The 110574-nt window shown below is 66.4% G+C and carries 110 protein-coding genes, 3 tRNA genes and 1 pseudogene; 53 read left to right on the top strand and 61 right to left on the bottom strand.

The window, feature by feature from the left end:
• The first annotated feature begins 16 nt into the window (after positions 1–16).
• On the top strand, positions 17–1006 hold the full coding sequence (locus ACF8ME_RS25755) for a tripartite tricarboxylate transporter substrate binding protein (protein ID WP_013801719.1): 990 nt from the start codon (positions 17–19) through the stop codon (positions 1004–1006).
• A 13-nt stretch (positions 1007–1019) separates the two neighbouring features.
• Positions 1020–2651: a gamma-glutamyltransferase family protein gene (locus ACF8ME_RS25750; RefSeq protein ID WP_392418797.1), complete on the top strand. Its 1632-nt coding sequence runs from the start codon at positions 1020–1022 to the stop codon at positions 2649–2651.
• Between the two features lie 25 nt (positions 2652–2676).
• On the opposite strand, the gene ACF8ME_RS25745 is transcribed toward ACF8ME_RS25750, so the two are convergent.
• Entirely contained in the window at positions 2677–3672 is a 996-nt protein-coding gene (locus ACF8ME_RS25745; protein WP_392418794.1) for a tripartite tricarboxylate transporter substrate binding protein, read from the bottom strand.
• A gap of 26 nt (positions 3673–3698) precedes the next feature.
• Positions 3699–4583 carry an amidohydrolase family protein gene (locus ACF8ME_RS25740; protein WP_392418791.1) on the bottom strand — a complete coding sequence of 295 codons (885 nt, stop codon included), beginning with the start codon at positions 4581–4583 and terminating at the stop codon, positions 3699–3701.
• Between the two features lie 76 nt (positions 4584–4659).
• Here ACF8ME_RS25740 and ACF8ME_RS25735 point away from each other — a divergent pair, with 76 nt between their 5' ends.
• The 4 genes from ACF8ME_RS25735 (at position 4660) to ACF8ME_RS25720 (ending at position 7634) form a co-directional block, all read left to right on the top strand.
• Positions 4660–5631, top strand: a complete 972-nt coding sequence (locus ACF8ME_RS25735) for a LysR family transcriptional regulator (RefSeq protein ID WP_392418788.1) — start codon at positions 4660–4662, stop codon at positions 5629–5631.
• 24 nt (positions 5632–5655) lie between these two features.
• Positions 5656–5922: an antitoxin gene (locus tag ACF8ME_RS25730; RefSeq protein WP_392418786.1), complete on the top strand. Its 267-nt coding sequence runs from the start codon at positions 5656–5658 to the stop codon at positions 5920–5922.
• Positions 5919–6365: a type II toxin-antitoxin system VapC family toxin gene (locus ACF8ME_RS25725; protein ID WP_392418783.1), complete on the top strand. Its 447-nt coding sequence runs from the start codon at positions 5919–5921 to the stop codon at positions 6363–6365. Before ACF8ME_RS25730 ends, ACF8ME_RS25725 begins: the two co-directional genes overlap by 4 nt.
• A 63-nt stretch (positions 6366–6428) precedes the next feature.
• Positions 6429–7634 (top strand): MFS transporter, encoded by a 1206-nt coding sequence (locus ACF8ME_RS25720; protein ID WP_047326878.1) that lies wholly within the window; start codon positions 6429–6431, stop codon positions 7632–7634.
• Positions 7635–7646: 12 nt separating this feature from the next.
• On the opposite strand, the gene ACF8ME_RS25715 is transcribed toward ACF8ME_RS25720, so the two are convergent.
• From ACF8ME_RS25715 to ACF8ME_RS25700, 4 genes are read right to left on the bottom strand one after another with little or no spacing between them, the layout of a single operon-like run.
• Positions 7647–8780, bottom strand: coding sequence for an ABC transporter permease (locus ACF8ME_RS25715; protein ID WP_392418779.1), 1134 nt, complete (start codon positions 8778–8780; stop codon positions 7647–7649).
• A gap of 1 nt (position 8781) precedes the next feature.
• Positions 8782–9996 carry an ABC transporter permease gene (locus ACF8ME_RS25710; protein WP_392418776.1) on the bottom strand — a complete coding sequence of 405 codons (1215 nt, stop codon included), beginning with the start codon at positions 9994–9996 and terminating at the stop codon, positions 8782–8784.
• 13 nt (positions 9997–10009) lie between these two features.
• Positions 10010–11059: an HlyD family secretion protein gene (locus ACF8ME_RS25705; protein ID WP_392418773.1), complete on the bottom strand. Its 1050-nt coding sequence runs from the start codon at positions 11057–11059 to the stop codon at positions 10010–10012.
• Positions 11056–12507, bottom strand: coding sequence for a TolC family protein (locus ACF8ME_RS25700; protein WP_392418770.1), 1452 nt, complete (start codon positions 12505–12507; stop codon positions 11056–11058). The genes ACF8ME_RS25705 and ACF8ME_RS25700 overlap by 4 nt, the downstream gene beginning before the upstream one ends.
• A 283-nt stretch (positions 12508–12790) precedes the next feature.
• Between ACF8ME_RS25700 and argA the strand changes: the two genes are divergently transcribed.
• The gene (gene argA / locus ACF8ME_RS25695; RefSeq protein ID WP_012206372.1) at positions 12791–14137 is read left to right on the top strand and encodes an amino-acid N-acetyltransferase; all 1347 of its coding nucleotides are present in this window, start codon (positions 12791–12793) and stop codon (positions 14135–14137) included.
• Between the two features lie 172 nt (positions 14138–14309).
• On the opposite strand, the gene bla is transcribed toward argA, so the two are convergent.
• Positions 14310–15221 carry a class A beta-lactamase gene (bla, locus tag ACF8ME_RS25690; RefSeq protein WP_034367430.1) on the bottom strand — a complete coding sequence of 304 codons (912 nt, stop codon included), beginning with the start codon at positions 15219–15221 and terminating at the stop codon, positions 14310–14312.
• Positions 15222–15330: 109 nt separating this feature from the next.
• Between bla and ACF8ME_RS25685 the strand changes: the two genes are divergently transcribed.
• The 3 genes from ACF8ME_RS25685 to ACF8ME_RS25675 all read left to right on the top strand — a co-directional run bounded on the left by ACF8ME_RS25685 (position 15331) and on the right by ACF8ME_RS25675 (position 17709).
• Entirely contained in the window at positions 15331–16188 is an 858-nt protein-coding gene (locus ACF8ME_RS25685; RefSeq protein WP_012206374.1) for a LysR family transcriptional regulator, read from the top strand.
• A 93-nt stretch (positions 16189–16281) separates the two neighbouring features.
• On the top strand, positions 16282–16953 hold the full coding sequence (locus ACF8ME_RS25680; protein ID WP_016453271.1) for a glutathione S-transferase: 672 nt from the start codon (positions 16282–16284) through the stop codon (positions 16951–16953).
• A gap of 108 nt (positions 16954–17061) precedes the next feature.
• Positions 17062–17709, top strand: a complete 648-nt coding sequence (locus ACF8ME_RS25675) for a LysE family translocator (RefSeq protein WP_392418767.1) — start codon at positions 17062–17064, stop codon at positions 17707–17709.
• A gap of 35 nt (positions 17710–17744) precedes the next feature.
• Here the strand turns inward: ACF8ME_RS25675 and ACF8ME_RS25670 are convergent, their stop codons facing one another.
• The 7 genes from ACF8ME_RS25670 to rpiB all read right to left on the bottom strand — a co-directional run bounded on the left by ACF8ME_RS25670 (position 17745) and on the right by rpiB (position 24804).
• A complete protein-coding gene (locus ACF8ME_RS25670) occupies positions 17745–18701 on the bottom strand; it encodes a sugar-binding transcriptional regulator (protein ID WP_012206377.1) in 957 nt (318 codons plus the stop codon).
• A gap of 45 nt (positions 18702–18746) precedes the next feature.
• Positions 18747–19868, bottom strand: coding sequence for an alcohol dehydrogenase catalytic domain-containing protein (locus ACF8ME_RS25665; RefSeq protein ID WP_392418764.1), 1122 nt, complete (start codon positions 19866–19868; stop codon positions 18747–18749).
• 48 nt (positions 19869–19916) lie between these two features.
• Positions 19917–20897 carry an ABC transporter permease gene (locus ACF8ME_RS25660; protein ID WP_392418761.1) on the bottom strand — a complete coding sequence of 327 codons (981 nt, stop codon included), beginning with the start codon at positions 20895–20897 and terminating at the stop codon, positions 19917–19919.
• 48 nt (positions 20898–20945) lie between these two features.
• Positions 20946–21710: a GolD/DthD family dehydrogenase gene (locus ACF8ME_RS25655; protein WP_392418758.1), complete on the bottom strand. Its 765-nt coding sequence runs from the start codon at positions 21708–21710 to the stop codon at positions 20946–20948.
• Positions 21707–22762 (bottom strand): substrate-binding domain-containing protein, encoded by a 1056-nt coding sequence (locus ACF8ME_RS25650; RefSeq protein ID WP_013801702.1) that lies wholly within the window; start codon positions 22760–22762, stop codon positions 21707–21709. Before ACF8ME_RS25650 ends, ACF8ME_RS25655 begins: the two co-directional genes overlap by 4 nt.
• A 63-nt stretch (positions 22763–22825) precedes the next feature.
• The gene (locus ACF8ME_RS25645; RefSeq protein ID WP_392418755.1) at positions 22826–24328 is read right to left on the bottom strand and encodes a sugar ABC transporter ATP-binding protein; all 1503 of its coding nucleotides are present in this window, start codon (positions 24326–24328) and stop codon (positions 22826–22828) included.
• A gap of 2 nt (positions 24329–24330) precedes the next feature.
• Complete coding sequence (rpiB, locus tag ACF8ME_RS25640) at positions 24331–24804, bottom strand: ribose 5-phosphate isomerase B (RefSeq protein ID WP_012206383.1); 474 nt, start codon at positions 24802–24804, stop codon at positions 24331–24333.
• A 294-nt stretch (positions 24805–25098) separates the two neighbouring features.
• Between rpiB and dhaL the strand changes: the two genes are divergently transcribed.
• Complete coding sequence (gene dhaL / locus ACF8ME_RS25635; protein ID WP_392418752.1) at positions 25099–26895, top strand: dihydroxyacetone kinase subunit DhaL; 1797 nt, start codon at positions 25099–25101, stop codon at positions 26893–26895.
• Between the two features lie 3 nt (positions 26896–26898).
• On the opposite strand, the gene ACF8ME_RS25630 is transcribed toward dhaL, so the two are convergent.
• From ACF8ME_RS25630 to ACF8ME_RS25600, 7 genes are all read right to left on the bottom strand, one after another.
• Positions 26899–27405, bottom strand: coding sequence for a disulfide bond formation protein B (locus ACF8ME_RS25630; protein WP_016453280.1), 507 nt, complete (start codon positions 27403–27405; stop codon positions 26899–26901).
• A gap of 98 nt (positions 27406–27503) precedes the next feature.
• Positions 27504–28631, bottom strand: a complete 1128-nt coding sequence (locus tag ACF8ME_RS25625; RefSeq protein WP_016448258.1) for a sulfate/molybdate ABC transporter ATP-binding protein — start codon at positions 28629–28631, stop codon at positions 27504–27506.
• 38 nt (positions 28632–28669) lie between these two features.
• Positions 28670–29668: a sulfate ABC transporter permease subunit CysW gene (gene cysW / locus ACF8ME_RS25620; RefSeq protein ID WP_016453281.1), complete on the bottom strand. Its 999-nt coding sequence runs from the start codon at positions 29666–29668 to the stop codon at positions 28670–28672.
• A 1-nt stretch (position 29669) separates the two neighbouring features.
• Positions 29670–30575, bottom strand: coding sequence for a sulfate ABC transporter permease subunit CysT (cysT, locus tag ACF8ME_RS25615; protein ID WP_013801696.1), 906 nt, complete (start codon positions 30573–30575; stop codon positions 29670–29672).
• A 74-nt stretch (positions 30576–30649) separates the two neighbouring features.
• Entirely contained in the window at positions 30650–31651 is a 1002-nt protein-coding gene (locus ACF8ME_RS25610) for a sulfate ABC transporter substrate-binding protein (protein ID WP_026062880.1), read from the bottom strand.
• A gap of 157 nt (positions 31652–31808) precedes the next feature.
• Complete coding sequence (locus ACF8ME_RS25605) at positions 31809–32444, bottom strand: RBBP9/YdeN family alpha/beta hydrolase (protein ID WP_392418749.1); 636 nt, start codon at positions 32442–32444, stop codon at positions 31809–31811.
• Positions 32445–32554: 110 nt separating this feature from the next.
• Positions 32555–33484 carry a LysR family transcriptional regulator gene (locus ACF8ME_RS25600; RefSeq protein ID WP_017407342.1) on the bottom strand — a complete coding sequence of 310 codons (930 nt, stop codon included), beginning with the start codon at positions 33482–33484 and terminating at the stop codon, positions 32555–32557.
• A 175-nt stretch (positions 33485–33659) separates the two neighbouring features.
• On the opposite strand from ACF8ME_RS25600, the gene ACF8ME_RS25595 reads away from it, so the two are divergent.
• Positions 33660–34298 (top strand): FMN-dependent NADH-azoreductase, encoded by a 639-nt coding sequence (locus ACF8ME_RS25595; protein ID WP_016448263.1) that lies wholly within the window; start codon positions 33660–33662, stop codon positions 34296–34298.
• Positions 34299–34385: 87 nt separating this feature from the next.
• Here the strand turns inward: ACF8ME_RS25595 and ACF8ME_RS25590 are convergent, their stop codons facing one another.
• Positions 34386–35501 (bottom strand): hypothetical protein, encoded by a 1116-nt coding sequence (locus ACF8ME_RS25590; protein ID WP_392418745.1) that lies wholly within the window; start codon positions 35499–35501, stop codon positions 34386–34388.
• A 341-nt stretch (positions 35502–35842) separates the two neighbouring features.
• Here ACF8ME_RS25590 and ACF8ME_RS25585 point away from each other — a divergent pair, with 341 nt between their 5' ends.
• Positions 35843–36247, top strand: a complete 405-nt coding sequence (locus ACF8ME_RS25585) for a hypothetical protein (RefSeq protein ID WP_227472554.1) — start codon at positions 35843–35845, stop codon at positions 36245–36247.
• A gap of 93 nt (positions 36248–36340) precedes the next feature.
• Here the strand turns inward: ACF8ME_RS25585 and ACF8ME_RS25580 are convergent, their stop codons facing one another.
• The 4 genes from ACF8ME_RS25580 to ACF8ME_RS25565 form a co-directional block, all read right to left on the bottom strand.
• Complete coding sequence (locus tag ACF8ME_RS25580) at positions 36341–36889, bottom strand: NADPH-dependent FMN reductase (RefSeq protein WP_392418743.1); 549 nt, start codon at positions 36887–36889, stop codon at positions 36341–36343.
• An 84-nt stretch (positions 36890–36973) separates the two neighbouring features.
• Complete coding sequence (locus ACF8ME_RS25575; RefSeq protein ID WP_016453286.1) at positions 36974–37804, bottom strand: MetQ/NlpA family ABC transporter substrate-binding protein; 831 nt, start codon at positions 37802–37804, stop codon at positions 36974–36976.
• A 62-nt stretch (positions 37805–37866) separates the two neighbouring features.
• Positions 37867–38532 (bottom strand): methionine ABC transporter permease, encoded by a 666-nt coding sequence (locus ACF8ME_RS25570; RefSeq protein WP_012206396.1) that lies wholly within the window; start codon positions 38530–38532, stop codon positions 37867–37869.
• Between the two features lie 50 nt (positions 38533–38582).
• Positions 38583–39464: a methionine ABC transporter ATP-binding protein gene (locus ACF8ME_RS25565; RefSeq protein WP_374007528.1), complete on the bottom strand. Its 882-nt coding sequence runs from the start codon at positions 39462–39464 to the stop codon at positions 38583–38585.
• 386 nt (positions 39465–39850) lie between these two features.
• Between ACF8ME_RS25565 and ACF8ME_RS25560 the strand changes: the two genes are divergently transcribed.
• The 6 genes from ACF8ME_RS25560 (at position 39851) to ACF8ME_RS25535 (ending at position 45300) form a co-directional block, all read left to right on the top strand.
• The gene (locus ACF8ME_RS25560; RefSeq protein WP_392418739.1) at positions 39851–40591 is read left to right on the top strand and encodes an energy-coupling factor ABC transporter ATP-binding protein; all 741 of its coding nucleotides are present in this window, start codon (positions 39851–39853) and stop codon (positions 40589–40591) included.
• A 17-nt stretch (positions 40592–40608) separates the two neighbouring features.
• Positions 40609–41202: an energy-coupling factor transporter transmembrane protein EcfT gene (locus ACF8ME_RS25555; protein WP_017406442.1), complete on the top strand. Its 594-nt coding sequence runs from the start codon at positions 40609–40611 to the stop codon at positions 41200–41202.
• 74 nt (positions 41203–41276) lie between these two features.
• Positions 41277–41870 (top strand): biotin transporter BioY, encoded by a 594-nt coding sequence (locus ACF8ME_RS25550; protein WP_046241667.1) that lies wholly within the window; start codon positions 41277–41279, stop codon positions 41868–41870.
• A complete protein-coding gene (locus ACF8ME_RS25545; protein WP_392418736.1) occupies positions 41863–43365 on the top strand; it encodes an AMP-binding protein in 1503 nt (500 codons plus the stop codon). Before ACF8ME_RS25550 ends, ACF8ME_RS25545 begins: the two co-directional genes overlap by 8 nt.
• On the top strand, positions 43362–44570 hold the full coding sequence (locus ACF8ME_RS25540) for a thiolase family protein (RefSeq protein WP_160853557.1): 1209 nt from the start codon (positions 43362–43364) through the stop codon (positions 44568–44570). Before ACF8ME_RS25545 ends, ACF8ME_RS25540 begins: the two co-directional genes overlap by 4 nt.
• Before the next feature lie 4 nt (positions 44571–44574).
• Entirely contained in the window at positions 44575–45300 is a 726-nt protein-coding gene (locus tag ACF8ME_RS25535) for a nitroreductase (protein WP_392418733.1), read from the top strand.
• 203 nt (positions 45301–45503) lie between these two features.
• Here ACF8ME_RS25535 and ACF8ME_RS25530 read toward each other — a convergent pair whose 3' ends face one another.
• From ACF8ME_RS25530 to ACF8ME_RS25515, 4 genes are all read right to left on the bottom strand, one after another.
• Positions 45504–46322, bottom strand: coding sequence for a MetQ/NlpA family ABC transporter substrate-binding protein (locus ACF8ME_RS25530; RefSeq protein ID WP_016448274.1), 819 nt, complete (start codon positions 46320–46322; stop codon positions 45504–45506).
• A 134-nt stretch (positions 46323–46456) separates the two neighbouring features.
• Positions 46457–46807 (bottom strand): single-stranded DNA-binding protein, encoded by a 351-nt coding sequence (locus ACF8ME_RS25525; protein WP_012206405.1) that lies wholly within the window; start codon positions 46805–46807, stop codon positions 46457–46459.
• Positions 46808–47008: 201 nt separating this feature from the next.
• A tRNA-Pro gene (locus tag ACF8ME_RS25520) sits at positions 47009–47085 on the bottom strand.
• A 108-nt stretch (positions 47086–47193) separates the two neighbouring features.
• The gene (locus ACF8ME_RS25515; RefSeq protein WP_392418730.1) at positions 47194–50253 is read right to left on the bottom strand and encodes an FAD-binding and (Fe-S)-binding domain-containing protein; all 3060 of its coding nucleotides are present in this window, start codon (positions 50251–50253) and stop codon (positions 47194–47196) included.
• Between the two features lie 53 nt (positions 50254–50306).
• Here ACF8ME_RS25515 and ACF8ME_RS25510 point away from each other — a divergent pair, with 53 nt between their 5' ends.
• Positions 50307–51305 carry a LysR substrate-binding domain-containing protein gene (locus ACF8ME_RS25510; protein WP_392418727.1) on the top strand — a complete coding sequence of 333 codons (999 nt, stop codon included), beginning with the start codon at positions 50307–50309 and terminating at the stop codon, positions 51303–51305.
• A 100-nt stretch (positions 51306–51405) separates the two neighbouring features.
• On the opposite strand, the gene ACF8ME_RS25505 is transcribed toward ACF8ME_RS25510, so the two are convergent.
• From ACF8ME_RS25505 to aceA, 10 genes are all read right to left on the bottom strand, one after another.
• Positions 51406–51482 (bottom strand) — tRNA-Pro (locus ACF8ME_RS25505).
• A 30-nt stretch (positions 51483–51512) separates the two neighbouring features.
• Positions 51513–51923, bottom strand: a complete 411-nt coding sequence (locus ACF8ME_RS25500; protein WP_016453295.1) for a MerR family transcriptional regulator — start codon at positions 51921–51923, stop codon at positions 51513–51515.
• Positions 51924–52104: 181 nt separating this feature from the next.
• Positions 52105–52437: an integration host factor subunit alpha gene (locus ACF8ME_RS25495; RefSeq protein ID WP_016448314.1), complete on the bottom strand. Its 333-nt coding sequence runs from the start codon at positions 52435–52437 to the stop codon at positions 52105–52107.
• Between the two features lie 33 nt (positions 52438–52470).
• The gene (gene pheT, locus ACF8ME_RS25490) at positions 52471–54918 is read right to left on the bottom strand and encodes a phenylalanine--tRNA ligase subunit beta (RefSeq protein ID WP_392418724.1); all 2448 of its coding nucleotides are present in this window, start codon (positions 54916–54918) and stop codon (positions 52471–52473) included.
• A gap of 212 nt (positions 54919–55130) precedes the next feature.
• Positions 55131–56183, bottom strand: a complete 1053-nt coding sequence (gene pheS, locus ACF8ME_RS25485) for a phenylalanine--tRNA ligase subunit alpha (RefSeq protein WP_012206411.1) — start codon at positions 56181–56183, stop codon at positions 55131–55133.
• 110 nt (positions 56184–56293) lie between these two features.
• Positions 56294–56653 (bottom strand): 50S ribosomal protein L20, encoded by a 360-nt coding sequence (rplT, locus tag ACF8ME_RS25480; protein WP_012206412.1) that lies wholly within the window; start codon positions 56651–56653, stop codon positions 56294–56296.
• 26 nt (positions 56654–56679) lie between these two features.
• Positions 56680–56883 (bottom strand): 50S ribosomal protein L35, encoded by a 204-nt coding sequence (gene rpmI, locus ACF8ME_RS25475; RefSeq protein ID WP_012206413.1) that lies wholly within the window; start codon positions 56881–56883, stop codon positions 56680–56682.
• A gap of 203 nt (positions 56884–57086) precedes the next feature.
• Positions 57087–57707 (bottom strand): translation initiation factor IF-3, encoded by a 621-nt coding sequence (gene infC, locus ACF8ME_RS25470; protein ID WP_074923479.1) that lies wholly within the window; start codon positions 57705–57707, stop codon positions 57087–57089.
• 81 nt (positions 57708–57788) lie between these two features.
• A complete protein-coding gene (thrS, locus tag ACF8ME_RS25465) occupies positions 57789–59720 on the bottom strand; it encodes a threonine--tRNA ligase (protein ID WP_047326859.1) in 1932 nt (643 codons plus the stop codon).
• A 302-nt stretch (positions 59721–60022) separates the two neighbouring features.
• Positions 60023–61354, bottom strand: coding sequence for an isocitrate lyase (gene aceA / locus ACF8ME_RS25460; RefSeq protein WP_016448318.1), 1332 nt, complete (start codon positions 61352–61354; stop codon positions 60023–60025).
• Between the two features lie 362 nt (positions 61355–61716).
• On the opposite strand from aceA, the gene ACF8ME_RS25455 reads away from it, so the two are divergent.
• From ACF8ME_RS25455 to ACF8ME_RS25420, 8 genes are all read left to right on the top strand, one after another.
• Positions 61717–62667 (top strand): DMT family transporter, encoded by a 951-nt coding sequence (locus tag ACF8ME_RS25455; protein ID WP_392418721.1) that lies wholly within the window; start codon positions 61717–61719, stop codon positions 62665–62667.
• 216 nt (positions 62668–62883) lie between these two features.
• Entirely contained in the window at positions 62884–63183 is a 300-nt protein-coding gene (locus ACF8ME_RS25450) for an SWIB/MDM2 domain-containing protein (RefSeq protein WP_012206418.1), read from the top strand.
• A 102-nt stretch (positions 63184–63285) separates the two neighbouring features.
• The gene (locus tag ACF8ME_RS25445; RefSeq protein WP_392418718.1) at positions 63286–64413 is read left to right on the top strand and encodes an alpha-hydroxy acid oxidase; all 1128 of its coding nucleotides are present in this window, start codon (positions 63286–63288) and stop codon (positions 64411–64413) included.
• 106 nt (positions 64414–64519) lie between these two features.
• A complete protein-coding gene (locus ACF8ME_RS25440) occupies positions 64520–64792 on the top strand; it encodes a bacterioferritin-associated ferredoxin (RefSeq protein ID WP_016448321.1) in 273 nt (90 codons plus the stop codon).
• Between the two features lie 101 nt (positions 64793–64893).
• Complete coding sequence (locus ACF8ME_RS25435) at positions 64894–65598, top strand: energy transducer TonB (protein ID WP_016448322.1); 705 nt, start codon at positions 64894–64896, stop codon at positions 65596–65598.
• A 15-nt stretch (positions 65599–65613) separates the two neighbouring features.
• The gene (locus ACF8ME_RS25430; protein ID WP_016448323.1) at positions 65614–66336 is read left to right on the top strand and encodes a MotA/TolQ/ExbB proton channel family protein; all 723 of its coding nucleotides are present in this window, start codon (positions 65614–65616) and stop codon (positions 66334–66336) included.
• A 3-nt stretch (positions 66337–66339) separates the two neighbouring features.
• Entirely contained in the window at positions 66340–66753 is a 414-nt protein-coding gene (locus ACF8ME_RS25425) for a biopolymer transporter ExbD (protein WP_016448324.1), read from the top strand.
• A 221-nt stretch (positions 66754–66974) separates the two neighbouring features.
• Positions 66975–67196 carry a hemin uptake protein HemP gene (locus ACF8ME_RS25420; protein ID WP_016448325.1) on the top strand — a complete coding sequence of 74 codons (222 nt, stop codon included), beginning with the start codon at positions 66975–66977 and terminating at the stop codon, positions 67194–67196.
• 266 nt (positions 67197–67462) lie between these two features.
• Here the strand turns inward: ACF8ME_RS25420 and ACF8ME_RS25415 are convergent, their stop codons facing one another.
• The gene (locus ACF8ME_RS25415) at positions 67463–67870 is read right to left on the bottom strand and encodes a heme-binding protein (protein WP_017405970.1); all 408 of its coding nucleotides are present in this window, start codon (positions 67868–67870) and stop codon (positions 67463–67465) included.
• A gap of 190 nt (positions 67871–68060) precedes the next feature.
• Here ACF8ME_RS25415 and ACF8ME_RS25410 point away from each other — a divergent pair, with 190 nt between their 5' ends.
• Positions 68061–68753: a Bax inhibitor-1/YccA family protein gene (locus tag ACF8ME_RS25410; protein ID WP_012206426.1), complete on the top strand. Its 693-nt coding sequence runs from the start codon at positions 68061–68063 to the stop codon at positions 68751–68753.
• 68 nt (positions 68754–68821) lie between these two features.
• The gene (locus ACF8ME_RS25405; RefSeq protein ID WP_392418812.1) at positions 68822–69250 is read left to right on the top strand and encodes a hypothetical protein; all 429 of its coding nucleotides are present in this window, start codon (positions 68822–68824) and stop codon (positions 69248–69250) included.
• Positions 69251–69338: 88 nt separating this feature from the next.
• On the opposite strand, the gene rlmD is transcribed toward ACF8ME_RS25405, so the two are convergent.
• Entirely contained in the window at positions 69339–70811 is a 1473-nt protein-coding gene (gene rlmD, locus ACF8ME_RS25400; RefSeq protein WP_392418716.1) for a 23S rRNA (uracil(1939)-C(5))-methyltransferase RlmD, read from the bottom strand.
• A gap of 76 nt (positions 70812–70887) precedes the next feature.
• On the bottom strand, positions 70888–71205 hold the full coding sequence (locus tag ACF8ME_RS25395; protein ID WP_017405967.1) for a hypothetical protein: 318 nt from the start codon (positions 71203–71205) through the stop codon (positions 70888–70890).
• A gap of 187 nt (positions 71206–71392) precedes the next feature.
• Here ACF8ME_RS25395 and ACF8ME_RS25390 point away from each other — a divergent pair, with 187 nt between their 5' ends.
• Genes ACF8ME_RS25390 through ACF8ME_RS25375 form a run of 4 tightly spaced genes read left to right on the top strand, consistent with a single transcriptional unit; the run spans position 71393 to position 73728 of the window.
• Positions 71393–71947, top strand: coding sequence for a GbsR/MarR family transcriptional regulator (locus ACF8ME_RS25390; RefSeq protein ID WP_392418713.1), 555 nt, complete (start codon positions 71393–71395; stop codon positions 71945–71947).
• A 38-nt stretch (positions 71948–71985) separates the two neighbouring features.
• A complete protein-coding gene (locus tag ACF8ME_RS25385; protein ID WP_199138133.1) occupies positions 71986–72855 on the top strand; it encodes an NAD-dependent epimerase/dehydratase family protein in 870 nt (289 codons plus the stop codon).
• On the top strand, positions 72848–73252 hold the full coding sequence (locus ACF8ME_RS25380; RefSeq protein ID WP_392418710.1) for a DoxX-like family protein: 405 nt from the start codon (positions 72848–72850) through the stop codon (positions 73250–73252). The genes ACF8ME_RS25385 and ACF8ME_RS25380 overlap by 8 nt, the downstream gene beginning before the upstream one ends.
• Positions 73249–73728 carry a DUF2269 domain-containing protein gene (locus ACF8ME_RS25375; protein WP_012206433.1) on the top strand — a complete coding sequence of 160 codons (480 nt, stop codon included), beginning with the start codon at positions 73249–73251 and terminating at the stop codon, positions 73726–73728. Before ACF8ME_RS25380 ends, ACF8ME_RS25375 begins: the two co-directional genes overlap by 4 nt.
• A 28-nt stretch (positions 73729–73756) precedes the next feature.
• Here the strand turns inward: ACF8ME_RS25375 and ACF8ME_RS25370 are convergent, their stop codons facing one another.
• From ACF8ME_RS25370 to ACF8ME_RS25335, 8 genes and pseudogenes are all read right to left on the bottom strand, one after another.
• Entirely contained in the window at positions 73757–73972 is a 216-nt protein-coding gene (locus ACF8ME_RS25370) for a molybdopterin-binding protein (protein WP_012206434.1), read from the bottom strand.
• A 54-nt stretch (positions 73973–74026) separates the two neighbouring features.
• Complete coding sequence (locus ACF8ME_RS25365; protein WP_047218081.1) at positions 74027–75007, bottom strand: ATP-binding cassette domain-containing protein; 981 nt, start codon at positions 75005–75007, stop codon at positions 74027–74029.
• 15 nt (positions 75008–75022) lie between these two features.
• A complete protein-coding gene (gene ssuC / locus ACF8ME_RS25360) occupies positions 75023–75874 on the bottom strand; it encodes an aliphatic sulfonate ABC transporter permease SsuC (RefSeq protein ID WP_034395338.1) in 852 nt (283 codons plus the stop codon).
• Between the two features lie 11 nt (positions 75875–75885).
• The gene (gene ssuD, locus ACF8ME_RS25355) at positions 75886–77046 is read right to left on the bottom strand and encodes an FMNH2-dependent alkanesulfonate monooxygenase (RefSeq protein WP_012206437.1); all 1161 of its coding nucleotides are present in this window, start codon (positions 77044–77046) and stop codon (positions 75886–75888) included.
• Between the two features lie 38 nt (positions 77047–77084).
• A pseudogene (locus ACF8ME_RS25350) lies at positions 77085–78138 on the bottom strand (aliphatic sulfonate ABC transporter substrate-binding protein).
• 23 nt (positions 78139–78161) lie between these two features.
• Positions 78162–79163: a sulfonate ABC transporter substrate-binding protein gene (locus tag ACF8ME_RS25345; RefSeq protein WP_392407846.1), complete on the bottom strand. Its 1002-nt coding sequence runs from the start codon at positions 79161–79163 to the stop codon at positions 78162–78164.
• A gap of 156 nt (positions 79164–79319) precedes the next feature.
• On the bottom strand, positions 79320–79499 hold the full coding sequence (locus ACF8ME_RS25340; RefSeq protein WP_392407845.1) for a hypothetical protein: 180 nt from the start codon (positions 79497–79499) through the stop codon (positions 79320–79322).
• Positions 79500–79581: 82 nt separating this feature from the next.
• Complete coding sequence (locus tag ACF8ME_RS25335) at positions 79582–80604, bottom strand: sulfate ABC transporter substrate-binding protein (RefSeq protein WP_012206440.1); 1023 nt, start codon at positions 80602–80604, stop codon at positions 79582–79584.
• Positions 80605–80748: 144 nt separating this feature from the next.
• Here ACF8ME_RS25335 and ACF8ME_RS25330 point away from each other — a divergent pair, with 144 nt between their 5' ends.
• The 8 genes from ACF8ME_RS25330 to ACF8ME_RS25295 all read left to right on the top strand — a co-directional run bounded on the left by ACF8ME_RS25330 (position 80749) and on the right by ACF8ME_RS25295 (position 89613).
• Positions 80749–81021, top strand: a complete 273-nt coding sequence (locus ACF8ME_RS25330; RefSeq protein WP_012206441.1) for an oxidative damage protection protein — start codon at positions 80749–80751, stop codon at positions 81019–81021.
• A gap of 172 nt (positions 81022–81193) precedes the next feature.
• On the top strand, positions 81194–81862 hold the full coding sequence (locus ACF8ME_RS25325; RefSeq protein WP_012206442.1) for a trimeric intracellular cation channel family protein: 669 nt from the start codon (positions 81194–81196) through the stop codon (positions 81860–81862).
• Positions 81863–81877: 15 nt separating this feature from the next.
• On the top strand, positions 81878–83818 hold the full coding sequence (gene mnmC / locus ACF8ME_RS25320) for an FAD-dependent 5-carboxymethylaminomethyl-2-thiouridine(34) oxidoreductase MnmC (protein WP_392418704.1): 1941 nt from the start codon (positions 81878–81880) through the stop codon (positions 83816–83818).
• 189 nt (positions 83819–84007) lie between these two features.
• Positions 84008–86062 (top strand): TonB-dependent receptor plug domain-containing protein, encoded by a 2055-nt coding sequence (locus ACF8ME_RS25315; protein WP_392418701.1) that lies wholly within the window; start codon positions 84008–84010, stop codon positions 86060–86062.
• Between the two features lie 132 nt (positions 86063–86194).
• Positions 86195–86746, top strand: a complete 552-nt coding sequence (locus ACF8ME_RS25310; RefSeq protein WP_046985791.1) for a DUF2478 domain-containing protein — start codon at positions 86195–86197, stop codon at positions 86744–86746.
• Positions 86747–86751: 5 nt separating this feature from the next.
• Entirely contained in the window at positions 86752–87813 is a 1062-nt protein-coding gene (locus ACF8ME_RS25305; protein ID WP_392418698.1) for an iron ABC transporter substrate-binding protein, read from the top strand.
• Complete coding sequence (locus ACF8ME_RS25300) at positions 87813–88826, top strand: FecCD family ABC transporter permease (protein WP_392418696.1); 1014 nt, start codon at positions 87813–87815, stop codon at positions 88824–88826. The genes ACF8ME_RS25305 and ACF8ME_RS25300 overlap by 1 nt, the downstream gene beginning before the upstream one ends.
• Positions 88819–89613 (top strand): ABC transporter ATP-binding protein, encoded by a 795-nt coding sequence (locus tag ACF8ME_RS25295; protein WP_392418693.1) that lies wholly within the window; start codon positions 88819–88821, stop codon positions 89611–89613. Before ACF8ME_RS25300 ends, ACF8ME_RS25295 begins: the two co-directional genes overlap by 8 nt.
• Here the strand turns inward: ACF8ME_RS25295 and ACF8ME_RS25290 are convergent.
• Positions 89610–90536: a hypothetical protein gene (locus tag ACF8ME_RS25290; RefSeq protein ID WP_392418690.1), complete on the bottom strand. Its 927-nt coding sequence runs from the start codon at positions 90534–90536 to the stop codon at positions 89610–89612. The two genes, ACF8ME_RS25295 and ACF8ME_RS25290, sit on opposite strands and share 4 nt — an antisense overlap.
• 381 nt (positions 90537–90917) lie before the next feature.
• On the opposite strand from ACF8ME_RS25290, the gene ACF8ME_RS25285 reads away from it, so the two are divergent.
• From ACF8ME_RS25285 to ACF8ME_RS25250, 8 genes are all read left to right on the top strand, one after another.
• Positions 90918–92750 carry a nitrite/sulfite reductase gene (locus ACF8ME_RS25285; RefSeq protein ID WP_392418687.1) on the top strand — a complete coding sequence of 611 codons (1833 nt, stop codon included), beginning with the start codon at positions 90918–90920 and terminating at the stop codon, positions 92748–92750.
• Between the two features lie 28 nt (positions 92751–92778).
• Positions 92779–93162 (top strand): DUF934 domain-containing protein, encoded by a 384-nt coding sequence (locus ACF8ME_RS25280; RefSeq protein ID WP_016448346.1) that lies wholly within the window; start codon positions 92779–92781, stop codon positions 93160–93162.
• 1 nt (position 93163) lies between these two features.
• Positions 93164–93922: a phosphoadenylyl-sulfate reductase gene (locus tag ACF8ME_RS25275; protein ID WP_013801647.1), complete on the top strand. Its 759-nt coding sequence runs from the start codon at positions 93164–93166 to the stop codon at positions 93920–93922.
• Positions 93923–93962: 40 nt separating this feature from the next.
• Positions 93963–94895, top strand: coding sequence for a sulfate adenylyltransferase subunit CysD (cysD, locus tag ACF8ME_RS25270; protein ID WP_016448348.1), 933 nt, complete (start codon positions 93963–93965; stop codon positions 94893–94895).
• Positions 94895–96262, top strand: a complete 1368-nt coding sequence (locus ACF8ME_RS25265; RefSeq protein ID WP_392418684.1) for a sulfate adenylyltransferase subunit 1 — start codon at positions 94895–94897, stop codon at positions 96260–96262. The genes cysD and ACF8ME_RS25265 overlap by 1 nt, the downstream gene beginning before the upstream one ends.
• Positions 96263–96427: 165 nt before the next feature.
• Positions 96428–96757, top strand: a complete 330-nt coding sequence (gene fdxA / locus ACF8ME_RS25260; RefSeq protein WP_012206456.1) for a ferredoxin FdxA — start codon at positions 96428–96430, stop codon at positions 96755–96757.
• 13 nt (positions 96758–96770) lie between these two features.
• A complete protein-coding gene (locus ACF8ME_RS25255; protein ID WP_392418682.1) occupies positions 96771–97823 on the top strand; it encodes an NAD(P)/FAD-dependent oxidoreductase in 1053 nt (350 codons plus the stop codon).
• A gap of 86 nt (positions 97824–97909) precedes the next feature.
• Positions 97910–98182 carry a hypothetical protein gene (locus ACF8ME_RS25250; RefSeq protein ID WP_227468472.1) on the top strand — a complete coding sequence of 91 codons (273 nt, stop codon included), beginning with the start codon at positions 97910–97912 and terminating at the stop codon, positions 98180–98182.
• Between the two features lie 48 nt (positions 98183–98230).
• Here the strand turns inward: ACF8ME_RS25250 and asd are convergent, their stop codons facing one another.
• Positions 98231–99085 carry an archaetidylserine decarboxylase gene (gene asd, locus ACF8ME_RS25245; RefSeq protein WP_026062786.1) on the bottom strand — a complete coding sequence of 285 codons (855 nt, stop codon included), beginning with the start codon at positions 99083–99085 and terminating at the stop codon, positions 98231–98233.
• A gap of 452 nt (positions 99086–99537) precedes the next feature.
• Here asd and infA point away from each other — a divergent pair, with 452 nt between their 5' ends.
• Entirely contained in the window at positions 99538–99786 is a 249-nt protein-coding gene (gene infA, locus ACF8ME_RS25240) for a translation initiation factor IF-1 (protein ID WP_012206460.1), read from the top strand.
• 60 nt (positions 99787–99846) lie between these two features.
• Positions 99847–99923: transfer RNA gene (locus ACF8ME_RS25235), tRNA-Pro, on the top strand.
• A 137-nt stretch (positions 99924–100060) separates the two neighbouring features.
• Here ACF8ME_RS25235 and ACF8ME_RS25230 read toward each other — a convergent pair.
• Together ACF8ME_RS25230 and ACF8ME_RS25225 are read right to left on the bottom strand one after the other, a co-directional pair.
• Positions 100061–100345 carry a hypothetical protein gene (locus tag ACF8ME_RS25230; RefSeq protein WP_392418680.1) on the bottom strand — a complete coding sequence of 95 codons (285 nt, stop codon included), beginning with the start codon at positions 100343–100345 and terminating at the stop codon, positions 100061–100063.
• Between the two features lie 203 nt (positions 100346–100548).
• Entirely contained in the window at positions 100549–102543 is a 1995-nt protein-coding gene (locus ACF8ME_RS25225; protein ID WP_392418678.1) for a hypothetical protein, read from the bottom strand.
• 662 nt (positions 102544–103205) lie between these two features.
• Here ACF8ME_RS25225 and ACF8ME_RS25220 point away from each other — a divergent pair.
• Positions 103206–103775: a hypothetical protein gene (locus tag ACF8ME_RS25220; RefSeq protein ID WP_392418676.1), complete on the top strand. Its 570-nt coding sequence runs from the start codon at positions 103206–103208 to the stop codon at positions 103773–103775.
• A gap of 615 nt (positions 103776–104390) precedes the next feature.
• Here the strand turns inward: ACF8ME_RS25220 and ACF8ME_RS25215 are convergent.
• The 6 genes from ACF8ME_RS25215 to ACF8ME_RS25190 all read right to left on the bottom strand — a co-directional run.
• Positions 104391–106688, bottom strand: a complete 2298-nt coding sequence (locus ACF8ME_RS25215; protein WP_392418674.1) for a hypothetical protein — start codon at positions 106686–106688, stop codon at positions 104391–104393.
• A 464-nt stretch (positions 106689–107152) separates the two neighbouring features.
• Positions 107153–107662 (bottom strand): hypothetical protein, encoded by a 510-nt coding sequence (locus ACF8ME_RS25210; protein WP_392418672.1) that lies wholly within the window; start codon positions 107660–107662, stop codon positions 107153–107155.
• A complete protein-coding gene (locus tag ACF8ME_RS25205; RefSeq protein ID WP_392418670.1) occupies positions 107659–108270 on the bottom strand; it encodes a lysozyme in 612 nt (203 codons plus the stop codon). The genes ACF8ME_RS25210 and ACF8ME_RS25205 overlap by 4 nt, the downstream gene beginning before the upstream one ends.
• Entirely contained in the window at positions 108267–108569 is a 303-nt protein-coding gene (locus ACF8ME_RS25200) for a hypothetical protein (protein ID WP_046241371.1), read from the bottom strand. The genes ACF8ME_RS25205 and ACF8ME_RS25200 overlap by 4 nt, the downstream gene beginning before the upstream one ends.
• 21 nt (positions 108570–108590) lie before the next feature.
• A complete protein-coding gene (locus tag ACF8ME_RS25195) occupies positions 108591–108827 on the bottom strand; it encodes a hypothetical protein (RefSeq protein ID WP_046241372.1) in 237 nt (78 codons plus the stop codon).
• Positions 108824–110574 (bottom strand): hypothetical protein (locus tag ACF8ME_RS25190; protein WP_392418667.1); only part of this gene is annotated, 1751 nt, incomplete at its 5' end. The genes ACF8ME_RS25195 and ACF8ME_RS25190, both read right to left, overlap by 4 nt.

Raw genomic sequence — 110574 nt, 5'->3', positions numbered from 1 at the left:
ATTTCTGGAGATCTCCATGCCTGCACCCGTGTCCCGCCGCCTGCTCGTCTGCTGCGCCGCCCTGTTGACCTGCGCCACGCCCGGCTGGGCCGCGCCCGCCGCCGATGCCTGGCCCTCGCAGCCGCTGAAGATCATGGTGGGCTTTGCCGCCGGCGGCGCCAACGACATCGTGGCCCGCATCCTGGCCAAGGAGCTGCAGCAGCGCCTGGGCCAGAGCGTGGTGGTGGAGAACCGCGGCGGCGCGGGCGGCCTGATCGCCAGCGAAGTGGTGGCCAAGGCGCCCAAGAACGGCTACACGCTGCTGTTGGGCTCCATCGGCAGCAACACCGTGGCGCCCGTGCTGGCCAAGAAGCTGTCGTTCGACCCGCGCAAGGACCTGGAGCCCATCACCCTGGTGGCCGAGTCCGGCAACGCGCTGCTGGTGAACGCCGCCCTGCCCTACAAGACAGTGCAGGAAATGATCGAGGCCGCGCGCAAGGCGCCGGGCAGCATCAACTACGCATCGTCGGGCAACGGCTCCACCCTGCACCTGGCCGGCGCGCTGTTCGCGCAGCAGGCCGGCGTGAACCTGGTGCACGTGCCCTACCGCGGCAACGGCCCGGCCATCACCGATGTGTCGGGCGGCCAGGTGCAGGCCATCTTCTCGGGCATTCCGCCCGCCATCACCTCGGCCAAGACCGGCCAGACCCGCATCCTGGCCGTGACCACGAAGCAGCGCGTCAAGAACCTGCCCAACGTGCCCACCGTCGCCGAGGCCGGCCTGCCCGGCTATGCCTTCACGTCCTGGTACGGCCTGTTCACCACGGGCGGCACGGACCCGGCCATCGTCGAGCGGCTGGCCCAGGAAGTGCGCAAGATCATGGAGCGCCCCGAAGTGCAAGCCCAGTTCGAGGCCCAGGGCCTGGACCCCGAGACCAGCGACCCCAAGTCCTTCAAGCAGCAGATCGACCGCGAGCTGACGCGCTGGAGCCGTGACGTGAAGACCATGGGCATCACCGCCGACTGAGGCAGGTTCTTTCATGCACGCCTCTTCCTCTCCCTTCACTCCCGGCAATCCCTACGACTCCAGGCGGGTGCCCGTGTTCGCGCGCAATGCCGTATCCACCTCCCATCCGCTGGCGGCGCAGGCCGGCCTGCGCATGCTGTGGGCAGGCGGCAACGCGGTGGACGCCGCCATTGCGGCGGCGGCTACCATGACCATCGTCGAGCCGGTGAGCAACGGCCTGGGCTCGGACGCCTTCTGCATCCTCTGGGATGGCAAGGAACTGCACGGGCTCAACGCCAGCGGCCGCGCACCGCAGGGCTGGGCGCCCGAGTACTTCCACCAGCGCTATGGCCGCCAGGACAAGCCGCCGCGCCGGGGCGTGGACTCCATCACCGTGCCGGGCGCCGTCAGCGCCTGGGTGGCCCTGCACGAGCGCTTCGGCAAGCTGCCCTTTGACGCGCTGATGGAGCCGGCCGCCGAGATCGCCGAGCGCGGCTACCTGGTGCCGCCCGTGGTCCAGCAGAAATGGGCCGCAGGCGCGCCCGAGCTGCAATCGCAGCCGGGGTTCAGGGAAAGCTTCCTGCCCCGGGGCCGCGCGCCGGAAGTGGGCGAGCTGTTCCGCTTTCCCGCCGCAGCGCGCGCCCTGCGCGCCATCGGTGCCACGCGCGGCAAGGCCTTCTATGAAGGCGAGATTGCCCGGGCCGTGACCTCGTTCGTGCAGCAGCACGGCGGCTGCCTGGGCATGGCCGACATGGCCGCGCACGAGGTGCAATGGGTGCAGCCGCTGGCCAAGGACTACCGCGGCCACACTCTGCACGAGATCCCGCCGGGCGGGCAAGGCATTGCAGCGCAGATCGCGCTGGGCATTCTGTCCAACTTCGACCTGGCCAGCCTGCCCGTGGATGGCGTGGCCTCCCAGCATCTGCAGATCGAGGCCATGAAGCTGGCCTTTGCCGACATCTACCGCTACGTGGCCGATGCGGACATGGAGGTGACGCCCGCACAGATGCTCGACGACGCCTACCTGGCCTCGCGCGCCAGGCTCATCGATCCGCGCCGTGCGCAGGACTTCAAGGCCGGCAACCCCGTGCGCGGCGGCACCATCTACCTGACGGCGGCCGACGAGAACGGCATGATGGTCAGCTTCATCCAGAGCAACTTCTCGGGCTTTGGCTCGGGCGTGGTGGAGCCGAGCTTCGGCATCAGCCTGCAAAACCGCGGCCACGGCTTCGGCACCGACCCCCAGCACCCCAACCGCGCCAACCTGGTGGGCCCGGGCAAGCGCCCCTTCCACACCATCATTCCGGCCTTCCTGACCCGCGACGGCCAGCCCGTGATGAGCTTCGGCGTCATGGGCGGCAACATGCAGCCCCAGGGCCACATGCAGACTGTGGTGCGCATGCTGGACTACCGCCAGTCGCCCCAGGCGGCCTGCGATGCGCCGCGCTGGCGCGTCAACGAAGGCCTGGCCATCAACGTGGAAGGCGGCATGGACCCGGCCACCATTGCCGGCCTGCAGGCGCTGGGCCACCAGGTGGAGGTCATCCACGACCCCTACCAGGACTTCGGCGCCGGCCAGTTCATCTGGCGCATGGGCGATCCCGCCGTGGAGGGCTACCAGATCGCCAGCGACCCGCGCCGCGACGGGCTGGCGGCCGGGTACTAGAGGATCGGGAAAGTGCGCGCGGCGGCTACTCCGCGCGCAGGCGCCCCTGCCGGGTCAGCCGCGCCGCCAGTGCGGCCTCTTCGCTGACCAGGCGCTGCAGCACGGCCGCGCTGGCCGGGAAGGGCTCGCTGCCCAGCTCGCGGATCAGGCGGCTGAACTCCGGGTCGGCCACAGACTGGGAGATCCAGCCATACAGGCTGTCCACGCTGGCCGTGGGCACGCCCTTGGGCGCGAACACGCCCACGAAGGTGGTGGCATCGAACACCGGCAGGCCCAGCTGGGCCAGGTCGGGCACATCGGCCAGCCCGCCCCCGGCGCGCGGCCCCAGCACGAGCAGCGCGCGCAGGGCGCCGCTCTTGATATGCGGCGTGGAGCTGGTGATCTGGTCCACCACGGCATCGATCTGCCCGCCGATCAGATCGACCAGGGCCGGCCCCGATCCCTTGTAGGGCACGGGATTGACGCGCACCTTCACCGCATCTTCCAGCTGCAGCACGGCCAGGTGATTGGGCGAGCCCGGGCCGGCATGGCCCACGGTCACGCTGCCATCCCTGGCCTTCATCGCCTTGATGAAATCGGCAGCGGTCTTGAAGCGCGCGTCGTTGGCGCGCACCACCACGACCACGGGCGTGCGGCTGACCACGGCAATGGGCGCAAAGCTGTCGGCGCGGTAGGGCAGCTTGATCATCTCGGGCAAGGTGCCCAACTGGCCCGGCGTGGCCACCAGCAGCGTATGCCCGTCCGGCTCGGCGCGCGCCACCCAGCCCGAGCCCACGGCACCACCGCCGCCCGCACGGTTGTCCACGATCACGGACTGCCCCGCATGCCGGGCCAGCGGAATGCCCAGCGTGCGGGCCACGATGTCCACATTGCCGCCCGGCGCAAAGGGCACGACCAGCGTGAGCGGCTTGGCCGGAAATGCGCGCGCCTGCACTGCCGATGCAGCCGATGCCGCAGCCAGCGCCGCGAAAGATACCGCCGTGCGGATAAAGCCTCTGCGGCCCGATGTGATTCGATTCATTTTCTCTGTCTCCTGCTATTTGAAAATCAATGACCCCAATACAGGCGCGCGGGATTATCGACCAATACCGTGCGTCTGTATTCCTCTGGAACCCAATCCACCAATGCCTGCGCCAATTCGCCAGCGGAATTCGAACGGGCCTTTATTCCGGGATGCGGCCAGTCCGACCCCCATACGATCCGGTGCGGATTGGCCTGCACCAGGGCATGTGCAATGGGAGTCACGGCCGGGTCCACGGCCGATGCCGTTGCCGATATCCGGTAGGCGCCCGAGAACTTCACCCAGGCCCGGCCTTCCTTCATCAGCGCCTGCAGATTGCGGCTGCCCGGCCCGCCGGCACCCAGCTGGCGCGACGGGTGGCCGAAGTGATCCACCACCACGGCCACACCCATGTCGGCCACGCGCTGCGCCAGGCCAGGGTCTTCATCCACGTTCACCAGCAATTGCACATGCCAGCCCAGGCCCCGGATACGGTCGGCCACGGCCTGCAGGCTGGAGACGGAGACCCCGCCCGAAAACAGCGCATTGCACCGTGCGCCGCGCACGCCCAGGGCGTGCAGCGCTTCGATCTCCGCCTCCGACGTGTCCTCATAGATCACGGCCACGCCACGCATGCGGCCTGCTTCGGCATGGCGCAGCGTCTGCTTGAGAAGGCCGTGGTCGCGGCCATACACGCTGGGCTGGACCAGAACGCAACGGTCCACGCCCAATGGGCGAAAGGCTTTCCAATAATCGTCCATGGACGCGACAGCCGGTGTATAGGCGCGTTCCGCAATCAACGGAAAATCATCGGAACGACCAAATACATGGAAATGGGTATCGCAGGAATTTTCCGGAAACAGATATTGTTCCGCTGGATTTTCTGCTGCGTCGGAATCACCGGCACAGCGGTTGAAACTGGGTGAATTCATGGGCATTCATTTCAAAGCTGGTGCATTGTCGTGACGCACGTAAAATTCAGTCAAGCTCATCTTTGTCATCATCAAAATGAACAACATTCAACATGCAGAAGGCGCGCCCCGGGCTCCGGTCAACCTGCGCAGCATCGACCTCAACCTGCTGGTGATCTTCGAGGCCCTGGTGGAAGAACGCAGCGTGGGCAAGGCCGCCGCGCGGCTGGGCATCACCTCCTCGGCCGTCAGCCATGCGCTGCGCCGGCTGCGCACCCAGTTCAACGACCCGCTGCTGCTGCGCACGGCCGAAGGCATGTCGCCCACGCCCGAGGCCGTGCGCCTGGCGCGCAGCTTCCGCAAGGCCTTCAGCGAGATCGAAAGCGCCATCGAGGTCAGCAAGGGATTCGATCCGGCCACGGCGCGGCGCAATTTCCACCTGCGCCTGTCCGACTACGTGGGCGTGCTGCTGCTCCCGCAGCTGTGCATCCATCTGCGTGCAGTGGCGCCGGGCATCAGCCTGTCGGTGCAGTCCTTCGACGGCCGCCAGCCCTCGGACCGCGTCGAGTACGAAGGCGTGGAGATACGGCTGTCCGTCTCGCGCGGTCGCTCGGTGCTGTCGGCGTCACGCCGCCTGCTGGACGACCAGTGGATGGTGCTGATGCGCAAGGACCATCCGGCCGCCGCCTCCCCGCTCACGCTGGAGAAATACCTGGAGCAAGGCCACCTGAAGGTCACGGGCGTGGGCAGCAGCATCGTGGATGAACTCCTGGCCGAGCGCGGGCTGGCGCGGCGCGTGATGTTCCAGGTGCCCACCTGGCTGGGCATGGTGCCCGTCATCGAATCCACCGACCTGGTGGCCGCCATGCCCGCGCACTGGATGCACAGCGTGCTGTCCGGCTCCAACTGCGTGGCGCGCCCCATGCCCCTGCCCGAGCTGGCCCTGTCCATCGACGCCGTCTGGCATCCGCGCAACGACCATGACGCGGGGCACAAATGGTTCAGGGAGCTGATCCACCAGATCTTCCAGGAGGCGTACAGCAAGTCACAGCGCGGATATATACTTTGATACATACCAGCAGGAGGAATCGCCGTGACGCAGACTGCCAAGCTTTTCACCACCGGTCGCAGCCAGGCCGTGCGCCTTCCCTATGAATTCCGGTTCGAGGAAAAAGAGGTCTACATACGTCGCGACCCCGTCACGGGCGACGTGGTCCTGTCGCGCCGTCCCGACTCATGGCAAGAGTTCTTTGCGCTCGACGCCACCACCGACGTGCCGGCCGATTTCATGGACACCGCTGACCGAGCGCAGCCAGAGTCAGGCCGCGATCCGTTTGCCGACGAAGGCAGTGCGCGATGACACGCTACCTGCTGGACACCAACATCGCCAGCCACATCATCAAAGGCGATATCCCTGCCGTGCGCGAACAGCTGGTTCGCGTACCCATGCACCAGATCGCAGTGTCGGCGGTCACGCAGGCCGAACTGATATACGGGGTCGCCAAGCGCGGCCACCCTGCCGGGCTGTCGCTGCGGGTGACAGGGTTCCTGGCCCGCGTCGAGGTGCTGCCCTGGACGGCACAGGTGGCCGATGCCTACGGCCACCTGCGCGCCGCCTGCGAGGCGGCCGGCATCACGCTGGCCTCCATGGACATGATGATTGCCGCGCACGCCCTGCTCCTGCAGCAGCAGGCCGCGCAGGCCGGCGAGCGCTCGGTGCTGGTCACAAGAGACCGGGTGTTCAGCCGCATTCCCGAACCCGGACTGGCCATCGCGGACTGGACCACCGGCCCGGCTGGCTGAATCGGCGCTTAACCCAGCCCTCATGCTTTTCGGTGAAGATGCGGTCTTTCCGCCGCACAAGCCATGACACCAGAACAACACACTCCAGCGCTGCAGCGCCGCAACCTCGGCCTGCTCGTGGCCGCGCAATCGCTGGGGGGCGCGTCGCCGCCCATCATCATTTCGCTGGGCGGCCTGGTGGGGCAGCAGCTGTCCACCAATCCCACGGCCACCACGCTGCCGGTCAGCATCTACCAGCTGGGCCTGGCGCTGTCCACGCTGCCCGCGGCCTGGCTGATGCAGCGCATGGGGCGGCGCACGGCCTATGTGCTGGGCGCCATCCTGGGCGTGGTCTCGGGCGTGATCGCCGCCCAGGGCATTGCGCACTCCGATTTCGTGACCTTCTGCATCGGCACGGCGCTGGCGGGCTTTTACGCGGCCTGCGTGCAGAGCTACCGCTTCGCGGCCACCGACGCCATGACCGAGCCCGCCGAGCAGGCGCGCGCCATCTCGCGCGTGATGATCGGCGGGCTGATCGCGGCCATCATCGGCCCGCAGGTGGTGATCTGGACGCGCGACGCCCTGCCCATGACGCCGTTCGCCGGCAGCTTCTACAGCCAGGCCGTTCTCGCCCTGCTGGCCCTGCCGCTGCTGCTGGGCCTGAAGCTGCCGCCGCCCCAGGCCCGCGCCGTGGCGGGCGAGGCCCGGCCGCTGGCCGAGATTGCGCGCACACCGCAGTTCATCGTGGCGGCTTCGGCCGGCGTGGTCAGCTACGGCCTCATGGCCTTTCTGATGACGGCCGCGCCCATGGCCATGGTGGGCTGCGGCCACACGGTGGGCGAGGCGGCGCTGGGCATCCAGTGGCATGTGCTGGCCATGTTCGCACCCAGCTTCTTCACGGGCCGGCTGATCGCGCGCTTTGGCAAGCGCCGCATCACGGCGCTGGGGCTGGTGATGATCGCGGCCTCGGCCCTGATGGCGTTGATGGGGCTGGAGCTGCTGCACTTCTGGGGCTCCCTGGTGCTGCTGGGCGTGGGCTGGAACTTCGGCTTCATCGGCGCCACGGCCATGGTCACCGAGTGCTACCGCCCTGCCGAGCGCGCCAAGGTGCAGGCGCTCAACGATTTCCTGGTCTTCGGCACCGTGGCCGTGGCCTCGTTCGGCTCGGGCCAGTTGCTGCACACGGCCGGCTGGGACGGCATCAACACCTGGCTGCTGCCCATCGTGGGCGTGGTGCTGCTGATGCTGGCCATGCAGGGACGGGGTCGCGGCGCGGGCGCGCCGGCCTGAAGCCCCGACCGGTCAATCGCAAGGGTCCGCACGGCGGCTGCCCAGCCAGAGCACGGCCACCCAGCCCAGCAGCGCCAGGGCCAGCAGCACGGACAGATGCCATAGCGCCGCCTCCAGCGGCGCGCCGGCCTGGTTCAGTCGCAGCGAGGCCTGGATGGCGGCCGTGCTGGGCGACAGCCAGCGCAGCGCCTGCAGCAGTTGCGGCAGGGCCTCGGCCGGCCAGCTGAAGCCGCCGACGAAGGCCAGCGGGATGGAGGTGAACAGCACCACCTGCATGGCACGCTCGCGGTTGGCCAGCCACCAGCCCAGCAGCGCCGCCGCTCCCGCCACAGCCGGGACGAAGACGGCCAGCAGCGCCAGCGCGCCCCAGGGATTGCCGCCGCGCGGATAGTCGTGCCAGACGAAGATCCAGCCGAAGTAGTACAGGCCCGAGAGCCAGCCCAGCGTGCACAGCGCCAGCAGCCGCGCCAGCCAGGTGCGTGCCGGCGCCCTGTCCAATCCCTGCTCGCGCCAGGTTCCCACCAGCAGCGCGCCGCCCATGAGCAGCGTCTGCTGCAGGATGATGATGGCCACGGCGGCGACGACGAAGCTGCCGTAGCCTTCCGTCGGATTGAACAGGGCCTGCATCTGCAGGTTGACGGGCGAGCGGCTGGCCTGGGCCTGCAGTGCGCTCTGTCCGCCGGCCGTCAGGCGCCGCAGTTCCACGCCTGCCGAGACCGTGCCGAAGGCTTCGGCAAAACCGTACTGCACCTGCTTGGCGGCCAGCGGGTAGGCACCGTTGGCATAGACGGGGACCACGGCCTCTTCGCTGCGCACCACGCGGCGCTTGAGGTCGCGCGGCAGCAGCGCGTAGCCCATGACGCGGCCATCCAGCAGGGCTTGCTGCGCCTGGGCCTCGTCGCCCGTGACCAGGGTCACCTCGATGCGCGGGCTGGCCTGGGCAAAGCGCAGCATCTGGCGTGCCAGGCCGCTGCCGTCGTGCTGCACCACGGCCACGGGCACGCGCTGCACGACCTCCTGCCCATAGAACCAGGGATAGAAGAAGCCGTAGAGCACGGGCGCTCCCACCAGCAGCATGAGCACGCCCGCGTCGCCGAACACGGCACGCAGGGCGCTGATGAAGTCATGCGCAAAGCCCCTGGCCATCTCAGCGCCCTCCCCATTTGTCGGGGCGGGAAAGGCCGCGCGCCAGGCCTGCCGTGGCCAGCAGCAGCAACACCAGCACGGCCAGCAATAGCCCGGCCACCACGGGCAGGCTCTGCACGATGGGCGCGCCCATCTGCAGCTGCTCTATCTGCAGCCGCGCATAGTGGGTATAGGGCATGGACAGGGCCCAGGCACGTGCCGAATCCGGCATGGCCAGCAGCGGAAAGCCCACGCCGCTGAACGCAAAGGCCGGCGCCGACAGCAGGCCCGCCCCCGAAAGCGCCGTGCGCAGCGACAGCGTGAGCGCCGCCAGCAGCGCCCCCGCCGCCAGGCTCACGGCGATCAGCAGCAGCAGGGCCAGCGCCACCCAGGCCAGGCTGGCAGCGCCCTGCCCCGGATGCCAGCCCCGCCCGGCCGTGAGCCACAGCATGGCCAGCGTACCGCCCAGGCCCAGGCTGGCCCAGGACAGCGCCAGCTTGCCCGCCAAGGCGCCCGCAATGGCGCTCCAGCCGGGCTTTCCCGGGCCCGCAGCCTCGGCCATCCACTGGCCCAGCGTGCGGTCGCGCAGCTCGCGCCCCACGGACCAGGCGCCGGCCGTCATGCCCAGGATGTGCAGCAGCGCGGGAATCAGCGCCGCCGCCAGGAACTGCTCGTAGTTGGTGGAGATGTTGAACAGCGACACCAGGTTGGTGCGTATGGGCTCCATGCGCACGCGCAGCGCCTGGGCCGGGTCGCCGCGCTTGGCACGGGCCTGCATTTCCACGCCGGCCGACAGCGTTCCCACCACCTGGCGCAGGTCACGCTGGATCAGGCTGGAATGCGTGGCCAGCTGGGCGTTGTGCATGAGCACCACGTCGGCCCCCTGGCCCCGCTTGATGTCGCGCGCAAAGCCGGGCGGGATCTGCACCACGGCGTAGGCATTCATGGACTGCAGCGCCCATTGCGCCTCCGAGGCATTGAGCGCCTGCGACTGCACGGCCAGGCCCGGCGTGGCGTCCAGCATGCGCACCAGCTGGCGCGACAGGGCGCTGTGGTCCTGGTCCCAGACGGCGACGGGCAGGCGCTGGACCAGTCCTGCCGAGAAGATCCAGACCATGAGCAGCAGCGCCAGCAGCGGCACCCAGCTGACCATGGCCAGGTCCCAGGGCCGCCCGCGCAGCAGACGCCATTCGCGCCGCAGGCTGGCGGCAAAGGCCGTGGGCGGGTTCGCGCTCACTGCCGCCGGCCGCTCAACGGCCGCCTTCCACGACCACGCTCATGCCGGGCCGCGCGCCTGCAATGGGCTGCTGCGGCCGCGCGCGGACCTCGAAGGTGCGCGCATCGAAGCCCTGGCCCGCACGCGTGGCGCGCCAGGTGGCGAAGTCGGGCAGCACACCCAGGTAGTAGACCTCGAAGCCGACCTCGCGGTTGTCCAGGCCCGGCAGGCGGCCGGTGAAGCGGCTGCCCTGGGCAAAGCGTGCAAGCTGGTCCTCGCGCACATTGAGCACCACCCACTGGTCGGCCAGGTCCACCACGGTGACCACGGCCACGCCCTGCGGGGACAGCTCGCCCTGGCGGGCCAGCACCTGGACCACCTCGCCGCCCACGGGGCTGCGCAGCTCGGTCTCGGCACGCGCGGCCTCCACCTCGGCGACCACGCCCTGCACCTGGCGGGCCTGGGCCTGGGCGGCGCTGCGATCCTCCTGGCGCGCACCCGAAGCCGCCATTTCATACTGCGCACGCGCAGCCAGCGCCTGGTCGCGCGAGGCGCGCCAGTCGGCATCGGCTTCATCGCGCTTCTGGGCCGCAACCAGTCCCTGGTCGAACAGGCTTTGCACGCGGCGCAGCGAGGTCTGGGCCAGGTCGGCGGCCGTCTGGGCGCGCTGCCAGTTCAGGCGCGCCATCTGCACTTCCTGCGGGCGTGCGCCGGCCTGCGCCTTGTCGGCCTGGGCCTGGGCGGCATCGCGCGCGGCCTCGGCCTGGGCCAGCTTGGCGCGCACCTCGGGGCTGTCCATCTCCACCAGCAGATCACCGGGCTGGATCTTCTGGCCTTCGGTGACGCGCACCTTGGCGATGCGCGCCGTGACCTTGGGCGCGATGTCGGTCTCGCGCGCCTCCATCTGGCCCTGGAAATACAGGGGGGCGGGCTGCGCCGCACGCCAAAAGCCCCAGGCCACGAGCAGCAGCACGGCCAGCACGATGGCCAGGGCCAGCCAGGGGCGCCTGCGCCCCGGCGGCACGGGCGCGGGGCCGGGTGCTTCGGTGGCGCTGCGGGGATGGTCGGGCGTGGCTGTGCTCATGGTGCGTCGGGTGGGATCTGTATGTCGGCCTGGGCCATGAATCGGTCGAATTCCTCGCTCTGGCCCGTGCTCTCCAGCAGTGCGGCCAGGGCCTGCACATACTGGTTGGCCAGTTCGGCACGCTGGGTCTGGACCTTGGCGAGATTGAGGCTGGCATCGATCAGGTCCAGCGTGGTGCTGGTGCCTTCCCGCAGGCCGGCCTCGCGCAGCCGCAGCAGCTCGCGCGCAAGATCCTCCTGGGCCTGCTGGGCCTGGTACTGGCGGCGTGCCTGCTCCACGCCCAGCCAGTTCTTCTCGACCAGCAGCGCGATGTCGCTGAGCGCCTGGGCTTGGGTCAGCTCGGCCTGCTCGATCTTGCGCTGCGAGGAGGCGGCCAGCGCATCGCGGTCGATGCTGTCCCACAGCGTCCAGCGCACGGCCACGCCTGCCACCCAGTTGGGCTTGCCGCTGGTGTTGACCTCGCGCGAACCGAAGGCCAGCAGCTGCGGCCGGCGCAGCGCCTCCTGGGCGTCGTGCAGGGACTCGGCCTGGCGCTTCTTGGCCTGGACCTTGTCCAGACCCGGATGGTGCGACTGGGCCGCGGCGACGAAGCCGTCCAGCGGCGGCAAAGGCCGGCTGCTGACGAACAGCGGCGTACTGGGCAGCACCTGCCGCTGCGCCTTGACCGTGCGCGCCAGCGCCGCTGCGGCCAGGTCTGCGTCGTCGCGCGATTTGCGCGCCTGCTGCTCGGCGTCGGCCAGCGCGGCACGGGCCTGCAGGCGCTCCAGCCGGGAGATCACGCCCGCCTTGAGCATGCTTTGCGCGGCCGCGTCATGCACGCGCACGCCCTCAAGCGCACGCTCGCGCAGCCGTGCGACCCGCTCGGCCAGCTGGGCGCCGAAGTAGCGCTGCACCAGCAGCGAATGCAGGGCGTGGCTGCTGCTGGCGGCATCGGCCAGGGCTTCGTCGGTGGCAGCGTCCAGGCCACTGCGCACCGCATCGGACAGGCCGCCCAGGTACAGCGGCCAGACCAGGGACAGGCTGGCCGAGGCATTCGTGCTCTTGCGCTGCAAGGCATAGGAGGTGGGCAGTTGCGGCAGCGAGGGAATGGCCGGCCCCACCGAGGGCGGCAGCTGGCCGAGGACGCCGTCCAGGGTGCGCCGCGCAGGATCGAGATCGATGTCGGCATTGGCCGAGTAGCGGTAGCCCAGGCCCGTGATGGCCACGGAAGGCCCGCCCAGCCCCTGCGTACCCTGGCGTCTGAGCCGCGCGCTTTCCACGGCCTTGGCCGAGGCGGCCAGTTGGTCGGAGCCCTGCAGCAGCGCCTGGCGGGCCTGCACGAAGCTCATCGCGGCGGCAGCCTGGGAGGCCGGAGCCTCCCCTGCAGCCTGGGCCGCCCCTGCGACCATGCCCAGCGCCGCCAGCCACGGCACAAGGCGCGCGGGCCGCGCAAGCAACGGAAAAAACATGGAAGCGCTCAATGGCATGAATGGGGGCGCCTTGCGTGGTTCACCGATGGTGGCGAAGCTTACACGGGCTTGCAGGCGGGCCCCCGTCGGACAAGGTCCTGTGCCTTGTGCCCCCGGCACTGTGCAGCAGGGCCGATTTGCGTGGCGTTCCATCCCATTTCTGTGCGCAGGTGCCGCGCCATGCCGCTACACTGGCGCCTGCCTGCGCGAGCATGTCCTGGCGGACCTGTCCGCAGGCCTTTTTTTTCTGCCCGGCATCGGCCCGATGCCCCGACTGACCACCATGTCCACCGTCTTCAACTTCACCTTCGTCCCCTGGTTCCGGTCCGTGGCTCCCTATATCCACAAGTTCCGACACCAGACCTTTGTGGTGGGACTGACGGGCGAGGCCATCGCATCGGGCAAGCTCAGCTCCATCGTCCAGGACCTGGCCATGATCCAGGCCATGGGCGTGAAGATCGTGCTGGTCCATGGCTTCCGTCCCCAGGTCAACGAACAGCTTGCCGCCAAGGGCCATGAGGCCCAGTACTCGCGCGGCGTGCGCATCACCGACTCCGTGGCGCTGGACTGCGCCCAGGAAGCCGCCGGCCAGCTGCGCTATGAGATCGAGGCCGCCTTCAGCCAGGGCCTGCCCAACACGCCCATGGCCGGCGCGCGGGTGCGGGTGATCTCGGGCAACTTCCTCACGGCGCGGCCCGTGGGCATCGTGGACGGCGTGGATTTCAAGCATTCGGGCCTGGTGCGCAAGGTCGATGTGAGCGGCATCCGCAGCGCCCTGGACATGGATGCCATGGTGCTGATGTCGCCCTTCGGCTTCTCGCCCACCGGCGAGGCCTTCAATCTGAGCATGGAAGAGGTGGCCACGCGCGTGGCCATCGAGCTGAAGGCCGACAAGCTGATCTTCATGACCGAGGTGCCGGGCATCCGCATGGACCCCACGGGCCCGGCCGACGAGACCAACCCCATCGACACCGAGCTGCCGCTGGCCACGGCCCGCCGCATGCTGGCCGAGCTGCCCACGCCCGAGCAGCCCACGGACACGGGCTTTTACCTGCAGCACTGCGTGCATGCCTGCGAGCACGGCGTGGAGCGCAGCCACATCCTGCCCTTCGCCATCGACGGCGCGCTGCTGCTGGAGATCTATGTGCACGACGGCATCGGCACCATGATCATCGACGAGAAGCTGGAAGAGCTGCGCGAGGCCACGCCCGACGACGTGGCCGGCATCATCCAGCTGATCGAGCCCTTCGAGAAGGACGGCACCCTGGTCAAGCGCAGCCGCACCGAGATCGAGCGCGACATCGCCCACTACACCATCATCGAACACGATGGCGTGATCTTCGGCTGCGCCGCGCTCTACCCCTATCCCAGCGCCAGGACGGCCGAGATGGCGGCCGTCACCGTCTCGCCCAAGAGCCAGGGCACGGGCGACGGCGAGAAGCTGCTCAAGCGCATAGAGCAGCGCGCCAAGGCCCAGGGCCTGGACAGCCTGTTCGTGCTGACCACGCGCACCATGCACTGGTTCATCAAGCGCGGCTTCCAGCCCGTGGACCCCGACTGGCTGCCCGAGGCGCGCAAGGCCAAGTACAACTGGGACCGCAAAAGTCAGGTCCTGGTCAAGAAGTTGTAACCCCCTGAGGCGCTGTGCGCCTTCCCCCTCACGAGGGGGGCATACGGGCGGCCAGCGACACCCTCGGTGCGGGGGCGGCGCGGCCGGCCCAGGCCCTTCCTCGGTGTCTCTCGTCTTCAGGCCGCGCCAATTTTTTTGAAATCGCCCAAATCAAGCGACATGGTGGCGCAACTCAGCCTTGCACTGCTGCCTGCCAGCGTGCGGCCGCCTTGCCGGCCGCTGCCAGCGCCGCATCGCGCTGCGGCGCGTCGGCCGGGCATTCGGTGAGGTAGCCGGTCACCAGCAGCGGTGCGCTTTGCGGCGTGGGCCAGGCGATGACGGCATCGTTGGCCGTGCCGCGATCGCCGGTGCCCGTCTTTCCACCCACACGCCAGCCGGCCGGCATGCCCGCGCGCAGGCGCTTGTCGCCCGTGCGGCTGGCCACCAGCCACTGCTGCAGCAGCGCGCGGCCATGGCCGTCCAGCACCGATCCCAGCAGCAGGCGCTGCATGCTTTGCACCATGGCCAGGGGCGTGGTGGTGTCGCGCTCGTCGCCGGGCAGGCCTTCGTTGAGCTCGGGCTCCATGCGGTCCAGGCGCGTGGTCTCGTCGCCGCTGGCGCGCAGCCACTGCGTCAGCGCCTGCGGGCCGCCGCTGGCGTCCAGCAGCAGGTTGGCGGCCGTGTTGTCGCTGAGCACCACGGCGGCCTCGCACAGCTCGGAGATGGTCATGCCGCCGCCGTCACCGGCACGCGGGCCGCTGGCCGGCGAGTAGGGAACCAGCCGGGAGCTGGCGTAGTGCACGCGGCGCGACAGGCGCTCATCGCCCTGCTGCACGCGGTCCAGCACCTGGGCGGCCAGCAGCAGCTTGAAGGTGCTGCACATGACAAAGCGCTCGTCGCCGCGGTGGTCCACGCTGGCGCCCGACTCCACCTCCAGCACGGCCACGCCTAGCCGGCCGCCCACACTTTTCTCGATGCGCGCCAGCTCCGTCCTGAAGGCCTGGTCGGCAGCCCCCTGTTTTTTTGATGGCAGGGCGCAGCCGGCCAGCCCGGCCGCCATCCAGGCGGCCGCGCCGCCCGTCATCAGAAAATCGCGTCTTTGCATTGTTTTTCCTTTTCAGTTGCAGATCGACAACCGCAACGATAGCGCCGCGCCCAATCTGCGACCAGCGTGAATAATTGGCAGCATCCCTTAGAAAAACTATTGGCTCACCATGCAACTGCCCCTCAATGCCCTGCGCATGTTCGATGCGGCCGCGCGCCATCTCAACCTGACGCGGGCGGCCGACGAGTTGTGCGTGACCCAGGCCGCCGTCAGCCAGCACATCCGCAACCTGGAGGAGCGCCTGGGCAAGCCGCTGTTCCGGCGCCTGCCGCGCGGCCTGGCGCTGACCGACGAAGGCCATGCGCTGTGGCCTGCCGTGGCCGAGAGCTTTGCGCGCATAGAGCATTCGCTGCAGCAGGTGGCCGAACCGCGCCCGCGCGAGGTCCTCACCGTGGGCGTGGTCGGCACCTTCGCCATCGGCTGGCTGATTCCCAGGCTGGGCCAGTTCCAGCAGCAGCACCCCTACATCGACCTGCGACTGCTCACGCACAACAACCGCGTGGACCTGGCCGGCGAAGGGCTGGATGCGGCCGTGCGCTTCGGCGACGGCGCCTGGCAGGGCACGCGCGCCGAGCTGCTGCTGCGCGCGCCGCTGACGCCCATGTGCACCCCGGCCCTGGCCCAGCGCCTGCGCCAGCCGGCCGACCTGGCCGGGCAGACGCTGCTGCGCTCGTACCGCCTGCAGGAGTGGGAGAGCTGGTTCGCCACGCTGGACCAGAGCGCGCCGCTGGCGCGCGGGGCCATGTTCGACTCCTCGCTGACGCTGGCCGAGGCGGCCGCCCAGGGCGCGGGCGTGGCCCTGCTGCCGGCGCGCATGTTCCAGCACCTGCTGCAGCAGGGCCGGCTGGTGCGCCCCTTCGAGCAGGAGGTGGACACGGGCGCCTACTGGCTGACCCACCTGCGCTCGCGCGCACCCAGCGCGGCGCTCAAGACCTTCAGGCAATGGCTGCTGGCGCAGCTGCAATAGCCACGGACGCCCGCGGCAAGACCCGCAGGCCGCCCGACTTTGGCCCCGGCGCTATCATCTGCCGCTTTTGGCCCCTAGCCCCGTTCCCGCTCCATGACCCAGACCCTGCCGGTTCTCTACTCATTTCGCCGCTGCCCCTACGCCATCCGCGCCCGCCTGGCGCTGGCCCATGCCGGCCTGGCCTGCGAGCTGCGCGAAATCAACCTGCGCAACAAGCCGCAGGCGCTGCTCGATGCATCGCCCAAGGGCACGGTGCCCGTGCTGGTGCTGGAGGACGGCCGCGTGATCGAGCAGAGCCTGGATGTCATGCTGCACGCGCTGCGCGCCAATGACCCGGATGGCTGGCTGGCACCGACCAGCGGCTCGCTGCAGGACATGCTGGCGCTGATCGAGCGCAACGACGGCTTTTTCAAGCACGCCCTGGACCGCTGCAAGTACCCCGAGCGCTATACGGCCGAAGAGGTCAACCACGCCCAGGCCGATGCCCTGACCTGGCTGGCCGAGCTGGACGACCAGCTGGAGGCCACCGGCTACCTGTTCGGCCAGAACCCCAGCCTGGCCGACATGGCGCTGCGCCCCTTCGTGCGCCAGTACGCGCGCATCGACGAGTCGCAATGGAACGAGCAGCCCTGGCCGCACCTGCAGGCCTGGCTGCAGCGCTGGATCGATTCGGCCCTGTTCGCCGAAGTGATGGAAACCTACCCGGGCTGGGTGCCCGGCACGCGCGGCCCGGTCTTTGCCGCCGGCGGCGTGGGCAGCGACTGACGCCTGCCCGCCCCGTGTGCCCTGCCCCGGGGGTCGGCAGGGGCTGCGCACGGCAGGCAAAGCTGGCACAGTGGCAGGCTGTTGCCAACCGCATGAGCCTTCGCCGACATGACCCTCGCCACCCTGCTCGTCTTCTCCCTGGTCGCGCTGATCGCGATCATCACCCCCGGTCCCACCGTGCTGCTGGCCCTGGCCAATGGCTCGCGCCACGGCGTGCGCCGCGCCCTGCCCGGCATGCTGGGCGCCGTGCTGTCGGACTTCGTGCTGGTCGGCGCTGTCGCGCTGGGCCTGGGCGCGCTGCTGGCGGCCTCGGAGTTCTGGTTCTCGGTGGTCAAGTGGGCGGGAGCGGCCTACCTGGCCTGGCTGGGCCTGCGCATGCTGCGCAGCCAGGGCGGATCGCTGTCGGCACCCCAGGGTGACGGCAAGGCAGAGGCCGGCGCCGACGGCTACAGCGCCCGCACCGTGCTGTTCAAATCGTTCCTGGTCGCCGTGACCAATCCCAAGGGCTACCTGTTCTGCTCGGCCCTGCTGCCCCAGTTCATCGACCCGGCGTCCGCCCAGGCGCCGCAGTACATCGCCATTGCGCTGGTGTTCGCGCTCATCGATTTCCTGGTGATGCTGGCCTATGCCTTCGCCGGATCACGCGCCGCGCGGCTGCTGCGCGGGCGGGCCGTGATGTGGCTGGACCGCCTGTGCGGCGGCATGCTGCTGGCGCTGGCAGGCTCGCTGGCCTTCTACCGCCGCGCGTCGAACTAGGCGCGCCGCCCAAGAGCCGCGCCCCCCCCGCTGCGTCAGCGCGTCGTCCCCATGACATCGTCCAGCTGCAGCACGGCCGCCGCGTTGGCCGTGGTGGTGGCCAGGGTGTCGATGGCGCCGGTGCGCAGGGCGCCCAGGATGGCCGTGACCTTGCTGGATTCGGCCGCCACGGCGATGACGTTGGGTATGCGCAGCAGGTCCTCGCGGCTCAGGCCGATGACGCGGTCCTGCATGGGGGTTGCGGCCGGCTGGCCGTGGATGTCGATGAAGTCGTAGCCCATCATGTCGCCCACCGTGCCCGCGCGGCGTGCGTCCGAGATCTCCTGCGCGGAAAACCAGCCCATGCGGGCCATGTTGCTGTCCACGCTGACATCGCCCACGCCGATGAGGGCGATGTCGGCGCGGCGCGCCTTGTCCAGGGTGTGCCTGACGGTGTCGTTGTCCAGCAGCGCCTTGCGCAGTTGCGGATCGCCCACCAGGGCCGGCGCATAGAGCGATTCGGACTTACCGCCAAAGCGCGCTGCCAGGCGGCGCGCGATGTGGTCGGCGTTCATCGCCTCCCCGCCACGGTAGGAGCCGCCGATGGCGCTGACGAAGTGGCATTCCCGCCGTGTGGCGGACAGGGCGTGCTCGGAGACCGAGGACACGTTGCGCCCCATGCCCACGGCCACGATGGAGCCGTCGACCAGGATGCGCTCCAGCTCGCTGGCCACCAGCCCTGCCAGCAGTTCGCGCTGCCGGTCGGCATCCTTGTGGTCCACCGCGATCAGTGCGCGCTTGATGTGAAAGCGCTCGGTCAGCTGCCGCTCCAGGTCGGCGGACACCAGCGAATGCGGCCGCACGCGGATCTCGACAATGCCCTCTTCCTGCGCGCGGCGCAGCAGCCGCCCGACGGTGGCGCGCGAGATGCCGAACTCCTTGGACAGTTGGTCCTGCGTGCATCCATCGACGTAGTACAGGGTCGCCAGTCGCGTCAGGTCGCTTTCAGTCAAGGGTGCCTCCAAGGGTGCCGGGAAAGGCGCGCAGTGTAGCGCCGCTCACCGGGCCTCGCCAGCGTGGGGCAGCAGCAGGACCTTGACCGAGTCCATGGAATCGGCCACCCGGATGGCGCTCTCCCACTCCGACAGCGCATAGCGGTGGGTGACGATGCCCTCGGAGGTGACCAGGCCGCGCGCCAGCAGGTCGATGGCGATGGGGTAGCAATGGGCGCTGAGGTGGGCGCCGCGCAGGTCCAGTTCCTTTTCCTCGCCGATGATGGACCAGTCCACCGTGGTCTCGCGCCCGAAGACGCTGAACTCCACGAAGCGGCCGAGCTTGCGCACCAGGTCCAGCCCCTGCGTCACGCCCGAGGGCGCGCCCGTGGTCTCTATGTACACATCGCAGCCATAGCCGTCGGTCAGCGCACGCACGATGGCGCGGGCATCCTCGCGCGCGGGGTTGATGGTCACGTCGGCGCCGCAGCGGCGTGCCAGCGCCAGGCGCTGGTCCGACAGGTCCATGACCACCAGCCGGCGCGGCGTCTTCAGGCGCGCCACCTGGGCCATGAGCAGGCCCAGCGTGCCCGCGCCGGCGATGACCACCACATCGTCGAGCTGGATGTCGCCGCGGTTGACGGCATGGATGGCGCAGGACAGCGGCTCGGTGATGGCCGCATCCTCGAAGGCCACGCTCTCGGGAATCCGGTGCACCACGGCGCGGGCGGACAGGCGCATGTACTCGGCCATGCCGCCATCGGCCACCTGGCCCTGGAAGCCGTAGACATCGTGCACCTCGCACATCCAGCGAAAGCCGGTCCTGCAATAGCGGCAGGCATGGCAGGGCACGATCTGCTCGGCGATCACCCGGTCACCCAGCTGCACGCCGTGGTGCTCCTGCGCGCCCTCGCCCACCTCCACCACATGGCCCCAGAACTCGTGGCCCGCGATCACCGGCGGGCGCACATAGGCGGGGCGGCCTTTTTCCGGATCTCCCCAGAAGCGCGGCGCGCCAGCCCAGCATTTGCAGTCGCCCGCGCAAATGCCGCAGGAAGCCACGCGGATGACCAGCTCGCGCGGCCCGGCCTGCGGACGCGCGACGCGTTCGAGCCGGTAATCCCTGGGGCCGTGGCAGACCACGGCCAGCATGTTCGTATCGGCGGCGTCAGGCAGGGTGTTTTGCATGGAACTCTCCCGGGTTGCAGATGGTGGACAGGACGTGGGCGCAGCGCTTCATGACCTGCGGCGCGAACTGTCGAGCAGCACGGCGCCGACGATGATCACGCCCTTGATCAGTTGCTGGTAGTACGAGGACACGCCCAGCAGGTTCAGCCCGTTGTTGATCACGCCGATGAGCAGGGCTCCGACGACCGTGCCGCCCAGGCTGCCCGTGCCGCCCGACAGGCTGGTGCCGCCGATCACCACGGCCGCGATGGCGTCCAGCTCGTAGGACACGCCGGCCTGCGGCAGCGCCGCCGTGGTGCGCGACGCCAGCAAAATGCCGGCCAGCCCCGCGAGCAGGCCGCTGACCACATAGACCAGCAGCACGATGGCGCGGGTGTTGATGCCGCTGGTCTTGGCACTGCGCAGGTTGCCGCCCACGGCGTAGATGTAGCGGCCATACACGGTGTAGCGCAGCACGAAGGCGAACACCGCGACGGCAACGGCAAAGATCACGATGGGCATGGGCACGGGGCCCAGCTGGCCGGCGCCGATGGCAAGAAAGCCGTCGGGCAGCTCGGACACCGGCATGCCGTCGTTGTAGATGTAGGTCAGGCCACGCGCCGCACTGAGCATGCCCAGCGTGGCCACGAAGGGCGGCACCGCGAACCAGGCCACCAGCAGTCCGTTGACGCCGCCCAGCAGCATGCCCACGCCCAGCCCGGCGCCCACGCTCACCGCCAGCCCCTGGCCATCGGCCGCCAGCCAGGCGCCGACCATGCCGGCCAGCGCCAGGATGGCGCCCACCGACAGGTCGATGCCCGCCGTCAGCACCACGCACGTCATGCCGATGGCCAGGATGCCGTTGATGGAGGTCTGGCGCAGGATGTCGGCCCAGTTGCCCCAGGTCATGAAATGGGGGTTGGCCAGCGCCAGCGCGGCGCACAGCGCAACCAGCGCGATGACCACGCCGTAGCGCTCGCGCAGGCTGCGCAGGTCCAGCGCGCGCCGCCCCAAGAGCGGCGGCGAAGATGCGGCTTGAAGATTCGTCATGGAGGACTCCCGCGTTGATGGAAGAAAGGCGTGGGGCCGGCAGGCCGCTCACTGGATGGAGTAGCCCCCGTCGATGACGATGTTCTCGCCCGTCAGCATGCCGGCGTGCGTACCGGCCAGGAACACGGCCAGCCGCGCCACCTCCTCGGGCTGCGCAAAGCGGCCCGTGGGGATGAGTGCCCGCATGGCCTCCCCCACCTGCCCGGCCCAGGCCTTGCGGCCCAGCGGCGTGTCAACCACCGTCGGCGAGATGGCGTTGACGGTGATGCCGTCCGATGCCCACTCCAGCGCCAGCACGCGCGTCAGTCCCACCAGGCCCGCCTTGCTGGCGCAATAGGCGGCATGGCGACTGAGCGCGACCACGCTGGCCTGCGAGGCCAGGTTGATGATGCGTCCGTGGCGCTGGCGTCGCATGGCCGGTGCCACCGCCTGGGCCAGCAGCAGCGGCGCCGTGAGATTGACGGCCAGCGTGCGCTCCCACGCCGCCTCGCTGATTTCGCCGGCCGGCTCCAGCAGCGCCACGCCGGCGCTGTTGACCAGGATGTCGATGCGGCCCGTGGCCTCCAGCACCGTGGCCACCGCCTGCTCCACGTCCTCGGGCCTGGTCACATCCACCGCCAGCGCCAGGTGGTGCCGGGGCTCCGCCAGGCTGGCAGCGGCCACGTCCAGTGCCTGCCGCTCCAGGTCCACCAGGACGACACGCGCACCGCCTTCGGCGAGCTGCCGGGCAATCGCCAGGCCGATGCCGCCCGCGCCGCCGGTGACCAGGGCCGTGCGGCCGTCGAAGTCCCGCTCCAGGCTGTCGGCGCTCATTTGCGCACCTTCTGCAAGAAGGCGTCGGCATTGGCGGGCACGATGGCTGTCCAGGGCACCTCGTAGGATTTGGCCGTGCCATCGCCCCAGGGCATGGCCTGGGCATACTCGCTCCATACCACCGAGCGCGGCCGGTAGGACGGGCCGACTAGCTGGCGCAGCAGCACATCCAGCGCGCCCTGCGCCTGGGCCTGGGCGTCCTGGAAATTGGTGGTCATCTCGCCGCGCTTGACGGCCGTGATGGCGGCGGCCACGCCGTCCACGCCCACCACCGGGATGGTCTTGATATCGATGCCCTTGGTCTTGATGGCCTGCACCGCGCCCAGGGCCTCGTCGTCGTTCTGGGCGATCACGCCCTGGATCTGGCCCGGGAATGCGGTCAGCCAGTTCTCCATCAGTCCCATGGATTCGGCGCGCGACCAGTTGGCGGTCTTGCGCGCCAGCACCTTCACGTCCTTGTGGCGGGCCAGCACCTCGTCATTGCCGCGCGCCCGCTCGATCTGTGCCGACTGGCCTATGGGCCCCTCGATGACGACGATATTGCCCTTGCCGCCGATGGCCTTCATCAATGCCTCGGCCTGCATGCGGCCGGCCACCACATCGTCATTGCCCACGTAGGAAGTCAGCACATCGCCCTGCACGCGCGTGTTGGAGCCCACCACGGGAATGCCGGCCTTCACCGCCTTCTGCACGGGCGCCGCACCCGCCTTCAGGTCGATGGGCACGAAGAGGATGCCGTCGTACTTCTGCGTGATCATGGTGTCGAACTGGTTGCTCTGCGTCAGCGCGTCGTAGTTGCCGTCGAACACGGTGATCTGCACCGTGCCGTCCTTCACGGCCGGATGCGCCTTCAGCTCCTTGGTCCACATCTGCATGAACTCGCCCTTGAGCCCATAGACGGCCGCGCCTATGCGGTAGGGCTTGGCCGGCGATGGCACTGGTGCTGGTGCCGACAGCGGGGCCGGAGCCTGGGCCCGGACCTGCGCTGCGGCCAGGAACAGCCCACCGGCAAGCGCGGCGGCAAGCACGGTGGTGAAGCGGAAAAACGGCATGGTCATGTCTCCTGTGTGTTGTGAAAGGCAAGGGGAAAAACGCAGCACGGGCAGCGCCCGGGCTCAGGACGCGAGGTGCATCAGCGCCTCCTGCGTGATGCCGTGGCCGGCCACCACGCGGTCAAGCCGGCCTTTGCGGAAGATGGCAATGCGGTCGCTCAGCTCCAGCAGTTCCGGCGCCTCGGAGGACACCACCACCACGGCATGGCCCTGCGCGGCCAGCGAGGCCAGGAAGGCGTACACCTCGCGCTTGGCGCCTTCGTCGATGCCGCGCGTGGGCTCGTCGCACAGCAGGCAGACGGGGTTGGTGGCCATGCAGCGGGCCAGCACCACCTTCTGCTGGTTGCCGCCGCTCAGGCCCGAGACCGGCATGGCCGGGCTGGCCAGCTTCACGCGCAGGCGCTGCAGCAGGCCGCCCACCAGCACGCGCTCTGCCGCGCCATCCACCACCCCGGCGCGCTGCAGGCCCGGCAGTGCGGGCAAGCTGGCGTTGAAGCGCACCGAGGAGCTCATCACCAGCCCCGTGGCCTTGCGGTCCTCGGTCACCAGGGCCAGACCCGCCTTGATCGACGCCGCCGGATTGCCGCGCGGCAGGGGCCGTCCGCCCAGGCTCGCCTGCCCCTGGTCGGCGCGCGTGAGGCCGTACAGGCAGTTGAGGAATTCGCTGCGGCCCGATCCCATCAGTCCGTAGATGCCCAGCACCTCGCCGGGGGCAACGTCCAGGCTGATGTCCTCGAACTCGCCCCGGCGCGTGAGCCCCTGCACCGACAGCAGCGGCTCGCCCGGCGCCGCAGCCCTGCGCTCGCTGGCGGCAGCGCGGACCTCCCGGCCCACGATGAGCTTCACCAACTGCCGCCGGTCGATATCGGCCAGCGCGCCGGTCTGCACGAAGCCGCCATCGCGGAACACCGTGTAGCTGTCGGCAATGGTGAAGATCTCCGTCAGGCGGTGCGACACGTAGAGGATGCCGGCGCCCTGCGCGGTCACGCGGCGTATCGCGTCGAAGAGGATGGCGGTCTCGCTTTCGCCGATGGCCGAGGTGGGCTCGTCCATGATGATCAGCTCGCTTTGCCGGCTCAGGGCCTTGGCAATCTCCACCAGCTGGGTCTGCGCCAGGCTCAGGCGGCCCATCTGCGCGCGCGGATCGATATCGAAGCCCAGCTGCCTGAGCAGCGCATCCGCCTGCTCCAGCAGCGCGGCATGGCGGACCACCACGCCGGCGCGCCGGGGCTCGCGGCCCAGGAAGATGTTCTCGGCCACGCTCATGCCCGGGATGGGCGACAGCTCCTGCGTGATGATGGACAGGCGGTGCGCCAGCGCCTCGTGCGGCGTGGCGAAATCCACCGGCCGGCCCTTGAGCAATATTTCGCCGGCATCGCGCCGCAACAGGCCCATCACGATGTTCAGGAAGGTGGACTTGCCTGCGCCATTGCCGCCGCACAGCGCGTGCACGCTGCCGGCCTGCAGCTCAAGGCAGCCGTTGCGCAGCGCAGGGACGCCGCCAAAGCTCTTGGCCACGCCGCGCGCCTGCAGCAGTGCGGTGCCGGTGCGGGTGCCGGTGTCCATGGTCACGCGCCCTGCCCGCGCCCGGCCGCGGCGGCCTGCGAGCGTTCGAAGCCGGTGATGGCATCCACCTTCAGGGCCGAGCTGCCGCCATCGAAGCGCGATGCGAGGAAGCGGTCCACGATGGCCTTGGCCAGCTCCACCCCGATCACGCGCGAGCCCAGCGTGATGATCTGCGCGTCGTTGCTGCGGCTGGCGCGCTCGGCCGAATAGGTGTCATGGGCCTGCGCGGCGCGGATGCCTGCCACCTTGTTGGCCGCAATGGCCATGCCTATGCCCGTGCCGCACAGGAGAACGCCGCGCTCATGCCGGCCCTGGACGATGGCCTGCGCCACCGCGATGCCGATGTCGGGGTAGAGCACCGGCTCGCCGTCGTGCGTGCCGAAGTCGGCCACTTCGTGGCCCTGGGCCAGCAGGTGCTGCTTCACGGCGTTCTTGAGGTCGCAGGCGGCTTCGTCGCAGCCGATGGCCAGCTTCATGGCATCCCCTTCATTACAAAAGACCATCACATGATCATTTGATCAATGTTTTACGAGAGTCTTCTCAATCAAAGAGCAGTTGTCAAACAACGATAGCTATGTGAGTCGGCAAGATGAATACGTAACCCGTTGAATTTTCTACAAAATTCATCAAATCCTATCGTTTTCCCTTGGCTATTGAACAGCCAAAAGGCATTGACACGCCAATTTCAACAAATCGAAAATGACCACTCAATGATCATATGAACAGTCTTCGGCACACCCGCCGGGACTGCACCTGGAGGAGACAAAGGCATGACGACCAACCGCGTGATCAACGACCCCGACCGGGTGGTGGAGGACATGCTCCAGGGATGGATCGCCGCCCATGGCGACACCCTGCGCATCGACGAAGGCAATGCCCGCGTCGTGCGCCTGCATGGCGCGCCACGCAGGGGCAAGGTGGGCATCGTGACGGGCGGCGGGTCGGGGCACGAGCCGGCCTTTCTGGGCTATGTGGGCGCAGGCCTGTGCGACGCCGCCGCCGTGGGCGAGGTGTTCTCGTCCCCCACGGCCAGAAGCTTCTACGACGCCATGCGCGCGGCCGATGGCGGCGCCGGCGTGGCCTGCCTGTATGGCAACTACGCAGGCGACAACATGAATGTGGCCATGGCCGTGCAGATGGCGACAGCCGAAGGCATGGCGGTCAGGACCGTGGTGGCCAACGACGACGTGCCTTCTGCCGCGCGGGGCGACGAGGCCAGCCGCCGCGGCGTGGCCGGCGAGATCCTGATGTGGAAGGTGGCGGGCGCCCGGGCGGCCATGGGCGCCAGCCTCGACGAAGTCATCGCCATCGCCCGGCACGCCATGGCCCGCACGCGCAGCATCGGCATCGGCCTGTCGGCATGCACCATTCCCGCCGTGGGCAAGGCCAATTTCCATATCGAGCGCGGCAGCATGGAGGTGGGCATAGGCCACCATGGCGAGCCCGGCATGTCCGTGCACCCCACGACCACGGCGGCCGGGATGGCCGAGCGCATGCTGGGCGCCCTGCTGCCCGACCTGCCCTTCGCCCCGGGCGACCGCGTGGCCGTGCTGCTGTCCGGCCTGGGCGCCACGCCGCTGATGGAGCAGTACATCCTCTATGGCGAGGTCGCCCGGCGCCTGCAAGAACGCGGCATTCATGTGGCCTTCCGGCTGGTGGGCAATCTCTTCACCTCGCTGGAGATGATGGGCATCACACTCACGCTGATGCAGCTGGACGATGCGCTGGAAGCCTGCCTCAAGGCGCCCTGCCAGTCAGTCGCCCTGACCCTGGCCGGCGGGCTGCCGCCCCAGGCGCAGGAGGCCATTCCAACGCTGCCCTCTGTTCCGGCACGGACGCCGGCACAGGCGCAGGAACAGGCACAAACCGCCCGCCCCCCAGCCGCAAGGCGCACCAGCCAAGGGCCGGCCATCGCGCTCGATGGCGCGGGCAGCATCGTGCGTGAACTGATCACGGCCATCGTCGGCCACCGGGAGTTCCTGAGCGAGATCGACGGCCTGATCGGCGATGGCGATCACGGCATCAACATGGCCAAGGGCTTTTCCGGCTGCGGCGCACGGCTCGATGCCATGGACGCCGGCCAGGCGGCGCAGCTGCCTGCGGCGCTGCAGCAGCTGTCCCAGGCCTTGATGGACGATATCGGCGGCTCCATGGGCCCGCTGTACGGCAGCTTCTTCCAAGGCTTCGCCGATGTTCTTGGGCCGGAGCAGGAGATGGATGCCGCCCTGTTCGGCCAGGCGCTGGCGCGGGCCGTCGCCGATGTGCAGGGGATGGGCAAGGCCCGGGTGGGCGACAAAACCCTCATCGACACGCTGGCCCCGGCCCTGCAGGCCTACCGGCAATCGCTGCAGGCCGGCGCCGGTTTCCGCGAGGCGCTGCAGGCCATGGAGGCCGCAGCCGAGGCAGGCAAGGAATCCACGCGCCACCTGCAGGCCCGCATCGGGCGCTCGGCCCGGCTGGGGCCGCGCTCCATCGGCGTGCTGGACGCGGGCGCCACGTCCTGCTGGCTGATTCTGAGCACCCTGGCGCAGTCGCTGCAGCGGCGACTGGCGCAAGCCTCAGCCTAGGGCTCAGCGCCTGCGGGCAGCGCCGCGCACCAGCAGCACCAAGACGGCCACGCTCATGATGGCGAAGCAGATGAAGGACCAGTTGGCGATGGAGCCGCCCAGGAAGCTCCAGTCCACGGCAACGCAGTCACCCGAGCCACGGAAGATCATGGGCACGGCACGGCTGATGGAGTAGTTCTCGATCATTCCGTAGAAGTCGCGCCCGCAGGTGGCGAACTCGGGCGGATACCACTGCAGCCAGCTCTGGCGCGCGGCGACGAAGGCGCCAAAGCCTGCGGCGACCAGCGCCGCGATGCCCCAACCCATCAGCCAGCCGCGCCCGCCGCGTGCGCTGCCCAGGCCCGCGAAGATGGCCACGCCGATCAGCGCGTAGCGCTGCACGATGCACATCGGGCAGGGCTCCAGCCCGACCACATGCTGCAGATACATGCCGAAGGCCAGCATGGCCACGCAGGCCAGGCTGATGAGCGCCAGGATGCGGCGCGGAGCGTTGTCAAACCATTGAAGCATTCTTGTCTTTCGTCACCCGGTTGAATGAAATCAGGGCTGCGGCGCCGGCCCGGCGCTGCAGCCCTGTTCAGCGGGTGCAGGAAACCGTTGCCGCGCCGTCAGATGCCAGCCGCCTCGTCCAGGAACACCTTGGCGCGGCGCGGTGTCACCACCAGGGTTTCCCCCTCGCGCAGCGCCATGTCCCTGAACTGCTGCGCAGGAATCTGCGCCTCGATCAGGCCACCCTCTTCGGCATTGTCCGTGCTTTCGGTGCTCTCCGATGGAATAAGTTCCAGGCGCGCAATGGGCCCCACGACGATGGCGCGGGCCAGCTGCACGACGATGCCCGTGGGCCGTCCCTGGACGTCCAGGTTCTGTCCTGGCGAGTAGCGCTCCACCTCCAGATCGTGCGGGCGCACATAGGCGAAGGCCTTGCTGTCGCTGGCGCCCTTGGCGTCGTGGCTGTCCAGCTGGGTGCCGTCGTCCAGGTAGACGCGGCCATCGCTGGCGCGGCCCTTGAAGAGGTTGACGTCGCCCAGGAAGCCGTAGACGAAGGGCGTGGCCGGGTTGTCCCAGACCTGCTGGGGCGTGCCTTCCTGCTCGATGCGGCCCTGGTTGATGACGACCACGCGGTCGGCCACTTCCAGTGCCTCTTCCTGGTCGTGGGTCACGAAGATGGAGGTCACATGCAGCTCGTCATGCAGGTGGCGCAACCAGCGGCGCAACTCCTTGCGCACCTTGGCATCCAAGGCGCCGAAGGGCTCGTCGAGCAGCAGCACCTTGGGCTCCACCGCCAGGGCGCGGGCCAGCGCGATGCGCTGGCGCTGGCCACCCGACAGCTGGGACGGAAAGCGGTCCGCGATCCAGTCCAGCTGCACCAGCTTGAGCAGGCTCATCACCTTGTCGCGGATCTGGGCTTCGCTTGGGCGCTGGCTGCGGGGCTTCACGCGCAGGCCGAAGGCCACGTTCTCGAACACCGTCATGTGGCGGAACAGCGCGTAGTGCTGGAACACGAATCCCACGTTGCGCTCGCGCACATGGACGTCGGTCGTGTCCTCGCCGCTGAAGTGGATGCTGCCCACGTCGGGCGTCTCCAGCCCCGCGATGATGCGCAGCAGCGTGGTCTTGCCGCAGCCCGAGGGGCCGAGCAGCGCGATGAGTTCGCCGGACTGGATGTCCAGGCTCACATCGCGCAGGGCCTGGAAATCGCCGAACTGCTTGCTGACGTTGCGTATTTCAATGCTCATGGTCTTGCTCTTGCTCTTTTCTGGTCGGGGCGCGGGCCTCAGGACACCTGCGGCACACGGGATGCCTGGGAAGCCGGCGTGGGGCGCTCGGGAGGCAGCTCGGCTGCGGCCTTGGCCTGGTGCTCGGCACGCCACTCGGCCACCGACTTGATGACCAGGGTCACCAGGGCCAGCAGAGCCAGCAGCGATGCGGCAGCGAAGGCGGCAACGGACTGGTACTCGTTGTAGAGGATCTCCACATGCAGCGGAATGGTGTTGGTCTGGCCACGGATGTGGCCCGAGACCACGGACACCGCGCCGAACTCGCCCATGGCGCGCGCATTGCACAGGATCACGCCATACAGCAGGCCCCACTTGATGTTGGGCACGGTGACCTTCCAGAAGGTCTGCCAGCCCGTGGCACCCAGCACGATGGCGGCCTGCTCCTCGTCGCTGCCCTGCGCCTGCATCAGCGGGATCAGCTCGCGCGCGATGAAGGGGAAGGTCACGAAGATGGTGGCCAGCACGATGCCGGGCACGGCGAAGATGATCTTGATGTCATGCTCGGCCAGCCAGGGGCCGAACCAGCCGTGGGCGCCGAACACCAGCACGTACATCAGGCCCGCCACCACGGGCGAGATCGAGAACGGCAGGTCGATCAGCGTGATCAGAAAGGCCTTGCCACGGAACTGGAACTTGGCAATGCACCAGGCCGCCGCCACGCCGAACACCAGGTTCACCGGCACGGCGATCAGCGCCGTGATCAGCGTCAGCTTGATGGCCGACCAGGCATCGGGCTCCTGCAGGCCGGCGACATAGGCATCCCAGCCCTTGCGCAGCGCCTCGGTGAACACGGCCGCCAGCGGCAGCACCAGGAACAGGCCGATGAAGGTCAGCGCAATGCCCGTGAGAATCCAGCGCACAGCGCGCGGCTCGGTGGTGGAGAGCTTTTCACGCCGGCCCTTCGGGGGCGCCGTGAGCCTGTACAGCACCAGCACGGCGACCAGCACCGCGCCAATGATCTTGAGAAGCAATGCTTCCTGTGGAGACAACGCCATCTCAAGCCCCTCCCGAATGCTTGCGCTGCCATGCCTGCAGCGCGTTGATGACCAGCAGCATCACGAAGGAGAACAGCAGCATCACCACGGCCACGGCCGTGGCGCCGGCGTAGTCGTATTGCTCCAGCTTGCCGATGATGATCAGCGGTGTGATCTCGGAAATCATGGGCATGTTGCCCGCGATGAAGATGACCGAGCCGTACTCGCCGATGGCGCGCGCGAAGGCCATGGCAAAGCCCGTGAGCAGCGCGGGCGTGATGGCCGGCAGGATTACCTTGTAGAAGATCTGCCAGCGCGAGGCGCCCAGGCTGGTGGCCGCCTCTTCCAGCTCCTTCTCGGAGTCTTCCAGCACCGGCTGCACCGTGCGCACGACAAAGGGCAGGCCGATGAAGATCAGCGCAATGACCACGCCGTTCGGGTTGAAGGCCAGCTGGATGCCGTAGGGCTCCAGGTACTGGCCCACCCAGCCGTTGCCGGCCAGCAAGGCGGTCAGCGAAATGCCGGCCACGGCCGTGGGCAGGGCAAAGGGCAGATCGACGAGCGCATCGACGATCTTCTTGCCCGGGAACTTGTAGCGCACCAACACCCAGGCGATCAGCAGGCCGAACACCAGGTTCACGCAGGCCGCCGCAAACGAGGCGCCAAACGTCAGCCGGTACGAGGCCAGCACGCGCGGCGAGGCCACGGCCTCCCAGAACTGGGGCCAGGTGAGCGAGAAGGTCTTGAACAACAGTGCCGACAGCGGGATCAGCACGATCAGGCTCAGATAAAACAGCGTATAGCCCAAGGTCAGCCCGAAGCCGGGCAAAACGCGCTTGGCGCCGCGCCCTTTGCGCGCCGCACCGGACGGTGCGGGCACAGGAGCGTCGGCGCCAGGCCTTGGGCTGGTCGGAACGGCAGACACCATGTTGGATTCCAAATCAGCCAATGTGGGGAGGGGGCCTCAGGCGGACTGCGCCGCCTTCATGCCTGCTTGCGTGCTTACTTGCCGGGGACGTAGATCTTGTCGAACTGTCCGCCGTCGTTGAAGTGCACCTTCTGGGCTTCGGACAGCGAGCCGAAATACTTGGCCACGGTGAACTGCTTGATGGGCTTGAACACATCGGCATGCTTCTTGAGCACGGCCTCGGAGCGGGGGCGCAGCGCGTGCTGTGCGGCGATTTCCTGGGCTTCGTCGGAGTACAGCCAGGCCAGGTAGTCGTGCGCCAGCTGGCCCGTGCCCTTCTTGGCCACGGTGCGCTCGACCACGGCCACGGGGTTCTCGGCCACGATGGACACCGAGGGATGGACGGCATCGACCTTGCCCTTGCCGAATTCGCGCTCCACGGAAACCACTTCGGACTCGAACGTGATCAGCACGTCGCCGATGTTGCGTTGCAGGAAGATGCTGGTCGCATCGCGCCCGCCCTTGCCCAGCACGGGCACGTTCTTGTAGAGCTGCTGCACGAACTCGGCCGCCTGCGCGTCGGTGCCGCCCTTCTCGCGCACCGAACCCCAGGCCGCCAGGTAGGCGTAGCGGCCATTGCCGCCCGTCTTGGGATTGACCACCACGACCTTCACGTCGGGACGGGTCAGATCGCTCCAGTCCTTGATGTTCTTGGGGTTGCCGTTGCGCACCAGGAACAGCATGGTCGAGGTGGTGGGCGATGCGTCATTGGGGAATTTCTTGGCCCAGTCCTTGGCGACCACGCCGCTGTCGGCCAGGAACTGCACGTCGGTCGTGGTGTTGAAGGTCACCACATCGGCAGCCAGGCCGTCGTTGACGGCGCGCGCCTGGGCGCTGGAGCCGCCGTGCGACTGGTCCACCTTGATGTCCACGCCCTTGGTCTTCTTGTAGTGGGCGACGAAGGCGGCGTTGTAGTCCTTGTAGAACTCGCGCGCCACGTCGTAGGAGACGTTGAGCAGCTGGTTCTGCGCCGATACGGTTCCTGCGGCGGCCAGCGCCAGGGTGGCCAACAAAGTCTTGAGCTTCAAAGAATGCATGGTTCGCTGCCTTTTATTAGTGGACATCTCTGCGGTGGATTCACAGACAGTCACATTGTGCGAACGCTGGCTTAAAACTCAAAAGAATATATTTTTGTTTGTTAATGGCCTGCTTCCATATAAGAAGCCTGGCCCACCGTCTTCGCCAGCCGCCACCTCACAGCCCGGCGGCCCAGGGGGCGCCCGCGCCTGCCGGCACCGCTGCCCGTGCACCGGCAACGCGCGGCGCACGCACGGCAGGCCGGGGTTGCGCGGGCTGCCAGCTGTCGCCCTGCATCAACGACTGCAGCAGCGCCAGGCCCAGGGGCCAGTCGCCGAAACCCGATTCGACATTGATGTGCCCCGCGTTCTGCAGCCGCACGAACTCGCTTCCCCAGGCCCGCGCATAGGCGCCGGCCCGGCGGATCGGACAGTAGGGATCGTTGCTGCTGGCCACCAGCACGCTGCGGTAGGGCAGCGGCGCATAGGGCACGGGCGCAAAGTCGGCCAGCTGGGCGCGGCGCTCGGGATCGGCCGGCGCCACCAGCAGCGCACCCTGCACGCGGGCGCTGGCCTCGGGCCCCATGTGCGCGGCCGTGATGCAGCCCAGGCTGTGGGCGGCCAGCACCACGGGCTCGGGCCAGGACAGCACCAGTTGCTCCAGCGCGGCCACCCAGGGTTCGCGGTGCGGCACGAGCCAGTCGTCCTGCTCCACCCGCTCGGCATGCGGCAGCTGCTGTGCCCACAGGCTTTGCCAGTGGTCAGGGCCGGAGTTGCGCCAGCCGGGCACGATGATGATGCGGTGGGGATTCATGGGTTCTCCTGGACTGTCCATTGCTGGACATGGGCCCCGATTGTGGAGAACGCCGCCGACGATCCCAACGAACGATTTGTTGTTTTCTTATGGCTTGGCGGGGTGCAGCCTCAGCGCACCACCGGCTCGCGCGTGGCGTGGCTGTTGCGCCCCGGCACGGTCTCTCCCAGGAAGTCCAGGAAATGCCGCACGGCCGGCGCCAGGCCGCGCCGCGAGGGGAAGACCGCATGCACGATGCCCTGCGGCGGCTCCCAGCCCGGCAGCAGATGGACCAGCCGGCCTTCGGCCAGTTCCTCATGGCACATGTAGTCGGGCAGCCAGCACATGCCGCTGCCGGCCAGCGCCGCGAATTTCAGCGTCAGCAGGTCATCCACCACATAGCGCGGCTGCAGCTGCAGGCGTTGCTCGCGGCCTTCGGGGCCGACCAGCAGCAGGCTGGACTGGCCATCCACCGCCGACATGGACATGCTGTCCAGGTGCTGCAGGTCGGCCAGTGCACGCGGCGTGCCCTGGCGCTCCAGCAGCTCCGGGCTGGCCACGAGGATCTGGCGCGCCACATCCAGCCGCTTGACGACCATGGAGCCGCTGTCCTCCAGGCTGGGGCGCACGCGCAGCGCCACGTCAATGCCCTCCTCCACCAGGTTCACGGGCCGGTTGGTCACCTGCATTTCCACATGCACCAGCGGGCAGCGCTGCAGGAACTGGGGCATGAGCTCGCCCAGCACGGTCTGGGCCAGGGTGACGGGGCAGCTCACGCGGATGGTGCCGCGCGGCTCGGTCTGCACCTCGGCCACGGTGTCGGCGGCGGCCAGGGCCGCATCGCGCATGGCCTGGCAATGGCGCAGATAGGCCTCGCCCACCTGGGTCAGCGAGAGCTTGCGCGTGGTGCGCTGCAGCAGGCGCACTCCGAGCCGGGCCTCCAGTTCGGCCACGCGCCGCGACAGCCTGGACTTGGGTATGCCCAGCGCCCGCCCGGCAGAGGCGAAGCCGCCGCGCTCCACGACCTCGGCGAAGTACAGCATGTCGTTGAGATCCATCATGTCGCTCGTCCCTCCCTGTGCTCATTGGCTGCAAATTCAGGACAATCTATCGCAATTTCTGCGGCTTATCAAAGACTCTGTCCAAATTCACAATTGATCCCATCGTCGGCCCTACAAGCTTTCCCGAATGGCCGATCCCAACCGCGATCCCAACCGACATCCCAGGAGCTTTTCCATGCAAGTGCTGCACATCGACTCTTCCATCACCGGCGCCGCTTCGGTGTCCCGCCAGCTGACCGCCCAGACCGTGGCCGCCCTGGTGGCCGCCAATCCCGGCGCCAAGGTCGAGTACCTGGATCTGGCCGTGAACGCCCCCGACCACCTGAACGCAGTGTCCATGGGCTTTCGCACCGGCCAGGCCGCCACGACGGAAGCCGAGCGCGCACAGAACGCCATCTCCGAAGCCCTGGTGAGCCAGTTCCTGGCGGCCGATGTGGTCGTGGTCGGCGCTCCGTTCTACAACTTCACCATCTCCAGCCAGCTCAAGGCCTGGATCGACCGCATCGCCCAGGGCGGCCGCACCTTCCGCTACACCGCAGCCGGCCCCGAAGGCCTGGCCAAGGGCAAGAAGGTCATCGTGGCCTCCACGCGCGGCGGTGTGTACTCCACCAGCGAAATGGGCCAGGCCCTGGAGCACCAGGAAAGCTACCTGAAGACGGTGTTCGGCTTCCTGGGCATCACCGATGTGAGCATCGTGCGCGCAGAAGGCGTGGCCATGGGCGATGAGTCCAAGGCCAAGGCCCTGGAATCGGCCCGCAACGACATCGTGCGTGCAGCGGCTGCCGCCAATCAGGAAGCGGCCATCGCCGCCTGAGCTCGGCCTTGCGCATAAAAAAGCGCAGGCACCCTGACCGGGGCGCCTGCGCTTTTTGCTGGCCGCCGAGCCTGGCAGCCGTCGCAATCAGCGCACCAGCGGACTGGTGCGAACGACGGCGTACGCGCCGGCGATCAACAAGCGGTCCTGGCGGTCGAAAGCAATGGCTTTGACGTGCAGCAGCTTGCCAGGCAGCGGCCCCAGCTCGTATGCCAGGGGTGCGCTGTCCACACGTCCTGCCACGATGCTGAGCTGCCCGCTATCCGAAAGCTTTTGGACCAGGGTGCTGCGGTTGCTGGTCACAACGTAGATGCCATTCCTGCTGTCCAGGGCCATGGAAGTCACGTTGTCATCCAGCCTAGCCAGCGTTTGGCCTGTCGTGTAGTTGAGGATTTCTCCACCACGGGCCACCAGCAGTTGCCCATTGCTGGCGACGGCGAGCGCGTTGAAACCTTCGCCTGGCAACGTGGTGACCTCACCATCGGCCGTGACCTGGCGCAGCCTGTTCCAATCCAGCACGAACAGCCGGCCATCGGGCGTACGTCGCATGGCATGGGGGCCGGAAAAAATCGCTGCAGCGCCAACGCCATCCCTAGGGCCACTTGAATTGGGCCCACCACCGGCCAGCGCCCGCACTGCGCCCGATGCCTGCTGCACCCAGACGCCCATGCCATTGCGGGGCATGCCTCCACTGAAGACAGCGCACTCTGCACAGGTCAGGCCATCCGCAACAAAGACCTCGCCACTGCCACCTGCTGCAATAGCGCGCGGATACAGATAGTTGCGGGGCTCGCCCCAGTCGCGGTCACCCCCTGTGGAGAAGGTGGACACCACACCTTCCCCCGCAATCCGGCGAATGCGAGAGCGCTCGGGTGTGGGGCAAGGCGGCTGCGGTGACACAGGCGGATATACATCTTCCGACACATAAATATCGCCAAGCGGCGAAAGGGCGAGATCGGTGATTCTCGAAAACCGCGCCTGCGCGCCCACGCCGTTGACCTGACCACAGTGGTCCTGAGCCAGTGCGTCGGGCTTGCTTGCAAGCGAACCCGCCAGCAGCGACATCTGCACAGGCGCCGGCTGCGGCTCGACAACTGAGCCATTGCCATCGCCTCCCCCACCGCCGCACGCCGCCAAAACGGTCACCAATGCCACGCTCAGCGCGCCGCCCCTGCACAGATTTTTCCAGCCCTTTTTTTGCATCTTGTCTCGCCCTTATGGATGAATGTCGTCATGTACGTCACGCCAGCAGTCTAGTGGGCGTTACCAAACAAAACAGGTATCCGCTTTTTCCGCTTCTTTGAAAAATCCAATGCCTGCCTGGCCTTGCACGACACACGAAGCTGTTAGGCTGAACCATCACCGCCATATTCGCGGCTTCGTCCGACACGAACCGTCTGTATTTCAGAAAGTCGGCGGACCTGCCGATATCCAGGCAGCCTCATTGCATTCACTGCCTTCCATCCATGCCAGCCACAAGTCCCCGCCCCCATGTCCGGCCCCGCGGCCCTGTCCATGCCCGCCCTCCGTCCGATGAAAACCTGGTGATCACGGTGATCGCCGTGTCCCTGCTGGCCATCACCGTGGTGGGCATTGGCGTCTACCAGTTCCTGCAGTACCAGCGCGAGCAGGATCAGGAGCAGCTCAATTCCCGCGTGTACCGCAGCTATGTGCGCAACACCGACGAGGCACCTGCGCCCGAGGAGCCCGAGCAGCCTGCCGCAGCGCCCACCCCCGCCAAGCCCAGCCAGCAGCAGCTGAACCAGGAAATGACGCGCAAGCTGCTGGCCCATCCCGGTGTGACGCCCGGTGCCGGCTTTTCGGCGCCCGGTGTCAAGTCGACCGGCGTGGTGATCATCGACGCCATCGACCAGGCCCAGGCGCGCGAGAAGGCATCGTCCGCCGCGCGCCCTGCTGCGGCGATTGCCAACCCGTCTCCCGCTTCCTGACGCTGCCTGAGCTCTGCGCTCGCAGGCCCCCCCCGACGCAAAAGCCCGGCATTGCCGGGCTTTTTTGTGTCTTGAGCGGCCTTGCCGCGCCGTTCACTGGTGCTTGCGCGCCCAGGCCGCGAACTTCTGCACGAAGCCGTTCACGAAATCGCGGCTGCCGGCGCCGATGGAGCCGTCTTGGGCAAACAGGCCGTCCTTGGCCTGAATGAAGATTTCGGGCTGGGCCAGCGTGGGCATGTCCAGGTAGGCCAGCACATTGCGCAGGTGCTGCTGCGCCAGCGCCGTGCCGATGGCACCCACGGAGACGCCGGCCACGGCAGCGGGCTTGCCGGCCCAGACGCTCTTGCCGTAGGGGCGCGAGCCCTGATCCAGCGCGTTCTTGAGCACGCCGGGAATCGAGCGGTTGTACTCGGGCGTCAGGAACAGCACGGCCTGGGCCGACTGGATCTGGGCGCGGAACTGCTTGACCACATCCACCTCATTGCCGTCATGGTCCTGGTTGTACAGCGGCAGGGCATCGATGGCGACCTGCTCGAAGACCAGGCCTTCGGGTGCCAGGCGCGCAATGGCGTCGGCGAATTTGCGGTTGAAGGAATCCTTGCGCAGGCTGCCCACGATGACAGCGACCTTGATCTGGCTCATGCATTGCTCCTGGAGGAAGTGGCGAAAAACGGGTGGGAGGCGTACCTCCCGCAGGCAGCCATTATGTGGCTGCCTGCAGGGCGCTTACTGTAGGAAAGTGGGCTTGGCATAGCCCTGGAACTTGCTGTCCACCACGGCCTTGAACTCCGCCGAACGGTAGACCTCGGCCAGGTCCTTGGCCCATGCCGCGCCCTGGTCCTTCTTCTTGATGGCCACCACGTTCAGGTAGTGGTCGGGGGTCTTTTCCAGCGAGACGGCCTCGGTCAGCTTCAGGCCCGAGGAAATGGCGAAGTTGCCGTTGATGATGGCGTATTCGGTATCGCCCAGCGAGCGCGGCAGCTGCGCGGCTTCCAGCGGGATGAACTTGAGCTTGCGCGGGTTCTCGGCCAGGTCCTTTTCGGACACGCGCAGCGGGTCGATGCCGGGCTTGGCCTTGATCAGGCCGGCCTGCTCCAGCAGCACCAGCGCGCGGGCCAGGTTGCTCGGGTCGTTGGGCAGGGTCACGCGGTCGCCTTCCTTGGCCTCGGCCAGGGTCTTGCGGGTCTTGGAATACACGCCCAGGGGGGCGATGGGGCCTTGCACCAGTTCCACCAGGTCCAGCTTCTGGTCGGCCGCGAACTTCTGCAGGTAGACACGGTGCTGGAAGAAGTTGGCATCCAGCGAGCCCTGGGCCAGCGCCAGGTTGGGCTGCACGTAGTCGTTGAACTCCACCAGCTTGACCTGGTAGCCCTTCTTTTGCAGCAGCGGCACGATGCCCTGCTTGAGCTGGTCGATGTTGGAGCCTGCCGTGCCGCCGATCACCAGCTGCTTCTTGTCGGCCTGGGCGTGGGCGGGCAGCGCCAGCACGCTGGCAGCGGCAAGGGCGGCGGCCGAGGCCAGCAGATGGCGGCGCACGAAGGAAAGGGATGCGGTCATGTCGGAATCCTTTTTTTGGGAGGGAGCGGGAAGAAAGAAGAAAGCGGGTCTGGACAGCGCGCTCAGCCGCGCTTGTCCAGGCGGCGGGCCGCCGTGTTGCCCACGAACTGGATGACCTGGACCATGGCCACGAGGATGGTCACGGTGAGCACCATCACATCGGTCTGGAAGCGGTAGTAGCCGTAGCGGATGGCCAGATCGCCAATGCCGCCGCCGCCCACCACGCCGGCAATGGCCGAGTACGACAGAAAGCTCACGGCCAGCACGGTCAGCGCCAGCACCAGGCCCGAGCGCGCCTCGACGATGAGCACGCGCCAGACGATCTGCAGCTCCGAGGCGCCCATGGCGTGCGCGGCCTCGATCACGCCGCGCGGCACGTCGCGCAGGCACTGGTCCACCAGGCGTGCCAGGTAGGGAATGGCCGCCACGGACAGCGGCACGGCCGCAGCCAGCGGGCCGATGGAGGTGCCGGCCAGCCAGCGCGTGAAGGGCACCAGCGCGACCAGCAAGATGATGAAGGGGAAGGACCGCACGGTATTGACCGTCCAGTTCAGCACGGCAAAGGCCGGGCGGTTGTCCAGCGACTGGCCGGGGCCCAGCAGGAACAGCAGCACGCCCAGCGGGCCGCCGATCAGCACGGCGGCCGACAGGCCGATGCCCAGCATTAAAAGGGTCTGGCCCATGGCCAGCCACAGCTCGGGCAGGATTTCGACGATGTTTTCAGACATGGGAATACGGAAGCTAAAAGAAGAGGAAAACGGGACCGGGCGAAAGCCCGTCAGTGCTCGGAGCCGCCCACGGCGCGCAGCACCACGGGGCGGGTGGCGCCGCGCTCGCGCAGGGCCTTGTCGGCGCGCTCCACGCGCAGGGCCTCGAGTTCGCTGCCCAGCAGCGTGGCGCGCTGCGGCGCCTCGTAGGCCCGGCCCTGCGGCAGGGCGGGCAGCGTGAAGCGTTCTGCCACCTGGCCCTGCTCGATGATGGCCACCTCGCTGCACAGCGCATCGACCACGGCCAGCTCGTGCGTGACGATGACGATGGTCACACCCAGGCGACTGTTGATGTCCGCCAGCGTGGCCAGGATGGAGCGCGTGGTCTCGCTGTCCAGCGCCGAGGTGGGCTCGTCGCACAGCAGCACCTGGGGGCGCGGCGCCAGGGCACGCGCAATCGCCACGCGCTGCTTCTGACCTCCGGACAACTGGGCCGGATAGCTGCCGGCCTTGTCGGCCAGGCCCACGATGTCCAGGCATTCGCGCACGCGCTGCTCGATCTGGGCGCGCGAGTGGCCGCCATGGATGCGCAGCGGAAAGGCCACGTTCTCGAACACGCTGGCGTTCTGCAGCAGGTTGAACTGCTGAAAAATCATGCCGATGTTCTGGCGCGCCTCGCGCAGCGCGCGGCGGCCCAGGTCGGTCAGGCGCTGGCTGGCCACCACCACCTCGCCGCTGTCGGGACGCTCGAGCAGGTTGATCAGGCGCAGCAGCGTGGACTTGCCCGCGCCGCTCTTGCCGATCAGGCCGAAGACCGTGCCCTGGCCAATGTCCAGCGACACCGAACGCACGGCATCGAAGTGCTTGCCATCGGCTGTTACAAATTTCTTTTGCAGGTCGCGCAGGCGGATCAGCGCGTTTTCCGGGGCGAAATCGGCGGTCTGGACGGTCATGGAGTCTCGGTTCGGCAGTGAAAACGGTCCTGGGATCGACAACGGCAGCCTTTGCACCGCCATCTCCAGGCAATGGCGCGCAATTTCCGGGTCCTGTGCTGCGCAGTTGGACGCAGTTGCAAGCCGATGGGCATGCGTTGTCTTGCGTCGTCGCCAAGCACAGGCGAATCCCCAGGATCTGCCGTCATTAGTGTTCTAACGAGTGTGTTGCAAAACGTTGTTCAAACAAAAGAATAAAAAATACGGTGCTTATATCGATTGCCGTCTTTCAAGCCTTGATGTACGGCCTGGACGGCATTGCTAGAATCCGCCCCCGACAGGCCTGTACAACGGCAAGATTCCTTGTGGTTGCGTGCATTACAGGTAAGTACCCGCTTTCATTCGCCATGCCTGAATCCTCCCGAACTGCCGACTGCCCCGCCTGCGCCGCCAGCCTGCGCGTGGAAGCGGTGCGCCTGCGGCGTGGCATCACAACCGTCTTTGACGGCCTGGACCTGCAGCTGGACGAGCCGCGCGTGGGACTCATCGGCGACAACGGCGCGGGCAAGACCAGTCTGTTCCGCCTGCTGTGCGGCCTGGATGCGCCGCAGGCCGGGCGCGTGCTGCTGGACGGCACAGAACTGCACGAGGCCCGCGCCAGGCGGCCGGGCCAGGTCGGGCTGATGTTCCAGAACCCCGACGACCAGATCATCTTCCCCACCGTGGAGGAAGAGCTGGCCCTGGGATTGCGCCCTTCGGGCATCTCGCGGCGCGAGGCCACGGAGCGCGCCCGCGCCCTGCTGAGCAGCCGCGGCCTGGCCGACTGGGCACCGCGCGCCGTGGCCGGACTCAGCCAGGGCCAGCGCCAGCAGGTGTGCTGGCTGGCCCTGCTCATTGCCGCGCCGCGCGTGCTGCTGCTGGACGAGCCCTTCGCCAGCCTGGACCTGCCGGGCCAGGCGCGGCTGGCCAGGGACATCGCGGCCGCCGAGCAGCAGGTGCTGGTCTCCACCCATGTGCTGGACCACGTGCGCAGCTTTGGCCGCGTGCTCTGGCTGGAGCGTGGCAAAGTGCGCGCAGACGGCCCCGGCCATGAGGTCTGCGCGGCCTATGAAGCCGACGTGGCCCGCCGGCTGCAAGCGCAGGACTGACGCAGGAGCCGGCCGCCATGGGAAGCCTCTACAGCGAATACACCAGCTGGCTCCATGCCTGGAGTGCGGGCCGCAAGCTGCTGCTCATGGCGCTGCTGGGAACGGGCCTGTTCCTCATCGATTCACCGTGGCTGCTGGCCCTGGCCGGCGCCGCCTGCGGCCTGCTGTGGCTGTCGCTGGGCCGCGCCACCGAGGGCGCACGGCGGCTCATGCTGTCGGTCACCGTGGCCGCCCTGCTGGTGGCCGCCTTCCATGTGTGGATGCAGCATTACGCCCTGGCCGCCTCCAGCGCGCTGCGCCTGGTCTGCGCCTCCACGCTGGGCATGGCGCTGACCGTGAGCACGCGCCCCAGCGATCTGGTCGATGTGCTGGAGCGGCTGCTGGCGCCGCTGGAGCGCATCGGCATCTCCCCCGAACAGGTGGCCCTGCAGCTGGCATTGATGCTGCGTTTCACCGAGCATTTCTTCGTGCAGTGGAAGCGCATGGACGATGCCCACCGGCTGCGCACGGGGCGCGCCGGCGGCCTGCGCCTGATTGCGCCGCTGACCATCCACATGCTGCAGGCCACGCGCCGCGTGTCCGATGCGCTGTGGGCGCGCCTGGGCCGCTGAGGCCTGCCCTGCCGATTTGCCCTTCCGATTTGCCCTGCTGAACTGCCCTTCCTGACCGACAGCGAGAACTCTCCATGACCGCTCCCTCCACCGTCTCACGCGCCTCGGCGCGCTCCATGGCCCAGGTCTCGCTGTTCGCGGCACTGATGGCCGTCATGGGCCTGATTCCCAAGATCGACCTGCCGCTGGGCGTGCCCATCACCATCCAGTCGCTGGGCGTGATGCTGGCCGGCGTGATGCTCGGCCCCTGGCGCGGCATGCAGTCCATGCTGCTGTTCCTTGCGGCCGTGGCCGTGGGCCTGCCGCTGCTGTCGGGCGGGCGCGGCGGCATTGCCGTCTTCATGGCGCCCTCGGCCGGCTACCTGCTGGGCTACCCGCTGGCGGCCTGCATTGCCGGCCTGGTCATGCGTGCGCTGCCCCAGGGCTCTGCCCGGCGCGCGGCGCTCAGCGCCTTTGCGGCCTCGGCGCTGGGCGGGCTGGTGGCCCTGCATGCCTTCGGCGTGCTGGGGCTGATGCTGATGGCCAAGCTCAGCCTGTCGCAGGCCTTCATGGCCACCTTGCTGTTCGTGCCCGGCGATCTGGTCAAGTGCGTGCTGTGCGCCCTGGTGGTGCACACGGTGGCGCGCGGCATGCCGGACTGGCCGTTCGGAGGCCGCCAGCATGGCTGAGCCATCCGCGCGTCATCCGCTGGCCGCGCCGCTGCAGCACCCGTGGACCCTGGTCCATGGCCCGCTGGAGCATTGGGCGCGGCAGCGCCCCGATGCGATGGCGCTGCAAAGCGAGGCCGGCCAATGGAGCTTTGCCGCGCTGCATGCCGCCGTGCTGCAGCGCTCGGCCGCGCTGGTGGCCGGCCAGGCGCCAGAGATGCTGCTGGTGGACACGGGCGGCAGCGCCAGCACCGTGGATGCCATCGTCGAATTCCTCGCCATCCTGCACAGCGGCCGCTGCGCCGCCGTGGCCGATCCTGATTGGCCCGATGCCGTGCGCAACCGCATCGAGGGCTGGCTGCCCACGGCGCCCAGCGCTCTGGCCGAGGCCACGGCCACCGGCGCCTTCTACACCGGCTTCACCTCGGGCAGCACCGGGCTGCCCAAGGGCTTCATGCGCCACCACCGTTCGTGGACAGAGAGCTTTCGCGTCTGCCTGCAGGACTTTGGCGCCGTGGCCGCGCAGCGCACCATGGCGCCCGGGCGCATCTCGCATTCGCTGTTCCTGTTCGGCGTGATGCAGGGCCTGTGGTGCGGCGAAGGCGCCGTGGTGCAGGAGCGGTTCTCGGCAGCACGCTGCCTGGCCAGCCTGGCGCGCGGCGAAGCCCCCTGCCTGGTCGCCGTGCCCAGCCAGCTGCTGCTGATGCTGCAATGGGCCGCACACCGCGCGCTGGCGCCCGTCCCCGAGGTGGAACTGATCATGATCAGCGGCGCGCGCTGGATGCGCGCCCAGACCCCAGCCCTGCGCGCGCTGTTTCCGCGCGCACGCATCATCGAGTTCTACGGTGCCTCGGAGGCCAGCTTCATCGCCTGGATGGAGGCCGACGAACAGGCCCCGCCCCAGGCCGTGGGCCGGCCCTTCAGCAATGTGCAGTTGCAGATCCGCCCCGCCACGCAGCAGCCCGGCGACCAGCCCCTGCAGCCGGGCGAGGACGGCCTGATCTACATGCGCAGCCCCATGCTGTTCATGGACTATGTGGGCGAGGCGCGCGATGGCACGGCCGCGCTGCGCGATGGCGAGTGGCTGTCCGTGCGCGACATGGGCCATATCGATGCCGGCGGCCAGCTGTGCCTGGCCGGGCGCCAGAGCCGCATGCTCGTCACCCAGGGCAAGAACCTGTTCCCCGAAGAAGTCGAAACCCTGCTGGCCGCGCACCCGGGCGTGGCCCAGGTCTCCATCCAAGGCCTGCCCGACGCGCTGCGCGGCATGCAGGTGCACGCCGTCGTGCAATGGCACGGCGCAGCGCCCGCAGGCTCCGCACAGGCGCTGGCGGCCTGGCTGCGCGAGCGCCTGGAAAGCTACAAGCTGCCGCGCCAATGGTGGAGCTGCACCGACTGGCCGCAGACCGCCAGCGGCAAGACCGACCACGGCCGTCTGGCGCGCGCGCTGGCGGCCACCGCCACGGACACTGGCCGGGCACTGCCCGGCGAACCCGCGCTGCTGCCCCTGCCATGAGCCCGCACGACGCCCCCGTCATCCTGGCCTGGGCGCGCAGCCCCGTCGCCCCCGTGGGCGGTGCGCTGCGCGAGCTTGCCGCGCACGAACTGGGCGCGCCCGTGCTCCAGGCCTTGCTGGCCCGGGCCGGCCTGCCTGCCCGGGCCGTGGATGCCGTGGATGCCGTGGTCTTAGGCAACGCCCTGGGCGCAGGCGGCAACCCGGCCCGCATGCTGTCCCTGGCTGCGGGCCTGCCGGAGCGCTGCGCGGCCCACAGCGTGGATACCCAGTGCTGCTCGGGCCTGGACAGCGTGGCCCTGGCTGCAGGCCTGCTGCTGTCGGGCCAGGCCGATATCGTGGTGGCCGGTGGTGCCGAGGCCTGGAGCCGCGCCCCCATCCGCCAGACGCGCCCGCGCCATGCAGGCGAGCTGCCCGTGCCCTTTGAACGCCCCGCCTTCGCCCCCGATCCCGCACGCGACCCGGACCTGCTGCAATCGGCCGCCGACCATGCGCTGGCCCATGGCATCACCCGCGCCGTTCAGGAGGCCCATGCCATCCACAGCCACGCGCAGGCGCTCGCGCACCGCGACCGGCTGGCCCAAGAGATCGTGCCCCTGGCCGGGCTGGACCACGACGCCTATCCGCGCGCCTTGAACCCGGCCCGCGTTGCCCGCATGCCCGTGGTGGCCGAAGCGGGTGGCGCCGTTGACGCCCATGCACGCCAGCGCCATGCGCTGAGCACGCCCACCATCTCGCCCAAGGCCGATGGTGCCGCCCTGGTGCTGCTGGCCACGCCGCAGGCCTGTGCACGCCTGGGCCTGCAGCCACGCGCCCGCTGGGTGGCCAGTGCCTCGCTGGGCCATGCGCCCGAAACACCGCTGGTCGCCGCCGCACTGGCGGCCCAGCAGGTGCTGGAGCGTGCAGCCGCAGCGCTGCAGCTGCCTTGCCTGACTGCGGAAGAGCTCCAGGCTGTGGAGCTGCACGATGCCTTCGCCGTGCAGGCCCTGGCCTTTGCCGAAACCCTGGGCCTGCCGCTGCAGCAGCTCAACACCGGCGGCGGTGGCCTGGCGCGCGGCCATCCCATAGGCGCATCGGGCGCGGTTGCGCTGGTGCGCATGCTCTCAGACCTGCACCGCACGCCAGCAGCCCACAGACCGGCCCTGGGCCTGGCCGCCATTGCAGGGGCTGGCGGCATAGGCGCTGCCTGCCTGGTGCAGGCGCTTTGAATCCATGGACTCCGCATTTCCCATGTCCGCCAACCCACCGTCCGACACCCTTCCCTTTGGCGATGCGCATGAGGCCCTGGTGCACGCGCGCCGCTCCGTGCGCGCCTACCGTCCCGATCCCGTGCCGGACGCGCTGCTGCACCATTTGCTGCAATCGGCCCGCCGGGCGCCCAGCGGCGGCAACCTGCAGCCCGGCCAGTTCATCCAGGTGCGCGGCAGCCTGCGCAGCGCACTCACACAGGCGCTGCTGGCCGACTGGCAAGGCGGAGCACCTGAGCGCGAGGACTACGGCTACTTCCCCCGCCCCATGCCCATGGCGCTGCGCAAGCGCCAGGTGGCGTCGGCCCAGGCCCTGTACAGCGCCCTGGGCGTGGCCCGCGAGGACCGCGCCGGGCGCGACGTGCAGTTCGGCCGCAACTACCGCTTCTTCGATGCGCCCGTGGCCCTGGTCGTGAGCATCGACGCCCGCTTCGGCGCAGGCGGCTACATGGACCTGGGCATGACCCTGTACGGCCTGCAAATGGCCGCAGCCGCCCAGGGCCTTGGCAGCTGCGCCATCGGCGCCCTGGCCTCCTACCCCGACACCGTTCGCCGCGTGCTCGACCTTGCGCCCGGCGAGCACATCGTCTGCGGCCTGGCCCTGGGCTGGCCCGACGAGGCCGCCCCCGTCAACCGCACCCAGACCACCCGCGCACCGCTGACCGAATACTTCAAAGTGCTGGGGGAATGAAAAAAAGCTGCCGAAATCGGCAGCTTTGCGAGCTCGCGCCCACTAGTACGGGTCATGGCGATGGCACCACCAAGGCCCAACCCGGGGACACCGAGGAAGGGCCTACGCCGGCCGCGCCGCCCCGCACCGAGGGTGTCGTCCCCCTCCCCCGCGAAGCGGGTAGAGAGGGGGAAGGCGCGTCAGCGCCTCAGGGGGTGCGTTCTTCAAAACGCAGGAATCACCGACCCCTTGAACTGCACATCGATGAACTGGCGCACTTCATCGGAGTGGTAGGCCTTGATCAGCTGCGCCACCCAGGGCTTGCCCTTGTCGGCATCGCGCGCGACCAGAATGTTCACATAGGGGTTCTTGGCGGCTTCCTGCGCAATGGCATCGGTCTTGGGGTTCAGGCCTGCCGAGATCGCGAAGTTGGTGTTGATGGCCGAGGCGTCCAGGTCATCCAGCGAGCGTGGCAGCTGGGCTGCGTCCAGCTCCACGAAGCGCAGCTTCTTGGGGTTGGAGACCACGTCCAGCGGCGTGGCCTTCAGGCCCGCGCTTTCCTTGAGCTTGATCAGGCCCTGGGCCTGCAGCAGCAGCAGCACGCGGCCACCGTTGGTGGGGTCGTTGGGGATGCCGAACTTGGCGCCCTGGGGCAGGTCGGCCAGTTGCTTGATCTTCTTGGAATAGATGCCGATGGGGAAATTCACCGTGTCGGCCACCCAACCGATCTTGTAGCCGCGGTCGCGCACCTGGGCGTCGAGGTAGGGGCGGTGCTGGTAGCTGTTGGCATCCAGGTCACCGGCAGACAGCGCGGCATTGGGCTGCACGTAGTCGCCGAATTCAACGATCTGGATCTTCAGGCCGTTCTTCTCGGCGACCTTCTTGACCTGCTCCATGATCTGGGCGTGCGGGCCGGCCGTGACGCCGACCTTGATGGGCTTGTCCTGCGCCTGCGCGGGCATGGCCAGCAGGGTCATGGCGGCGGTGCTGGCAATCGCTGCGGCCGTGAGCGTGCGGCGGAGGAAATGGCGCTTGGTGGGCATGGATGCGGTTCCTTGTAACCTGTCAAAAACACAGGCGCACACTGTAGCGCCAACACAGCGCGCGGCGACCGTACCGGCACACTGCGGCTAGACAGTTTTTTCAGTAGCTCACAACCGGCGCCGCAGCGCGGGCGTCAGCGGTCCTGGAACTCGGGCGTTGCCATGACCTGGTGGGCCACGACATCCAGTACGGGATGGGGTTGCTCCTGGCGGTCTATCCAGACCTTGGGCGTGAAGCTGCCACGCAGCGCCACGGCATCGCCTTCGATCAGATTGCGCAGCACCTCGCAGGCCTGGGCGTCGAATGCAACCACATTGACCGGGATGGAAGTGCCATCGGATGCCTCGGAACGCACGCGGGCCACCATGAAGGGGCGCCGATTGCGGTCGCTGCGGTGTTCGGGCGTACCGGTGAGTCTGCCGGTAATCAGTCCATCCATCATGTGCGAGACCAGGAAGAAATCGTCAGTTACAAAAGACGCCATTGTAGGTGCAGGTCTTACGCATCCAGACCTGGCGGCGCATCTTCACGGTGCATGGAGTTTTCTGCGCTGGCTACCCTCGCCATCCGCGAGGGAGCCGCCTGGCGGAACTGCACCCGCCCTTCGCCGCAAGGCACAATCGCGCGCAAAATCGAACGTACAAAGCAAAAAGCTCCTGACGTTTCCGTCAGGAGCTTTGCGTTATGGTCGGCGTGGCGGGATTCGAACTCGCGACCCCTTGCACCCCATGCAAGTGCGCTACCAGGCTGCGCTACACGCCGAAGCATTGAATTATAGGGACTAAAAACGGGCCTTCAGGGAAAACGCAGAGATTTTTCAAAAATGTCTGCAAATTCCTGAAATGGCGACGATCAGCCCCCCGCATCTTCTCACCCCTGATGCGTGGCGCGCACGTGGTCCAGCAAGGCCTCCAGCGGATGGCGCACCTGGCGTTCGGACAGGCGCTTGACCTGGCTGCGGCAGGAGTAACCGGTGGCCAGCGGCTCGCCCAGATCCTGCTTGCCTTCGATCTGCCGGGCCCATGACTGGGCATAGATCGTCTTGGAGGTTTCGAGGTTGCGCGCCTCATGCCCGTAGGTGCCCGACATGCCGCAGCAGCCCGTGGCCTCCACGCTCAGGCGCAGGCCCCGTCGCTCGAAGAGCTGTGCCCACTGCTTGCCGCTGTCGGGCGCGTTGGTCTTTTCGGTGCAATGGGGCAGCAGGCGGTACGCAGTGCCTGCACTGCCCTCGTTCGTGCGCGCCTCGGGCAGCACCTGCTGCAGCCATTCCTGGGGCAGCGCCACCTTGGGCACCTCGCCCATACCCGGCACCTTGAGGTATTCCTGCCGATAGGCCAGCGTCATGGCCGGGTCCAGCCCCACCAGCGCCACACCGGGCTGAGCCAGTTGCGCCAGCTGCGCGGCATTGCGGATGGCCGCCTTGGCAAAGGCGCCCATGAATCCCTGCACATGCAGCGGCTTGCCATTGGGCAGCAGCGGCGCCAGCCAGACCTGGAACCCCAGGCGCGCCGCCAGCTCGATCAGCACCTGCAGCTGGCCGGTCTCGAAGTAGCGGGTGAAGCTGTCCTGCACGATGACCACGCTGCGCGCGCGCTGCTCGGGCGAAAGCGCGGCCAGCGCCTGCGCATCGGCCGCGCGCACCTTCCATTGCCGCAAGGTGGCTGCCAGGTCCAGCCGGCTCAGCAGCGGGCCGTCGACCATGCCGATGCGCCGGCTGAGCACATCGCGCATCCATGGCGAACCCATCACCCCGTTGTAGAGCGCGGGCATGCGCGCCAGCCACGGCATGGTGAACTCCAGCGAGCCGATCAGGTAGTCGCGCACGGGCCGCAGGTAGCGGCGGTGGTAGAGCTCCAGAAAGCGCGAGCGGAATTCGGGCACGTTGACCTTGACGGGACACTGCCCGGCGCAGGACTTGCAGGCCAGGCAGCCGGCCATGGCGTCATAGACCTCGTGCGAGAAATCGGCCTCGCCGCGGCGCGCCGCGCGGCTGTTGCGCCAGCGCGCGGCCAGGCTGGACAGAAAGGGTTGGGGCCGCTGCGCGACCTCCAGCACGTTCACGCCGGCCTGCCCCTGCAGGCGCAGCCATTCGCGCATCAGCGAGGCCCGGCCCTTGGGCGAATGCACGCGCTGGCGCGTGGCCTTCCAGGAAGGGCACATGGCGTCGTCCGGGTCGAAGTTGTAGCAGGCGCCATTGCCGTTGCAGTGCATGGCCGCGCCATAGCTTTGCCATACGCGCTCGTCGATCTGCCGGTCCAGCTCGCCGCGCGTGGTGACGCCGTCCACCTTGAGCAGCAAGGTCTTGCTGGCCGGTGGCGTGGCGATCTTGCCGGGGTTGAGCTGGTTGTGCGGGTCGAAGGCGGCCTTGAGCTGCTGCAGCGAGGGATACAGCTCGCCGAAGAAGGCCGGCACATATTCGGAGCGCAGGCCCTTGCCGTGCTCGCCCCACAGCAGGCCGCCATGGCGCTGCGTGAGTTCGGCCACCGCATCGGAGATGGGGCGCACCAGGGCGGCGTCCACGGGGTTCTTCATGTCCAGGATGGGGCGCACATGCAGCACGCCGGCATCGACGTGGCCGAACATGCCGTACTGCAGGCCGTGGCTGTCCAGCAGCGCGCGGAACTCGGCAATGAACTCGGGCAGGTTCTCGGGCGGCACGGCCGTGTCTTCGACAAAGGGCTGGGGCCGCGCCTCCCCCGCCACGTTGCCCAGCAGGCCCACGGCGCGCTTGCGCATGGCATAGACGCGGTGCACCGCCGCATTGCCGGCCGCCAGCGTGTGGCCCAGCCGCTCCACGGAAGTATCCGCGCCCAGGTGGGCGAGGAAGGCCCGCACGCGGCCATCAACCTCCTGCGGATCGTCGCCACTGAACTCCACCAGGTTGATGCCCAGCGTGGGGCGCTGGCCGTCCTGCGGGAAGTACTCGGCCACGCTGCTCCAGACGAAGTCCTTCATGGCCAGCAGCAGCACCTTGGAATCCACCGTCTCAATGGACAGCGGCCGGTGCGCCATCAGCGCGCGCGCATCGCGCAGCGCATCCATGAAGCCCGCATAGCGCACGTTGACCAGGACCGAGTAGCGGGGAATGGGCAGCACGTTGAGCCGCGCCTCCACCACAAAACCCAGCGAGCCCTCGGCGCCGCACAGCACGCTGTTGAGGTTGAAGCGCCCGTCGCCTTCGCGCAGATGGGCCAGGTCATAGCCGGTGAGGCAGCGGTTGAGCTTGGGGAATCTGGCCTCGATCAACTCCGCCTGGTCCTCGCTGATGCGCCGCGCCGTGCGGTGCACCTTGCCGATGCGCCCCGAATCGGCGCACATGCGCTCCAGCGCCTGAGCATCCAGCGGCGCGCTGTGCAGGCGCTCGCCGCCCAGCAGCACGAAGTCCAGCGCCAGCACGTGGTCGCGCGTCTTGCCATAGGTGCAGCTGCCCTGCCCGCTGGCATCGGTGTTGATCATGCCGCCGATGGTGGCGCGGTTGGAGGTGGACAGCTCGGGCGCAAAGAACAGTCCGTATGGCTTGAGCGCGGCGTTGAGCTGGTCCTTGACCACGCCTGCCTGCACGCGCACCCAGCGCTGCTCGGCATTGATTTCGAGGATGCCGTTCATGTGCCGCGACAAGTCCATGGTCACGCCATGCGTGAGCGACTGCCCGTTCGTGCCCGTGCCGCCGCCGCGCGGTGTCAGCACCACATCGCGGAACTCAGGCCTCGCCAGCACCTGCGCCGCCCTGGCCACATCCTCGGCGTGACGCGGGTAGATGGCCGCCTGCGGCATGCGCTGGTAGATGGAGTTGTCCGTGGCCAGCACGGTGCGGCTGGCATGGTCCGTGTCCACGTCGCCCTCGAAGCCGGCGGCCTTCAACGCTTCAAGAAACTCAAGGTATTGGGCAGGCACGGGGGCGCTGGCGTGGGGCAGTGGGGCAATCGACATGGAAGGCAAGGTGGGGAGATTTGTTGCTGGCGATCAGCCCAGGAAACCCATGCATGCAATACACGATTTCAGGCCGACCATGCCCGCAAGTATCTCTACACTCATCCTCTGGAACAAACGAAAATTGCAGCCGCGAACACTGCATAAAACTCATGAATTACCGACGCCTGACGCCCTCCATGTCCCTGCTGCTGGTCTTCGAGGCGGCCGCGCGCCACGAAAGCTATGCGCGAGCGGCCGAGGAGCTGTCGCTCAGCCAGAGCGCCATCAGCCGGCAGGTGCAGACACTGGAGGCGCAGCTGGGCATCAGCCTGTTCCGCCGCGAGGGCCGCACGGTGCGCCTGACTGATGTGGGGCGCCGCTACTTCATCGACCTGGGCGCCGCGCTGGGCCGCATACGCAGCGCCACCCTGCAGGCCATGTCACGCCAGTCCGGCGGTGGCACGCTCAACCTGGCCACCCTGCCCACCTTCGGCTCCAAATGGCTGCTGCCGCACCTGCATGGCTTCTACCAGGCGCAGCCCGGGGTGACCATGCACATCCATTCCCGCATAGGCGACATCGACTTCGACAGCGGCGAGATAGACGCCGCCATCACCGTGGGCACGGGAGACTGGCCCGGGCTGACCGCGCACCGCCTGTACCACGAGTTCCTGGTGGCGGTGGCCAGCCCGCAGGCGCTGCAGCAGGCCGGGCAGGCAGCAGCCTCGCCGGACTGGGCGGGCCAGCAGGTGCTGCTCACGGTGGCCAGCAACCGGCAGGCCTGGAGCGAGTGGTTCACGCACTATCGGCTCGATCACCGGCAGATGCGGATAGGACCGAGCTTCGAACTGACCTCGCACCTGATACAGGCCGTGCTGGCAGGCATGGGCGTGGGCCTGGTGCCACGGGTGCTGGTGGAAGAGGAGATAGCGCGCGGTGAGCTGCACGTGGTGGGAGACGCCATCCCCAGCCAGCGCAGCTACTACCTGGTCTATCCCGAGAGGAACGCGACACTGCCGGCGCTGGCAGCCTTCCGGCAATGGCTGCTTGAGACCTGCGCCCAGGGTTGATTCCCGCGCAACGGCCGCTCCCCTTCAGCGGTTGGTAGCGGTTGGCGATGGCACAAAGAAAAACGGACCACAGCCAGAAGCTGTGGTCCGTATTCATTTATGGTCGGCGTGGCGGGATTCGAACTCGCGACCCCTTGCACCCCATGCAAGTGCGCTACCAGGCTGCGCTACACGCCGAAGAATTCAATTATATACAGCTTTTTGCTCTCAAATAGAAAGCAGCGCACGAATCTGCAAAAGCTCCTCGCGCACGGCCTCCGGCTCCAGCGGAACGCTGGCCGCGGCATCGCCACCGAGCAGCGGCGCGGCAGCCGGCGCCGACACCGCGACACCGGCCTGCAGCGCGGGAACCACGGCAGACCCCGAGGCCTCACGCAGGCGGTTGCGCGCGCCATTGATGGTGAAGCCCTGCTCGTAGAGCAGCTCGCGGATGCGCCGGATCATCAGCACTTCGTGGTGCTGGTAGTAGCGGCGGTTGCCGCGCCGCTTCATGGGGCGCAGCTGCGTGAACTCCTGCTCCCAGTAGCGCAGCACATGCGGCTTGACGTCGCACAGATCCGCGACCTCACCGATGGTGAAGTAGCGCTTGGCGGGAATCTGGGGCAGAAGTGAAGCCATGGCAAATGTGGATGAAGTCAGGATGTGCAATGCCGCTGGCGCGCGGACGCCGATCCGGGAAGAAGGCCGAGCCTACTGCACAGCTCGCCTGCAGGCCAGCACCCTGTCGTAAAAACAGCCCATCCACCGCGAGGCAGACAGGCTGGCGACAGCTGGCCATGCAGGCCCGGGCAGGCTTTCCTCAGGCCTGGGAGCCCGATGTGCCTTCCTGGATCTGCTCCTTGAGCTTGCTGCTCGCATGGAAGGTCACGACGCGGCGCGCCTCGATCGGAATGGCCTCGCCCGTGCGCGGATTGCGCCCCGGACGCGGCGCCTTGGTGCGGATCTGGAAGTTGCCGAAGCCCGACAGCTTCACATCCTCGCCCGACACCAGGCTTTGCGAGACCAGCTCGAAGAACGCATCCACCATTTCCTTGGATTCGCGCTTGTTCAGGCCGATCTCGTCGAACAGCAGATCCGCCAGCTGCGCCTTGGTCAGCGCAGGCGAATCAAGACTTTCCACCGCCAGTTCCATCACAGGATCTCCTTTCACGGCATGCACCCTCCATCATGCGCGCAGGCGCGCACCCAGACGCTGCTGCAGCTGCTCGAGCACGGCCTGCACGGCCTGCTCGATCTGCACATCCGTCAGCGAGCTGTCGTCATGGCCCAGCGTCAGGCGCACGGCCAGGCTCTTTTCGTCCTGCGCCAGCGCGCCCGGTGCCGCTGTCTCGCCGGCCTTGAGCGCCTTGGGACGGAACACATCGAACAGCACGGCAGAGCGCAGCAGGCCGCCGGTCTGGGCAGCTTCCACCGCCTGCATGAGCTGGGCATGCGTGGTCTTTTCGTTCACGACCACGGCAATGTCGCGCTCCACGGCCTGGTGCTTGGCCACGGGCTTGAACACCGGCACCTCGCGCGCCAGCACGGCATCGAGCTCCAGCTCGAACAGCACGGGCGCCTGGGCCAGATCCCATTGCTGGCGCCACTGGGGATGCAGCTCGCCGATGAAGCCGATGGACTGGCCATCGAGCAGCACGCGTGCGCAGCGGCCCGGGTGCATGGCCGGATGCTCGGCCGGCTCGAACACGGGCTTGCGCGGCGCCAGCAGCGCCTCGACATCGCCCTTGACGTCGTAGAAGTCGACCTTGGTCTCGCCACGAGCCCATTGCAGCTGCTCGGCAGCTCCCCAGGCCAGGCCCGCCACGCGCATGGGCTGGTAGAAGCCCTTGACCGTGGTGTCGCTGTCAACAACGCTGTCATCCTTGAGGAAGACACGGCCCAGCTCGAACACGCGCACGCGCTCGGCCTTGCGGTCGGCATTGAACTTGAGCACCTGCATGAGCGAGCCGATGAGGCTGGAGCGCATCACGCTGAGCTGGCTTGCGATGGGGTTGAGCAGCTGGATGGGATTGGCGTTGCCGGCCAGATCCTTCTCCCACGCGGCTTCCACAAAGCTGAAGTTGATGGTTTCCTGGTAACCCAGATCGGCCAGCGCACGGCGCACGGCGAACTGGCTGCGGCGGTTTTCGGCGCGCAGCTTGGGCGCAATGGGCGCCAGCGGCTTGGTCGTGGGCAGGTTCTCGTAACCCACCATGCGCGCCACTTCCTCGATCAGGTCTTCCTCGATGTTGATATCGAAGCGGAAGCTGGGCGGCGTGACGGTGAGCACGCCGTCGCCCTGCTCCACCGGCAGGCCCAGGCCGGCCAGCGCATCGTGGCACTGCTGCTGCGTGAGCGGCATGCCGATGACCTTGGCCGCACGCGCCACGCGCAGCGTGACGGGCTTGGGCTGGGGCATGTTGGACTTCTGGTCGTCGATGGGGCCGCAGACGGTCTCGGGCGTGCCGCAGATCTGCAGCACCAGCTCCGTGATGCGCTCGATGTGCTCGACGGTCAGCTCGGGATCGACGCCGCGCTCGAAGCGGTGGCCCGCATCGGTGGAGAAGTTGTAGCGGCGCGAACGGCCGGCAATCGACTTGGGCCACCAGAAGGCCGCCTCGATGTAGATGTGGCGCGTTTCGTCGGACACGGCCGTGGCGTCGCCGCCCATGATGCCGGCCAGCGATTCGACTTCGCGCTCATCGGCGATCACGCCCACCTGTCCATCGACGGTGACGGTGTTGCCGTTGAGCAGCTTGAGCTGCTCGCCTTCCTTGCCCCAGCGCACCTGCAGGCCGCCGTGGATCTTGTCCAGGTCAAAGATGTGGGAGGGGCGGCCCAGCTCGAACATCACATAGTTGGAGATGTCCACCAGCGGCGCCACGCTGCGCTGGCCGCAGCGCGCCAGGCGATCGACCATCCACTGCGGCGTCCTCGCCTGGGTGTTGACGTTGCGCACCACGCGGCCCGAGAAGCGGCCGCACAGGTCGGGCGCCTCGATCTTCACGGCCATCCTGTCCTGCACACCCACCGCAGCAGGCGTGAACGACTGGGGCTTGAGCGGCGCACCGGTCAGCGCAGCCACTTCGCGCGCCACGCCATAGACGCTCAGGCAATGCGCCAGGTTGGGCGTGAGCTTGAGCGTGAACAGGGTGTCATCCAGGTTCAGGTATTCGCGGATGTTCTGGCCCAGGGGCGCGTCCAGCGGCAGCTCCATCAGGCCGCCATGGTCCTCGGACAGCTTGAGTTCGCGCGCCGAGCACAGCATGCCGAAGCTCTCCACGCCGCGCAGCTTGCCGATCTTGATGAGGAAGGGCTTGCCGTCTTCACCGGGTGGCAGCTCGGCCCCCACCGTGGCGCAAGGCACGCGGATGCCCACGCGCGCATTGGGCGCGCCGCAGACGATGGTCAGCAGCTCGGGCCCGCCCACATCGACCTGGCACACGCGCAGGCGATCGGCATTGGGATGCTGCTCGGCAGCCTTGATCTCGCCGACGACGATCTTGGTGAACGGCGGTGCCACGGGCTCCAGCTCCTCCACCTCCAGGCCGGCCATGGTCAGGGTGTCGGCCAGCTCTTGGGTGGTCAGCGGCGGATTGCAGAACTCGCGCAGCCAGGATTCGGGAAATTGCATATCAGACTCTTTGGCGTTGGTTCGGTCCGCGCGCCGCGGCGCTGGCGGACCCCATGAACGTATTGACGACTCTCATTCCAAGCCCCCGAACAGCCTGACCATGCGACTGGCGTGGTTCAGGCCGGAGACGCCGAGCAAGAGCCGCCTCGCGGCGAGGGCGTCGTCCCCCTCCCGGGGGGATGGCGCGCAGCGCCTCAGGGGGCGATCCATTTCTAACGGAATTGCGACAGGAAGCGGATATCGCCGTCAAAAAACAGACGCAGATCGTTGACGCCATAGCGCAGCATGGTCAGGCGGTCAGGACCCATGCCAAAGGCAAAGCCGATGTACTTCTCGGGGTCCAGCCCCATGTTGCGCACCACGTTCGGGTGCACCTGGCCGGAGCCGGCCACCTCCAGCCAGCGGCCGGCCAGCGGGCCGCTCTGGAACTGGATATCGATCTCGGCGCTGGGCTCGGTGAAGGGGAAGAAGCTGGGACGGAAGCGCAGCACCAGGTCGTCGCTCTCGAAGAAGGTCTTGCAGAAGTCGGTGAAGACCACCTTCAGATCCTTGAAGCTGACGTTCTCGCCGATCCACAGGCCTTCGCACTGGTGGAACATGGGCGAGTGCGTGGCATCGCTGTCCACGCGGTAGGTGCGGCCCGGCGCGATCACGCGGATCTCGGGCATGCCCTGGCCGGCGTCCAGCCGCTCACGGTATTTCTTGACGTGCTGCACGGCATGGCGCACCTGCATGGGGCTGGTGTGCGTGCGCAGCAGATTGGGGGCCTGTTCCGTGCCGCCTTCCACGTAGAAGGTGTCGTGCATGGAACGGGCGGGATGGTCTTCGGGCGTGTTCAGCGCCGTGAAGTTGAACCAGTCGGACTCGATCTCGGGGCCCTCGGCCACATCGAAGCCCATGGAGCCGAAGATGCCCTCGATGCGCTCCAGCGTCAGCGACACGGGGTGCAGGCCGCCCTGGCCACGGCGACGGCCCGGCAAGGTCACATCCAGCACCTCGGCCTTCAGGTGGGCCTGCAGCTCGGCATCGGCCAGGGCCTTGCGGCGCGCGGTCAGCGCGGCCTCGATGCCTTGCTTGGCCACGTTGATGGCGGCTCCGCGCGACTTCTTCTCTTCGACGGAAAGCTGCGCCATGCCCTTCATGAGCTCGGTCACCTTGCCCGACTTGCCCAGAAACTGCGCCTTGGCGTTTTCCAGATCAGCGGGGGTTTGTGCCTGCGCGAACAATTGCTGCGCGCTTTCGACCAGAGAATCCAACTCGTTCATATCGACTCTTTATCGACTGTGAAAAGAAACAAGGGCTAGCAGCCTTTTCAAGCCCTAGCCCTTGCTGTTTGCGCTGCAAGCCATCACGAGGATGGCCACAGACCGTTATCTCAAGCAGCCAGCTTGGCCTTGACTTGATCAACGATGCTGCTGAAAGCAGCCTTGTCGTGCACCGCGATATCGGCCAGCATCTTGCGGTCGATCTCGATGGCTGCCTTCTTCAGGCCGTTGGCGAACTGGCTGTAGGTCAGGCCCAGTTCACGTGCAGCGGCGTTGATACGGGCGATCCACAGACGGCGGAACACGCGCTTCTTGGCACGGCGGTCACGGTAGGCATATTGCCCAGCCTTCATCACCGCCTGCTTGGCGATGCGGAAGACATTGCCGCGGCGGCCGCGGAAACCCTTGGAAAGGGCCAGAACTTTTTTGTGACGGGCGCGGGCCGTTACACCACGTTTGACGCGAGGCATGTGTTTTCTCCTTGTTCGTCAGTGAATTACAGGCCAGCCATCGGCAGCATTTGTGCGATAGAGCCCATGTTGGTCTCATGCACAGACACTGCACCACGCAGGTGACGCTTGTTCTTGGTGGTCTTCTTGGTCAAGATGTGACGCTTGAAGGCTTGACCGCGCTTGACGGTGCCACCGGGACGAACGCGAAAACGCTTCTTCGCGCTGCTCTTGGTCTTCATTTTGGGCATTTGAATGCTCCTGTTGTTTGTGCTCGTGAGGCGGCTCGCAACACTGCGCGCACTTGCTGGCCCCGAGACACTTCTGTGCCAGCCCGGAGGCCGGCAAGAACAAGGGACATGGAAACCATGTCCCTTGCATCGCACGCCCCGCGCAATCGACTCGCGCAAGGCCTGCAAATTCTGTCGCCCCTCAGCGAAGGGCGAAACCGCGATTATGCCTTATCAGCCACCGCAGGTGCAGCAGAAACCTCTGCTTGCGGTTTGCCACCGGTGGTGGGCTTCTTGCGCGCAGGGGCGATCATCATCACCATCTGGCGGCCTTCGAGCTTGGGGAACTGCTCCACCTGGATGGAGTCCGCCAGATCGTCACGCAGACGGTTCAGCAGGTCCAGACCGATCTGCTGGTGCGTGATTTCACGGCCGCGGAAACGCAGCGTGATCTTGCACTTGTCACCATCGGCCAGGAATCGGCGGATGTTGCGCAGCTTGATGTTGTAGTCGCCGTCGTCGGTACCAGGGCGGAATTTCACTTCCTTGATTTCGATGACGGTCTGCTTGGCCTTGGCTTCGGCAGCCTTCTTCTGTTCAAGGTACTTGAACTTGCCATAGTCCATCAACCGGCAGACAGGCGGAGTGGCCGTGGCGGCGATTTCCACCAGGTCCACGTCCAACTCGCCCGCCATGCGCAGCGCTTCCTGCAGAGGCACGATGCCCAGCGGCTCGTTCTCCGGGCCGGACAGACGCACTTCAGGCGCCATGATTTCACGGTTGAGACGATGCTTGCGCTCTTCACGGTGGCGCCGATCACGAAATTCAGTAGCTATGGTTCTCACCCTTGGATTTAAGTTGCTACAACAGCGTAGCCGCTTGTGTGCAGTACACGCCAAACGGCTAACGCCTTTGGAGATGCTCCGTCAGGCCTTCGCCGCGATGTCCTTGGCCACGAGTTCAATGAACGCGTCGACCGACATCACTCCGAGGTCCTTGTTGCCCCGTGCGCGCACTGCCACTGCACCAGCGGCCTTCTCCTTGTCGCCTGCAACAAGGATGTAAGGCAGCTTTTGCAACGAATGCTCCCGTATTTTATACGTAATCTTTTCGTTGCGCAGATCTGTCGCCACCCTAAGGCCTTGATTCGGAAATGCTTTTTGCAGCTTTTGCGCGACTTCCCGCACATAGTCCGCCTGCGCGTCAGTGATATTGAGCACGGCCGCCTGCACAGGAGCCAGCCATGTCGGCATGGCACCGGCATGCTGCTCGATGAGGATGCCGATGAAACGCTCCAGGCTGCCGACGATGGCACGGTGCAGCATCACGGGGCGATGGCGATCGCCGTCTTCACCCACGTATTCCGCATCCAGGCGCTCGGGCATGGAGAAGTCGACCTGGATGGTGCCGCACTGCCACTGGCGACCGATGGCGTCCTTGAGCGTGTACTCGATCTTGGGACCGTAGAACGCGCCATCGCCGGGCGAGATCACGTACTCGCAGCCCGAAGCCTCCAGGCTGTTGATCAGCGCGGCCTCCGCCTTGTCCCAGCTTTCATCGGAGCCGATGCGCGCCTCGGGGCGCGTGGCGACCTTGTAGATGATGTCGCTGAAACCGAAGTCCGCGTAGACCTTTTGCAGCAGCGTGGTGAAGGCCAGCACCTCGGGCTGGATCTGGTCTTCGGTGCAGAAGACGTGGCCGTCATCCTGCGTGAAGCCGCGCACGCGCATGATGCCGTGCAGGCCGCCCGTGGGCTCGTTGCGGTGGCACTGGCCGAATTCGCCGTAGCGCAGCGGCAGGTCGCGGTAGCTCTTGATGCCCTGCTTGAAGATCAGGATGTGGCCGGGGCAGTTCATCGGCTTGAGCGCGTAGTCGCGCTTTTCCGACTCGGTCGTGAACATGTTCTCGCGGTACTTGTCCCAGTGGCCGGTCTTCTCCCACAGGGTCTTGTCCAGGATCTGCGGACCCTTGACCTCCTGGTAGCCGTTGTCGCGGTACACGCGGCGCATGTACTGCTCGACCTCTTGCCACAAAGCCCAACCCTTCGGATGCCAGAACACGGTGCCTGGCGAATGCTCGTCGATGTGGAACAGATCCAATTCACGGCCCAGCTTGCGGTGGTCGCGCTTTTCGGCCTCCTCCAGCATGTGCAGGTACTGCTGCAGGTCGTCCTTGGTAGCCCAGGCCGTGCCGTACACGCGCTGCAGCATCTCGTTGCGATGGTCACCGCGCCAGTAGGCGCCAGCCACCTTCATCAGCTTGAAGAACTTGAGCTTGCCGGTGCTCGGCACGTGGGGGCCGCGGCACAGATCCTCGAAACCGCCTTCGCGGTACAGGCTCACATCCTCGTTCGAGGGGATGCTGGCGATGATCTCGGCCTTGTAGTTCTCGCCCATGCCCTTGAAGTAGGCCACGGCCTCGTCGCGCGGCAGCACGCGGCGCACCACGGGCTCGTCCTTGGCAGCCAGCTCGGCCATGCGTTTTTCGATGGCGACCAGGTCCTCGGGCGTGAAAGGACGCTTGTACGAGAAGTCGTAGTAGAAGCCATTCTCGATGACGGGGCCGATGGTGACCTGGGCCTCAGGAAACAGATCCTTGACGGCGTAGGCCAGCAAGTGGGCCGTCGAATGACGGATCACGTCCAGGCCATCTGCATCCTTGGCCGTCACGATGGACAGGGGCATGTCCTTGTCGATCACAAAGCTGGTGTCCACCACCTTGGCGTCGTCGCCCGTGCCAACCTTGCCAGCCAGTGCAGCCTTGGCAAGGCCCGTGCCTATCGATGCAGCCACTTCGGCCACGGTGACCGGACCGGGATACTCGCGTTGCGAACCATCGGGAAGCGTAATGTGGATCATGGGATTCCTAAAAATATTTCTCAGGGGGGTGCGCCATCCCCCAAAAGCAAAAAAGCGCGGAGCCGGGTCCGCGCTTTGTTGGGGTCGAGGGAATCTCGTGCAGGCGCGAACCGCCAGCCGCTAGCGGCCGGTGTACATCTCCGATGTAGTTCGCGGTGTCATAACCATGATGCCTTTCTCGCCCTTGTCAGTTGAAAACTCCTTGCATTTTAACCCCAGCAAAGAAAAAGCGCCCGAAGCACAAGGCCCCGGACGCTTTCTCACCCCTATCTACCTGAAGTTGCACTCACCGAAGCCGCGCTTCAGTGGAATTGCTCCTCTTCCGTGGAGCCGGTCAGCGCCTTCACGCTGGACGAGCCGCCTTGGATCACCGTGGTCACGTCGTCGAAGTAGCCTGCACCCACTTCCTGCTGGTGGGACACGAAGGTGTAGCCTTGTTCGCGGGCTGCGAATTCGGGCTCCTGCACCATGTTCACGTAGTGCTTCATGCCTTCGCCGTTGGCGTAGGCGTGGGCAAACTTGAAGGTGTTGAACCAGTTGATGTGGATGCCGGCCAGCGTGATGAACTGGAACTTGTAGCCCAATGCAGACAGCTCTTCCTGGAAGGAGGCAATCTGGCTGTCGTTGAGGTTCTTCTTCCAGTTGAACGAGGGCGAGCAGTTGTAGCTCAGCAGCTTGCCTGGGCAGGCACCATGCACGGCCTGGGCGAACTCGCGGGCAAAGCCGATGTCAGGCACGCCGGTTTCGCACCACACCAGGTCTGCATAGGGTGCGTAGGCCACGCCGCGGCTGATGGATTGCTCCATGCCGTTCCTGACCCGGTAGAAGCCTTCCTGCGTGCGCTCGCCGGTCAGGAACGGCTTGTCGTTGGCGTCATGATCGGAGGTGATCAGGTTGGCGGCTTCAGCATCGGTACGGGCCAGCACGATGGTGGGCACACCCATCACGTCGGCGGCAAAGCGCGCGGAGATCAGCTTCTCGACGGCTTCCTGGGTAGGCACCAGCACCTTGCCACCCATGTGGCCGCACTTCTTCACTGCGGCCAGCTGGTCCTCGAAGTGCACGCCTGCCGCGCCAGCGGCAATCATGTTCTTCATCAGCTCGAACGCGTTGAGCACGCCGCCGAAGCCGGCTTCGGCATCCGCCACGATGGGCAGGAAGTAGTCGATGAATTCCTTGTCGCCGGGGTTGATGCCACGGCTCCACTGGATTTCGTCGGCGCGCTTGAAGGTGTTGTTGATGCGGCGCACCATGGTGGGCACCGAGTCATAGGCGTACAGCGACTGGTCGGGGTACATGGTTTCGCTGGTGTTGCCGTCGGCAGCCACCTGCCAGCCCGACAGGTACACCGCTTCCAGGCCGGCCTTGGCCTGCTGCATGGCCTGGCCCGCAGAGATGGCGCCAAAGGCATTCACGTAGCCTTTCTTGGCACCGCCGTTGATCCTGTCCCAGAGCAGTTCCGCGCCGCGCTGGGCCAGCGTGTATTCAGGCTGCAGGCTGCCGCGAAGACGCACCACGTCAGCGGCGCTGTAGCCACGCTTGACACCCTTCCAACGGGGGTTCTGCGCCCAGTCTTTCTCAAGGGCGGAAATCTGTTGTTCGCGGCTCAGTTGCTGGGTCAGGGATTGGGGCATGTTGCTCTCCTGGGAGGTTGTTGAAACAAGCGGCTTTCTTGCGTCGGCCTTGGGATCAAATTTAAGTCTTATAGAAGACTCGATCAACATCTTGTGTCTTATACAAGACTAAATTTTTCTTCATAAAAATCAACAGCTTATTTTCATATTTTTCAATATGAAATTGCATTTCTCGTATTGAGAAAAAATGGCGCAACGCAGCAATCCAATTTTTCACAATGCAAAAAGAAGATTCCATGCAGTGAAAAATTGCCACAGCATGGCAAGCATTCGCGACACAGGTATGTCACGGGTGCCTGCCGTGCTCGCAGGTACCATCGCGCGTTCAGGCAGCGCCACCGCCGCCCCAAACTCCACAAGCCGTGAACACCTCCCATCGCAGATCTGCCTATGCCTGCCTGGCGCTGAGCATGTCCCTGGTCGGCAGCTATGTCGCCCTATCCAAGCCCTTGGCCGCCATTTTTCCGGTGCTGTTGCTGGCCTGGCTGCGCTTTGGCATAGGAGCCATCGCCATGCTGCGATGGCTGCGCAAGCCGGCTGACGAGGCTCCCTTGCCGCGCCGCACACAAGGACTGCTGTTCCTGGAGTCGCTGTTCGGCAACTTCCTCTTCACCATCTGCATGGTTACCGGCGTCAGCCTGACCAGCGCCGTCACGGCAGGCGTGACCATGGCCGCCGTTCCGGCCGCCGTGGCCTTGATGAGCTGGCTGTTCCTGCGCGAGCGCGTGGCCGCGCGCACCTGGCTGGCCATTGCACTGGCTGTGACCGGCATAGGCTTGTATGCACTGTCGCGCCCCGACGCGGGCACCGCGGCAGCCTCTTCGACCTCGTCGCAGGCATGGCTGGGGCAGATGCTGCTCGTCGGCGCCGTGCTTTGCGAGGCGTTTTACGCCGTGATCGGCAAGCGCCTGACCACATCCCTGGGGCCCAAACGCATCACATCCATCGTCAACCTCTGGGGATTTGCGCTGTCAACTCCCTTCGGGCTGTATCTGGCCTGGCACTTCGACTTCGGCAGCGTGCAATGGAGCATCTGGGGACTGCTGCTGTTCTACGCCCTGGCTGCCTGCGTGTGGACCGTATGGCTGTGGATGACGGGCCTGCGCAGCGTGCCAGCCTCGCAGGCGGGCACTTTCACGGTTTTGCTGCCGATCAGCGCCGCCTTGGTCGGCATGTGCGTGCTGGGCGAACGGGTCACATCCATGCAGGCGCTGGCCTTCGCGATCGCCCTGCTGGGCATTTTTGTGGCTACCTGGCCCGCCCGAAAACTCTCTTCGGAACCTTCTTCCACAAGCGAGGCCCGCCTCCTCTGAGAGCGCTGACTCCGACGGCCCTCCAGCCATGGCGGCCCCCGAAAGGGAGCAGGAATGCAAAAACTCTTCAAAAAACAGCGCCACAGCAACAAATCGAGGCAAAAATTTGACGGGTGAGCTTGGAAGACCGTTTTTTTCCCATTAGCATCAGCCTGCCAGTGGATAGCGACGGTTTTTCGCTGGTAAAGAATCCACTCCATACTAGGAACAAGCAACATGGCAACTGCAAAGAAGGCAACGGCTGCTCCGGCAGCTCCCGCAAAGAAGCGCACTCCCAACGCCGCCTTCATGAAACCCCTCACCCCCAGCCCCGCTCTGGCTGCCGTGGTGGGTTCCACCCCCCTGCCCCGCACCGAGATCATCAGCAAGCTGTGGGTCTACATCAAGGCCAACAAGCTGCAAGACGCTGCCAACAAGCGCATGATCAACGCTGATGCCAAGCTCAAGGAAGTGTTCGGCAAGCCCCAAGTCTCGATGTTCGAGATGGCTGGCCTGATCGGCAAGCACGTCAAGTAATCCCCGGGCCTGCCCCACGGATGAAAGCCGGCCCATGGGCCGGCTTTTCTTTTTTCCGGATGTCTGCCACCGGCGATGCGCCATCGCCCACCCTCCAATGCCATGAGCCAAGTGCCCGCACTGCAAGCCGTTCCCGACGGCATCATCAATCTGGCCGACCACGAGATCCAGGCGCGGCAGCGGTTGGACGACAACGCCTGGGCCTACTTCTCGGGCGGCGCGGCCGATGAGCACAGCCTTGCCGCCAACCGCAGCGCCTGGGATGCGCTCACGTTGTGGCCACGCGTACTCAGGCCTCTTGCAGGGGGAAACACACGGCTGCAACTGCTGGGGCGAGAGCTGGCCTGCCCCCTGCTGGTCGCCCCCATGGCCTTCCAGCAAATGGCGCATGCCGACGCAGAGCTTGCAACAGCCTATGCGGCTGCGGCGCTGGGCGCGGGCATGGTGCTCAGCACCCAGGCCAGCCTGCCGCTGGAGACTGTGGCGAAGGCCGCACAGCTCACGCCGACCCGCGGGCCGCTATGGTTCCAGCTGTACCTGCAGCACGACCGGGGCTTTACCAGGCAATTGATCGAACGGGCCGAGGCGGCAGGCTACGAAGCACTGGTGCTGACGGTGGACGCCCCCGCCAGCGGCGTAAGGGACCGTGAACGCCGCGCGCGCTTTAGCCTTCCCGCCGGCATTTCTGCCGTCAATCTGCAGGGCCTGGCTCCATCTCCGGCCGTCCGGCTCGCACCGGACCAGAGCGCACTGTTCGACGGCCTGCTGCAGCATGCGCCCACCTGGGATGACGTTGCCTGGCTGCAGCAGCAGACACGCCTGCCAGTGCTGCTCAAGGGGGTGCTGCATCCGGCTGACGCGCTGCAGGCGGCGAGATCGGGCGTGGCAGGCATCATTGTTTCCAACCACGGGGGACGCACGCTGGATACCGTTCCCTCAACGGCCACCGCACTGGCGCGCGTCACCAAGGCCTTGCGCAACTCGGGGCATGCGCTCCCTGTGCTCGCCGACGGCGGCATACGGCGAGGCACCGATGTGCTCAAGGCCATCGCTCTCGGTGCAACGGCTGTGCTGATAGGCCGCCCGATAGTCTGGGGTCTGGCCAATGCAGGTGCCGCTGGCGTGGCCCACGTACTGAGGCTGCTGCGCGACGAACTGGAGGTCGCCATGGCCCTGACAGGCTGTGCAACCCTCGCGCAGGCCACTGTGGAACTGCTGGATACCGAGTAAAGCGCAAGGCCATACAGCCCTACAGACAACCAAGAATTGCAAATGCGATGAATTCTCATTTATAATTTTTCATCTCATCAATAGCCAGCCATTACTGCCTGTAGCCATGATCGTCTGTGTATGTCGCCGGGTTTCCGACCGTGAGATCGCACGCCACGCTCACGCTGGCATGAGCTTTGACGAAATCCAATTCGAATTGGGTATCGCCATGCAGTGCGGCCGGTGCGAGAGTTGTGCCCGGGATGTGGTGGCGCAATGCTGCGCAACCCAGCCCGTGGCGGCCATACACAACGAGATCGCGGCCCAGACCGTCCAGCTTGCCAACAATATCCTGGAGAGCAAAGCATGGTCCTCCTCTCAGCACTTGTCGGCAGCCTGATCCTCGTCGTTACATGCACCTGGTGGATCCTGCGCAGCTGATACTCCGTCTTCCGAGCGACAGCACCCGGCACCTATCCGCTGTCAGCTCCTTCTGTCTCTATGTCCCAGTCTGATCGTTTTGGCCCCCCCGGGGGCCTTGGCCGTAACGTGGCCATCGCGGGTTCGGTCGTGGTCTTGCATGCAGCAACCCTCTGGGCGATGCAGCATGGCCTGCTCCAGCGCGCCCCCGAAGAGGTCATCGTGCCAGCCCAGGTGATCGCGGAATTCATTTCGCCACCCGCGCCCGAGCCCGAGGCCCCCAAGCCACCTCCGCCGCCACCGCCCCCCCCCAAGCCACAGCCGGTCGTGAAGAAGGCGCCGCCTCTGCCCAAGGCCATTGCCGATCCCAAGCCGGCACCTGCGGCGCCGCGAGGCACGCTGGAAGACGAGCCCAAGCCCGTCGTGGAGGCACCGCCGGCCCCCCCGGCACCGCCCGCCCCACCTGCCCCGCCCGCGCCTCCTGCCCCTCCGGCACCGCCCAAGATCGAGCTGCCATCCAACAATGCCGCCTACCTGAACAACCCGGCGCCCAACTACCCTGCCATCAGCCGGCGCATGGGCGAGCAGGGAACCGTGATGCTGCGCATCTTCGTGGATGCGCAAGGCCTGCCTCAGAAGATCGAGGTCAGCAAATCCAGCGGCTACGACCGTCTGGACCAGCAGGCCGTGGACGGCGTCAAGAACTGGAAGTTCGTCCCCGGCAAGAGCAACGGCACGCCAACCCCCATGTGGGTTACGGTCCCGGTCAAATTCACCCTCAATTGATTCTCAGGAGTATCCATGGATTCCCAATTCGGCATTGCCCACGTCTGGACGCAGGGAGACTTCGTCACCCGTGCCGTCGCCGTCATCCTGCTGGCCATGTCGGTGGCCTCTTGGCTGGTGATGATCATCAAGGCCCTGGACATCGTGAAGTTCAAGAAGTACGCCCGCAACGCCCAGGACTTCTGGCACAGCCCCGACCTGGCCAGCGGCCTGGAAAAGCTCGGCAATGACCGGTCCAACCCCTTCCGCTACCTGGTGCTCGAAGGCCGCGAAGCCACTGCCCACCACCGCAAGACCAGCGCCCACCTGCACGACACGCTTGACATCAGCGACTGGGTGACCCGCTGCATGCGCAACGGCATCAGCGAGTTCACGGCCCGCCTGCAATCGGGCCTGGCCATTCTGGCCTCCGTGGGCTCTACAGCTCCCTTCATCGGCCTGTTCGGCACCGTCTGGGGCATCTACCACGCACTGGTCGCCATCGGCCTGTCGGGCCAGTCCTCCATCGACAAGGTGGCAGGCCCCATCGGCGAGGCGCTGATCATGACGGCCCTGGGTCTGGCCGTGGCCATTCCGGCCGTGCTCGGCTACAACGCCGTGGTGCGTGGCAACAAGTCCATCCTCAACGCACTCAACAGCTTTGCCCACGACATGCACGCCTACTTCGTGACCGGCGCCCGTGTGTCCATCGACGGCAAGGAAGCCGGCAATGTGCTGCCGCTGAAGAAAGGCGCGTAAGCCATGGCATTCGGAACAATGGATGATGACGGCGAAGAGGTGATGAACGAGATCAACATGACGCCGCTGGTCGACGTCATGCTGGTGCTTCTGATCATCTTCATCATCACCGTGCCGGTGATGAAGCATTCGGTGAACGTGGACCTGCCCCGCGCCACCAACCAGCCCGAAGACGTCAAGCCCGCCACCGTGCGCCTGGCCGTGTCCGCTGATGGCCAGTACCACTGGAATGGCGTGGCCGTGAGCGATACGCAGTTCGAGGAAAACCTCAAGGCCGAGGCAGCCAAGGAGCCGCAACCCGACCTGCACATCCAGGGCGACAAGGAAGTGCGCTACGAGCGTGTTGCCCAGGCCATGGCCGCCGCCCAGCGTGCCGGCGTGCGCAAGATCGGCTTTGTGACGGACCCCGTCAAGTAGGCCGCGAGAGCGGCATTCGTTGCCTGGCGCTCAGCGACAACGGCCCTTCGGGGCCGTTTTCCATTGCGGCCCGCTCTTGGAACAAGCTCGCGAGGTGATCAGGCGTTCGGTCGTTCGGTCGTTCGGGGGGCAGAAACCACAATGAGAGTAAGTCTCACTTGATTTTCAATTGAGAATTGTTATCATTCACAAAACTTTCCAATTTTTGAGGAATTCCCTGCATGTCTGCCACTTCCGCCGCCACCTCGCATCTGTCCGGCAACTCCACAGCCCAGGCCTTTGCAGCGCTGCAGGCCGCAGCATCCGCAGCCCTCAGCGGGGCCGCCAGCGGACTCGACAGCACCTTGCTGCTCAATGGGCAAAAGGCTGTGACCATCGTGCACAACGGCACACCCTATCGTCTGCAGGCCACCAAGCTGGGCAAGCTCATCCTGACCAAATAACCAAGATTGCAGCCGTCGGCGGGTCATGTTCGGGTCCGCTGACCGCTTCTTTGTTTCATCGTGGGGCGACCTTGGGGCTTCCAGTCCCAAAGGTCGATTAGCCAGCCAACGGAATCTTCGGATTCTGCGTAGCCAAGCATTTTTTCCCTGCGCTGCAATGTGGATCGCTTCAAAGAAAAAGCCCCTGTACCTCAGTACAGGGGCTTTTTCTTTGCCTCATGAATCGGCCCGAAAGGCAGATTCATGCAGGGTGCATCAGGGGCTTTTTACAGACCCAGAGCCGCAATGCCGGCGCTGGCCACCTGGGCATCCTCGTTGGCCTTGACGCCGCTGACGCCCACGGCACCCAGGCACTGGCCGTCCTTCATGATGGCCACGCCGCCTTCGAGCAGGCCGTCCACCGTGGGGGCGCTCAGGAAGGCCGTACGGCCGTTGTTGATCATGTCTTCATAGCCCTTGGTGTCGCGGCGGCCCAGGGCAGCCGAACGGGCCTTGGACGGAGCGATATGGGCCGAGACTGCGGCGGCGCCATCGAGGCGCTGCAGCCACAGCAGGTGACCGCCGTCATCGACGATGGCAATGGTCACGGCCCACTTGTTCTTCAGCGCCTCGGCCTCTGCGGCGGCGGCAATGGCCTTCACGTCGGCCAGTTCGAGTTCATGCTTGGTCTTCATAAGATTGCAGTTATCCATTCCATCACAAATGTCCTATAAGCATAGCAATCGTATGAGGACTGACAATGCATGCGCAGAACAAAACATTCGAAACCAAACCATGGCAGCGGCTCGGGGTATTGCAAGCGGCGCGCGAGCCGCCACCTAGAATGGGCAAGTCGCAACAACACTCCTTCGGAGGACTGGCCACATGAATGATCAAGTCACCACACTGGGCTCTGCGGGCTACGGTGTCTCGCAGCAAGAGCGCAATCGCGTATTGCGCAACACCTACTGGCTGCTGGCCCTGAGTCTTCTCCCCACCGTGCTGGGCGCTTGGCTGGGCGTGGCCACGGGCATCACGCGCTCGCTGAGCGGCGGTCTGGGGCTCATCGTCTTCCTGGGCGGCGCCTTCGGCTTCATGTTCGCCATCGAGAAGACAAAGCACTCGGCAGCCGGCATTCCCGTGCTGCTGGGCTTTACCTTCTTCATGGGCCTGATGCTGTCGCGCATGATCGGCATGATCCTGGGCTTCAAGAACGGCTCCGAGCTGATCATGACCGCCTTTGCAGGCACGGCCGGCGTGTTCCTGGTCATGGCCTCGCTGGCCACGGTGATCAAGCGCGACCTGTCGGGCATGGGCAAGTTCCTGTTCGTGGGCGTGCTGGTGCTGTTCGTGGGCTCCATCATCAACGTCTTCATCGGCTCCACGGCCGGCATGATGGCGATCTCGGTGGCGGCCATCGGCATCTTCAGCGCCTACATGCTCTATGACCTCAAGCAGATCATGGACGGCGGCGAGACCAACTACATCAGCGCCACGCTGGCCCTGTACCTGGACCTGTTCAACGTGTTCCAGAGCCTGCTGGCCCTGCTGGGCATCATGGGCGGCGAACGCGACTGATGCCGCACGCGCCAAGGCTGCGCCTTGCGTGCTGCAACACCAAAGGCCTCCTTCGGGAGGCCTTTTGCATGTCCGGGATCATCATTCGTGCAAGGCGGGCTCAACTTTTTCCGGGTCGTGCCGATAATCTCGTCAAGATGACCATGCCTAATCTTCCCCGCACCTTCGCCATCCTGCTGCTGCCCACGCTGCTTGCCGGCTGCAAGCTGGATGATATTCCGGGCCTGGGGCCGGACCCCCGCGCCGTCGCCAAGGAGGCCGAGGCCAAGGCCATTGGCGGGGCCTGCCGCCATGCCCTGCGCGGGCTGGAAGATTGCTACACGCTCAACCCCAAATCGCCCAAGGCCCTGGTGTTCGCAGGCTGGAAGGATATGGACGAGTACATGCGCGCCAACAAGATCGAGGGCACGCCTTCGGTCCTGGGCCAGAGTGACCGCCGCCGCAGCGACAAGGAAGATGTGCCTGCCGAGCCTTCGCCAGGACGCAATCGCAGCTGATCCGGCAGGCATCCGGATCCGGCCGCAAAAAAGCCGTGGCGCCCTCAGGCGGCCACGGCTTTTTCATGCAGGGCCTGAGGGGCCGCCGTCAGTCCACGCGACGCTCGAACACCGCCATGCTCTCCACATGGGCCGTGTGCGGGAACATGTTGACCACGCCGGCCGAAACACAGCGATAGCCGGCCAGGTGCACCAGCAGACCGGCATCGCGCGCCAGCGTGGCGGGATTGCAGCTGACATAGACGATGCGCTCTGGAAAGCTCCAGGCCTCGTGCCCTGCCGGCAGGGGCTCGGCACCTTCGGCGCCGATGCGCGCCTGGTGGATGTCGGCCAGGGCCTTGGACAGCGCAAACGCTCCTTCGCGCGGCGGATCGACCAGCCACTTGCCGGCGACGCCGTCGGCGAACAGCATCTCGGGCGTCATCTCGAACAGGTTGCGCGCCACAAAGCGCGTGGGCGCGAGCTTGTCGCCCTCTGCGCGCTGTGCGTTGTTGGCCGCGTAGTTTTCATGGGAACGCTTGACCAGGGTGTCGCTGCCCTCGATGCCCAGCACCTCGCGCGCCTGCGTGGCCAGGGGCAGGGTGAAGTTGCCCAGACCGCAGAACCAGTCGATCACGCGCTCATCCTTCTTGACATCCAGCAGTCGCAGCGCGCGCGTGACCAGCACGCGGTTGATGTGCGGATTGACCTGGGTGAAGTCCGTGGGCTTGAACGGCATGGTGATGCCGAAATCGGGCAGGCCGTAGTCGAGTTGGGCGCCTCCCTGCTCCATGAGGTGCACGGTGTCCGGGCCCTTGGGTTGAAGCCACCACTGCACGTTGTGCTCGGCCGCGAAAGCGCGGAGCCGGGCCTGATCGTCCTCGGACAGCGGCTCCAGGTGGCGCAGCACCAGGGCCGTGACGGAGTCGCCGCAGGCGACCTCGATCTGCGGGCAGGTTTCGCGCGCATCCATGGAGGCGATCAGCGCGCGCATGGGCAGCAGCATGGCATCCACATGGGGCGGCAGGATCTTGCAGGTCTCCATGTCGGCGATGTAGCGACTCTTGCGCTCGTGAAAGCCCACCAGCACCTTGCCCTTCTTGGCCACGTAGCGCACCGACAGGCGCGAGCGGAAGCGGTAGCCCCAGGACGGACCTTCGATGGGGCGCAGCAGCGTCTCGGGCCTGACCTTGGCCAGATGCCAGAGGTTGTCCTCCAGCACGCGCTGCTTGATGGCCACCTGGGCAGCGACGTGCAGATGCTGCATCTTGCAGCCGCCGCAGGCGCCGGCATGCAAGCCGAAGTTGGGGCAGCCGGGGCGCACGCGCTGGGAGGATTCGCGGTGGATGGCCGTCAGGCTGGCGGCTTCCCAGTTGTTTTTCTTGCGATGGGTGTTGGCGCTGACCAGCTCGGTCGGCAGGGCGCCGTCGATGAATACCACCTTGCCATCGCTCTTGCGGGCCACGCCCTGGGCGTCCATATCCATGGACAGCACCTGCAGCCAGCCTTCGGGCAGTGCAGGGGCGTCGGCGTCGGCTTCGGGCAGGTTGTCGGGGATCTTGTTGTCGCGGGGTTCACTCATGGGGCCAGATTGTCTCAGGCTCTCCGATTGCCCTGGTGGCGCCCCCCCAAAAAAGCCCCGAACTCGCTTTTGCCCCTCAGGAGCGCGGCGTGCTGCTGCGGCCCAGGTCCCGCTGGCGCTCCTGGCGTGCACGCGCCAGCTGTTCGCGCTCGGCCAGCAGATTGACTTCAGTGAGGCAGTTGAACTCGTCCAGCGTGAACACCATGGTGGCGCCGCGCTCGATCTTGTCCACGGTCTGGTGCAGCGGCAAGGTCAGGTCCACCGGCGGGCGGTTGGAGCGGTAGATCAGCTCCTGCTCGGGCGTGTAGACGGAATAGCAGGCGGCAGACGCAGCCTGCGCCAGCGCGCAGGCGGCCAGCACGGTGATGGCACGCAGGTTTTGCACAGCAGTCATGGTGTTCCCCTCAAAACGACGGCCCGCCTGTGTATGTACTGGGTGGCAGGCCAGGCTGCCCAGCATTATGGAGCAGCACATGCCGCGCCCCGCCAGGTGCAGCCTCCGCGCTGCAGCCGGTCTGGATTTTTCAGCTTTCACAAATTTCTCTCTTGACAGAAATTTCAGGCCTGCAGACACTGAAGCCATGCAACTGAGTCCCATCGCACACCGTTTCATCCACCATTGGGGCGACATGGGCAGCTCCTGGGGAGTGAACCGCACGGTCGCCCAGATCCACGCCCTGCTGTTCTTCCATGGCCTCCCGCTCAACGCGGAAGAGATTGCCGACACGCTGGGCGCCGCTCGCTCCAACGTGAGCAACAGCCTCAAGGAACTGCAAGGCTGGGAGCTGATCCGCACCAGCCGCAGGCCCGGCGACCGCCGCGACTATTTCGAGACCTCGTCCGATGTCTGGGAGCTGCTGCGCACCATCGTGCGAGAGCGCAAGCAGCGCGAATTCGACCCAACCTCGGAGATGCTGCGCGAACTGATCGCCGAGCCCGGTTTCGATGCCGAATCCCCCGACACCCAGGACCGCGTGCACGAGACGCTGCGCCTCATGGAGTCACTGAGCATCTGGACCGACGAGATGCTGCGCCTGTCGCCCTCCACGCTGGACAAGCTGCTGCGCCTGGGCGCCAGCGTGCAGCGCTTCGTGCGCTCCGAGGCCGCTGACACCCGCGTCAAGCGCGGACGCTGAGCCTGAAATTTCCGTCACAAGAGAAACTGGAGGTCACCATGCGCATTCTGGTCTGCGGCGGCAACGGCTTCATCGGCCGCCATATCGTCAACCTGCTGGCCCTGGCCGGCCATGATCCCGTGGCGCGCAGCCGCCATTCCCTGCCTGCGCTCGACTACGCCAAGGCCACCACGCCCGAGGCCTGGCTGCCGCACCTGGCGGGCGTGGATGCCGTGGTCAATGCCGTGGGCGTGCTGCGCGACAGCGCCTCCCGGCCCATCGATGCCATGCACGCCCAGGCCCCCATCGCCCTGTTCGATGCCTGCGCGGCGGCCGGCGTGCGGCGCGTGGTGCAGATCTCTGCCCTGGGCATAGAAGGCAGTGCCACGCGCTACGCCACCACCAAGCGCACCGCTGACGAGCATCTGCTGGCACTCACGGCAGCCGGCCATCTGCAGGGCTGCGTGGTCCGCCCCAGCGTTGTGTTCGGCGCTGGCGGCGCCAGCAGCGAGATGTTCCTGTCCATGGCGCGCCTGCCAGCGCTGCTGCTGCCGCGCCCCGTGCTGCAGGCCCGCGTGCAGCCGGTGGCCGTGCGCGACCTGGCCGAGGCCGTGGCCGGCCTGGTGACGAGCCCCGAGCCCGTGGGCATGATCGAGATCGGCGGCCCCCTGCCCTTGCCGCTGGCCGCACTGATTGCCAGCCTGCGCGCGCAGATGGGCCGCGCCCCCGCCCGCGTGGGCACGCTGCCCGGCTGGCTCACCCGCGCCAGCGCACGCGCTGGCGACTGGGTCAGCGCCTCCCCCTGGTGCAGCGAGACACTGGCCATGCTGGCCAGCGACAACGTCACCGATCCGGCCGGATTGCAAGCCCTGCTGGGCCGGCCCGGCATTGCTCCCGCCCAGTTGCTGGCCACGCTGCGCCATGGGTGAACACCGCCTGCGCCAGGTGCCCCCTTCACAGCGCGCCATGCACCTCAGCCTGATCGCCGTCTGGCTGGGCACGGCCCTGGTCAGCGCCATCGAGCACCGGGGCCTGAGCGTGCAGGTGCTGGCCGATGCCGGCATCCACGATGCGCGCTGGCAGACATTCCTGGTCTGGAGCGGCCTGCTCGCCGACCTGGCCGTGGGCATGGCGCTGTGGCTGCGGCCGGGCCGGGAGAGCTATCTGGCGGCTTTGTTGCTGATGGCCGCCATGACCGTGCTGGCCACGGTGCTGCAGCCCACGCTGTGGCTGCATCCGCTGGGGCCGCTGCTCAAGAACCTGCCGATCGCAGCCATGCTGCTGCACCTGATGTCGGCGCCCGTCACGTCCAAGGAGTCCGCATGAATCTCTACCTGTTGCTCAAGACGCTGCATATCGCGTCCAGCGTGCTGCTGGTCGGCACCGGCCTGGGCTCGGCCTTCTACATGTTCTTCGCCAACCGCAGCGGCAGCGTCGCTGCGCAGGCCGTGGTCAGCCGCCTGGTGGTGCGTGCGGACTGGTGGTTCACCACGCCCTGCGTGGTCATACAGCCTGTGAGCGGCATTGCCCTGGCCCATATGGCGGGCTGGCCGTTGACCACGCCGTGGCTGGCACTGTCGCTGGGCCTGTACCTGCTGGCCGGCGCCTGCTGGCTGCCCGTGGTCTGGCTGCAGGTGCGCATGGCCGCCATGGCGCGCGGCGCGCACGCAGCGCAGGCCGCCCTGCCCGCGCTGTATGCCGTCTATGCCCGGCGCTGGGAGGCGCTGGGCTACCCGGCCTTCATCGCCATGGCCGTGACCTACTACCTCATGGTCAACAAGCCGATGCTCTGGGGCGGTTGAGCATCGGCAGTGCCTCCAGTGCCTGGCCTCAGAGCTTGGCAATGGACACTTCGGTGGACTTGACCAGGGCCACCACGTCGGAGCCCACGACCAGGCCCAGCTCGTCCACCGAGCGCGTGGTGATCACCGAGGTGACCACGCCCCAGGGCGTTTGCACATCGACTTCGGAGACAACGTCACCACGGATGATTTCGCGCACCTGGCCCTTGAACTGGTTGCGCACGTTGATGGCTTGAATGGACATGTTTTTCTCCTGGGGATCAAAAGGAATCAGAGGAAGGTTGGGGAAAACGAAAAGTCAGACCGCCCAGCGCAGGCCATGGGCCGGCACGCCGGGCCAGGCCGTGGTGTCGGTCAGCGGGTTGGAGTCGGGCTCGGCGGCGGGCTTTTGCAGCACGCGGTCGAGAATGCGTTGCTCGATGGCCGCCAGCGCCACGCTGCCGTGCACGCGCGGCCGCGGCAGGGCAATGCGTTCGTCCAGCGCGATGCGGCCGTCCTCGATCAGCACCACGCGGTCGGCCAGGGCCACGGCCTCCTGCACGTCATGCGTGACCAGCAGGGCCGTGAAGCCGTGGCGCTGCCACAGGCCTTCGATCAGGCGGTGCATCTCTATGCGGGTGAGCGCATCGAGCGCGCCCAGCGGCTCGTCCAGCAGCAGCAATTGCGGGCGGTGCACCAGGGCACGCGCCAGGGCCACGCGCTGGCGCTGGCCGCCGGACAGGCGCGCCGGCCATTCGCCCTCGCGGTCGGCCAGGCCGACCTGGGCCAGCACTTCGCGGCCACGCTCCTGGGCCGAGGCGGGCAGGCCCAGCGTCACATTGGCCAGCACGCGCCGCCAGGGCAGCAGGCGCGCGTCCTGGAACATGATGCGCGTGCCACCCTGCGCGCCCTGCACGGCGCGGGCGGGCTCGCCGTCCAGCAGCAGGGTGCCGGCCGTGGCCTGCTCCAGGCCTGCGACCAGGCGCAGCAAGGTGCTCTTGCCGCAGCCGCTGCGGCCCACGATAGCGACGAATTCGCCAGGCTCCACCTGCAGCTGCACTTCGTGCAGCACCTCGCGCTGACCGTAGCGCTTGGTCAGCCCGCCGGCCTGCAGGCGCACGCCACGGCGCGGTGCGGATTGGGGGGATGCGGACTGCGGTGCATCGTCGTTCTGGGCCAGGCGGTCGCTGACGTCCAGGCCATCGGCGTCGAACGAGGCCTCCCAGGCCATCGCCGGCGCGGTGGTGTTCAGCTCCACGGCCTGTGCCAGCGTGGTCTTCATGCGGTTCCATCGGCTCATGTCGTGCTCCTTGTGTCACTTGGGCTGGTAGCCCGGATGCCAGCGCAGCCACCAGTGCTCCAGCGCACGCGCAAACCAGTCGGCCAGCTTGCCCAGCAGGGCGTATAGCAGGATGCCGACCAGCACCACGTCGGTCTGCAGGAACTCGCGGGCGTTCATGGTCAGGTAGCCGATGCCCGACTGCGCCGAGATGGTCTCGGCCACGATCAGGATCACCCACATCAGGCCCAGCGAAAAACGCAGGCCGACGAGGATGGAGGACAGCGCGCCCGGCAGGATGACCTCGCGGTACAGCTGCCAGCGCGTGAGGCCGTAGCTGCGCCCCATCTCGATCAGCGCGGGGTCCACATTGCGTATGCCGTGGAAGGTGTTCAGGTAGATGGGAAAGAACACCGACACGCTGATCAGGAACAGCTTGGCGCTCTCGTCGATGCCGAACCACAGGATGACCAACGGAATCAGCGCCAGCGCGGGAATGTTGCGCACCATCTGGATGGTGGAGTCCAGCAGCGTCTCCGCCCAGCGCAGCGAGCCCGTTAGCAGGCCCAGCGCCAGCCCCAGCCCGCCGCCGATGGCCAGGCCACCCAGCGCGCGGCCCGCGCTCACCTGCACATGCTTGAGCAGCTCTCCCGACTCGGCCAGCGCCTGCGCGGCGCGCAGCACATCCAGCGGAGCGGGCAGCACCCGCGTGGACAGCCAGCCCCACGCCGAGGCGGCCTGCCAGACGGCGATCAGCGCCAGCGGCACCAGCCAGGGCACCAGGCGGCGGCCCACGCCGGCCGCAAAGCGCAGCAGCGGCGACCAGGAATCGCCGGCCGGGGGGGCCGAGGAGGCCGGCAGCGCAGTAACGGTACGTGCATCGGACATGCGTGACTCCCTCAGCTTTGCGACGCGCGCGGCGAGTACAGGTTGGCAACGGTCTCGCCCAGGGGCCCGCCCACGCCGCCAGCCAGCCTGTCGCGCACGGACAGCGGCAGCAGCGGGAAGACCAGTTCGGCAAAGCGGTAGGCCTCTTCCAGGTGCGGATAGCCGGACAGCACGAAGGTGTCTATGCCCAGGTCCGCGTACTCCTTGATGCGGTCGGCCACGGTCTGTGCATCGCCCACCAGGGCCGTGCCCGCGCCGCCGCGCACCAGGCCCACGCCGGCCCAGAGGTTGGGGCTGATCTCCAGCTCGGCGCGCGTGCGGCGGCTGCCGCCGGCATGCAGGGCGGCCATGCGGCGCTGACCTTCCGAGTCCATGCGCGCGAAGGCGGCCTGGGCCTGGACCACGGTCTCGTCCTTGAGGCGGCTGATCAGGCGATCGGCATCGGCCCAGGCCTCGTCCTCGGTCTCGCGCACGATGACGTGCAGGCGGATGCCGAACTTCACGCTGCGGCCATGGCGCGCCGCCTTCTCGCGCACATCGGCAATCTTTTTGGCCACCTCGGCCGGGGGCTCGCCCCAGGTCAGGTAGGCATCGACCTGCTCGGCGGCCAGGTCGTGCGCGGCCTCGGACGAGCCGCCGAAGTACACGGGCGGATACGGCTTTTGCAGCGGCGGGAACAGCAGCTTGGCGCCCTTGACCGAGAGGTGTTCACCTTCGTAGTCGAGCGTGCCGCCCTCATGGCTGCGCTCAAGGATCTCGCGCCAGATGCGGATGAACTCGGCCGATTGCTCGTAGCGCTGCGCATGGTCGAGGAAGACGCCGTCGCCCTCCAGCTCGGCACGGTCGCCGCCCGTGACCAGGTTGATCAGCAGCCGCCCGCCCGACAGGCGGTCGAACGAGGCCGCCATGCGCGCCGCCAGGCTGGGCTGGTGCAGGCCGGGACGCACGGCGACCAGGAACTTCAGGCGCCTGGTGACCGGAATCAGGCTGGAGGCGACGACCCAGGGGTCCTCGCAGGAGCGGCCCGTGGGAATCAGCACGCCCTCGTAGCCCAGGCTGTCGGCCGCGATGGCGACCTGCTTGACATAGTCGTGGCTGAGCGGGCGGGCGCCCTCGGCCGTGCCGAGGTAGCGGCTGTCGCCGTGGGTGGGAATGAACCAGAAAACCTGCATGCGCTGCTCCAGTCAGGGGACGGAATCGAGGAAGGGAATCAAAGGGCGGAAGAAGGCCGTGCCGCCGCAGGCTCGGCCAGCCGCGCGTACTCGGCCGCCGAGGGCCGCCAGACGATGTCGGCCACCTGCACCTGGCGCGGAATCAGGCCCAGCCGAAAAAACGCATCGGCCACGCGCTGCTGGTCCACCACGGTCTGCGCAGCCAGCAGGCCCACGGGGGAGCTGGGCCGGCGCGCAATGAAGCGGCTGACCACCGCCGCATCCAGGCCGCTGAAGCCGGCCACCAGGGCCACGGCCTCCTGGCGTGCGCTCTGGGCCAGGCGATCGGCGCGCGTGAGCTCGTCGAACAGCGCGCGCAGCACCTGCGGATGGCGCTCCACCAGTCCGCGCGCGGCCAGGTAGAACGAGGCGTTGCCCGACAGGCCTTCGCCATTGGCCAGCACGCGCGGGCGAATCGCCAGCTCGGTGGCCGCGTAGAACGGGTCCCAGATGGCCCAGGCGTCCACGCTCTTGCGCTCGAAGGCGGCGCGCATCGGCCGGGGCCAGGTAGACGGGCTGGATCTCGTTCCAGGCCAGGCCCGCCTTGTCCAGCGCGCGCACCAGCAGGTAATGGGCGCTGGAGCCTTTTTGCAGCGCCACGCGCCGGCCCTTGAGGTCGGCCAGGGCGCGCAGCGGCGAGTCCGACGGCACGAGGATGGCCGAGCTCTCGGGCTTGGGCGGCTCGGCGCCCACGTACAGCAGGTCGCGGCCCGCGGCCTGGGCAAAGACCGGGGGTGAATCGCCGGTCAGGCCGAAATCCAGGCTGCCGGCGGCCAGGGCCTCCAGCAGCTGGGGGCCGGCCGGAAACTCCAGCCAGCTGACCTTGGTGCCCGCAAAGCGCTTTTCCAGCACGCCTTGCTGCTTGAGGATGACCAGGTTGACGGCCGACTTCTGGTAGCCGATGCGCAACTGCTCGGGCCCGGCCACGGCGGCCGGCGTCTCGGCGCGTGCGTACTGGCCGGCCAGGCTCCAGCTGAAGGCGGTGGTGCCCAGCAGTTGCAGGGCCTGGCGGCGCACGCGGTCCAGGCGGGGCTTCTTGGAATTGGCATTCATGGTGCGGACTCCTTGCAGTGGGCTCAGGGACGCGACGCGATCAGGTCCACCGGCGCGGCATGCAGCAGGTTGAGCTTGCGGGGGATGAGCTTGAGTTCGAAGAAGGTGTCGGCGATCTGCTGCTGCTCGGCCAGGATCTCGCGCGTCACGGACGAGGTGCCGAAGCGGGCACGGCTCAGGTACAGCTCGGTGATGGACTTGTCCAGGCCCAGGATGCTGGACAGCTCGGCGGCAGCGGCCGTCTGGTTCTTCGAGGCCCAGCGGTCAATCCCATCGACCTCTTCGATGGCAATGCGCAGCACATCGGCATTGCGCGTGGCGAAATCGCGCGAGGTGAAGTAGTAGGCGCGGTTGTTGACCACGCCCGTGGCATCGGCCAGCAGGCGGGCGTCCAGCGTCTTTTGCGCGGCAGCCAGGAAGGGGTCCCAGATCAGCCAGGCATCGACGGAGCCGCGCTCGAAGGCGGCACGCGCATCGGCCGGCGCCAGGAAGACGGACTGCACATCGCCGTACTTCAGGCCGTGCTTTTCCAGCAGCTTGACCAGGAAGTACTGCACGTTCGAGCCCTTGTTGTAGGCCACGCGCTTGCCCTTGAGGTCCTGCACGCTGCGGATGGGCGAGTCCTTGGGCACGATCACCGCCTCCAGCCCGGGGCGCGGCACGGTGGCGCCCGCATAGACCAGGGGTGCCCCTGCGGCCTGCGCAAAGATGGGCGGGGCCTCGCCCACATCGCCGAAGTCGATGGAGCCCACGTTCAGCGCCTCCAGCTGCACGGGGCCGGCGTTGAACTCGATCCAGCGCACGGATACGCCCAGCGGCGCCAGCCGCTTTTCCAGCGTGCCCCGGCTCTTCAGGATGGACAGCCAGCCCTTTTGGTGGCCCACGCGCAGCACGCGGTCACCCGCCTTGTCCTGGGCCAGGGCCGGGCCGCCCACCGTGGCGACTGCTGCGGCAAGGCCCGCGCCCAGCAGTTGGCGTCGGCGCCAGTTGGCTGTGTGTCGGGGTAAAGAATCAAACGAGACCATGACGGACATCCTTGGAAGAGTGGTGCGTGGTGCGTGGCGCAGACAAAGCGCTGCCCATGCATGCGCGCGGCATGCAGCCAAAAAACAAAAAAGGGAATGCGGAGCAAGGGGCGGCCGCCTGCAGGGCCAGGCCTGCAGGCGCACCGCACGGAGTCGTCAGGTGCTACATCGCCGGCTGGCGAAGGCCACGGTCTCGAAGCGAAGAAAAGAGCTGGATGCCACCACGCCTGCCTTGCCTGCCTTGCCTGCCACTCCTGCCTTGTGCATCCGCACGCCTGCCTGCGCCGTGCGGCGCGCGGCCGGCAAAGAGTGGCGGGAGGTCAGGAAGATGGACATGGCGGATCGTGGGAGGTTGGCAGGTGTCTGGGAAAGCGGGTGAATTCAGTGGGTGGGCGCCGGCCGGGCCGGCGCGCCGCACTCACTTCTTGGTGTAGATCTGGTCGAAGCTGCCGCCGTCGGCAAAGTGATCCTTGTCGGCCTTGGCCCAGCCGCCGAAGGCCTGGTCAATGGTGACCAGCTCCAGCTTGGGGAACTTGTCCGCGAACTCGGCCTTGACCTTGGCATCCGTGGGACGGTAGTAGTTGCGGCCGGCGATGCGCTGGCCTTCCTCGGAGTACAGGTACTTCAGGTACTCCTCGGCCACGGCGCGCGTGCCCTTCTTGTCCACGACCTTGTCGACCACGGCCACCGAAGGCTCGGCCAGGATGGACAGCGAAGGCACGACGATCTGGAATTTGTCGGGACCGAACTCCTTGAGTGCCAGGAAGGCCTCGTTCTCCCAGGCCAGCAGCACATCGCCCACGCCGCGCTGCACGAAGGTGATGGTGGCGCCGCGCGCGCCCGTGTCCAGCACGGGCACGTTCTTGAACAGCTTGCCGATGAAGTCCTTGGCCTGTGCGTCGCCGCCGTACTTGCGCTTGGCGAATTCCCAGGCGGCCAGGTAGTTCCAGCGCGCACCGCCGCTGGTCTTGGGGTTGGGCGTGATCACCTGCACGCCGGGCTTGACCAGGTCGTCCCAGTCCTTGAGGTTCTTGGGATTGCCCTTCTTCACCAGGAAGACGATGGTGGAGCTGTAGGGCGCCGAGTTGTGCGGCAGGCGCTTTTGCCAGTCGGCCTTGAGCAGGTTGCCGTTCTTGACCAGGGCGTCGATGTCGCCGGCCAGCGCCAGCGTGGCCACGTCGGCGTCGATGCCGTCGATGATCGAACGCGCCTGCTTGCCCGAGCCGCCATGCGACTGCTTGACGCTCACGTCCTGGCCGCTCTTGGCCTTCCAGTGCTTGGCGAAGGCCTGGTTGTATTCCACGTACAGCTCGCGCGTCGGATCGTAGGAGACATTGAGCAGTTGCACCGACTGGGCCAACGCCGGCAGAGCCGACAGGGTCAAGCCCGCGATCAGGCCGGCGGCGACAGGAAACTTGATAAAGTGGCGGCGAATTTTCATTGGAGTGTCGGTAGAGAGTGGAGACGACGGTCTGGTGCCGTGGAAAGCATTCTCAAAGCCAACTCTTAAAACTCAAACCAATAAGATTTCAGTTTGTTATTCCCAAAACATCTGAATCTCTGCAAGACAAGGACTCAATTCCCCATGGCACGTACCGTTCACTGCATCAAGCTTGGCGTTGACGCTGAAGGCCTGGATTTCCCGCCCTACCCCGGCGAGCTGGGCAAGCGCATTTTTGAAGGCGTGAGCAAGCAGGCCTGGGCCGACTGGCTCAAGCACCAGACGATGCTGGTCAACGAAAACCGCCTGAACCTGGCCGACGCACGCGCCCGCCAGTACCTGGCCCGCCAGATGGAAAACCACTTCTTCGGCGGCGGCGCCGATGCGGCGGCCGGCTACGTGCCTCCTACGGCCTGAGCCGCTTCGTGCCCTTTCACCGCCCCCGTCGCACCGCGCCGGGGGCGGTTTCATTTGCGGTGCCGCAAACGGCCGCCGCCCAGAGACCGCCTACAATGCCCGCCTTCTTGCGCTGGACGGCGCAGTGGCCGCACACCCTGCGGCGCGGGCCGGTCTTCATCCGAGGTTTTCCGTGCTTCCATCCGTCTCCCTGCTGGAATCGTTCCAGGCATCGCAGTTCACCGTCATGCTGGTGATCTACCTCGTGGCCATCACGGCCGAAGCCATGTCGGGCGCGCTGGCGGCGGGCCGGCGCAACATGGACATCTTCGGCGTGGCCGTGATCGCCTTCGTCACCGCGCTGGGCGGCGGCACCATCCGCGACATGGTGCTGGGCCACTACCCCATCGGCTGGACGCAGCACCCTGAATATGTCTACCTGGTCATCTCGGCCGGGCTGCTGACCATCGTCGTGGCGCGCCACATGCACCATCTCAAGCAGGTCTTTCTGCTGCTGGACGCCATGGGGCTGATCGCCTTCTCGCTGATCGGCTGCAACGTGGCGCTGGAGCTGGGCTACCCGCCCGTGGTGGTGGTGATGTCGGGCATGTTGACCGGCATCAGCGGCGGCATTCTGCGCGACGTGCTTTGCAACCAGGTGCCGGTCGTCTTCCGGCGCGAGCTGTATGCCAGCGTGTCGCTGGCCGTGTGCCTGCTGTTCCTGGGGCTGCGCACGCTGGAAGTGGGCTCCAACCTCAGCACCGTCGTCTGCTTTGCCGGCGGACTCACGCTGCGCCTGGCCGCCATCCGCTTCAAGTGGCGGCTGCCCGTGTTCTCCTACCAGCAGCGCTGGGAGGAGTAGTTCTGCCCCTTGCCCATGTCCGAACCCATTGACTGGCTGCCCGATGGCACGCCCTACAGCCCGCGCTTCGGCGACCGCTACCACAGCGAACTCGGCGGCCTGGACCAGGCCCGTCATGTCTTTCTGGGCGGCTGCGGCCTGCCGGCGGCCTGGGCCGATGCGCCGCAATGGCGCATCCTGGAGACCGGTTTCGGGTTCGGGCTGAATTTCCTCGTGGCCTGGGAAGCCTGGAAGGCCGATCCCCGGCGCCCGAGGCTGCTGCATTTCGTCTCGGCCGAAGCCTTTCCCGTCAGCGCCGACGCCATGCGCCAGGCCATGCCGCGCAAGCCAGGATTGCGCCTGCTGGCCGAGGAGCTGGCCGCCCGGTTCCAGGGCCTGCTGCCCGGCGTGCACCGCCTCGCCTTCGAGCAGGGCCGCGTGCTGCTGACGCTGTACATCGGCGATGCCCAGGCCATGCTGCGGCGCCAGCAGATCACGGCCGACAGCATCTACCTGGACGGCTTCACGCCGGAACTCAACCCCGAGCTCTGGAGCGCCGATACCCTGCGCGCGCTGGCGCGCCATTGCCGGCGCGGCACGCAGCTGTCCACCTGGTGCGTGGCGCGCACGGTGCGCGATGGCCTGGCACAGCACGGCTTTCAGGTGCGCAAGGTCGATGGCGTCCCACCCAAGCGCCACAACCTGCATGCCGTCTTCGACCCGGCCTGGCAACCGCGCGGGCCGCGCGGGCCGGGAGCACAGCCGCAGGAACCCATCACCCCACGGCGCTGCATGGTGCTGGGTGCAGGCATCGCCGGTGCGGCCGCCGCCGCCAGCCTGTCGCGCCGTGGCTGGCAGGTCACCGTGCTGGATGCTGCCGAGGCGCCTGCAGCGGGCGCCTCCGCCCTGCCCGCGGGCCTGTTCTGCCCCCATGTCTCTCCCGATGACAGCCTGCTGTCCCGCCTGAGCCGCGACGGCGCACGCCTGACCCTGGCGCAGCTGCAAATGCTCTCCGGCCAGGGCCTGCTGCAACCGGGCACGGACTGGTGCGATACCGGCGTGCTGGAGCACGGCGTGGAAGCCGCCCCGCGGCTGCCGCGCGACTGGCAATCCCCCGGCCCGGGCGACCACTGGAGCCGGCCCGCAAGCGCCGATCAACTCTCGGCGGCCGGCCTGCCCGCCGACGCCCCTGCCTGCTGGCATGCGCAAGCTGGCTGGGTACGCCCGGCACGGCTGGTGCAGGCGCAACTGGCGCTGCCGGGCGTGCGCTGGCAGGGCCGCGCCTGCGTGGCGCGTCTTGCACGCACCGACACAGCCGGTGGCGCGCCCGTCTGGCAGGCCCTGGATGCACAGGGCAATCTGCTGGCCGAGGCTGAACTGGTCGTTCTTGCACTGGGCCCCGCAACGAATGCGCTGCTGGAGCACAGCCTGGGCGCCCAGGCCGCCTGGCCGCTGCAGTCCATACGCGGCCAGGTCAGCTGGGATGTGCACACCCCGGCCAGCGCGCAGGCCATGCCGCCCTTTCCCGTCAACGGCCATGGCAACCTGGTGCCTGCCATGCCGCTGCCCGGCGATGCAGCCGGGCCAGGCTGGGTCATGGGATCGACCTTCGAGCGCGACCAGACCGCGCTGCCGCCCAGCCCCGGAGACCAGGCCGCCGCCCATGCAGCCAATGGCGCCAAGCTGGCGCAGCTGCTGCCACGTGCCTACCAGGGCCTGCAAGGCTTCTTCGACGCGCCACCGCGCGCCACCTGGGGCGCCGTGCGCGTGGCCTCGCCAGACCGGCTGCCCGTGGTCGGACCGGTGTCCGATCAGGCTCCCGGCCTGTGGGCGCTGACGGCCATGGGCTCGCGCGGGCTCACCCTGTCGCTGCTGTGCGGCGAGCTGCTGGCAGCACGCCTGCACGACGAACCGCTGCCCCTGGATGCCAGGCTGGCGGCTGCCCTGGCCAGCGAGCGCCTGGGCCGCAGGCGCTGAGCCGTTGTACCGCCCGGCCGCTGGACGGCCGGGCATTCACACAACGGCCTGAAAGAAAGCCCGAGTCTTCCCGCAGACGGTTTTTTGTCACTCGTTATATTTGTTAGTGCATATCGCTAGAATCCGGAACCTGTTTTCAAAAGGAAACAACCAGCCGCTCCGCGTCCACTCACACAACCACCGAAAATCGTGCCCCTCCAGCCCCGCTACAGCGCCCCAGCCTCCTCCCCTGCCTTCCGCCTGCAGTCCACGCTGGCCCACGCCCTGCTGCTTGCGGGCCTGGCCGCCAGCACCCAGGCACAAGCCCAATCGGTCACGTCCGCAGCACAGGCTTCGCAGACCTTCCAGCTGGGCACGGTCGATGTGCACGGTGCGCGTGATGAAGCAGAGTCCATATCCGGCGATGAACAGCGACTGGGCGCCGCCGAGATGCGCCAGCGCAATGCCGACACCGTGGCCGACGCCGTGCGCCTGCTGCCGGGCGCCACGCTGTCGCGCAACAATCGCAACGAGGAAATGATCTACCTGCGCGGCTTCGATCCGCGCCAGGTGCCGGTCTTCGTGGACGGCGTGCCCCTGTACGTGCCCTATGACGGCTATGTGGACTTCGGCCGCTTCACCACGTTCGACCTGTCCGAGATCCGCGTGGCCAAGGCTGGCGCCTCGCTGATGTATGGCCCCAATACGCTGGGCGGCGCCATCAACCTGGTCACGCGCAAGCCCGTCAAATCGTTCGAGGGCGATGCGCGCATCGGCGCAGGCGCAGGCGGCGAACGCAAGGCCGCCGTGAACCTGGGCGGCAACCTGGGCACCTGGTACTACCAGCTTGGCGCCTCCTACCTGGACGCGGACAGTTTTCCGTTGCCCCAGGGCTTCAAGGACTTCAAGAAGCAGCCCACCGACACGGGCAACTACCGCGACAACGCCTACCGCACGGACAAGCGGCTGTCGTTCAAGCTGGGCCTCACGCCCAATGCCACGGACGAATACGCGCTGGGCTATGTGCGCCAGGAAGGCAAGAAGGGCAACCCCGTGTATACCGGCAGCGCCACGGGCAAGAACGTCATCCGCTACTGGCGCTGGCCCTACTGGGACAAGGACAGCGTGTACTTTCTGAGCACCACGCGCATCAATGCCGACAACCTGCTCAAGACACGCATCTACCACGACACCTACCAAAACGGCCTGGACATGTACACGGACGCGAGCTACTCGCGCCATGACCCCACCAGCAGCTACAAGGACGTGAGCCAGGGCGCCAGCGTCGAGTGGGCCAACTACAGCTTCAAGGGCCATGCGCTGCGCCTGGGCGCGCACTACAAGATCGACGAGCACACCGATGCCGCCTCGGCCAAGGACCCCAGCAAGCACTACCGCGACGTGACGCGCTCGCTGGTGATCGAGGACACGATCTCCCTGGCCGAGCGCTGGAGCCTGAACCTGGCGCTCAGCCACGACCAGCGCGATGCGCGCGAGGTCTATCAGTGGCCCACGGGCTCCGCCAGCGCGACCAATGGCGTGGCCAAGCTCGGCTATGCGCTGGGCGGCGGCAGCGAGGCGTATTTCATCGCCTCGCACAAGACGCGCTTTCCCACCATCAAGGACCGCTACTCGGCACGCATGGGCACGGCCCTGGCCAACCCCGACCTGCAGCCCGAGACGGCCAACCACCTGGAGCTGGGCGTCAGCGGCTCGCCCTGGCAGGGCGGCCAGGGCCAGGCCGCGCTGTTCTACAGCCGCGTGCGCAACCAGATCCAGACCGTGGTCGTGGCCTCTGCCGAATGCGGCGGCACCACCTGCAACCAGGCGCAGAACGTGGGGCGCACGCGCAACATCGGCATGGAGCTGTCCCTGGCCCAGCAACTGTCGGCGCAATGGGGCGTGAACGCCGGCTACACCTACCTGAACCGCCGCAACACCAGCGACTCCAGCATCACGCTGACCCACACGCCGCGCCACCGCCTGCTGGCCGGCGTTCAGTGGCGTCCGCTGGCGCAGTGGGAATTCAATGCCGAGGTCGAGACCGAGAAGGGCCGCTACGTGCCGCTGTCGGGCAGCGGCCAACTGCAGACGCTCAAGCTGCCCGGCTACGGCATTGCCAACCTGCGTGCACGCTACAAGCCGCGCAGCGACATCACCGTGGACTTTGGCGTGGCCAATATCGGCGACAAGTGGTACCAGTTCGATGACGGCCTGCCCATGCCGGGCCGCAGCTGGTATGTCAACCTGGGCTATCGCTTCTGAGGAGCGGACCTGGCGCGAAGCGCCCGCCCACGTCTGCCTGCGCTCCGGGTCCAGCCAAGCTGCCCATGGTCAACGACACCGGGGTCGGGCAGGAGTACAACAGCCCCGTTGATACGCATCAACCTGCATGCCATGAACACGCCCTTCACCACCCTGCCCCTGGCCGCCCTGGTCCATCCCGACGACGAGCATGCAATGGAGCTGCTGCTCGAACGCGTGGCGCGCCGCCTGCAAGGCGCGGGCTGGCGCGTGGGCGGGCTGGTGCATCGCCAGGACCGCTATGCCAACGGCAACAAGCGCATGCAGCTGTTCGACCTGCGCAGTGACCGCCAATTCGAGCTATCCCAGGACCTGGGCTGCGCCTCGCGCGCCTGCAGCCTCAACCCCCAGGCCCTGGCCCAGGCCAGCGCCGTGCTGCGCCAGGCGCTGGACGATGGCGTGGATCTGGTGGTGATCAACCGCTTCGGCATCGTCGAGGCCTCGGGGCAAGGCTTTGCCGCCGAATTCGCGGCCTTTGTCGAGGCCGGCACGCCTGTGCTCACGGCCGTCGCGGCCCGCCATCTTGAAGACTGGCGCAGGTACACCGGCAGCCTGCATGCCGAGCTGGCAGCCGATGAGGTGCAGATCGAGCAATGGTGCCAGGCACAGCTTGAGCGCCGTGGCTGCGCCAGCCCCATCCCCTGACTTTCATGACCGATCTTCTGTTCACCCGCCGCCGCTGGCTGGGCCAGGCCATGGCGGCACTGGCCTCATCGGCTCTTGTTCCCGGCCATGCCCAGACCACGACCATTGCCGCGCGCATAGGCCAGATACCGGACGCGACCAAACTGCGCCGGGTGTTTGCTGCCGGCCCCCCCGCAGGCGTGCTGGTGGCCACGCTGGCACCGCACAAGCTGCTGGGCTGGCCCCAGCAGCTGGACGATGTCTCGCGCGCCTATCTGGGGCCCACGCTGCAGGCGCTTCCGCATCTGGGCCGCCTGTCCGGGCGCGGCAGCACCATGCCGCTGGAGTCGCTGCTGAAGCTGCAGCCCGACCTGGTGCTGGACGCCGGCACGGCCGATACCACCTATATCTCTGCCACCGAGCGGCTGGCGCGCCAGACCGGCCTGCCCTGCGTGCTGATCCAGGGCTCGCTGGCCGACCACGCACGCCAGTTGCGCGAGGTCGGCGCCCTGCTGGGCGAGGCCGCACGTGGCGAAACCCTGGCCCGCCATGCCGATGCCGTGGCGGCGCTGGCGCAGCGTTCCACCCAGGGCATGGCACCGGCCGAGCGCCCGCGCGTGTACTTCGCGCGCAGCGCCAACGGCTTGGAGACAGGGCTGGCGGGCTCCATCAATGTGGAAGCCGTCGAGTATGCGGGCGGGTGCAATGTGGCCGCCGATGCAGGGCGTGGCGGGCTCACGCGCGTGTCCATGGAGCAGATCCTGGCCTGGGACCCGCAGGTCATCGTCACGCAGGAACCCGGCCTTGCCGAGCGCATGCGCCAGGACCCGCTGTGGCGCGGCGTGGCCGCCGTGCGCTCGGGCCGCGTGCACTGCGCGCCGGTCTGGCCCTTCGGCTGGCTGGATGGTCCGCCCGGCGTCAACCGGCTCATCGGCGTGCGCTGGTTGCTGGAAAAGCTCCACCCGCAGGCGCCGGCCCTGCAGGGACTGCCGCCGTTGGAACGCGAGGTGCGCGACTTCTACCGCCTGTTCTACGGCGCCGACCTGTCGCCCGCAGCGCTGGGCAGGCTGATGGAGACTGCGCGTTGATGCCTGCCACAGGCCGCCGCATGGGGTGGGTGCTCGCGCTGGGCTTGCTGGCCGCCGTGCTGCTGTGGGCGCTGGCGGCGGGTCAGTTCTCCATCGCGCCGCAGCAGCTGTGGCAGTCGCTGCTGGCGCGCGCCACGGGCACTGCCTCGCCCTTGTCCGCCAGCGCCGAGACCGTGCTCTGGAACATCCGCCTGCCACGCATCGCCGCAGGCCTGGCCGTGGGCGCCACGCTGGCGGCGGCAGGCGCAGCCTACCAGGGCATGTTCCGCAACCCGCTGGTCTCGCCTGACATCCTGGGCGTCTCGGCCGGTGCCGGCCTGGGCGCGGTGCTGGGCATCTTCCTGGGCTGGTCCATGGCGGCCGTGCAGGCCCTGGCCTTTGGCGGCGGGCTGGCCGCCGTGGCCGTGGTGGTGGCCATCAGCGCCAGCGTGCGCCGCCATGACCCGGTGCTGGTCCTGGTGCTGGCCGGCATTGCGCTGGGCGCGCTGCTGGGCGCGGGCATCGCCCTGGTCAAGACGCTGGCCGACCCCAATACGCAGCTGCCATCCATCACCTTCTGGCTCATGGGCGGCCTGAGCGCCGTGACCCTGCCCGAGCTGGGTGCCACGGCACCCGTGATGCTGTGCGCCCTGCTGCCCCTGATGCTGCTGCGCTGGCGCATCAACCTGCTGGGCCTGCCCGACGAGGAGGCGCTGGCCCTGGGCGTGCCCGTGGCACGCCTGCGCCTGCTGCTGGTGGCCTGTGCCACGCTGGGCACGGCGGCCGCCGTATCGCTGGCCGGCATCGTCGGCTGGGTGGGGCTGGTGGTGCCGCATGTGGCGCGCCTGCTGGTCGGCCCCAATTTCGTGCGCCTGCTGCCGGCCTCGGCACTGCTGGGCGCGGGCTTCGTGGTTGCGGCCGACACCCTGGCGCGCAGCGCGGCGCGCATCGAGCTGCCGCTGGGCATTCTCACGGCCCTGGTCGGCGCGCCCTTCTTCCTCTACCTGCTGTCGCGCACGGGGCGCAATGACTGAAGTGCAGGCCCCACCCGTGCTGCAGACGCTGGCCCTGGCCACGGGCCATGGGCGCCGGCGCGTCAGCCAGGGGCTGGACCTGGCCATTTCCGCAGGCGAGGTGCTGTGCCTGCTGGGCCCCAACGGCTGCGGCAAGACCACTTTGTTCCGCACCGTGCTGGGCCTGCTGGCGCCGCTGGCCGGAGAGGTGCGCGTGCAGGGCCAGCCCGTGCACAGCTGGCCGCGTGCCGAGTTTGCGCGGCGCGTGGGCTATGTGCCCCAGGCGCAGGCCGGCGTCTTCGGCTTCGAAGCGCTGGACATGGTGCTCATGGGCCGTGCCGCGCGCCTGCCTGCGCTGGCCCGGCCTTCAAGTGCCGACCGTGCCCTGGCGCTGGGCTGCCTGGAGCAGTTGGGCATCGCCCATCTGGCGCTGCGTCCCTACACCGAGCTGAGCGGCGGCGAGCGCCAGCTGGTGCTGATCGCACGCGCCCTGGCCCAGGAGCCCGCGCTGCTGGTCATGGACGAGCCCACGGCCAGCCTGGACTTCGGCAACCAGATCCGCGTGCTGGACCAGATTGCCGCGCTGCGTGCACGCGGCATGGCCGTGCTGCTGTCCACCCACCAGCCCGAGCATGCGCTGCAGGTGGCCGACCGCATCGCCCTGCTGGGCCGCGGCGGCCTGCAGGCCTGCGGTGCGGCGGCGCAAGTGGCGACACCGGCCGCGCTGGCTGCGCTCTATGGGGTGAGCGAGGCAGCCGTGGCGGCGCGGCTGCCCGCAGACCTGGACAGGCGCAGCGTTGGCATCTAGTGCTTGGGAACGGGCAGCTTCCAGCCAGGCGGGGGCTGCAGCGGGCGACCTGCGTCCTTGAGCATGCGCTCCAGCAGTTGCTGTTCGCTGTGGATGGAGGAATCGGACAACAGCCGGACAAACGGATCGCCACCCGCCTGCATGCTCAGTGGGTTGGACTCGTGCATCAGCCAGTCCAGCTGGCGCCGCCGGGATTGCACTGCAGCGCGCTCGGCCGGGGTTCTGGCAAGCCAGCGCCGTATCGCCAGTCCAAAGGCCTCATCCAGCACGGTGGATGAGCGTTCCGTCATCAGGTGCGCCACATGCAGGCAGTCGGCATCTCGCGCCGGGGCATCGCCCCGCTTTTCGGGTTTGCAGGCATCGATCAAGGTCCGGTAGCCGGGCAGTTCAAAGGCCGCCCAGATGCCCATGGCCGTGATGGCAGCGCCTTCCTCGGGGCGGTAGGGCTGCCCACCTCCAAACGCCTGCAACTCCTCGGCCGTGGGCGGGTGTTTCAGCAGCACCGACTGCATCCAGCGCACGCCCTCATACATGTGCAGGTCCGCATAGCGGCTTTCGCGCGCGGCAGTCAGCAACTCCTGCGGCCCCAGCGCCTGCCACATCAGCGCAGTGAGATTGCTGGGTTCCAGCGCCAGCCAGCGGCGCGCAGCCTGCGACCGCAACTCGCCTTCACGTTCAGGCGCCCTGGCAGCCAGCAGTTGGTAGGCCAGCACGTCCTGCCCGGCCCGCTCCAAGGCGGCCTGGCGCCATTGCGGGGCTCGGCTGTCGGCATCCTCTTGTAGGAAGGGTGGGACCGACAGATTGATCAGGATGGCCGCAAAGGCCAGATCGCGCCCGCTGCCGGAACCGGCCAACTGCGCCGCCACGCGATGCAGATACGCATCCCAGGCTGATTCCTGTGCGGATTTGTCGGGTTCAGGCATGTCAGCTGTGTGCGCTGCTGACAACAGGGACGGCGGCCGTGCCGGCTGCCGGGCCTGCGCCTGAGCAGCAGTTGCCAATGCCAAGGCCAGCCCGATGGCGGCACAACGGTTTCGCATTCTGAAATCCTCCCTCTGGCCGGAAAGCATATCGGCCGCCCATGCGTTTGGCATGCCCAGCCCCGCAAAGCCTGCTGCCATTCACTTATATCCATATCCACATACTTGCAGGACAAAACAATCGTTTGCTTCTATAAGGCCATTGCTTACATTCCCCTCCATGCAGGGTTCTGCGCGCGTTTCCCGCAAGTGCCTCGGTGCCACGCGATGAGCCCCTGCACCGCCGCCACTGGCGGCAGTCGAAGACCCCACATCCGAAGCGCCATGTACCAATACACCGAATTCGACAAACAGTTCATCCGCCTGCGCGCCGAGCAGTTCCGTGACCAGCTCGAACGCTGGCAGGCCGGCAAGCTCTCGGAGGATGAGTTCAAGCCCCTGCGCCTGCAAAACGGCTGGTATGTGCAGCGCTACGCGCCCATGCTGCGCGTGGCCGTTCCCTATGGCGAGCTGTCCAGCGCCCAGCTGCGCGTGCTGGCCCGCGTGGCCCGCGAGTACGACCAGCCCGACACCGCCCTGCTGGCCGAGGCCCGCGCCACCCAGGCCAAGCTGGGCGACATTCCCCTGCACGACGGCCGCCGCATCGGCTCCGACCTGAAGTTCGGCTACGGCCACTTCACCACGCGCACCAACGTGCAGTACAACTGGATTCCCCTGTCCAAGGCCGCCGACGTGATGGACCTGCTGGCCAGCGTGAACCTGCACGGCATCCAGACCAGCGGCAACTGCATCCGCAACATCAACAGCGACGCGCTGGCCGGCATTGCCATCGACGAGATCGCCGACCCCCGCCCCTTCACCGAAATCCTGCGCCAGTGGAGCACGCTGCACCCCGAGTTCAGCTTCCTGCCGCGCAAGTTCAAGGTCTCCATCAGCGGCGCCGAGGAAGACCGCGCCGCGCTGGGCTGGTACGACGTGGGCCTGCAGCTGCTCAAGAACGAGGCTGGCGAGCTGGGCTTCAAGGTGCGCGTGGGCGGCGGCATGGGCCGCACGCCCACCATCAGCCCGGTGCTGCGCGAGTTCCTGCCCTGGAACCAGCTGATGAACTACCTGGAAGCCGTGATCCGCGTCTACAACCGCTACGGCCGCCGCGACAACGCCTGGAAGGCGCGCATCAAGATCCTCGTGAAGTCCGAGGGCCAGAACTTCATCGACCAGGTCGATGAGGAATTCCGCCAGATCGTCGAGGTCGAGGGTGGCCCCCACACCATCACGCAAGCCGAGTACGACCGCGTGGCCGCCAATTTCCGCGAGCCCGAGCTGGACCTGTCGCCCGCCAATGCCGAGGCCGAGACCCTGGCCCTGCTGCGCACCGCCGCCGAGGAAGACAAGGACTTCGGCCGCTGGCTGACCAGCAATGTGCGCCCGCACCGCCACCCGCAGTTGCGCGCCGTGCTGCTGTCGTTCAAGCGCCTGGGCTACGCGCCCGGCGACGCCACGGCCGACCAGATGGATGCCGCCGCCGCGCTGGCCGACCAGTTCTCGGCCGGCGAGATGCGCGTCACCCACGAGCAGAACCTGCTGCTGCCCTGGGTGCGCCGCGACCAGTTGCCCCAGCTGTACAAGGCGGCCAAGGCCCTGGGCCTGGCCAAGCCCAACATCGGCCTGCTGACCGACATGATCGCCTGCCCCGGCGGCGACTTCTGCTCGCTGGCCAATGCACGCTCCCTGCCCATTGCCGAGGCCATCACCGAGCGCTACCAGGACCTGGACGAGCTGTGGGACCTGGGCGAGATCGACCTGCACATCAGCGGCTGCATCAACAGCTGCGGCCACCACCACAGCGGCCACATCGGCATCCTGGGCGTGGACAAGGACGGCAAGGAGTGGTACCAGATCACGCTGGGCGGCGCCGACGGCTCCCACCTGTCCGGCCCGGCCACGCCCGGCAAGATCATCGGCCCCTCGTTCAGCGCCGCCGAAGTGCCCGGCGTGATCGAGGCCCTGCTGGCCACCTACCGCGAACAGCGCCAAAGCGAAGGCGGCCGTTTCGAGACCTTCATCGCCACCGTGCGCCGCGTGGGCATCGAACCGTTCAAGGCCGCCGGCAATGCAGCCCGCCACCCCGCCAAGCACACCGAGGAAGCGGCCGCCTGACCCCAGGTGAGAGCCGCAGGAGATCCCCATGAAAATCATCGCCGCCCACGAGCACCAAAGCCCGGCCGAAGGCCAGCAGACTGTCATCGCCCCGGCCAATGACGCCGACCCCTTCACGCTGGACCTGACCGGCGTGCAGCGCATCGACCTGCACTTTCCCAAGTTCACCGACGGCCGCGCCTTCAGCCAGGCCCGCCTGCTGCGCAAGCGCCTGGGCTTCCAGGGAGAAATCCGCGCCACGGGCGACGTGCTGATCGACCAGCTGGTGCAGATGCAGCGCTGCGGCTTCGACGTGGCCGTACTGCGCGAAGGCGTGGACATCTCCGATGCCCAGCGCCAGCTGGACCGCTTCCACGGCTTCTACCAGGGTGATGCCGTCCATCCCGAGCCCCACTTCGTCAAGGCGGCCTGACATGGGTGCGCAAAGCTTTCTGTCGCGACAGGCATCGGCCAAGGCCACCGAGGTCAACGGCCGAGCCAGCAGCGGCTTTGCCGACAAGCTGGCCGCCACCGAGGCCTTGCTGCGCGAGGCAGCGGCGCTGGGCGCCGAGGCCGTGACGCAGGCCTCCAGCCTGGGCGCCGAGGATGTGGTGATCACCGACATCATCCACCGCCTGGGCCTGGACATCCCCGTCTTCGTGCTGGACACCGGCGCGCTGCACACCGAGACCCTGGCCCTGCTGGAGCGCACCCAGTCGCTGCCCGGCCTGAGCGTCAAGGTCTACCGGCCGCAGCTCGAATCGGTGATCCACTTCATCCGCGACAACGGCCAGGACGCCATGTACCGCAGCATCGAGCTGCGCAAGGCCTGCTGCGGCGTGCGCAAGATGGAGCCGCTGGCGCGCGCGCTGGCCGGCAAGAGCGCCTGGATCACGGGCCTGCGCCGCGAGCAGTCCAATGCCCGCGCCGACGTGCCCGCCGTGGACCGCAGCGAGGTCGAGACCAAGGGCCTGACCAAGTTCAACCCGCTGACCGACTGGACCCAGGGCGATGTCTGGCACTACATCGCCAGCCATGGCGTGGACTACAACCCGCTGCACGACCAGTTCTATCCCAGCATCGGCTGCGCACCCTGCACGCGCGCCGTCAGCCTTGGCGAAGACTTCCGCGCCGGCCGCTGGTGGTGGGAGGACGAAGCGGCCAAGGAATGCGGGCTGCACGCCAAGAAGTGAAACGACAGCGTTTGACACCGATTTGATTGGAAACCAAGAAATGAACGCCCGTGTGGACACCTCCGTGCTGAGCCATCTCAGCAACCGCCACCTCGACGCCCTTGAAGAGGAAACCATCTTCGTGCTGCGCGAAGTGGCCGCCGCCTTCGAGCGCCCCGCCCTGCTGTTTTCGGGCGGCAAGGACTCGCTGGTCATGCTGCGCTGCGCCGAAAAGGCCTTCGGCAAGGGTCGCATCCCCTACCCGCTGCTGATGATCGACACCGGCCACAACTTCCCGGAAGTGACCGATTTCCGCGACCTGCGCGCCAAGGAGCTCGGCGCCGAACTCATCGTGCGCAGCGTCGAGGACTCCATGGCACGCGGCACCGTGCGCCTGGCCCATCCGGGCGAAAGCCGCAACGTCCACCAGTCGGTGACGCTGCTGGAGGCCATCGATGAATTCCGCTTCGACGCCCTGATCGGCGGCGCGCGCCGCGACGAGGAAAAGGCCCGCGCCAAGGAACGCATCTTCAGCCACCGCGACAGCTTCGGCCAATGGCAGCCCAAGGCACAGCGCCCCGAACTGTGGACGCTGTTCAACACGCGTCTGGCCCCCGGCGAGCACTTCCGCGTGTTCCCCATCAGCAACTGGACCGAACTCGACGTGTGGCAATACATCGAGCGCGAGCAGATCGCCCTGCCCAGCATCTACTACACGCACAAGCGCGAAGTGGTGGAACGCCGCGGCCTGCTGGTGCCCGTGACCGAACTCACACCGCCGCGCGACGGCGAGGAAGTCGTGGTGCGCGACGTGCGCTTTCGCACCGTGGGCGACATCACCTGCACCTGCCCCGTGGAAAGCGATGCCGCCACGGCGGCCGACATCGTGCTCGAAACCCTGGCCGCCGATGTCAGCGAGCGCGGCGCCACACGCATGGACGACAAGACCAGCGAAGCCTCCATGGAAAAGCGCAAGAAGGACGGATATTTCTGATGACCACCGCAAGCATTGCCGCCGGCGCAGCCGTTGCGGATTCCCCCGCCACCGAGGCCTCCAACGCCTCGGCCCTGCGCTTCATCACCTGCGGCTCCGTCGACGACGGCAAGAGCACGCTGATCGGCCGCCTGCTGGTGGACACGCGCGCCGTGCTCCAGGACCAGCTCGCCGGCGTCACCAAGAGCGGCGAGACCGACCTGGCGCTGCTGACCGACGGCCTGTCGGCCGAGCGCGAGCAGGGCATCACCATCGACGTGGCCTACCGCTACTTCGCCACCGAAAGCCGCAAGTTCATCATCGGCGACGCGCCGGGCCATGAGCAGTACACGCGCAACATGGTCACCGCCGCCAGCAGCGCCGACGCCGCCGTGGTGCTGGTCGATGCCACCAAGCTCGACTGGAAGAACCCGCAGCTCACCCTGCTGCCGCAGACGCGCCGCCACAGCCTGCTGGCCCACCTGCTGCGCGTGCACTCGCTGGTGTTTGCCGTCAACAAGCTCGACGCCGTCGAAGACCCGCAACTGGCCTTCGTCCACATCCGTGGCGCGCTGCAGCGCTTCACGGCCGAGGCCGGCATTTCCTCCGCGGCCACCGTGCCCGTCTCGGCCCTCAAGGGCTTCAACGTGGTCAACGCCGAGCCCGGCTGGGCCGGCTACGACGGCCCCAGCCTGCTGCAACTGCTGGAGCAGTTGCCCAACACGCCGACCGACACCGGCCTGGCGCTGGCCTTCCCCGTGCAGTGGGTGGAGAAATTCTCGTCCTCGGCCGATACCAGCCAGGGCCGCCGCGTGTTCTGGGGCCGCGTGGCCGCAGGCCGCGCACGCGTGGGCGACGCCGTGCAGATCCTGCCCAGCGGCCAGCAGGCCGTGATTGCCCAGGTGCTGGACCATGCCCGCGTTCCCGGCTCCATCGACGCAGGCCTGTCGGCCGGCATCACGCTGGACCGCGAGGTCGATGTCTCGCGCGGCGACTGGCTCGTCGCAGCCCCTGCGGCTGCAGCGGCCGCTGCCGATGACGACTTCGACGCCCCGCAAGCGCAGCCCGCATGGCCCAGCAAGCGCGAGCTGACCGCCACCGTGGCCTGGATGGACGAGCAGCCGCTGGTCCCCGGCCGCACCTACCTGGCGCTGCACGGCCACCGCTGGATCAAGGCCAAGGCCCGCCGCGTGGTGCACCGCCTGAACATCCACACGCTGGCCCAGGAAGAGGCCACCCAGCTGGAGCCCAACGCCATCGGCCGCGTGGAGCTGCTGCTACAGGAAAGCATTCCCGCGGCGCCCTTCGCCCAGGCCCGCCAGCTGGGTGCGCTGATCCTCGTGGACACGGCCAGCCACGCTACCGCAGGCGCTGCACTGCTGGATTGAGCAACTGGACAGTCCCGCTTCGCGAGCCGGCACATGCCGGCTCGTGGGCTTTCAGAAAACCGCAGCAGTCCGCGCCAGAATCTCTTGCATGTGCAGGACCGTGTTCCGAAAAATTCTAGAATCCCGGGTTGATACCGACATTCACACCGCAAATAAAAGACTCCCATGACTCACGTCGTCACCGAAAACTGCATCAAGTGCAAATACACAGATTGTGTGGATGTCTGCCCCGTGGACTGCTTCCGCGAAGGCCCCAACTTCCTCGTGATCGATCCTGACGAGTGCATCGATTGCGCCGTGTGCATTCCCGAATGCCCGGCCAATGCCATCTTTGCCGAGGAAGACGTCCCCGCCGACCAGCTCGCCTTCATCAAGCTCAATGCCGAGCTGTCGCTGGAAAAGGGCTGGAAGAGCATCACCAAGCGCAAGGCCTCGCTGCCCGACGCCGACGACTGGAACGGCAAGCCCGGCAAGCTGGACCAGCTCGAACGCTGAAGCCGCGCAGCCCATGCAAGACACCTCCGGCGCGCAACCGATCCAGACCGATGCCCTCGTCATAGGCGCAGGCCCGGCGGGCCTGTTCCAGGTGTTCCAGCTGGGGCTGCAAGGCATCCGCTGCCATGTCGTCGATGCCCTGCCCCATGTGGGCGGGCAGTGCGCGCAGCTGTACGGCGACAAGCCCATCTACGACATTCCCGGCATTCCGGTGTGCACGGGCCATGAACTGGTCCAGTTGCTGCAGCGGCAGGTCGCGCCCATGGACGCGCAACTGCACCTTTCCCAGCAGGTCGCCCAGCTGCAGCGCATGGACGATGGCCGCTGGCTGGCGCAGACCTCGCAAGGCCTTGAACTGCATGCGCGCAGCGTCTTCATCGCGGCTGGCGTGGGCGCCTTTGTGCCCAAGGCGCTGAAGGTGCCCGGCGTGGAGCGGCTGGCTGCAGGCCAGCTCCACTACCATCCCGCCGATCTGGACATGGTGCGCGGCCGGACCGCCATCGTCCACGGTGGCGACGAAGAGGCCGTGGCCGCGGCCATTGCCTGCGCCGACAAGGCCCAGACCACCTGCCTGCTCTACCGCCGCGACGCCTTCCAGGCTTCGGCGCCGTTGCTGGAGCGCCTGCAGGAGCTGCGCGACAGCGGCGCCATCCGCGTGGTGATCGGCCAGATCACGCAACTGCATGCCGACTCAGGCCTGCTGCGTGCCGTGCAGTGGATGGATGGCGAAGGGCAGGAGCATGAACTGGCGGCGCAGCAACTGGTCGTCTGCCTGGGCATCTCCCCCCGCCTGGGCCCGGTCGCCGAATGGGGCCTGGCCATGGAGCGCAAGCAGCTGCTGGTGAACCCTGCAACCCAGGCCACCGATGCGCCAGGCATCTATGCGATCGGCGACATCGTCAGCTACCCGGGCAAGCACAAGCTGATCCTGTGCGGCTTCCACGAAGCCACCATGGCGGCCTTTGCCGCCGCCGAGTACCTGCAGGGCGAGAAACCGCTGCTGCAGTACACGACGACCAGCGCACAGCTGCACGCCATCCTCGGCGTTTCCCATCCGGACGCCTGAGCTTGGTGGTCGCCGCCCGGCGACCCTACAGTTCGGCGCGGCAGTGCCGATAAGGTGGGCAGCGTCCACTCATGCACATCAAGCCTATGGTTGCCACTCTAGAAGCCCCTCCCAGCACTGCCGTCGCGCCACCGGCCGATCCGCGCAGCTTCACCTTCCAGATGCCGCTGTTCCGCCCGGGCACGCAGGTCACACAGAACGGGAAGGCCGAGAAGGTCAGCCACGTCATACTGCGCCGCCGTGAACTGATGGTCTATCTGGTCGGCCATGAAGACCCCGTCAGGCCAGAGCGGCTGAGCATCGCACCCTCGATGTTCACCACACAGCGGCGCCCTGAAGCCCTGAGCTGGATTCTTTGACAGAAAACCGGGCCTGGGCCCGGTTTTTCATCGACGACCCTTCGAGACTCAGGCCTCGCCGCGCCCGGCCATCTTCTGGCCCAGGCGCACGGGCGCGGCATGTGTCCACTGCGCGTTGAAGCGCAGCCCTGCCGATGCGGGAAACAGCATGACCACGGTGGAGCCCAGCTGGAAGCGCCCCATTTCCTCGCCCTGGCCCAGGACGATGGACTGGTCGTCGTAGCGCCAGTCCTGGATGCGGCCGGGCCGCGGCGGATTGACGATGCCGTGCCACACCGTTCCCATGCTGCCCACGATGGTGGCCCCCACCAGCACCAGCACCATGGGACCGTGGTCCGTATCGAAGACGCAGACCACGCGCTCGTTGCGTGCAAACAGGCCCGGCACGCCGCGCGCCGTGACCGGATTGACCGAGAACAGTTCGCCGGGCACATAAATCATCCGACGCAACCGGCCGGCACAGGGCATGTGGATGCGGTGGTAGTCGCGCGGGCTCAGGTAAATGGTGGCGAAATGCCCGTTGTCGAACTGCCGCGCCAGCTGTGCATCGCCGCCGACCAGCGCCGTGGCGCTGTAGCTGTGCCCCTTGGCCTGGAAGATCTGCTCGCCCTCGATGGCGCCGATCTGGCTGATGGCGCCATCCACAGGACAGACCCAGTCAGCCGAAGCCAGCGGCCGCACACCGGGCTTGAGCGCCCGCGTGAAGAACTCGTTGAAGCTGGCATAGGCCGCAGGATCGGAATCGGCCGCCTCCGACATGTCCACGCCATAGCGTGCAATGAAGCGACGGATGACTGCCGTGGTCAGGTCACCCGCACGCGCCTGGGCCAGGCGCCCCATGACGGCAGTCAGCGCCTGCTTGGGCAAAAGATACTGGGAGAGAACGGCAAGTCGATCAGACATCGAGGTTTTGCTATAAAAGTAATAGAAGCTGTGGGCGGATTCTAGCCAACCCGCGACCATCGCCCCTCCTCGGCCACCGCGGCCTTCAACCCTGGCCGGACCACCCCAAAGCCTCGCGCACGTTTTTCGAGGCCATCTCATCACACGCGGATGACAAAAGCCTCGCCGTTCCAGCACGAATCCGACCTGTGTTTTGCGTACGATGGCCGCTTTGAGCACCGCCCGCACGGCGACGAATACAACACTGTAGAATCAGGAAGTTTAGGTGTTGCCGGGCTTCGTCTTTGCGACACCGTTGTGACCTGGTCCTCTGTCCGGTCTGCGCCTTTTGCGCAGAACATCCACAGCCTTTTCAGCCTGACCACGTACCCCATGTTCTGTGGGCCAGGCAAGGTTTTCGTGGTTCCGACAAATGAGTGCCGCAACCGACCCAGACCTAAGAGATTGAACACATGGCCAAAGAAGAACTGATTGAAATGCAAGGCTCCGTCACGGAAGTCCTGCCTGACTCTCGCTTTCGTGTGACGCTGGAAAACGGACACCAGCTGATCGCCTACACCGGCGGCAAGATGCGCAAGCACCATATCCGCATCCTGGCTGGCGACAAGGTATCGCTGGAGATGTCGCCCTACGACCTCACCAAGGGCCGCATCACCTTCCGCCACCTGGCCAACCGTGGCCCCGGCCCTGGATCGCGTTGAACAGAAAATTCGCACATTGCGAAAATACCCATTTTTTTGACGCTACAATAGCGTTTTAGTCGGAGCGTAGCGCAGCCTGGTAGCGCATCTGCTTTGGGAGCAGAGGGTCGCGAGTTCGAATCCCGCCGCTCCGACCATAGAATCAAGGGGTTAGCTCGAAAGAGCTAACCCCTTTCTTCTAACCAAATTCCGGGTCTTCTAACCAGTAGCCGCAAAAAGACAAAGCCCTCTCGGCACCATCACGGCAGCCGAGGGGGCTTTTTTGCGTTTGGGCTCAGACGACCGGGCCGGCCTGGAACACTTCGACCGGCGCCACATGGAGCAGCTGTGATGCGTCGGCGACCGTGCCCGCCAGCCATTGGTCAGCATCTGCTAGTTCGATCGGGATCACACTGCGCTTGTCCTGGCGGTCGGCCAGCCGGAGGAAGAGTTGCTTCCAGGGCGGCCAGAAGACTACTGCATCGAGCAGCAGGCGGAGGACTGGTTCGTGGTGCGGGACCCCGGTGGCCGGATTGTGCACAGCGGTCTCGGCCCCGTGCAGATCCTGCCAGTACGCCATGGCTGATGGCCTCACCTGGGGTGGCCAGCCCACTGAGCCGGGCTGGTACGCGGTCGTCCGACTGTGACAGCCGAGTTTGCTGCCCCTTTTCCAATACGGCCCTTGAACCGGGTTGACCGTCAGAAGCGCTAACGACGGGAAGGCGCGGACATCCATTGATTGCAATACACCACGCAGACATCTAAGATGTTTCTTCGGCTAATTTAAATTTCAAAAGATCCACTGGTCATATCACCGTAATAGAAAAGCTTGCTTTCCGTCGGGTGAGTTTCGCGCTTGACAAGGCCAGCCTTATCTAAGCGTTCGCCGAATTTGGCAACCTTCTGTACGTAACAGCCAACATCGTCAGCAATCTGTCTGGCAAGAACTTGGTCTTCGCGAGCTGCCGAACGTATGGAGCCGATGATCTTCGTCTCTTCTTCGGTGTACTGAAGTCTCGAATCAGCCGATTGTTGACTGACTAGGTCAGCTCTGTCTCTTGGACAAAACATCAGCTGTGTCCCAGCAACTGTGAGCTCACTTTCCGCATATACCGTGCCGCATTGCGGACACCGAAATGTCGTTTCTGCGGTTACTCCGAAGTACTTCTCAAATCTAGTCAGCGCATCATCAAACGCAAAGCGCTGCTGCCTTATCACATTTTTGTCAGTGGTAAATCCGAGGTTGTTCTCCTCGCAGACCCCAAAGTCGAAGCAGTACAAGTTCCGCGATGACCGCTCCTTTTTTGTTGTGCGTCCTTTTGTCAACAAGTGGACTAGAAAGAACATGTTCAACATCGACAGCATTTGCTCGTTCCGAGCCAAGATCATGAAGTGACTTGCTGCCACTTCATGCACCTTCGTTTTTTCTGCCTGCGCACGCGTAAGCAGCGCATTCCACATGTCTTCGTGAAACGACGGTATCGCAACGCCATCTCTCGCTGCGCCTAAGAGCTGGTTGAGGTATGCGGTCGAGGCGTAGCGGATTCCGAAGCTAATGTCTGATTTCCGAATCTTGCGCGCACCAGCTTGTCGCGATCTACTCCAACTCTGCTTCAGCACAATGCCAAGAGTACGTGGAACCCCCATCGCAGATTTGCTAAGAAGGGCGTGCGTCTCTGCGGGTTCCTCAAAGATCTCATCGGGTGAAGGACAGGAGTAGGCAGAAAGACGAGAGCGAACAATCTTTTCAGAGTAATCCGTCAATCCCTCCATCGCATCATTAAGTGAGAGGGAACGTTCGACGAAAGTGTCTAGATCTAGTGAAAGCTCAAACAAGTCACGCTGCAAAATGATGGCACTTCCCAGGGAGTACTTGTCGGTGATGGCGCTCAGCTTAATGAACACGCCTGCATGTGAACCCAGCAACTTCTTCAAGAGAGTAGAAAATCGGCGCTGCAAGTCCGTCGAGAGAGCTGAGAACTCGTCTATGAATAAGTAGGTCGCAGATATCCCCGCCTTCTCTCGCAAATCACCAAAAATACGAAGGATGTCGGTAACCGTGAGTCGATAGCTGGTTCGCGTGCTGTAAGAGCGTTCATTTGTACGTGACTCGCTACGTCCCTCATTCAGTTTTGCTGTGATCGATGGATCACTATCGCTGAGTGTTGCTGCGAGCTCAGCGCCCTTTGTCTGCGTTGACCCAGACGACTCTTTAAAATCGACCGCGGAGGATCGGTCAATTACTCGGGGCAGGCCCTCGCGTAAAAGTCGTGCGATGCCATCAAGGACTCCTCTTACCTCGGCGACTTGATTGCTTTCGGCTGCCCTGAATAATTTGGAAAAATATCCTGGCTCTTGAGCCAAAGCAGGCCAAAAACGAGTGAGTTGATCCGTAATAGCGTCGCAGACATCACTGACAAAGGCATGCTCGAACGCTACAAAATCCGTATCGGCAACATCCTCGATGTATTGGCACTTACTCAGATCCAAATAGATGCCTAGCGTCTTCTGCTTGGGAGCGACGTGTTCCGGATGATCGTTACGCCAGGATTGCATACATCCCACGAACGCTCGGTATAAGAGTGTCGTCTTGCCAGTCCCACGCCGTCCGACGATCAACTGGTCGGTGTCAGACAGCACCTCCGGGATTAGGCCAAAGTAGTCAACGTAGTATTTCGCGAGTAGACCCAAACGCTCCGTATCGTTCAACGATATGTAGTCCGTGCGGAGCATCGAGTTGAATGCTTCCGTTATCTTGGTGTCGGCGTATGCAATCATCTGGGCTTAAAGTCAGCGGTCATTTAAACCGAAGCATGACAGCAGAGTGCCTCGGCAAGGAACCGATGATTATCGTTCAATTTGTAACCACCCAGTTCAGGGTGAACACGCATAGGCTAGACCTGTACTGGCACCATCAACTCCACGCCAGCAATGCATCCCAGCGAACGTCATCACGTGATGTACGCGAGCTTTAACACCACGATTTGTCAAGGGCATTCAGACACCGCGTAACCATGGCGATCTCGATGTGTCCCCTTGGTACCAGTAGTCACACACCTAGCAGCGGACGCGCTCGCCGCTTGCCCGTCACGGCCGCTGACCTAGATCTGATGTCCCGACGAAGAAAGCTCTTGAAGGAATGCGGACTTTCTCCGGGGAGGTCGGCAAATGTCAGGTATTGGCCGTGAACAGCCTGCTGCCGCACACGCAGCAGGAATGCATGCCTGTCGGCGTGACACCTTTGGCCAAGTGTCTTGCATCCGCGTAGCATCAGCGGCTGGCCATCAGCCGATGGCGAGAGGTCTGCACCGTGCGCTGACCAAGCATCAAGTGCCCTCGGTGGGGTGGTCTCTGGCGCGGCTTCGGCAGGTCCTAGCCTTCCGGCTTCCCGTGCCATTTGACCTGCAGGCACAATGTCGTGGTAAGAAGCGGAGGGAAGCATGAGTGATTGGGACTTTTTGCATGAGATGCATGATCGCGGGTATAGCGCGGACGAAATCGCTGACGCGGCTGGCAGTGGCGCCGCGCCCTGGGAGTGGGAATACATTGACCGACAGTGGGCAGAGGCTCAGCTTAAGAATGAGCCAGCAGAGGACGCTTCCTCAGTCCAGTCCATTCAGAGCAGAGCTGGGTTCCCATTCAGCATTCTGAGGCAGGCGGAAATCTTCGAGGATTTGGTTGACTGCGCAGCACGCCACTTTAAGAACACGGGGCGCTATTTACAGGTATGGGGCGAACTCGGAGAAATCTACGCAGAGATCAAGTTCGGACTTCGCCGCCACGCGACACATGCGCCTGGCTCTGATGGCACGATCGACGGAAGGCTCGTGGAGGTCAAGACTATCTCTCCAGAGAAGACCAGTGATCGTGCACTGGTAAAGCGTCAGGGCGACTTTGAGCAGCTGCTGATTGTCCGCATTGATCGGGACTTCCAGTTCCAAGGAAAGCTCATGGACCGCAGCGAGCTAAAGGGCGGGTTGGGCAAACATCTGCACGGACGCATGAACTAGCACTCTAGCGGGACGTGCAGGCCGGCCGGTAGGCGCGACATCTTGGGCCACGCATCCCCCAACCAGCGAAGCGTCAGCGGCGCCGTGCACGCCGTCAGCGAGACCAACATCCGCACCTCGTAACGCTCTCGGCGGTCGATCTCGGCCAGGTTAGCTCTTCAGTCGCAGGCCGACCCGTTGCAGTCGTACATCGCGGGCCTGTCGGTGTCGGCTTGGCAGCGAAAGCGGAGGCTTGGTCGCGGTGTTCTTTGGTTATGCAGATGCCCGATATCGACCCGTTGGAATCATTCGCAGCGCCCGATCAACGACTGCTGTGCAGCGGTTGCGGTCCTTTGGTAGCGAGGAGCCGGCCGCCCGCTTTTTTCGCGGAGATGCCCTCTACTAACCTAATCAATGGATGTTTGCCGTCCTCGAGAGGCCATCTACTCGGAGTGGGAAGCGGGCATGGGTTGCCGCTACTGCAGATTTGAGCTTTACTTGATAAATTGGATTGGAGTTCAGCGCAGAAAGCCCACCCAAGACTGAAGGCGTCGTCAAATACCTGCGAGAGAACGTCCTGTCCGCCAACAACCGTAAGCTTATTCTGTAGACACATATCCGAGGTGGCGAACGTGACTAAAAGAAGATGGTGGCTGACACGGGCCGGTCGGCCCTCGTGAGCAAGGCGCCACCAAGATAGGGCAGTTGCTGGTCGAGGGCATCCACCACGATCACGCTGCAGCGCTCGACGTGCTTGTGTTCGAACACACCAGAGGCAATCTGTTCGGCACCTTCCAAAAACTTGCCGGGCTGCCGCTTATCCCTTACTCGAATGGCCAGCGCTGTGTTGCCCCATTCAGGTCCAACGAGCGCGATGGTGTCTTTTCCATCTCGAACTGGCTTGCCTTGACGGATGCGCCGGGCAATCTTCTGGACCTCGCGCTCGAAGTTCTGCTGTTGGATTGGGGTGAGAGACAAGAGGGCGCTGGTCAACTCGCTCCAGCCAAACATCGGGCGCTTTGAAATCTGCTCACAGAGGCGATTGAACCAGGCAGTGGTCGCCCGGCGCGGCTTTCGGGCAGGCCTGCCTTCATCCCTAGCTGTGTAATATCGATCCAGCCGTGCGGAGTAACCGTTCAAAGTGATGCTCTGCTGACCAGGTTGGAGTCCGCCGAAGTTCAGCGAGGTGTCCAAGTACAGGCCCAGCATGTCGAGTTCGTCGCCAATCACCTTGTGGGCAAGCATGGTGGAAGCGCGCTGGCGGATGTAATGCAGCCTGACATGTGGCTGCTCAAACAGGTCAATGAGGACCTCCAGGTCCGCCAGCGAGATGCAAGGTGCGAGAGGGTACAGGTTGTTCAGCACACCGGCCTGCGCCAAGAGGGTGGGAACGCTCTGCACGGTTGCGAAGTCGTGCAGGCTCACGGATAAGCGCACGACCGCAGTCACCTTGTCCAGTGAAAGTGGGAAGTCCATTTGGGGTGCACTACCAGCCGAACGCAGAGCAATTTCTTGCTGCAGCTTCGCGGCTAACCGACCAGACTGCTCCGAAGGCGTAACAATGAGCTCACGCACATCCCGAAGAAGTCGGTTGGGAGCGCCACGTAGCGCAGGCCAAGACACTTTGGCCGACTTTGCCTCCACCAGCAAAATGGTGGAGTCGAATCGAAGCATAGCGTCAGTCTCAAACTCTTGGTCACCATCGCGCCACTTGAAGCTTGGCACGACTTGGACATCTGGAAATGCTACTTTCAGAAGGCGTTCGACTTCCGATTCAAGAAATTGTGCTCGCACATTACTAAGACGCTTGGCGACTTCTGGGAGTGGCTTCACGAGTTCGTCAATGATTGGGTAGACAAAGCTCATCAGGGTCTGGGGCAGGGCGCAGAAGTACTGTCCTGGGGAGTCAAGAGCGATGAGCGGCTTGAGCCAGACCGGATTGCTAAGGAAAAGCTGTTCGACAGGTGTGTTTGTCAGCGCTCCAAAGCTGAGACTCAGCTTGCACAGCAGGCCTTCCAAGGCAGCGGACGGCAATCCTGTCTCCTCAGCAATCTGGTCGCTCGCGAAGACGAACTCTTCTGCGAGGTAATGGTCTGCGATCGGAAGCAAGGCGGCTTTCAGACGATGCGTCGTCAGCGCCTCGCGCTTAAGTTCTGCTGCGACCTCGGCAGTTTTGCCATCGAAGGGAAATCGAGCAAAAAATGCATCCACCATCTCATCCACAGTAACAAGGCAGAATACCTCTTGCACTCGCCCAAAGTGGTCGCTTACACGCTTTTCTTGTCGACGAACCAAGTATTCGAACAGCTTGACGACGTCGCTGGCCGCCAAGCCGCAGCGTGCCGTGAATTGCTGGTCGATGCCTGACAGCAGCGTCCCAGAAATTCGAGTCACGCTGGAGAAGTATCCCCAATTACGAACCACGGCGGTGTGTGCTCTCAGGTACTCTTGCACGATTTGCAGAGCGCCGTCATCCGCTGTCAGGGGCCTATCAATGCTTTCTCGCGTGGGCAATCGAGCCTGATGCTGAGCGAAAAAAATCCGGGGCAACTGCTCGAAGAGGACCTGAATGTCGTCTGGTGTCGAAGATAGAAATAGCGTGCTGGGCTCCAAGCGAAGGTACATAGCCTGCAGGAACTCGACATGCCCCTGCTGTACTTCCGGTGTTGCTCTATCCCTGGAATTTTTTTTAGTCACAAATCGCATGAGCGCGTAGCTCGCCATGACGGCCAGCGTCTGGAAGGGGGCCATTCGTGCGGTCAGTGTCTCGACTTCAGTAAGGGCGTCAGCAAGTTCGCTGCGTGCCTGCTCCCCTACCGCAACAACCCAGTCTTTGCGCTCTTTGTCGGTCAGCTGCGAAAACGGGATGCTCTTGAAGACGGGCCCCCGTGCGCTGCCGGAGCTGGGTTGCTGGAGCTGATTGCGTCGTTTCATATCGGTAATGCGGTAACCCGTACCAAGGAATTTAAAGGATCAGCAGGCTATCGCCGTAGACTGTCATCGCCAAGCATGTTGATTTCATCTGAAATTGACCCAGTATGACGATGTACTTGGACGCGCCTTCTCGAAGTCGCGGCTAATTCTGTATTTTTGAACGGCATTGAATGCTGTGCAAGAACCATCGGCATGGTCGCACTCAAGCGCGCCTCTGCGTCATGAGCGTAAGCCCGCGTCCTGATCTGCTCTGCAGTAGCCGCCGATAAGCGCAGGCGACTGGAATCACTTGGCTGGCGATCAGCAGGCAAGCCTTGGCGCGCTCTTCCGCACAGCAGTCATTGGTCGTAAAGGGAATGACCGGCCGCGATTAGCCTGAAGCAGCCGCTCAAGAGCGCTCCACAAGTGACTGCTCCTGGCCGTGAGCGATCCACTACCGCCCGCGCAGCAGGAGCACACGCCTGTCAGCGGGAGACGTTCGGCCAAGCATCCCGCATCAGCGCGGCGTCAGCGGCGTGGCCATCAGCCGCTCGCGCGATGTCTGCACCGCGCTCTGCCATTCGCCCACCTCGGTCTGCCAGCTCTTGGAGTACGGCTGTGCAGGTTGAGGCGTACTGAGCGAGGGCGGGCTGGGCAGCTCCCGCGATGCGCTCGGGGAGGTCGGCAAAGTCGCCCCGCATGCCTGCAGTAGCAGTGCGCAGCTCGCGCAGACTGCGGTCAAGATCCTGCCGTGCGGCCTGATTGCGCTGGACCGTGGCTTGAAAAGTTGCGAGTGCATCGGTCAATCCTTTTTGGAATCCAGCCATGTCGCGCACAGCCTGCTTTGTGCGGCCCAATTCGGCGCTGGTCTGTTGGTGCTGCAGCTGCTCTATCTGCATGCCATAGCGTTGGCCCTGGATCCACCACGCGCCGCCAGCACCAATCGCGAGCGCCACAGCGGCCCCAGCCAAGTGAGTTGACAGCGGGCTGATCATTGCGAAACCCTCGCCAGCAGGCCAGCGCTGAAATGCCCGTCCCTGCCCCACTGCGCGCACAACTCGCGAGTGGCATCGCGGCGATCAGCAAGACCAGGCAGCCGAGTGGACACGCCGTTCACGGTGCCGTAGACCCATCGAGGCATCTGCAGGCATGCAGCATCGAGTTGCCCAGCGTTCGCCAGCCGCATGACCGTTGTGTCAGGGGCAAGCGCCGAGGGTACGTTGTAGGCCATGTCGATAAAGCTGGCCTGCACCCACACGTTGTATGTGTCCCAGTGCCGCAGCGCGCGACGCGCCTGGCGCTCGGCCTCGCGGTATTTGGGACGCTCCAGGCGCTCGCAGTCCTCGGGACTGTAGTAGCGCCCCGCCACAACTTCGGGGCCTGTGACGCCCGCGCAGACGGTCAGCGGCTGCCCCTTGCCCAGGCGGTCGATGTAGGGCGTGCCGATGTGCCGGCCGCTGCTTTCGTAGTGCAGCCCGATCTCGCGGGCCAGCGCCACGGCGGGGCTGGGCCCGGCCTCCTTCGTAGCGACGTAGCCTCCAGCTGCAGTGGCAGCCAGGCCGGCAGCCGTGGCGAGCAGACGATTGCGGAGGGTCTCGTTCATCGGCCACCTCCCCCTACCATCAAGGCTTTCCAGAACGCAATCCCCGCCGTGCCCAGCATCACGATGTAGGTGATGGGCTTGGCGACCTTGCCGATCCAGTTGAGCACCCGAAATGCGCCCTTCATCGCAACGAAGTACTTCACCATTTCCTCTGTGTTCGCCTGCACCTGTTGCGTGGCCACTGTGTTGGCCTGCAGTTCGTGCTCAATGCGCGTCATTCGCATGTCGCCCTCATCCAGCCGCGATGTAATGGACTTCGCGGTATGGGGGGCCAGGGCGTTGCCGTAGTCGTCCTGCATTGATTTCCTCCTGTGTTGTTTCTAGATTTCGATACGCACGAAGGGGAGCAGTGGCGCATCCCCTGTGATCGCCTGCCCCTGGATGTAGACGCTGTCGCCCAGCGCGCTGCCCAGCGGATTGCGCACACGCAAATTCCCGCCCCCAGGCAAGTCCACAGTGGCCATCCCATCGCCATCGACCGCTGACACGGTGCCCGTGAGCACAGGCTCGGCCGGCAGCAACTGCTGCAAACGCTTGAAAAGGTTGGTAGTGGTCATGTGGCTGCCCGCTCCACCGTGATTTGTTGCCGGACCACGGGCATTGATGCACTGAGGCGAGTGGCACGGACCAGGCCCCGCCAGGTCTGGCCCACATCGGCGACCTCGATCAACTGGCCCGGCTGGATCAATCCTGGCGCGCTCCCGCCCGTCACCAGCGGCATGGTGATGCTCTGGATCAGCTTGCTGCCCGCCCCGGCCAGGACCACTGCACCGCGCTGGCGTGCTGCAGTCTCATCGGTGATGAGTGCATCCGTCACCTGCGGCGCGAGCTGCTCCCCTGCCGAGCCTGCACGCAGTACATGCCCCAAGATGCCGCCGGCTTGACCGCTGACATAGACAGCGTTGTAGGGCGCCCGGGGTTCGGGCCGCAGGTCATCAGTTGCGATGACATCGGCTGGCATTGACACATCAGGCACGGCCGCCGGCCAATTCCAGGGCAGGACGGGAAACCGGGGTGCAACGATAAGCCGGTCCTGGGTTCGATGGCTACGGACCACAGCACCCACGGCCTCTGCCACCCGCATGACCGCAGACAACGGTGTGCCACGATGGTTCCACACACCAGCAGGCACCAACCAGTCCGGAATTGTCCAATCAAGGTCCACGCCAGTGAACTCAAGCGCCTGAATCAGAAGCTGCTGCGCAGTAGCGGGCGAATTCCCCAACCACGTTTGCTCAGGCATATAGGGACTGCCCAGCAGCGCGCTGGTACTGACTCCCTGTAACGCCACCCTATGCTCACCGAATCGCCTGGTGCGTGCCAGGCTTTGCACCACGAACACAAAGTCCACCCCGTCGACAGCCACGCGGATTCGCACGGGAATGCCACCGATTGGTGCGAGTTGCTCCAGCAGGTGGCCCGGACCGTTGGCGGACAGGCTCCATGCGAAGCCATCGTCATCGCTGGCGATAGAGACATCCGTCAACGCCACGGGCTCCATGCTCGGCAGCAGCACCGCCTCCATTGAATGAACTGTCATGTAGACCTTTAGAAGTGGGATTTGATAGCGCGGAGGCTCTGGATCGGGGCCTGGCTTGCAGCACACAAAAACCAGATGCCTGCTGCCGGACCAGGGCTCCACAAACACCAGGTCCACCGGCCCACCGACGACAGGCACATAGCACGGAGGCTCTATCGGCGGCTTCGGGCCGGGCGGCGTGATACCTGGGCGCGGGTGCCATGCCTCCTCGTACCGGCCCAGCACCGCGATACGCACCGCCCTGCCGTCCTGCATGTCCGTGCGGACAGCAGCACCCAGGAGCACACCCGTGCTGAAGGCCTGGGCGACCGAATGCCGGCGCCGCAGTGCCTCCTCGAACTGCTGCTGCGACACCATACTGACGCGCTCGGCCTCCTGCCAGGCCTGGCGGGATGCAGCGCGCGTGCGCGTGGCCTCTTCGTAGGCCTGACGAAGCGTGCGGGCTACGCGCTGGCCGTCCTGCCAGGCCGCCTGCGTGGCGTGCGCCAGGCGCTGGGCCTGCTGCCACGTCTGCCACAGCAAGGCCGAGATGGGCACGGCGGCCTCGCCACGCTTCTGCACAGCAGCCAGCACGGGCGCGGCCTGCTCATAGGCGCTGCGCAGAGCAGCCCGCGCCGCTGTCGCCTCCTGCCAGGCGCCGGGCACCTGCCCCACGGTGGGCCGGGCCACGTTGATGTCTATGCCGAAGGGCACTGTGCCGCGCAGACCCGTGATTCGGCCCTGCGCTGTAGCGGGCACAAGCGTGCGCACGACGGCCACACCAC

This window comes from Delftia sp. WSY_7, from assembly GCF_043104845.1.
GTDB lineage: Bacteria > Pseudomonadota > Gammaproteobacteria > Burkholderiales > Burkholderiaceae_C > Comamonas > Comamonas tsuruhatensis.
Note: the sequence above shows the minus strand (reverse complement) of the source record. Positions and strands in the feature narration are given on the sequence as shown.

Bases quoted from the DNA above. Each gene is read 5' to 3' on its own strand.
- pheS (WP_012206411.1), bottom strand. From the start codon at position 56,183: ATGAACGAGTTGGATTCTCTGGTCGAAAGCGCGCAGCAATTGTTCGCG.
- ACF8ME_RS25285 (WP_392418687.1), top strand. From the start codon at position 90,918: ATGTACCAATACACCGAATTCGACAAACAGTTCATCCGCCTGCGCGCC.
- ACF8ME_RS25660 (WP_392418761.1), bottom strand. From the start codon at position 20,897: ATGACGAATCTTCAAGCCGCATCTTCGCCGCCGCTCTTGGGGCGGCGC.
- ACF8ME_RS25220 (WP_392418676.1), top strand. From the start codon at position 103,206: ATGAGTGATTGGGACTTTTTGCATGAGATGCATGATCGCGGGTATAGC.
- ACF8ME_RS25410 (WP_012206426.1), top strand. From the start codon at position 68,061: ATGAATGATCAAGTCACCACACTGGGCTCTGCGGGCTACGGTGTCTCG.
- ACF8ME_RS25295 (WP_392418693.1), top strand. From the start codon at position 88,819: ATGACTGAAGTGCAGGCCCCACCCGTGCTGCAGACGCTGGCCCTGGCC.
- asd (WP_026062786.1), bottom strand. From the start codon at position 99,085: ATGTCTGATCGACTTGCCGTTCTCTCCCAGTATCTTTTGCCCAAGCAG.
- ACF8ME_RS25450 (WP_012206418.1), top strand. From the start codon at position 62,884: ATGGCAACTGCAAAGAAGGCAACGGCTGCTCCGGCAGCTCCCGCAAAG.
- ACF8ME_RS25230 (WP_392418680.1), bottom strand. From the start codon at position 100,345: ATGGCGTACTGGCAGGATCTGCACGGGGCCGAGACCGCTGTGCACAAT.
- ACF8ME_RS25715 (WP_392418779.1), bottom strand. From the start codon at position 8,780: ATGGCCAGGGGCTTTGCGCATGACTTCATCAGCGCCCTGCGTGCCGTG.
- ACF8ME_RS25590 (WP_392418745.1), bottom strand. From the start codon at position 35,501: ATGCAAAAAAAGGGCTGGAAAAATCTGTGCAGGGGCGGCGCGCTGAGC.
- ACF8ME_RS25205 (WP_392418670.1), bottom strand. From the start codon at position 108,270: ATGAACGAGACCCTCCGCAATCGTCTGCTCGCCACGGCTGCCGGCCTG.
- ACF8ME_RS25705 (WP_392418773.1), bottom strand. From the start codon at position 11,059: ATGAGCACAGCCACGCCCGACCATCCCCGCAGCGCCACCGAAGCACCC.
- ACF8ME_RS25680 (WP_016453271.1), top strand. From the start codon at position 16,282: ATGACCCAGACCCTGCCGGTTCTCTACTCATTTCGCCGCTGCCCCTAC.
- rpmI (WP_012206413.1), bottom strand. From the start codon at position 56,883: ATGCCCAAAATGAAGACCAAGAGCAGCGCGAAGAAGCGTTTTCGCGTT.
- ACF8ME_RS25310 (WP_046985791.1), top strand. From the start codon at position 86,195: ATGAACACGCCCTTCACCACCCTGCCCCTGGCCGCCCTGGTCCATCCC.
- ACF8ME_RS25280 (WP_016448346.1), top strand. From the start codon at position 92,779: ATGAAAATCATCGCCGCCCACGAGCACCAAAGCCCGGCCGAAGGCCAG.
- ACF8ME_RS25395 (WP_017405967.1), bottom strand. From the start codon at position 71,205: ATGACTGCTGTGCAAAACCTGCGTGCCATCACCGTGCTGGCCGCCTGC.
- ACF8ME_RS25300 (WP_392418696.1), top strand. From the start codon at position 87,813: ATGCCTGCCACAGGCCGCCGCATGGGGTGGGTGCTCGCGCTGGGCTTG.
- ACF8ME_RS25195 (WP_046241372.1), bottom strand. From the start codon at position 108,827: ATGACCACTACCAACCTTTTCAAGCGTTTGCAGCAGTTGCTGCCGGCC.
- aceA (WP_016448318.1), bottom strand. From the start codon at position 61,354: ATGCCCCAATCCCTGACCCAGCAACTGAGCCGCGAACAACAGATTTCC.
- ssuD (WP_012206437.1), bottom strand. From the start codon at position 77,046: ATGCAGGTTTTCTGGTTCATTCCCACCCACGGCGACAGCCGCTACCTC.
- ACF8ME_RS25700 (WP_392418770.1), bottom strand. From the start codon at position 12,507: ATGTTTTTTCCGTTGCTTGCGCGGCCCGCGCGCCTTGTGCCGTGGCTG.
- ACF8ME_RS25330 (WP_012206441.1), top strand. From the start codon at position 80,749: ATGGCACGTACCGTTCACTGCATCAAGCTTGGCGTTGACGCTGAAGGC.
- pheT (WP_392418724.1), bottom strand. From the start codon at position 54,918: ATGCAATTTCCCGAATCCTGGCTGCGCGAGTTCTGCAATCCGCCGCTG.
- ACF8ME_RS25375 (WP_012206433.1), top strand. From the start codon at position 73,249: ATGAATCTCTACCTGTTGCTCAAGACGCTGCATATCGCGTCCAGCGTG.
- ACF8ME_RS25345 (WP_392407846.1), bottom strand. From the start codon at position 79,163: ATGGTCTCGTTTGATTCTTTACCCCGACACACAGCCAACTGGCGCCGA.
- ACF8ME_RS25685 (WP_012206374.1), top strand. From the start codon at position 15,331: ATGCAACTGCCCCTCAATGCCCTGCGCATGTTCGATGCGGCCGCGCGC.
- argA (WP_012206372.1), top strand. From the start codon at position 12,791: ATGTCCACCGTCTTCAACTTCACCTTCGTCCCCTGGTTCCGGTCCGTG.
- ACF8ME_RS25445 (WP_392418718.1), top strand. From the start codon at position 63,286: ATGAGCCAAGTGCCCGCACTGCAAGCCGTTCCCGACGGCATCATCAAT.
- ACF8ME_RS25255 (WP_392418682.1), top strand. From the start codon at position 96,771: ATGCAAGACACCTCCGGCGCGCAACCGATCCAGACCGATGCCCTCGTC.
- ACF8ME_RS25570 (WP_012206396.1), bottom strand. From the start codon at position 38,532: ATGTCTGAAAACATCGTCGAAATCCTGCCCGAGCTGTGGCTGGCCATG.
- ACF8ME_RS25440 (WP_016448321.1), top strand. From the start codon at position 64,520: ATGATCGTCTGTGTATGTCGCCGGGTTTCCGACCGTGAGATCGCACGC.
- ACF8ME_RS25580 (WP_392418743.1), bottom strand. From the start codon at position 36,889: ATGAGCCAGATCAAGGTCGCTGTCATCGTGGGCAGCCTGCGCAAGGAT.
- ACF8ME_RS25755 (WP_013801719.1), top strand. From the start codon at position 17: ATGCCTGCACCCGTGTCCCGCCGCCTGCTCGTCTGCTGCGCCGCCCTG.
- cysT (WP_013801696.1), bottom strand. From the start codon at position 30,575: ATGGTGTCTGCCGTTCCGACCAGCCCAAGGCCTGGCGCCGACGCTCCT.
- ACF8ME_RS25335 (WP_012206440.1), bottom strand. From the start codon at position 80,604: ATGAAAATTCGCCGCCACTTTATCAAGTTTCCTGTCGCCGCCGGCCTG.
- rpiB (WP_012206383.1), bottom strand. From the start codon at position 24,804: ATGAAGCTGGCCATCGGCTGCGACGAAGCCGCCTGCGACCTCAAGAAC.
- ACF8ME_RS25210 (WP_392418672.1), bottom strand. From the start codon at position 107,662: ATGATCAGCCCGCTGTCAACTCACTTGGCTGGGGCCGCTGTGGCGCTC.
- ACF8ME_RS25200 (WP_046241371.1), bottom strand. From the start codon at position 108,569: ATGCAGGACGACTACGGCAACGCCCTGGCCCCCCATACCGCGAAGTCC.
- ACF8ME_RS25625 (WP_016448258.1), bottom strand. From the start codon at position 28,631: ATGAGCATTGAAATACGCAACGTCAGCAAGCAGTTCGGCGATTTCCAG.
- ssuC (WP_034395338.1), bottom strand. From the start codon at position 75,874: ATGTCCGATGCACGTACCGTTACTGCGCTGCCGGCCTCCTCGGCCCCC.
- ACF8ME_RS25600 (WP_017407342.1), bottom strand. From the start codon at position 33,484: ATGATGGATCTCAACGACATGCTGTACTTCGCCGAGGTCGTGGAGCGC.
- ACF8ME_RS25545 (WP_392418736.1), top strand. From the start codon at position 41,863: ATGGCTGAGCCATCCGCGCGTCATCCGCTGGCCGCGCCGCTGCAGCAC.
- ACF8ME_RS25340 (WP_392407845.1), bottom strand. From the start codon at position 79,499: ATGTCCATCTTCCTGACCTCCCGCCACTCTTTGCCGGCCGCGCGCCGC.
- ACF8ME_RS25215 (WP_392418674.1), bottom strand. From the start codon at position 106,688: ATGAAACGACGCAATCAGCTCCAGCAACCCAGCTCCGGCAGCGCACGG.
- ACF8ME_RS25645 (WP_392418755.1), bottom strand. From the start codon at position 24,328: ATGGACACCGGCACCCGCACCGGCACCGCACTGCTGCAGGCGCGCGGC.
- ACF8ME_RS25745 (WP_392418794.1), bottom strand. From the start codon at position 3,672: ATGAATCGAATCACATCGGGCCGCAGAGGCTTTATCCGCACGGCGGTA.
- cysW (WP_016453281.1), bottom strand. From the start codon at position 29,668: ATGGCGTTGTCTCCACAGGAAGCATTGCTTCTCAAGATCATTGGCGCG.
- ACF8ME_RS25595 (WP_016448263.1), top strand. From the start codon at position 33,660: ATGCAAGTGCTGCACATCGACTCTTCCATCACCGGCGCCGCTTCGGTG.
- ACF8ME_RS25510 (WP_392418727.1), top strand. From the start codon at position 50,307: ATGCAATACACGATTTCAGGCCGACCATGCCCGCAAGTATCTCTACAC.
- rplT (WP_012206412.1), bottom strand. From the start codon at position 56,653: ATGCCTCGCGTCAAACGTGGTGTAACGGCCCGCGCCCGTCACAAAAAA.
- ACF8ME_RS25540 (WP_160853557.1), top strand. From the start codon at position 43,362: ATGAGCCCGCACGACGCCCCCGTCATCCTGGCCTGGGCGCGCAGCCCC.
- ACF8ME_RS25385 (WP_199138133.1), top strand. From the start codon at position 71,986: ATGCGCATTCTGGTCTGCGGCGGCAACGGCTTCATCGGCCGCCATATC.
- ACF8ME_RS25535 (WP_392418733.1), top strand. From the start codon at position 44,575: ATGGACTCCGCATTTCCCATGTCCGCCAACCCACCGTCCGACACCCTT.
- dhaL (WP_392418752.1), top strand. From the start codon at position 25,099: ATGACGACCAACCGCGTGATCAACGACCCCGACCGGGTGGTGGAGGAC.
- ACF8ME_RS25390 (WP_392418713.1), top strand. From the start codon at position 71,393: ATGCAACTGAGTCCCATCGCACACCGTTTCATCCACCATTGGGGCGAC.
- ACF8ME_RS25425 (WP_016448324.1), top strand. From the start codon at position 66,340: ATGGCATTCGGAACAATGGATGATGACGGCGAAGAGGTGATGAACGAG.
- ACF8ME_RS25500 (WP_016453295.1), bottom strand. From the start codon at position 51,923: ATGGCTTCACTTCTGCCCCAGATTCCCGCCAAGCGCTACTTCACCATC.
- ACF8ME_RS25655 (WP_392418758.1), bottom strand. From the start codon at position 21,710: ATGAGCGCCGACAGCCTGGAGCGGGACTTCGACGGCCGCACGGCCCTG.
- infA (WP_012206460.1), top strand. From the start codon at position 99,538: ATGGCCAAAGAAGAACTGATTGAAATGCAAGGCTCCGTCACGGAAGTC.
- ACF8ME_RS25365 (WP_047218081.1), bottom strand. From the start codon at position 75,007: ATGAGCCGATGGAACCGCATGAAGACCACGCTGGCACAGGCCGTGGAG.
- ACF8ME_RS25420 (WP_016448325.1), top strand. From the start codon at position 66,975: ATGTCTGCCACTTCCGCCGCCACCTCGCATCTGTCCGGCAACTCCACA.
- ACF8ME_RS25380 (WP_392418710.1), top strand. From the start codon at position 72,848: ATGGGTGAACACCGCCTGCGCCAGGTGCCCCCTTCACAGCGCGCCATG.
- ACF8ME_RS25555 (WP_017406442.1), top strand. From the start codon at position 40,609: ATGGGAAGCCTCTACAGCGAATACACCAGCTGGCTCCATGCCTGGAGT.
- ACF8ME_RS25305 (WP_392418698.1), top strand. From the start codon at position 86,752: ATGACCGATCTTCTGTTCACCCGCCGCCGCTGGCTGGGCCAGGCCATG.
- ACF8ME_RS25565 (WP_374007528.1), bottom strand. From the start codon at position 39,464: ATGACCGTCCAGACCGCCGATTTCGCCCCGGAAAACGCGCTGATCCGC.
- ACF8ME_RS25665 (WP_392418764.1), bottom strand. From the start codon at position 19,868: ATGCAAAACACCCTGCCTGACGCCGCCGATACGAACATGCTGGCCGTG.
- ACF8ME_RS25525 (WP_012206405.1), bottom strand. From the start codon at position 46,807: ATGGCGTCTTTTGTAACTGACGATTTCTTCCTGGTCTCGCACATGATG.
- ACF8ME_RS25610 (WP_026062880.1), bottom strand. From the start codon at position 31,651: ATGCATTCTTTGAAGCTCAAGACTTTGTTGGCCACCCTGGCGCTGGCC.
- ACF8ME_RS25250 (WP_227468472.1), top strand. From the start codon at position 97,910: ATGGTTGCCACTCTAGAAGCCCCTCCCAGCACTGCCGTCGCGCCACCG.
- ACF8ME_RS25650 (WP_013801702.1), bottom strand. From the start codon at position 22,762: ATGCCGTTTTTCCGCTTCACCACCGTGCTTGCCGCCGCGCTTGCCGGT.
- fdxA (WP_012206456.1), top strand. From the start codon at position 96,428: ATGACTCACGTCGTCACCGAAAACTGCATCAAGTGCAAATACACAGAT.
- ACF8ME_RS25750 (WP_392418797.1), top strand. From the start codon at position 1,020: ATGCACGCCTCTTCCTCTCCCTTCACTCCCGGCAATCCCTACGACTCC.
- ACF8ME_RS25575 (WP_016453286.1), bottom strand. From the start codon at position 37,804: ATGACCGCATCCCTTTCCTTCGTGCGCCGCCATCTGCTGGCCTCGGCC.
- ACF8ME_RS25430 (WP_016448323.1), top strand. From the start codon at position 65,614: ATGGATTCCCAATTCGGCATTGCCCACGTCTGGACGCAGGGAGACTTC.
- ACF8ME_RS25225 (WP_392418678.1), bottom strand. From the start codon at position 102,543: ATGATTGCATACGCCGACACCAAGATAACGGAAGCATTCAACTCGATG.
- ACF8ME_RS25725 (WP_392418783.1), top strand. From the start codon at position 5,919: ATGACACGCTACCTGCTGGACACCAACATCGCCAGCCACATCATCAAA.
- ACF8ME_RS25290 (WP_392418690.1), bottom strand. From the start codon at position 90,536: ATGCCTGAACCCGACAAATCCGCACAGGAATCAGCCTGGGATGCGTAT.
- ACF8ME_RS25550 (WP_046241667.1), top strand. From the start codon at position 41,277: ATGACCGCTCCCTCCACCGTCTCACGCGCCTCGGCGCGCTCCATGGCC.
- thrS (WP_047326859.1), bottom strand. From the start codon at position 59,720: ATGATCCACATTACGCTTCCCGATGGTTCGCAACGCGAGTATCCCGGT.
- bla (WP_034367430.1), bottom strand. From the start codon at position 15,221: ATGCAAAGACGCGATTTTCTGATGACGGGCGGCGCGGCCGCCTGGATG.
- ACF8ME_RS25630 (WP_016453280.1), bottom strand. From the start codon at position 27,405: ATGCTTCAATGGTTTGACAACGCTCCGCGCCGCATCCTGGCGCTCATC.
- ACF8ME_RS25405 (WP_392418812.1), top strand. From the start codon at position 68,822: ATGTCCGGGATCATCATTCGTGCAAGGCGGGCTCAACTTTTTCCGGGT.
- ACF8ME_RS25740 (WP_392418791.1), bottom strand. From the start codon at position 4,583: ATGAATTCACCCAGTTTCAACCGCTGTGCCGGTGATTCCGACGCAGCA.
- ACF8ME_RS25265 (WP_392418684.1), top strand. From the start codon at position 94,895: ATGACCACCGCAAGCATTGCCGCCGGCGCAGCCGTTGCGGATTCCCCC.
- ACF8ME_RS25435 (WP_016448322.1), top strand. From the start codon at position 64,894: ATGTCCCAGTCTGATCGTTTTGGCCCCCCCGGGGGCCTTGGCCGTAAC.
- rlmD (WP_392418716.1), bottom strand. From the start codon at position 70,811: ATGAGTGAACCCCGCGACAACAAGATCCCCGACAACCTGCCCGAAGCC.
- ACF8ME_RS25530 (WP_016448274.1), bottom strand. From the start codon at position 46,322: ATGCCCACCAAGCGCCATTTCCTCCGCCGCACGCTCACGGCCGCAGCG.
- mnmC (WP_392418704.1), top strand. From the start codon at position 81,878: ATGTCCGAACCCATTGACTGGCTGCCCGATGGCACGCCCTACAGCCCG.
- ACF8ME_RS25675 (WP_392418767.1), top strand. From the start codon at position 17,062: ATGACCCTCGCCACCCTGCTCGTCTTCTCCCTGGTCGCGCTGATCGCG.
- ACF8ME_RS25275 (WP_013801647.1), top strand. From the start codon at position 93,164: ATGGGTGCGCAAAGCTTTCTGTCGCGACAGGCATCGGCCAAGGCCACC.
- ACF8ME_RS25735 (WP_392418788.1), top strand. From the start codon at position 4,660: ATGAACAACATTCAACATGCAGAAGGCGCGCCCCGGGCTCCGGTCAAC.
- ACF8ME_RS25560 (WP_392418739.1), top strand. From the start codon at position 39,851: ATGCCTGAATCCTCCCGAACTGCCGACTGCCCCGCCTGCGCCGCCAGC.
- ACF8ME_RS25415 (WP_017405970.1), bottom strand. From the start codon at position 67,870: ATGAAGACCAAGCATGAACTCGAACTGGCCGACGTGAAGGCCATTGCC.
- ACF8ME_RS25370 (WP_012206434.1), bottom strand. From the start codon at position 73,972: ATGTCCATTCAAGCCATCAACGTGCGCAACCAGTTCAAGGGCCAGGTG.
- ACF8ME_RS25515 (WP_392418730.1), bottom strand. From the start codon at position 50,253: ATGTCGATTGCCCCACTGCCCCACGCCAGCGCCCCCGTGCCTGCCCAA.
- ACF8ME_RS25495 (WP_016448314.1), bottom strand. From the start codon at position 52,437: ATGGAACTGGCGGTGGAAAGTCTTGATTCGCCTGCGCTGACCAAGGCG.
- ACF8ME_RS25720 (WP_047326878.1), top strand. From the start codon at position 6,429: ATGACACCAGAACAACACACTCCAGCGCTGCAGCGCCGCAACCTCGGC.
- cysD (WP_016448348.1), top strand. From the start codon at position 93,963: ATGAACGCCCGTGTGGACACCTCCGTGCTGAGCCATCTCAGCAACCGC.
- ACF8ME_RS25605 (WP_392418749.1), bottom strand. From the start codon at position 32,444: ATGAATCCCCACCGCATCATCATCGTGCCCGGCTGGCGCAACTCCGGC.